This is a genomic window from Pseudoalteromonas sp. CnMc7-15 (genome assembly GCF_022347925.1).
GTDB classification, from domain to species: Bacteria; Pseudomonadota; Gammaproteobacteria; order Enterobacterales; family Alteromonadaceae; genus Pseudoalteromonas; species Pseudoalteromonas ruthenica.
On sequence record NZ_JAKRFT010000004.1, the window covers coordinates 1 to 115,343 of the forward strand.

The window sequence follows — 115,343 nt, forward strand, 5'->3', positions numbered from 1 at the left end:
AAAGGCGAGAGCCGAAGCCCCCTTTGGTCCGTAGACATTATGCGGTATTAGCCGTCGTTTCCAACGGTTGTCCCCCACCTCAAGGCATGTTCCCAAGCATTACTCACCCGTCCGCCGCTCGACGCCAGAGGTGCAAGCACCTCTTCGTTTCCGCTCGACTTGCATGTGTTAGGCCTGCCGCCAGCGTTCAATCTGAGCCATGATCAAACTCTTCAATTAAAAGTTTTTTTGAATCCGAAGATTCAGCTCAATGAATACTGATTTTGTTCTTGTTTCCAAGAACGAATTGACTGTGCGTTATTACTTTCACTTTTAAAAAAGTAAAATCAAAACAGCTCAAGGCTGAATCTTTTAATAACTTATGGTCACTCAGCTCAAATGAGACTCTAAATTTGTTTGCGTCATTCAGTAAAACTGAAATCGGCTGTTAGAACTCAATCTGTACGAGTGCCCACACAGATGATTGCTTCATATTTTTAAAGAACGTTTCAGGCTTTCGCCTCGGAAGCTTTGCTCCCGTTCAGGGCTGCGCATTCTACGCTTTCATGATTTTGTGTCAACACTTAATTTTAAGTTTTTTAATTCGCTTTAAACTAAGTTTTATTTGACTCTCTAACACTGCGTCTAGCTCGTTATCCGTTGCTGTCTGCCGTGTCAGTGGGTGCGCATTATAGGGAGAAACGAAATTGACGCAACCCCTTTTTTAAATAAAACAGCAAAAAATATTACCTCAAGACACTCCCCACAACTTAACCACCACTTACCCACAAAACCCTGTGGATAACACTGCTTTTCGAACATAAACTAACCGATTATGTGGCTCTTTTATCTATATACCCCAATTCACTAAAAATCTCGCGACCTATGTGCTAGATTGCCGCGCTATTCTCATACTAACTAAAGGTACACGTGTTATGACCGAAATCGCTAATACTATTAGCGGCCTTATTTGGGGGCATGTGCTGGTATATTTGCTAATCGCTGCTGGCCTATTCTTTACTGTGCGATTGGGCTTTATTCAATTTAGAGACTTTGGCCATACTTTTAAGGTTATGTTTAACAGCCGTCAAGGTGCGCAAGGTGGGATATCCTCATTTCAAGCATTTTGTACGTCACTCGCTGCACGCGTTGGCACTGGCAATATGGCCGGGGTGGGTGTTGCTCTGTATTTAGGTGGTCCTGGTGCGATATTTTGGATGTGGCTTATTGCTTTAATTGGTATGGCCACAAGTTTTGCCGAAAGCACATTAGCCCAAGCGTATAAAGTGAAGGATGAACACGGCAATTTTCGTGGTGGTCCGGCCTACTACATGGAAAAAGGCTTGGGTAAACGCTGGATGGGCGTTGCTTTTTCATTATGCTTAATTCTTGCGTTTGGTCTGGTGTTCAATGCCGTACAAGCAAACTCTATTGCGGCGGCTTTTAATGAGGCCTTTGCTATCCCCAATTACGTTGTCGGCATCGCCTTAGTTATAGGCTCAGGCTTTGTCATATTCGGTGGCTTAAAAACCATTGCTCGCTTTGCAGAATTGGTTGTGCCCTTTATGGCACTGGCTTACTTAGTGCTAGCACTATATGTGTGCGCGGTTAATCTTGAGCAGCTTCCTCAGGTTTTTATGGTCGTTATCAACCATGCGTTTGGTATTGAGCAAGCCGGAGCGGGTGCCATTGGCTATGGAGTCATGCAGGCGATGATCCAAGGCATAAAACGCGGCTTATTCTCTAACGAAGCTGGTATGGGTAGTGCGGCTAATGCAGCAGCAACAGCTACCCCCAACCCACCGCATCCTGCATCCCAAGGTTACGTGCAAATGTTAGGGGTGTTTATCGATACTATAGTGATCTGCTCCGCCACCGCCGCGCTTATATTGCTCTCAGGGCAGCTGGCCCCAGGCTCTGGCTTGACTGGGATCGCTCTTACACAAAATGCTTTAGTTACACACGTTGGTGAATGGGGCGCGATTTTTGTAGCCGTTGCCATCTTATTTTTTGCCTTTACTTCCATTGTTGCAAATTACTCTTACGCAGAAACTAACCTGTTATTTTTGGAACATAATCACGAGAAAGGTATGCTGATTTTCCGCGCCTTGGTATTGGCTATGGTGATGTTTGGTTCTTTAGGTGAGATAAAGCTTGTGTGGACCCTCGCCGATATCTCAATGGGGATGATGGCCATTATTAATGTCATTGCATTGTTTATGCTTTCGGGCGTCGTGATTTGGCTGAGTAAGGATTACCAACAACAACGAAAACAAGGTGTCGTACCCACCTTTGATAAAAACAAACACCCCAAGTTAGCACAAGAAGTCGACCCCGACTCTTGGTAAAAACGCTTGGTAAAAAAAGGAGCTTCACGCTCCTTTTTTTGTATTTAAGGCAGCTGTGCCCCTAGTTTTGCTAGTGCTATTTGAAGCTCAGCAACTATTTCGTCAGTGCTTTGCATAGAAAGCTCATTCAGCGAGCCGAACAGTGCACTGTTTTGCTCATAGCTGGTTGCTACTATTGCTAAGTTATTGGTATCAACGATGCGCGAAGTGATCTCAACTTGATGGAAAGCTTGAGAGCGATTGGCATGATTGCTAATCACTTCGCCCTCTATCACACCGTCCGCGTTCACCTTTTTAGCCAGTTCAAAAAGCGCTTCTCGCGGGTGTTGCTCATATTGCTCTTGCAAATCATGCTGTTTAAGCAGCATATCGACGTTGTAACTAGGGATAACAGTGATCCCAGCAAGCGTGCTCAATTGGTAATCTACACGCTTGCTTACTGTGCGCTCGCTACTGTCTCCGCTAAATGGCGCAACGATTACAGTATGCCACTGCTGCTGCTCATAACGAGGGTTAAATTTAACTGCGGTGCACGAGCACAACAAGACAATAATAGGGAAAAGTAGGAATATCCGTTTCATTTGTATAACGACCATGACATTAAATTGACTGCCAATATACAAAATAACTGTAAGTAAAAAAAGAATTTATTATGGAGGCGGAACCCGGAGTCGAACCGAGGTAGACGGATTTGCAATCCGCTGCATAGCCACTCTGCCATTCCGCCGTAGAGATTTGATTTTAGCATGTTATTAAGAATTGGAGCGAGTAACGAGGTTCGAACTCGTGACCTCAACCTTGGCAAGGTTGCGCTCTACCAGCTGAGCTATACTCGCAATTCTAAATATATAAGTGCCACTTTATACTCATTGCCGAAGCAATGCTAGAAAATGGTGCCCGGGGCCGGACTTGAACCGGCACGCTGTTACCAGCGAGGGATTTTAAATCCCTTGTGTCTACCAATTCCACCACCCGGGCGGATGGCTGACATGCTGTCATACACACGTTAAGTAGATTGGAGCGAGTAACGAGGTTCGAACTCGTGACCTCAACCTTGGCAAGGTTGCGCTCTACCAGCTGAGCTATACTCGCAATCCTAACTGTATAAGAGCTAACTTATACTCATTGCCGAAGCAATGTTAGCAAATGGTGCCCGGGGCCGGACTTGAACCGGCACGCTGTTACCAGCGAGGGATTTTAAATCCCTTGTGTCTACCAATTCCACCACCCGGGCTCGGGTTGCTATACGCGTGTGGAAACGTTGAGATATGGAGGCGGAACCCGGAGTCGAACCGAGGTAGACGGATTTGCAATCCGCTGCATGGCCACTCTGCCATTCCGCCATCAATGATTGGAGCGAGTAACGAGGTTCGAACTCGTGACCTCAACCTTGGCAAGGTTGCGCTCTACCAGCTGAGCTATACTCGCATCATTGAACACTGTTTATAACGCTTAGTTAAAGCAGTGGTGGGCTAGCGCCCTCTCAACACCGACGCATTCTACAGAGATTATTAAACGCGTCAATACAAAAAATATGGGTTTTGAATCGTTTGCTTAATTTTTATCTAAAACGGCGTGTTATTATACATTTAGCCTTCTTTAGCGAAGAAGCTATGGCGCGCAGCCATGAGATACTGCACCATAGAGCCAAAGGTCAGAATAGTCGCTATGTATAATAGAATATAACTCAGGGTCACCATCCAAGGCTGAAATTGCCAAATCAGGCCAATAATGGCGAGCATTTGCGCTGCTGTTTTCACCTTACCAAGTTGGGATACCGCTACCTCACCACGCTTACCCTGCTCCGCCATCCACTCTCTTAAAGCCGAGATCACTATTTCGCGGCCGATAATAATCAACGCCGGTACGGTCATCCACGCACTTTGATAGTGGCCGACTAACACCACCAGGGCTGCACTGACCATTACTTTATCGGCAACAGGGTCTAAAAAGGCACCGAACGGCGTCGACTGATTTAAACGCCGAGCTAGATAGCCATCAAGGATATCGGTGATCGACGCTAGCCAAAATACAAATGCTGCTGCGAAAAACGCCCATTGACTTGGTAGATAGAAGATAAATAAAAAAATTGGGATTAAACACAACCTAAAGGCTGTTAGGGTATTGGGAATGTTCCACATAACTACTAGGCGTTCTTAGCGTTTTCTTTTCAGTAATATTCGCACGAAGGGCTATGCCTTGTCATGCAAATGGTTAAATATCTTTTCCGCCATCGCGGGACTGATCCCCGGCGCTTGGCTGAGCTGCTCAATTGTCGCGCTTTTCACGCCTTGCATACCACCGAGGTATTTTAGCAGAGCTTGGCGACGCTTTTGCCCTACGCCACCGATTTCCTCAAGCACTGATTGATTGCGCTGCTTCTGGCGCTTGTTACGGTGTCCAGCAATGGCAAAACGGTGCGATTCATCACGAATATGTTGGATAAGATGCAACGCCGGTGAATCACTGCCAAGAGATACGGTTTTTCGCCCGGCATCAATCAATAACGTTTCTAAACCTGGCTTTCGGCTAGTGCCTTTAGCAACGCCCACAAGCAAGGGCATTTTTGCAAACGGCCAATCGCTAAAAAACGCCACGGCTTGGTTCAATTGTCCCTTACCACCGTCAATAAAAATGACATCCGGGATCTTGCTCTCGTCAGTCAGCTTGCCATACCGTTTATTGAGCGCAAAGGCCATCGCGGCATAATCATCACCTGGGGTAATGCCGGTGACATTAAAACGTCTATATTCACTCTTATTGGGCCCTTGACGGTCAAACACCACGCATGATGCCACCGTGTTCTCACCCATGGTGTGGCTGATATCAAAACACTCCATACGAGCGATATCATCAAGGTGTAGCGCCTCTTTAAGTAGTGCGTAGCGCTTATTGATAGCATCTTGCGTACTTTGCTGCACTTCTAAGCTAGAGTCGGCATTTTTGTTCGCTAACTGCAGATACTGAGCACGTTCACCACGATGCACTGTATTGAGCTTTACTTGTGTGCTTTTAAGCTCACTCATAGCATTGCTCAACGGTTGCTGCTCATCAATTGCAAAAGGCAGCACCAATTCTTTCGCGATACGTCCAGTCGCTCCTGGCGCACAATAATACTGGGCAACAAAAGACGTTAAAATTTCGTCATCACTGGAGTCTTTTGGCACTTTGGGGTACAACGTTTTGCTGCCCATCACTTTATGATCGCGCACCATGAGAATATGCACCGCAACCATGCCATTACGGCGACAATAACCAAGGGCATCTAGCTCAGCGTGCTTTCCGGACACTGACTGCTGCTCTTGTACTTTACGTAACAACTGGATTTGGTCACGGTACTTGGCAGCTTTTTCAAAGGCGAGTTGCTCACTGGCGTGCTCCATTTTAGCCACTAATGAGCTTATCACCTCATGGGATTTGCCACCGAGAAACTTACGTACGTAGTCTACTTGGGCGCTGTACTCTTCATCACTGACTTTGCCAACACAAGGCGCACTGCAGCGTTTAAGTTGGTACTGCAAACAAGGACGACTGCGTGCTTTGTAGTAGCTGTCTTCACATTGACGTACGGGAAACAACTTTTGCATCAAACGCAGACTTTCAGAAACGGCGCCAGCACTTGGAAAGGGACCAAAGTATTCACCTTTGATTTTACGCGCACCGCGATGGAAAGCTAATCTAGGGTGTTGATGCTTAGTCAATAAAATGTACGGGTAGGACTTATCATCGCGAAGTAAAATATTGTAGCGAGGCTGATACTTCTTGATCAGATTATTTTCTAGTAGCAAGGCCTCGGTTTCAGTATTGGTCAGCGTTACATTGATATCATCAATATTACGCACCAATACTTGCGTTTTAGCATCGAGGCCCGTTTTACGAAAATAGCTTGAAAGGCGCTTTTTAAGGTTTTTCGCTTTACCTACGTATATCACTTGCTGCTCACTATCTAGCATGCGATATACGCCGGGTTCTTCAGAGACCGTTTTTAAAAACTGGTCGGCAGCAAAACTCATAGCCAGGATCAGTGGTCGCTATCAATATCTATCATTTTATGGCGAATGGCTAAGTGCGTGAGTTCCACGTCGCCGTTCACAGCCAGTTTTTCGAATATACGATAGCGATAGCTGTTGACCGTTTTTGAGCTCAGATTTAATCGGTCGGCGATGCTTTGCACCTTTTCGCCTCGCGTAATCATCAGCATAATTTGCAGTTCGCGATCTGAGAGAGTTTGAAATGGGTTTTCGTCGGTACGACCACTGAACTGCGCCAACGCAATTTGCTGAGCAATTTGTGGCGCAATATAGCGTTGACCGGAGTTCACTGCGCGAATCGCATTAACCACTTCTTCAGGGCCTGCCCCTTTGGTGAGGTAACCGTGAGCGCCAATTTGCATGACTTTACTAGGGAAAGGGTCTTCGCAATGAACAGTGAGCACAATCACTTTAACATCAGGACAGTAACGGCAGATCTTCTTCGTGGCCTCGAGACCGCCAATGCCCGGCATGTTCATGTCCATTAGTACGATGTCTGGCTCATTTTGACGGCAGAACTGCACCGCCTCCTCACCAGTTTTTGCTTCACCGATAACCTTAAAACCGCGAACATCATCAAGGATGCGCTTTATCCCGGTACGCACCAGTTCATGGTCATCTACTAGCAGTACATTAATCAACAGGAAAACCCTCTTTATACACGTGTAGTTACAGCTGTTTTGTACAATAACTACACGTATTATTCTTACACCCTAAATCAAGCACTTGTTTTATCAGAAAAACGGTCAACCCACAATGCTATGATACCATCACCGGTCACATTACAGGCCGTGCCAAAGCTATCTTGAGCCAAATACAATGCGATCATTAATGCAATTGCTGCATCAGTGAACCCAAGCATACTGGTTAATAGCCCCAGTGCCGACATAACCGCACCGCCCGGTGCCCCAGGGGCTGCGATCATCACTATACCTAACATTAGTACAAATGGCAGCATTTCCGTCAAGCTCCCTATCGCCATTGTCGGTGATAATGCCATCACCGCCATGGCACAGGTGACGATGGTAATGGTCGAGCCAGAGAGGTGGATGGTCGCGCACAGCGGCACGCTGAAATTAGCAATGTGTTCTTTTACGCCATTATCTTTACTGGCTTTAAGCGATACCGGGATGGTCGCGGCACTGGACATTGTGCCAAGTGCGGTTAAATAAGCAGGCAACATATTCTTTAATAACATCCAAGGTGAGCGCCCCAATAATAATCCGGTGCCAATGTACAGCACACTTAGCCATACCCAGTGCATAACCAGAGCGATGGCAAGGACAACGGCAAAAGTTTGTAACGTTGAGGCTACGGTGCCGGCAACGGTCATGTCAGCGAACACCCCGGCAATATAAAATGGTAACGCTGGGATGATGACTTTAGAGAGTAACCCGTCAATCACTTCTTTCCCTTGATCAACCACTTGTTGTAACTGTGTCAGCTGGCGCTGACTGATACCGATACCAAAGGCGAATGCCGCCACTAATGCACTCATCACCCCCATCAACGGCGGTATCTCTATATCAATAAAGCTACTCAGAGCCGATTCTTCACCGCCATGAAAGTTGATTGAACCACTTATATAAGGGGCGGCCCAAGTCATAACAATGATTGCCAAGGTCCCTGCTACCACCGTCGAGCCATAAGCAAACCCCACTGTGCGGCCAAGTAAATGATTCGCCCCTTTGGGCAGCCCAGCGATGCCTGAACAAATAAAAAATAAAATAATAAGTGGAATGGTAAAGCCTATCAGCTCGCCGATAAGCACTTTGGCAGTATACAAAGCGCGTGCTACGGCCTCCGGTGCAAAGGCGCCGATTAGCATTCCAAGGACAATGCCAGCAACCAATTTAAGTATTAATTTCATGATGGTTTAGCAGTAGTGAATAATGCCACCTGTTTTAACATTTTTTGTCATCAATGTATGGAAAAACCGCTGAGCACAAAGCTAAGTGTCTAATCATTGAGCACCTGTGCGGTTTATCGCGCTGAATCGCAACTGAACGAATATATTTTGTTTACACCCTGCTAACTTGTTACAACAGCGCCATCAATAATCATCACTTGGACATGTTTTGCTTTTGTCTCGTTTTCTCGCAGGTCGCCTTGCTGTTTTAGCCATTGCCGTTACTCCCTATATTGTATTGGCTGAGACGGCACAGCCGGCAATCAATATCCCCTACTTCGCTGATGCAGCGACTATTGATGGTCGCTTGGATGAGCCGCAATGGCAACAGGCTAAGCGCATCAGTGTAAATAACATCACTTGGCCCTATGAAAATAAACCATCACCGGTGAGTACCACCGCGCTGATTTATGAAAATGACGATACCCTCTATTTAGGGTTTATCGCCGAGGACCCTCACCCAGAGGAAATTCGTGCCTTTTATCGCGATCGTGATAGCGCTTGGGATGATGACTTAGTAGGGATAAAACTGGACACCTATGGCAGTGCCAAGCTGGCCTATCAGTTTTTTGTCAATCCACTTGGAGTTCAACAAGACTCTATCGAAAATGAGTTGAGTAAAACTGAAAACAGTGCCTGGGATGGCATTTGGGATAGCGCAGGCCATATCACCGCTCAAGGATACCAGGTGGAAATAGCCTTACCTATGCGTATGTTCAACTTCGATGACGCACCACGCAGCCAAGCCATGACCATGGAGTTAGTGCGCTTTTATCCACGAAATGAGCGCCTTCGCCTCTCAAGTATGCAATTGGACCATGGTAATCACTGCTGGATATGCCAAATGCCGCAAGTGAACGGTTTTGCTAATGCCGAACAAAGCAGTAACCTCACCGTTGTCCCCTCCTTGGTGCTTAACCAACAGCAACAACGCGACATCAATGGCGCGGTCCTAAAGCCTTGGCAAAAAGACAATAACATTGAGCCAAGCTTAGACCTGAAATGGGGGATCACTCCAGATTTAACGCTCAATGCCACTGTTAACCCCGACTTCTCACAAGTAGAGGCCGATGTTGCACAGCTCAACGTCAATGAAAGCTTTAGCTTATTCTTCCCAGAAAAGCGCAGCTTCTTTTTAGACAATGCCGACTATTTTGCTTCGAATTTAAACTTAATTTATACCCGAAATATCGCCGCGCCTGGCGCAGGAGCGAAACTAACCGGAAGCAAGAATGGCCACACCGTGGCCGCATTTATCAGTAACGATGAGCAAACCAATGTGCTTATACCGGGTAATTTGGGGTCGCGAGTTGTGAGTTTAGAGCAGCACTCACAAGCCGGCGCGCTGCGCTATCGTTACGATATCAGCAGTGCGTTTTCCCTGGGTGCCAGCTCGACGTTCAGACGCAGTGACGATTACAACAACGAAGTGATTAGCATCGATAGTAAATATCGGTTTGACGACTTCACCACCTTGGTGGTGCAGGCTCTAGCATCGCAAAGTGACTATAGTGAGGACTTCATTGAGCAATTATGTGATGCTGATGAACCTTGCCAAGCGTCACCCGTGCAACCTTGTGATAGCCGCTATGACTGCAGTTATTCGGAAGCTTTGCTACGTGTGAACGAGCAGCGCTATGATGGCTATGGGTATTATTTAAGCTTGGATAGAGACACCAAATACTACAGCCTGTTTGGTAATTATCATATGCGCAGCCGTGGACTGCGTGCGGATTTAGGCTTTCTTAGTGAAACTGACTTCAACAAGTTTACCACCGGTGGTGAATACCGTTGGTACGCCGAGCAAGACGCATGGTGGAATCGCGCCCGATGGTATGCAGATTGGGATATCACCCACAACCAAGCAGGCGAGTTAATAGAAAAAGAGGCGCAAAGCTTTGTTTCACTTGACGGCCCCTGGCAAAGTTATCTAGAGCTTGGCACCATTAGTCGAGAGCGGCGTGGGTTACGAGCCGATCCATCATCCTTAGCAATCGACGGTAATAGTGCGCGCTTCAACGAAAACGAAATAAATCTATTTGCGTCCATCAAACCCAGCGCCGGTGTTGTTGCTGATATCGATGTAACGCAAGGTAATAAGGTTGATTTGGCCAATAACCGTTTGGGTGAGTTTGTGCGTATTCGCCCCACTGTGAATTACAATATCAATTCGCATCTAGCGCTGCGCTTGCGCCACACCTACGAGGACTTGCAACGTCGCTCAGGTGAGGACATCTTCAGCGCTAATTTAAGTGACTTGCGTTTAACCTATCAATTTAATTTACGTAGTTTTTTGCGTTTAACCATGATTTATACCGACATCGAGCGCGAGCCCAGTAGCTACGTTAAAGAAGTGGATGCGCGCTATCGAGCATTGAGCACCCAGCTACTCTACTCTTATAAGCTCAATCCACAGTCCGTGGTGTTTGTAGGTTACTCAGACAGTGGCTACCAGGACGATGACTTATCACGGCTGGAAAAAGATAATCGAACACTGTTTGCAAAATTCAGTTACGCTTGGATTTTGTGATATAAGAAGCTTCATTTATATGCCTCTCCGTTATAACTGATTGGCTATATCATATAGCCAATCTTTCCTTTAGTTTTCATAAACAGTGAGTAAAGTGAGGGTATACAGCGACAAACCCGTTAGGTATTGAATATGTCAAAGATTTACGAAGATAACTCCCTATCCATTGGTAACACCCCGTTAGTAAAACTTAACCGTGTTACCGGTGGTAATGTTTATGCCAAAGTAGAAGCTCGCAACCCGAGCTTCAGCGTCAAGTGCCGTATTGGTGCTTCAATGATTTGGGAAGCGGAAAAATCAGGACAACTGACCAAAGATAAAGAGCTTATCGAGCCAACATCAGGAAATACCGGAATTGCCCTCGCTTTCGTTGCGGCCTCTCGAGGTTATAAGTTAACGTTGACCATGCCCAACAGCATGAGTTTGGAGCGTCGTAAGCTACTCAAAGCGTTGGGTGCTAATTTAGTGCTCACCGAAGGCCCTAAAGGCATGAAAGGTGCGATTGAGAAAGCCAAAGAAATTCATGACAGCGATCCTGATAAATACATTCTGTTACAGCAGTTTGAAAATCCAGCTAACCCGAAAATTCACTTCGAGACAACGGGTCCAGAGATCTTTGATGCACTCGATGGTAAAGTCGACTTCTTTATTGCTGGTGTCGGCACTGGCGGTACTATCACCGGCGTAAGCCGCTATCTTAAGCAAGAGAAAGGCTTAAATGTGCAATCTATTGCTGTTGAGCCAACGGATTCTCCAGTGATCAGCCAAACAATGGCAGGTCAAGAGGTCAAGCCGGGCCCTCATAAGATTCAAGGTATTGGTGCTGGTTTTATTCCTGGTAACCTAGATTTAGAGTTGTTAGATGGGGTTGAACAAGTCAGTAATGATGACGCCATCGCTATGGCACATGAACTAATGAAAAACGAAGGAATCTTAGCCGGTATTTCATCTGGTGCTGCTGTGGTCGCTGCTAAGCGTCTTGCTGAAAAGCCAGAGAATGCTGATAAAAACTTCGTGGTTATTCTGCCAAGCTCTGCCGAGCGCTACCTTTCAAGTCCGTTGTTTGCTGGTGAGTTCAGTGATCAGGAACTTGAGCAGTAAAGCCAAGAGCCATTCTTTATTCTGAAAAAAAGGCGCTTTAGCGCCTTTTTCTTTACATACTTTCAATTGCCCCTCACACTTTATTCCAGTGTATAGCCTTTATTAAATACAGTGGAATGAAACGTACTTTACTTCTTGCTCTGATACTTTTATTGACTGCCTGCGGCCAAAACGACGATGATATTACAGGCGATCCTAACTCTCCGGGCTACGTGGCAACTCAGTACTTCTATGCGTTGTACAACCACGATAACCTTGAGCGCGCCACACAATATGCAACCCCCAAATTAGCGCGTATTATGCGCTCCTACGGTACGGCATCACAATTCACCCGTAACCTAGTTAATTTACAATATGATCAGGTTACCATTGAGTTAGACCGTACCGAGATGAGTGTTCGCCAGCAATACGGTGACCGCGCTACCATCAATTTAGTATTCACCGGGCACTTTCATGGCAACCAAGTCGATGATATGCGCAGTGTGAAGATGATCCGTGAACGCGGTGATTGGCTGGTGAGTGAGATTGTCCCCGACCCTTACGGTCGTTAGTAAAAAAGGCCGCTTTTGCGGCCTTTTATTGTCTCTAATCACTCAAACTCTTGTGCGGCAAAGACATCCACAGCGATGACCTCTTGCCTTAGTGACTCAGCCGCCATCAGTTGCTCGCTCTGCTCAGCGCTAAGCTTATTCTTAGTCCGTGCATCTTCAATCAGCTGCATCATCGTCAGCCCTTGAATCTCTCCTTTTTTACGCAACTTATGAACCTCACGATATCCTTGAGCTGCATGTTGTTGCGCTTCTAAAGCTTTATCCAGCACCGCTGTACCATTGCTGTCATCAACCACACATAAATGCGTGAGGCGCTCACGTACCACGCCACTGCGAGTCATATGCTGCGCAACTTGCTTAGCGACCTCATCCTTAGGCATTTTAAAATGATTGCCCAGCGGCAGTACCACGGCACGAACGGCCAACGACAGTGGCCAGCTTCCTAGGTTGTAGATAAATTCATCAAAGGCTTTGGCGCACAGATAAAGGCTGCGCTCAACGCTGTATTGTACAAATGGCAAATCTGCATGTTGATGGCCTTCATCTTGGTAGCGCTTAAGTACTGCAGAGGCGAGGTACAAGTGGCTGAGCACATCACCCAAACGAGCCGACAGCATTTCCCGGCGTTTTAAGTCGCCCCCGAAACGGAGCATGGCAATATCGGCACAAAATGCCAGTGCTCTAGAGAAGCGCCCTAGATAGCGGTAGTATTTGGCTGTCGCTCCACCGACGGGCGCCTTGGCAAAATAACTACCACTGAGCGCATGCACGAACGACATAACGCCATTGCCAGCACTGTATAACATATGCTGGCAAAGCAGCGGATCAAACTCGCGCACCCCTTTTTCTTCATCATCAAGCCCTGCAGCGACCATTTCATCAATCACATAGGGGTGGCAGCGGATCGCGCCTTGCCCAAAAATCATCAGATTTCGGGTAAGAATATTGGCTCCTTCTACGGTGATCGATACCGGTGTGCCCATATAACAATGGGCGAGATAATTATTGGGGCCCATTTGAATGCCCTTGCCGGCGTGTATATCCAAGGCATCGTTGATCACTTGGCGGCCCATCTCGGTCATATGATACTTAGCGATGGCGGTGATCACCGATGGGCTTAATTTTTGGTCTATCGCCGTTGCGGTCAAGACCCGCGTAGCTTCTAATTGGTAGGTTAATCCGCCGATGCGAGCGAGGGCTTCTTGTATTCCCTCAAACTCGCCAATTGCGACACCAAATTGTTGCCTTAGCGCCGCGTAAGCGCCACTGGTGCGCGCACTCAAGTGCCCGGTTGCAGTGCTCAGCGCTGGCAATGAAATACCACGCCCTGCACTTAAACATTCCACTAGCATGCGCCAACCGTTACCTGCTTGCACTTCACCACCGATAATCCACTCAAGTGGAATGAAGACATCTTTCCCTTCTGTGGTGCCATTTAAAAAGCCCATATTCATAGGTTTATGTCTGTCGCCAGTACGTACTCCAGGGTGGTCGGTGGGGATCAATGCACAGGTAATACCGATATTTTTTGTTGTTCCTAATAATCCGTCGGGGTCGAACATTTTAAAGGCCAAGCCCAATACTGTCGCGCGCGGTGCCAAGGTGATATAGCGCTTTGACCAGTTTAGACGTAAACCCAGCACTTCCTTACCGGCAAATTCGCCTTTGCATACAACCCCAGTATCTGGAATGGCACCGGCATCCGAACCTGCTTCTGGACCGGTTAAGGCAAAACATGGCAGCGCTTCGCCTTTGGCAAGCTTAGGTAACCACTGTTGTTGTTGGGACAAGGTGCCATAATGAAGCAAAAGCTCAGCGGGCCCTAAGCTATTGGGCACCATGACAGTCACCGCAGCACTTAGGCTTTTACTGGCAATTTTGGCAACAATGGTTGAGTTGGCCAATGCCGAGAAGTCATGGCCACCGTGCTCTTTGGGAATAATTAGGGCGAAAAACCCCTCATCCTTTAGGTACTGCCACACGGACTCTGGCATGTCCTGTTGTGCGGTAATGGTTTCATCATCAAGCATGGCGCACAGCTCAACGACTTGGTTATCGATAAACTCACGTTCTTCAGCACTTAACTGTGAGGTTGCATACTGGTGCAATTGGTGCCAATCGGGGTTGCCGCGAAAGAGCTCCCCATCCCACCAGATATCGCCCGCTTCCATGGCATCTCGCTCTGTCGCAGACAGCGGCGGTAATGCTTGTTTAAACCATTTGAAAACTGGTCGAGTAACAATGCTCATGCGAATATCTCGTACTGCGAAAATAACGATCACAGCTACGATGATTAATAAAACTAACCACATCATCTTGTGTTCCTTGATACCATAAAGGGTGTTTTTCAGTATGGACGAACGGCAAATATTTACAATCCCTTCAATGTACTAGCCGAGTGCTCCGACTATCTATAATAATTTACCCCTTCTGCGTACGCTGCTATATTTAGCCGGCGTTAGCGATGCCCACCATCGCCGATAACAATTAGAGGAAAAATAATGACACGTCTTCCATTTAAACTGAGCCTGAGTGCGGTTTTAGTCTCGGTAACCTTAGGGTTAAGTGGCTGCATTGACACAACCACAACTCAGCCCACTGAGAGCGCTGCAGAAACAAAAATGAGCAGCAACAAACTCACAGCAACTGATGCCAAAGCGTTTTTAGCAAACACTGAACAGCAGTTAGCCAAGCTGTATGAGAAAAGTAGCCGTGCCGCGTGGATTTACGCCAATTTTATTACTCATGATACGGCACAGCTCGCAGCGGCTGCGAACCAAGAAGTAACCGAAACCATCGTGCGTTTAGCCAATGAGGCTGCCCGTTTTGATGATCTGGAGTTAGACGCTGATAGCCGTCGCAAGCTCGATAAACTGAAACTGGCACTGACGCTACCGGCACCACAAGATGCGGCAAAAACCGAAAAGCTGGCCAATATTGTCGCTGAGCTTGATGGTCTGTATGGCAAAGGCGAGTATTGTAAAGATGATGGCCAATGTTTAAGTCTCGGTGAGATGACCGCAACCATGGCATCGAGTCGCGACTACAATGAGTTATTAGATCTATGGCAAGGGTGGCGACAAATTTCTAAGCCTATGCGCCCTTTATACGAACAGCAAGTCACGTTAACGAATGAAGGCGCGCAAGAGCTTGGCTATGCCGATACAGGCGCAATGTGGCGCAGTAAGTACGACATGCCTGCCGATGAATTTGCCACTGAACTTGACCGCCTATGGGGCCAAGTTAAGCCTTTATATGACTCCCTGCACTGTCATGTGCGCGCCAAACTGGGTGAGCAGTATGGCGAAGATAAATTACCTGAAGATGGCACCATTCCAGCGCACTTACTCGGTAATATGTGGGCACAACAATGGGGTAATATCTACGACTTGGTTGCGCCTGAAAATGCCGATCCTGGCTATGATGTAACCGAACTACTAGCGCAGCATGACTATGATGAGCTAGAGATGGTGCGCGGTGCGGAAAAGTTTTTCACCTCCATGGGCTTTGCACCGCTACCTGATACTTTCTATGAGCGCTCTTTATTTACCAAACCTCAGGATCGCGATGTGCAATGTCATGCATCAGCGTGGAACCTCGATAGTAAAGATGATTTACGTATTAAGATGTGTATTCAGCGCACCGGCGAAGAGTTTGCCACCATTCACCATGAATTAGGACACAACTTCTACCAACGCGCTTACAACCAGCAACCTCTGTACTATCAAGAAAGTGCTAACGATGGATTCCACGAAGCCATTGGCGATACGATTGCGCTATCGGTCACTCCTGAGTATTTAAAAGAGATTGGCCTATTAGATGAAGTCCCTGATGAGTCTAAAGACATTGGCTTACTCATGCGCATGGCACTAGATAAAGTGGCCTTTATCCCATTTGGTTTGTTAGTTGATCAGTGGCGTTGGCAGGTGTTTTCTGGCGAAATTACCCCTGAGCAGTACAACCAAGCTTGGTGGCAGTTGCGCAAGAAGTATCAAGGGATCAGCGCTCCCATCGCTCGTTCTGAGTCAGACTTTGATCCGGGGGCCAAGTACCACGTGCCTGGAAACACGCCTTATACTCGCTATTTCCTAGCCCATATTTTACAGTTCGACTTCCATCGTAGCCTGTGTGAGATTGCCGGTAATGACGCCGCCATTCACCGTTGCTCCATCTATAACTCAAAAGAAGCTGGGCAGCGACTCAACGAGATGTTAGAAATGGGCTCTTCGCAGCCATGGCAACAAGCGCTCGCAAAAGTAACAGGTAAAGAGCAAATGGATGCAACCGCTATTCTTGATTACTTTGCACCATTACAAGCTTACCTAGATGAGCAAAACAAGGGTCGTCAATGTGGTTGGTAAGCGTTATTAACCATTAGCGACAAAAAAGCCCAGCATATGCTGGGCTTTTTTGTCGCTAATGGTTAATAACGCTTAGAACTGTGCAGTTGCTTTTAGGAACCACTGATCATAGCTTGACTCATCCCAGTTGCTGCCGTAACCAGCAGATACTGCGAAGTTGGTGTCGATGAAGTATTTCGCACCAAAGTTATAGAAGTCTTCATCGTCGAAGTTAACGAATACTGACGTCATTTTGTTGAAGTAGTAGTTAGAACCTAGCTGCCAGTAGTTGTCCGCATCGTCACGGTTAATGTACTGTGCTTCAACAGTTAAGTAGTTACCTTGCTTAAGGTCTTTGAAGTACTTACCGTTAAGCTCACGGTGGTCGAACTCGTCATCAATACGCACTTCAAAACCGATGTAATCAGTGCTGTTTAAAGCGTGATCGTAACGGCCAGAGAAGAAGTAAGTTTCATCACCGTGCTCAGGGTCTACGCGCTCAGCTTTCAACAAGAAGTTGTCGCTAACTAGGTAACCAAGGCTTAGTGTGTATTGATCAGCACTGTCGAAGTCATCTGGGTCAACAACGCTGTAAGACGCGCCTACTAGGAATTGATCCGCGAAGTATTCACCGCCTACGTTGTAGCCAGTCGCATAATCATTGTCTGAGATACGACCAAAGATGTTTGACTCTTTGTTAATATACTCAAACTGATCAAGCGGGCCCAACACCTGCTTTGGTGCGAAGTAGTAAATCGAATCTACGGCAACATTGTCCTCACTTTCTACATTGAGGTATTCAAGGTTGCTGATTGATTGATAAGACTGTGCGAAGGCAGCACCGGAGAAAAGTACAGACGCGATGGCGACGGATAGTTTTTTCATAAATAGATTTCCCTATATCTAGTTTTTTAAAACAGCGCCACTCTAGCGCTGTTGAAATGAATTATAACTTAACTAAGCACTTGATTGTTTTAAATAAATGTTAGTTTTTGTTAGATATAGGTACAGTTTTTTACAAAACGTAGCGAGATAGGATCCGATACACTTCGTTAATGTTATCACCCGCTTTAAAGTTCTTACACAACGGACTCGGATCAGAGCCTATCCAAATTTTCAGTTCAGCATCCATATCAAAGTGGCCAGCACTTTCCTTACTGAACTTAGTGATTTTACTAAATGGAATACTAAGCACCTCCATCTTCGACCCTGTTACACCTTGTTTGTCTACTAAGATCAGACGTTTGTTAGTGAACAAGAATAAGTCGCGGATCACTTTATACGCTTTTTCTAGGTTCTCACCTGGAGCAAGTATCTCTTCAAGTAAAGAGTCCAACTCCCCTTCATCTACTTCACTGGCATTGCCAATTAATCCACTAAGTAATCCCATTGCTATGCTCCTGTTGCGAATAATTGATTTTCTAGGGTGTGACCGTTTATCAGGGCGCGATAACGCCACTGTTGTTTATGGCACAGCGTTAGCAAGGCGATATCCATTGCCTCACTGAGGCCCTCGCTGCTGTAACCAATAACAAATTCATTACGCTGACTATTATCAACGCTCACTACGTGAGGAAGCGCCTTTAACGCCGCTGCAACGTGATCGTTTTGCTCACGTAGTTGCAGAGTTAGATACGCCAACTGCTCGGTTTGCGAGTCCAATTGATGGGTCGCCAAGCGCCCTTGCTGCAAGTATAAAACGCGGTCGCAGAGCCGCTCCAGCTCCGATAAGTCGTGCGAGCTCAATACAAAGGTCGTCTCGGTACTGAGCGCACTGACCAACTCTCGAATAGCCCTGGCATTGGCGGGGTCTAAACCAGCCGTTGCTTCATCAAGCATCACCAACTTCGGCGAACCAAGCAGCGCTTGGGCGATACAAATGCGCTTTTTCATGCCATGAGAAAGCTCTTTAGCACGACTGTCTGCGGTGTCTTTGAGATTGACCAGTTCCAACACCCGCTGTGTTTCTATTTTTGCTTGGCGCTGGCTAAAACCTTGCAGGCGGGCATATAAAGCCAATTGCTGGGCAACACTAAAGTTGGGGTCCAGTAGCGCGTCTTGTGGTAAAGCACTTAACTGACCGAACAACGCGGCGCTGCCGGGACGATGTCCCAATACCTTAATCTCGCCTTCACTGGGTTGCAAATAGCCGCAGATAAGGCTAAACAGCGTGGTTTTACCTGCGCCATTGGGGCCGACTAACGCAATGGGCTTTCCGGTTTGTAATTCAATATCAACATTATCGAGCGCTTTTTTGCTGCCGAAATAGTGGCTAACGCCGCGTGCTAAAATTAACTGGCTCATAGACTACTCCGCTGCAACTTATAAAAACTTAGCGCTAACAACAGGCCACTTTGCAACAATGGCCAAGCTATGTCGGTGACAGGGCTGGGCCGAACGGTGGCGATATTATCTAGCGGCTCACCGGGAATAAGGTAATCCAACCACATCGGCAGTCCTAACTGGCTTTGTAGAATAGCCAGTACCATTAACCCTATGGTGTACAATAAAATAACGTAAATAAGCGCCATACGTGATGAGCGCGCTATGGTATTCAATAACGTCATCAAGGCAATAAATGGCATTAGGTTAACCAACAGGAGGAGTTCAAACTGCAGCGCGCGTGCCAAAGCAGGGACCAGTGCACTGGTATCGCGAAAGGCAATGAGGATCAGCGTGCCGATAATGCTAATTGCCAGTAACGCAGCGGCGCTTAAGCAATGACCGAAATAGCGCCCTAATAGAATTTCAGCGCGAGTGGCGCGTAAAGCGATGAACCGCAGCGTGCCGCGTTCTTTGTCGCTAACAAATTGATCACTGGTTAAATAAATAATGAAAAGAGGAAAGGTGACTAAGGCAATCAGCCAATATACGGCCATTTCCGCATCAGGCCAGTGCAATAAACTCTGTAACCCGAGGTTGCCAAAAGCGGCAAGCATAAACTGTTCAAAGTTAGGGTCTGAAAGCACCGATACAGCTTGAGAAATACCGTAGCGATAAATCATCAACCATACTAAGGCAAAAGCAAGCAGCGCCAACCACGCCTTTTTGGTAAGAAAGTGTCGCGCCAGTTCAAATTTAACCAGCTCGAAGATACGCCTTGGATCCATCCTGATATCCTGATTTGTAGTTATTTGTAGCTACTATAAATGAAAAAAGCGCTCAAAAGTATGAGCGCTTGTAAAAAGATGTGTCTGACGCTACTTCTTGGCTAAAGCATTGGCGTACACATTAAGCCCTTGGCTGAGGTCGGCAATTAAGTCATCGACGTCTTCTAAACCGATATGCAAACGCACTACCGGGCCATACTGCCATGACGTTTCACTGCGCAAAGCCTTCATGCTCAGGTTGGTGGTAATTAGACTCTCAAAGCCACCCCAAGAGAAGCCCATTTTAAAATGGTGTAATGATTCAACTAAAGCATCAAGGGCTTGTTGTGTGCCCTCTTTCATTACAATGGAGAATAACCCATTACTGCCATCAAAATCGCGTTTGAAAAACGCATGGCCCGGACAACTTTCCAGCGCAGGGTGACGAACATGATCCACTAACGGGTGCGACTGTAGCCACTTTGCTACTTGCAATGCACTGCGCTCATGTTGCTGTAACCTCACAGCCATGGTGCGTAGCCCTCGCAAGGCCAAATATGCATCGTCGGCACTGCAACATTGCCCCAAAAGGTATGACTGCTCGCGCAGCACCGGCCAATGCTGCTCATTGGCAACACTGACTCCCATCATCACATCACTGTGACCTACTATGTATTTGGTGGCCGCCTGAATACTAATATCAACACCATGCTCTAAGGGTCGAAAATGCATACCATTGCCGTAGGTGTTATCCAGCATGGTCATAATATTGTGAGCCTTAGCCTCGGCCACCATGGCGGGCACATCTTGGACCTCCATGGTGATTGAGCCGGGGGATTCCATAAATAGCACCTTGGTATTTTCCTGGAAAAGCGTACTAATATCGGCGCCAATTTGCGGGTCATAATAAGTGGTTGTCACCCCTAACCCTGCCAGCACTTTGTCGCAAAAATCCCGGGTAGGTTCATAGGCATTATCCATCATCAGAATATGATCGCCGGCTTTGACAAAAGATAGCAGGCTATTACTGATGGCAGCGGCGCCCGACGGATAAAGGGCACAGCCGGCTCCGCCTTCTAGCTGGGCAATCGCTTGTTGTAGCGCAAAGTGTGTTGTGGTGCCGCGACGGCCGTAAAATAATGCATGGTTTCCGCGATTTTTAGCTGCGTCTTTAAACTCAGCAACGGAATCAAAAACCACGGTAGAGGCGCGCTGTACCACAGGGTTAACAACCCCTTGAGTGAACTTTTTATCTCGCCCAGAGCTTATCAACTGTGTTTGTTTTTTCATTTGTTTTCCTCATTCTGTGCAACCCAAGTATCAATAAGATACCGTGAAATAGAATCGCAGCGGGGAAGTTTGTAGTCAGTGCCCGCATCTCCCCAAGTGCCAAAATGCTTTAGCTCGTCTCTAGAGAACCAACGTGCGTCGCTGAGCTCGTCTTGGTCAATAAAGATATCTGTTGAGCTTGCCTGTGCCATATAGCCTAACATCAGCGAGCTTGGAAAAGGCCATGGCTGTGAGGCAATATAGCGTGGCGATTGCACGGCTATTCCCGCCTCTTCCATCACTTCTCTGGCAACAGCAGCTTCGAGTGTTTCCCCTGGGTCGACAAATCCAGCTAAGGTAGAATAGACGCCCTCAGGCCAGCTTGCTTGACGACCTAATAAACAGCGTTCGATACCATCATTGAACATATGATGCACCAACATAATAACGGCCGGATCGGTACGTGGAAAAGTAAGGTGACGACAGTCGCGGTTGATGCATTTTCGGGCATGACCGGCCTCCGCTTGAATATTTTCATTGCCGCAACGGCCACAAAAGCGGTGGGTCTTATGCCAATGGCACAGCCCTCGCGCAAGTACCAGTATTGCAGCAGCGCCAGGCTCAACTATCGAGCCATAACGGCGGATATCGACAAATTCACCTTCGGCATAAGCACAGTCTTTAGGCAATGTTTCACTCACATCAAGAGCAAAGTAATGCTGGCATTGATGCTCACCTAAATAAATCGCGTTATCGGGGGCGAAGTCTTTTACTTGCTCATAGCTCAAAAACAGTGGGGTTTGATTATCAATACTGAACAGATTACGATCTGTATTTATTAATACATAACGCCCCAGCGGGCGTTTATTTAACAGCCAGTTAGGGTCTTTACGCTCGCTTGAGTGCCTATCCAATGGCAACTGGGTGTATTGCAGCATGGTTTTGCGGTAATTCAGGACAACATGGTTCTACATTATCACAGTTCAGTAAAATCACAGTAATGCGGGTGATAGTGACATCGCTTCTTTTATCGTTACATTAATCATCAAGGGGTTGTGCCTGTTCTCATTAATAAATGCCTCTAACACAGATACAAAAAAAGCCCGAGCTGGGCTTTAATGGTATTTAGCGTGATGTTACTTAGCCGCTAGGCGCGCCAATAACTTCTGATTTTCGGCCTCTATATGCTTGTAGAAATCAACATCGGCAAGCTCACTGGCTGCGGCTTCATCAATAACGATAACGGCATCGCGATGCATCTGCAGTGCCGAAGCTGGGCAAGAGGCAGTTAGCGGCCCTTCTACCGTGGCTTTGATGGCTGCCGCTTTATTTTCACCGGTTGCCAATAACACCACTTTTTTGGCATCAAGTATGGTACCAATACCCATGGTAATGGATAAGTGCGGCTGATATTCATCCTCGCTGAAAAAGCGAGCATTATCATCGATCGTTGCCTTCGTTAGGGTCTTAACACGGGTTCGCGATGTTAGGCCTGACGAGGGTTCATTAAAGCCTATATGGCCATTGCGCCCTATTCCAAGTAACTGAATATCGATGCCACCGGCTGCGAGAATGCGCGCTTCATATTCTTGACATGCAGCAATAGGATCTTGGGCATCGCCCGGCGGTACATGGGTACGCTCTTTGGCAATATCAATGTGGTCGAACAACTGCTCATTCATAAAGAAGCGGTAGCTCTGCGGATGAGAGCCGTCTAAGCCTAAGTATTCATCTAGATTAAAGCTAGTGACTTGTGAAAAGCTGATATCACCCTGTTGATTTTTTTCGATCAAATTTTGATAAAGCGCCACTGGCGTTGAGCCTGTCGCCAGGCCGAGCGTGGAAGCGGGTTGCTTTTTTAGCTGGGCTACAAATAGGTCAGCGCCGTAACGGGCCACCTCTGTAGCATCTTTAAGAATCACGATTTGCATGTTTAGCTCGTTGTTATAGTTGATAAAAATGGGACCTATGACCAAGCGTTCCGTGCAATCTGAACTTGGTCATAGGTCAGAACCTAATCGGGATACTGTAATTAGGTTTACACCATTATGACAACGCTGTCATTATTGGTTATAAAACCTCATTTGTAAAGTAAAAGTGAGCAAAAAATGTCACTTTTTTAGTTATTTATTAAGCATCAACAGGGTTAAACACTGACAAAGATTTTACGTTTATACATCCAGTGTAGGACAAGCAGCTGTACTGTTAACAAGGCGACGACAGCAAATAGAGGTTGCCATGGCTCACTGACAGAGCGCACGACCCCACCAAACACACTATTGGCGATGTAGCCCCAGTTCACTAAGCTTGAAGCAAGGTAAATAATAATTGAATTAGCGCCGATAATTACAAACGGATAAGCGGCTTTACGTTGGCCAAGAATATCAACCACGCCATAGAACACCGCCAATAAAATTGCACTCCAGCCGACAGTAACGAGTACAAACGAGCTGGTCCACAATTCTTTATTCACTGGAAAGACACTGTCCCATCCCCAACCTAGCGCTAAGCTGACTAACCCCGCAGCAAACAGCTGCGCCGCTACTCGCCATTGGCCTTGAGTGGCACCTTGAGCAATTAATTGCCCGGCAAAGACACCTAAAATAGCGTTGGCGGCTGCAGGAATATTTGACAGTAAGCCTTCTGGGTCAAGAGGCCGGTTTTGGTAGGTAATACCAGGTAATAGGTGTTGATCAACCCAGGCATTCCAACTGCCCTCAGGACTCAGCGGCGAGCCGTGGCCGCCGGGTACCGGCAACACCGTCAACCAGAGCCAGTAGCCTAACAAAATTACCACAGCGACAATCGCTTGAGTGCGCAACGAGGTATGCCACACCAGCATCGCCGCGATAAACCAAGCAATAGCTATACGCCCAAGTACACTGGCATAGCGAATTTCGTCAAATGCCATTGGCATTCCTGTGCCCCAGCCGTGATTATAGAGAACTCCTAAGGCACTAAGTAGTAACAGGCGTTTTACTGCTTTGTGATAAAAAGGTTTGCGTTCGGCCAGCGGCAGATGATCAATCCGCTTCGGGGAAAGCCCCATGGCCACACCAGAGAGAAAGATAAATAGCGGGAAAATAAGGTCGTAAAAGGTGAAACCGTGCCATTGCGAATGCACTGTATGCGCTTCAAACGCCTTCCACCCTTGCCAACCTGTTAATACGAACAATGCAGCAAAAATAGATTGCCCGCCTAAAATCCAAAACATGTCCATACCGCGCAGCGCATCTAACGAGGCTAAGCGTTGTTTTTTTTTGCCGGTATCAGGTGTTGTCATAGTTTCTCGCTGTTAGTTTCTGCGCACTGTTACATCACTGTATCCATGCGTACCTCTTCCATGACGGCCTGTTTTATAAGGGGTTCACTGTGCTTAGCGGCTAAGGCGTATGCCGCCTATGTAGGTGGCCTGCACATGTTGGTGCTCATCCAGCGCCACAAAATCAGCATCGAAACCATTTAGGAGACGACCTTTGCACTGTGCTAAGCCCAAGTATTGCGCCGGATAGAGCGATGCCATACGCAGACTCTCAGCTAAGCTGATATCCAATGTATTTACGGTGTTGCGCACAGCACTGGCCATATCCAACACACTGCCAGCTAATTCACCCGTACTGGAATTCAACCGGTCGCCGGTGCGATAGACTTTACGGCCATCGAAAAAATCAAACTCTTCGGCATCGGTGCCCACTGGAGGCATTGCATCGGTAACAAGCATTATCTTGCCGCGCTGCTTGGTGCGAATTGCCAACTTCGCCGAATCCGGGTGCAAGTGATGACCGTCGACAATTAACCCGCACCAACTACTGTCATGCCACAACGCCGCACCGACAACCCCAGGTTCACGTGAGGTAAAGGCAGACATAGCATTAAATAGGTGGGTGAAGCCATCAGCGCCGGCGTCTAGCGCCGACATCGTGGTTTCATAGTCGGCATTGGTGTGGCCCAAAGAGACCTTTACGCCCATGGCAACTAAACGCTTAATATCCGCTGCGCTAACATTTTCTGGCGCTAAGGTAACCATTTTAATACCAAGGTCATCGCGCTCGTAAATCGCAAACTCTTCATCGCTAATGGGACGAATAAACTGCTCGCTGTGCGTGCCTTTTTTTGGCAAACTGAGATGAGGTCCTTCAAAATGGACACCTAAAATACCTGGAGTATTTTTTGCCACCGCTTCAGCCACTGCGTCAGCGGCACGACGCATAATCGCGATGTCGTCTGTGATTAAGGTCGGCATATTGGCCGTTGAGCCAAATTGACCATGTGCTCTCGCTATTTGTGCTAGGCAGTCAACACTTTGTTCAGCATTAAAAAATGCACCGCCACCACCGTTTACTTGTACATCAATAAAGCCGGGGACTACGAGCCCAGAAAGTTCGGTGACAGGGTCGCTGGTGGGTGCATCAATAAATTGCACTTTACCGTTAACACTTTGAAAATAAACATCGTTATGAAAACGCTGCCCGTCAAATAGGCGTTCAGCATGGAAACTTTGACTCATTTAATTGCGACCTTTTGTTCTTCTTCTAACAGCGCATTTTGGGCAAAATAAACAGCGCCCATCTCGGGTGGCTGACGAGGCACTTCAACACGTTTAGCTATATCAGGATCTAACCATTTTTGCATGGGTTCAGACAAGCCGCCAATCATAGATAAACGTGGAGGGTTAATTTCTAATAATCGTTTAGCCAAATTACTGATGTAGCGCGCACCGTCTTTAACTATGGTGAGCGCGACCATATCACCATCATGAGCCGCCTCTATGACCATACGCGCGAGTTTGGCGTAGCTGCTTGAGGGTTGACCCGCCATTTGCTCTGCAACTCCCATTGCTGAGCTGGCATTAAAATGCAATTTAAACATCTCACTCAGGCGAGTTTGCGGACCTAATCCGTCCAAATCTAATAACACCGCCTTGAGTGCTTCAAGACCCAGCCATGCACCGCTGCCTTTGTCACCTTGAGCAAATCCATGACCGCCATAATTCACACTATGACCTTTAACACAGGCAAAGCCACAAGAGCCAGTACCGGTAATAATCACTGCCCCGTCACCGCCCTCATGTGCGCCGATACAGGCAGTATGTAGGTCGGTGGTCAAATACATTTTTTGAAATGGGTGTTCCCACTCACTGATTTTCTCAAATAGACTGGGTAGGTTAACCCCTGCCAAGCCTAAACCAGCCACTAATTGATGCACGCTCTCTAGGCGTAGGCCTGCATCACGCATCGCTTGCTGAGTAGATACCATAATCGACTCTAAAGTGCGTTCAAGACCATGTAATGGATTTGCAGGGCCGCCCAAACCGGTACCTAGTACTCCCCGTTGGGCGGAGTAAATGGTCGCCCGGCATTTGGTTCCCCCACCATCTATGCCTATAAATAATTGCTCTTGACTCGCACTCTTCGCCATCATTGTACGACCTCTAACCTTGTTAATGTATTCGCAAATACGCTTTATCGTTTTTGTAGCGCGTATGCTCTTCCTCAACCCATGTTGAAATTATGTTACACAATTAATGACAGCGTTGTCATTAATTTTTTTAAATTTTCCCTAATTAATTCTATTCACTAGGTTACTACTTTGTTTTTATTGGTCTTTTCTTAATTCTAGCAGGATAGCTAAGACATCAGCATATATGAATTCATTAGTTCCATCAATCGAGAATAATAGAATAAATAATTCCTGCCATCTGACTTACCGCTCAACTTGCATGTGTTTCCTTGCATCAACGGGTTTATGTAACTATATTGAGTTACCTAAGTACATGTAACTTTAATTAGTTACTTAACAGAATGTAACCACTGAGAGTTCCTTTATGCCCCAAACACCTTCTTATTACACTGTGTTAAGCGGTGATCTCGTCGACTCTCGTAAGCTAAGCAGTGACGACTATGACAATGCATTATATAGCCTAGAGCAAGGGCTACGCGCTATCTGTGAACGCTTCGATGGCGACTTTAGCATTTATCGCGGTGATGCCTTCCAGTGTATTCTTAGCCAAAGCCCCACCCCTTTGCTAGCCAGCATTATGCTGCGGTTGTTTTTACGTGCCCGAGCTCTGGACGCACGCATTAGTGAGGCATGGGGCCCGATAGATAACTACCGCAAAGACATAAAAACCGCCACCGGTCCAGCGCTACTCCTCTCGGGGACGGGCTTAGATAATATAAAAAATATGCGTCTTCGCCTTAGTCTACACCAAATAGACATGAGCCCAAGTTTTGTATTGAATATTCGCTTTATAGATAACCTGATCAGTCACACCAGTGCCAAACAAGCACAAGCCTTGTATTTGTACCATTGGTTACGTAATAATGACCATGCAACCATAGCCAAAGAGCTTGAAACTTCAAGAGAAAACGCCACCAAGCTACTTAACGCTGGCAACTACCACCTCGTTGATGAATTTATAGCCGTAGCCGCAAAGGAACATGCTTATGGATGAGCAAATAGCACTTCTATTGGCGCTATTATTAGCGCACTTTATTGCCGATTTTTATTTGCAACCAATGCACTGGGTGCACAATCGCAACACTTACCACTATAAATCAAGCAAATTAGCACTGCATGTGTTAGTTCACGGCGTGCTATCGGCCACCGTGCTTATTGCGTGGGAGCACATTTACGGCTTGGGTGAGTGGCCGGGCGTGTTGCTGGCTACGTTGAGTATTATGCTCAGCCATTGGCTCATTGATGTAGGAAAGTCCTATACTCGAGGCGGTATTATACCCTTTGTGGTTGATCAGTTCGCACACATAATGGTGATCATTTCGCTGTGCCTGTGGCTCAGTGATGCAGATACCCTCACTCAATGGGCGAGTCAGGGGCTGAGTAGACAATCATTATGGGTTACGCTGCTTGCCTATGCATTGGTTTTAAACCCCTGCTCCGTGGCTATTCGCATGTTATTGGAACGCTGGCAGCTACCTTGTAGCCATAATGAGCAACAGCTGCCACAGGCGGGTCATAGTATTGGCGTACTTGAGCGCGTGCTGATGCTCACCTTTGTACTGATTGATGAACTCGCTGGTGTCGGTTTTGTGTTAGCGGCTAAATCGGTGTTTCGCTTTGGCGATTTGACCAATAGCAAAGAAAAGCACCTGACCGAATACGTGATGCTGGGCACCTTATTAAGTGTCACCTTAACATTGGCCATCGGCCTCGCGACCCGCGCTTTGTTAAACACCCTATAATGAAAAAGCCCGCTAATGCGGGCTTTTTCTAATTACTTTACACCAAGCTCTCGTAAGCGCTCTTGTAAGTAGCTATCTGCTGTATAGCGCTCGGAGAGCACCACATCCGGGCGCGGATGCAAAAACAGTGGCAGTGAAATACGTGATTTCGTTGACGCTTTCCCCGTCGGGTTAATAACGCGGTGAATGGTCGACGGGAAGTAATCACCTGATGCTTCTTGCAGCATATCACCAATGTTGATGATCAGATTACCGAAGTCACTTGGCACATCTAACCAACCACCCTCTTTAGTTTGCACCTGTAAGCCAGGCTCGTTCGCTGCAGGTAAAACCGTTAATAGGTTAATATCGCCATGCGCCGCCGCGCGAATAGCACCCGGCTCTTCGTCACCGGTCATTGGCGGATAATGAAGTATACGCAGTAAAGTTTGCTCAGAGTCCTTGATCATGTCTTTAAGATCAATGGAGAAACGTTTTTGTACTTCTTCTGGTGCGTGCGCCTGCACCCAGCTCAATAGCTCGCTAGCAAACTCATTAGCAAGTCGGTAATACTCACGAATTTGCTCTTCTAGTTGTGCCGGGACGCGACCTTTAGGGTAAACGTGGTAATACTCTTTAATGTCTTTAACATTGAAGCCTTTGGCTACTTCACTTACTTCCGGTGGAAAGTATCCGTCTTGTGTAGTCTTATCATATAAAAACTCGTGCTTTTGCTCAGAGTTGAAAAAAGTCTGCCAATTTTCATAAATTGATTCCACTAAAGACTGCGGGATCGGATGGTTCGTCAATACCCCAAAGCCGGTATTGCGAAGAGACTCGACAAATTCAGCAGGAGCGTTGGGCGACTGATAGTCCACTGTAGGTAAGTGCATGGTAAATTTCACCTGTTCGTTGTAGCGCTAAGCACGAAAACATGCTTAATTTTAGCGCCAGAGCTTAGTCAAAGCCACCATAATTCATAAGGACAATTGTCCGCAGAGCCGTCTCAGCGAAGCGGCTATTGACGCAGATCAAAGTAACAGCGCAGCTGACATTGCTTGCCCGGATAGCCAATAAAAAGCCCGGTATCAAACCGGGCTCTAAACTCTTAGTCCTTAACCTGCCAGTTAAGTGTTTCACCGGCGCAGATAGGGATCACTTTGTCATCGGCAAGTGGATAACTTTCGGGCACTTGCCAGGGTTCACGTACCAACGTAATAGTATCGCTGTTACGCGCAAGGCCGTAAAAGTCAGGACCAAAATGACTGGCAAAGCCTTCTAGTTTTTCCATCGCATCGGCTTGCTCAAACGCTTCTGCATATAGCTCTAATGAAGCATGGGCGGTATAGGCGCCGGCGCAGCCACAGGATGCTTCTTTTTTATCTTTTAAATGCGGTGCCGAATCGGTGCCCATAAAGAATTTCGCGCTGCCACTGGTAGCCGCTTCAATCAAGGCTTGTTGATGGGTATTACGCTTAAGAATCGGTAAACAATAGTAATGCGGACGAATTCCACCAGCCAACATATGATTACGGTTATATAGTAGGTGATGAGCCGTGATCGTAGCTGCCACATTGGTTGATGCTGAGCGTACAAACTCCACGGCATCGCGGGTAGTAATGTGCTCGAGCACCACTTTCAATTCAGGGAAATCAGAGACCACTTTTTTCAGTTTGGTTTCGATAAACACTTTTTCACGGTCAAAAATATCGATGCTGGAGTCGGTCACCTCACCATGCACCAAAAGCAGCATGCCGACTTCTTGCATTGCCTCAAGCACAGGATAGATGTTTTCAACATCCGTCACTCCTGAAGCCGAGTTGGTGGTCGCGCCAGCAGGATACAATTTAGCCGCGACAATTTTACCGCTGGCTTTCGCTTTGCGAATTTCTTCAGGCGTGGTGTTATCAGTGAGATAAAGTACCATTAATGGTTCAAATTGCGCGCTAGGACCTGCCGCCATGATCCGTTCACGATAGGCTAATGCCGTCTCGGTACAGGTCGCAGGTGGCACTAGGTTAGGCATAATAATCGCGCGGCCAATATAGCGGCTCGCATCACGCACGGTATCTTTTAGCTGTTCACCATCGCGTAGGTGAATGTGCCAATCGTCAGGACGAGTGAGGGTAATACGTTGCGGGGTACTTGTCATTGCTCTTATCCACTGAAAAATTTGTGTGATCTTAGGGGGGATACAAGGGAAAGTAAAGCAATCTGCGGGGTAATACCTAGGCTGAGCGGGGGTGCCTGGGCCTACCCCGCCACAGTGACCTTAATTTAGTTCAGCTCTTGTCGTAACTCCTTTGCGGCCTCTACCATGTTATAAAGCGCGGCTCGGGTTTCTTGCCATTGCCGCGTTTTCAAACCGCAGTCAGGGTTAACCCATAATCGCTCAACAGGTATTTTCTGTGCAGCTTTGTGGACTAAGGTCTTTATCGACGCAACATCGGGCACATTAGGAGTGTGAATATCATACACACCCGGCCCTATTTCATTGGGGTAATCAAAGTGTTCAAAGGCGTTCAGTAACTCCATATGAGAACGGGACGTTTCAATGGTGATGACATCGGCATCCATATCAGCAATAGCGCCAATAATATCATTGAATTCACTGTAACACATGTGGGTATGAATCTGAGTTTTATCCTCGGCACCGCTTGCAGCGACGCGAAATGCATAAGTCGCCCAATCCAAGTAATCTTGCCAATGACTTGTTTTTAACAGCATGCGCTCACGAAAAGCAGGCTCATCAATTTGAATAATGCCAATGCCCGCATTTTGCAAATCCACAACCTCGTCACGCAGCGCTACCGCGATTTGCTTGGCGATAGTGGGGTTGTCTAAGTCATCACGGACAAAAGACCAAGATAGAATCGTCACTGGCCCAGTTAACATGCCCTTCACTGGTTTTTTTGTAATTGACTGCGCATAGCGGCTCCAATGCACAGTCATTGGTTGCGAACGGGCCACATCACCCCAAATGATCGGTGGCTTCACACAGCGGGAGCCGTAGCTTTGCACCCAGCCAAACTGAGTAAAGGATACGCCCTCAAGCAGTTCACCAAAATACTCGACCATATCGTTACGCTCAGCTTCGCCATGCACCAGTACGTCCAAACCAAGCGCTTGTTGCTCTTCAATGACGTAGCGAATTTCAGCTTCCATTTGCGTGTGATACGCCTGGGAGTCTAAAGTACCATTTTTAAAATCCCGCCGCGCTTGGCGAATAGCTTGGGTCTGCGGAAAAGAGCCGATAGTGGTGGTCGGTAATAGTGGCAGTTGCAAGGCTTGACGCTGGGTCTTAGCCCGCTTAGAAAACGCACTTTGTCGCTGTGCGTCTTGCGCACTGAGCGCCGCAACGCTTTGTTGCACCCTCTTGTTATTCACTCGCGTTGAGCTCTGCCGAGCCTTAACCGCAGCACTGTAGCGATCAATAGCAGTGGTGTCGCTGCTATGCAGTGCATGACGTAACAGTTGCAGCTCTTGACACTTTTGTGTTGCAAAAGCCAACCAGCTTTTTAGTTCACTGTCGAGCTGCTGCTCCTGCTGTAAATCTACCGGAGTGTGAAGCAATGAACATGAAGGGGCTATCCACAACATCTCGCCCCGCTGCTCAGCAATAGGATGTAATTGTGCATGCAACGAGGATAAATCCGCACGCCAAACGTTACGTCCATTAACAACCCCTAAGGACAACACTCGCTCATTGCCTACGGCCTTATCTAAAGCCTGTATATCCACCGTGCTCGCCAGCCAATCAAAATGTACTCCGTCGATGGCGTAATCTTGAATATCATCAAGATGATGGCTGACATCATCAAAGTAAGTGGCCAATAGCAGCTTCACCCCGTGGCCAGATAAACTCGTAAAACTGTCTTTCAAGGCTTGGCGATAAGCATCATCCAATTCCAGGGCGAGAATAGGCTCATCAATTTGCACCCACTGAACCTGTTGCGCTGCAAGTTTGTCCAATATCTGCTGATACACCTCAAGTAACTGAGGTAATAGCGCAAGTTTGTCAAAAGGTTCATCGGCGCATTTGGCTAAGTATAAATAGGTCACCGGGCCGATAAGCACGGGCTTTGGTGTATGGCCTAGTTGCTGTGCTTCACTGACATGGGTAAATAACTCTGAATCAGTCAGCGAAAAGCGCTGCTCGGCGCTGAGCTCCGGCACAATATAATGATAGTTGGTATCGAACCATTTGGTCATTTCACTGGCGGCACAGGCACACCCTGAGGGCGCTCGCCCACGAGCAATACGAAATAAGGTATCGAGGGGGTTGCTATCTGCGCTGTGATGACGCGCTGGCACGGCTCCGACCATCACCGTGGTAGCGAGCACATGGTCATACCATGCAAAATCACCAACGGGGAGCAACTCAACACCGGCCTGTGCTTGCAAAGCCCAATTTTGCTTACGTATCTCAGCCCCTTTTGCTCGCAATGTGGACTGATCGATGGTGCCTGCCCAGTATGCCTCAAGGGCAAATTTAAGCGCCCGCTGCTTGCCGATTCGAGGGAAACCAAGATTATGTATTAATGCCATAACAAAACTCCATTTAGCTATATAGATGGCTAAACATTAGATTTCTCACCCTCACTGTGCAACCGCAGCTTTCTCACCATTAATGTGAATTTTATTCATAGCTAAAAATTATAAGGAAATGCCAAATTAGATGACACCGCTGTCATTTTTATTGCTATAGTGGAATTTATCTATGGTTAGCTTTACGTTTACATTTTATACATTATTTATGGACGTCTAGACTTTGAAATGTCTATTATGATGCAGTAAACTGTATTCACGTTGAGCACCGCTCACAATTTTTATGAGATTTACTAAAGATGATAGATATAAAACACCTCAAGACTATTTCCACCTTGAAAGAGACCGGCTCTTTAGTGAATACCGCACGTGAGCTGTTTTTAACTCAATCTGCACTTTCTCATCAAATCAAAGACTTAGAAAACAAACTCGATTGCCAATTGTTTGAGCGTAAAACCCATCCGGTGCGATTTACTCCACAAGGCATGCTGCTATTAGAGCTTGCGCATGATGTACTACCAAAAGTTGAAGCGGCGAAATGCCGTTTGAAAGAGAGCTTAAATCAGCCAATCTCGCAATTACGCTTGAGCGTCGAGTGCCACGCCTGTTTTCACTGGTTATTACCGACAATTAAAGAATTTAATAACTTTTGGCCCGACATTCATGTGGACTACGAACGTGGTTTTAGTTACGACGCTATCCCTGAGCTGCTTGAGGGCGATTTAGATCTGGTATTAACCTCGGATATACGTGACCCAGAGCGCCTAGAGTACGTGCATTTATTCGATTTTAAGCTCAAGCTGATCGTTGCCCCCGACCATGAGCTGGCTAATAAAGCCTATGTCACGGCGCTGGATTTAAAAGACGAAACCATTATCTCCTACCCTATTCCTCGCGAGCGCCAAGATATTTTCAAACACTTTATCCAAAATGCGCGTTTTGATGGCACCTTGAAAAGCGTGGATCAGGGCTTGCTTATTTTCCAATTAGTGAGCGCCGGCATGGGTGTTGCTGCGCTACCTGATTGGCTTGTTACCCCCTATGAAGCGCAAGGGTTAATAAAATCTATTCCCCTTGGTGCACTAGGTCTTAATCGCCCCATGTACTTGGCCATGAAAAAAGAAATGAAAGATAACCCTGTCTATCGCCACTTCTTGAATACCTGTAAACAAAATAACACGCGTAAATAGCAAAAGCTGGGGCTGATTGATCAATTGGCCCCATTGCACACAGACGCACTGCTCTGACCATTTCAACTGCTCCTTCACTTTAGTCCCTTAAAAAGAACAACTTAGAAATTAACAGGGACAAAGGTAAAAATAAAGTTAACAAACCAACTATCACTCTTGCCTTTTATACACTATAAATCTTGTGTGTTTTTTATACACACCTATCTCGAGTAGGCAGTGTAACTCGAGCCTCAACCGCGCCGTAAAAAAAGGAGAATTTGTATGGCTATTGGCGACGAACTATCGAGTATTGATTTTAAATCTATGATTGGCGGCCCCCTTGATGCTGTGGTACGCGCTCAAGCGCAATCGGCTCAGACCTCGGTAGATTTTATAAAATCTGTCGGCTTTGACGCTGACAGCAATGAACCCACCATGATCACCTTCAGTTATATGAAGGCCGTAGAAACCCGAGATGGCGATGGTAATGTGACCGGCACAGAGCCGAAGAAATTCGACCTTACCGTACCCATCTTAACCATGTTACCTATTCCATTTATTCGCGTTGAAGAGACCACTATTGCTTTTAACGCAAAGATAAACTCAGTGCAGGAGTCCAGTACTTCCTCCTCTCATGAGCTCAATAGTAAGCTCTCGGTGAAAGCGGGCTGGGGTCCAGTATCAGCTAAACTCAGCGCCAGCTACTCGTACAAGAAGTCGAGCTCAAGCTCATCGAAAATTGAGCGTACCTACAGCCTGTCTGTTAATGTTCGTGCTGTTCAAGACGAGCTTCCAGCAGGAACGGAGAAACTGTTAGGCATTTTAGAGAACTCCATCACTGAAGTGGAATCGGCGGCATAACGCCACATTAACTAACATAGGGGGCAAAGCCTTAGGCTGCGCCCCCTTATCCAACTCACCAAGAGGGAAACGCCATGAGTGAATTAAGTGAGGTGCTAGGATCGCTGATGATAAGCTTAGTGCACGCACGCCGCCTTGCCGATGAAGAAACAGCCGCCGTAGCCGAATATTACAAAGATCACCCCTTACTTGAGGGCATGAGTCTACCTCGGGTGCGCGTCCCTGAGCTGACCATAGATATGCCACTGACCATTAATCAGCACATTCCGGCTAAAAATGCCGAATTAGACAGCCCCGCCAATGTTCACAAAGCCTTGATGAGCCACTTTAACCAAGCACTCGATGACGAAGATATTCTCAGTCGTACGAAAAGCTTTCAACACAATTTCGACAGAGAAGCCCGTGCCGCATTGGATAAAGTAACAGAGCGCCAACGTAACGGAGATGTGCGGATCAGCAAAGAGAGTATGGTCAGAGCCGTTGACGAAGCCTTTCAAAAAGCCCTGAAAAAAAGCGGCTCCGATAAAGAAGTACCATTTGAGCGTCTCAGTGCGGTGAATAAGCAGGTGCGTCACAATGTTTCCGCTATCGCCTTAAAATCGCGCTCCACTCCACCTGCGATAAAAACCAGCGTGGTCAGCTCCGAGGTAAAAGAAACCGCCACACCTCAGAACAGCATCCGTCTTAACATTACCATTCGTGAAGAGGGCTTAGAATGGGCCACAGGCCTTGAGAACGGCCAGACCAAGAATAAACTGATGCCGGAGTAACGGCCATGCAATCCGTTCTCAAAGAAACCATTATCACACAATTAATGTTGTTACCCGCACTCAGTGACAAATACCTGGCGCAGGAGTCCAGCTATGTTGTTGATGCTGCGCAATGGCTGAAAGATACGGAAGTCAAGCTAGCACCTTTGCGCAGCCCTTTAGTCAGTGCCCTGAGTTCATTGCGCGGGCTGATTGAAGCCTGCGACGATGGCTATCAAGATCCATCCGTACAAAGCCATAGTCGCAGTAAACGTAAAGGCAAGCGGGCTTTCGTTGCCGCCACCTTGAGTAAGGCAGAACAGCAACTCAATGAGGAGCTGCAACGCATTGAGCAACACTTTAGTGAAGCCAATGATAAACTCGCGCAGCTGCTTGCCTTGGGGTTTGCCAAGCAGCCGCTGCCCATTCCCGAGACCTTAACAACTCACTATCTTGATAGTATCTGGCAAACATTAGGAGAGCACACAGACACCCAAACCATGTTTTTATATCTGCAGGCACGCTACAGCGCCACCGACCGCCGCTATCTCTTGCAGCAATTGTTGCACAACATGCTGGCGCAGCAATAGCCGTCGCTATACTGGATTATCAATATCGATAAAGGTGACATCTAGATGATGCTCACGCGCTAAAAATTTACCTAGGGCTTTGGCGCCATAGCGCTCAGTGGCATGGTGCCCAGCTGCGAAGAAATCCACTCCTTGCTCTCGGGAGCTGTGAATAGTTTGCTCCGAAGCCTCCCCGGTTAGATACGCATCCAGTCCCAGACTCGCCGCCAAATCTATATAGCCTTGCCCACCGCCGGTGCACAAACCAACAGTTTCAATCACCTCATCGCGTACCACAGAAGCCAGCGGCGTTCGGGATAAGACATTGGCAATTTTATCAGCAAAAGCCTGCCCAGACAGCGGCGTGCGCAAACGCCCCCACACCGGCACACTACTTGGACCACTTTCCATGGGCCCTTGAATTTCAATATCCAACAACTGTGCTAGCTGCGCATTGTTGCCTAGTTGGGGGTGGATATCCAAAGGCAAATGATACGCAAACAGATTGATACCGGCGCTGAGCAGCGCCTCAATGCGGCGCTTTTTCATGCCGGTAATGGCTTGTGATTCACCCTTCCAAAAATAGCCATGATGAACAATTAATGCATCAGCTTCGAGGGCCACGGCTTTATCAACCAGCGCCTGACTCGCAGTCACACCCGTGACCACCTTATTGATGTGCGCACGCCCTTCAACCTGCAGCCCATTGGGGCAAAAATCTTTGATTGGCTGTGCCATTAATGTTTGTTCAAGGATCTGTGCGAGCTCTTTACGGTGCATATTACCCCCTGTTAACCACAAATATTCCCAAATTGTCCCGTGAACACCGGTAAAAATAAAGAAAATTCGGTGTTTAGGCACAAAAAATTGAAAAACTCGGCGCAAATGGGTATAACTATAAACTTGTAATAAAATTAACCTGCGTTAACGACTAGGACCTTTTGATGAGTAAACTAGACAAAACAGAAGTGTTAGCTGCTTTTGAAGCTGCCTATGAAGCAGCCCATGGCAAAAAGCCAGAAATCACCACTAAGCCTGGCTGGTATAGCATTGACGGCGGAAAGAACATGCGCCTTGCCGATGTAGCTGCGCTAACTGAAGAACTCACTTCTGGTAAAACAGAAGAAGTCGCCAAAGCAGAGACCAAAGCACCGGCCAAAACGAGCAAGAAAACAACGACTAAGAAAGCCGCTCCTAAGGCAAAACCAGCTGAGAAGAAAGCAGCATTCACTGTGGCTAAACCTAATGAAGAAGGTTACACCGCAGAAGAGCTTTGGATTAAGCAACTGGCAGAGAAAGATCACGACTGTCGCCTACCTCGCGGCGTAGTGTAAGCTTTCAATAATAAAGAAAAGCCGCTCAAGAGCGGCTTTTTTTGTGCTCGTTATTCAGCAAGGCCGTCACCACCATAGCGATAATGACCGGTAATAGGATACTGAAAAAGAATATCTGTCACTTGCGGGCCAGCGCCAATATTATGAATAATTAAAGGCTGTCCCAGCTCATTGCGTTGCTCGCTGACAATACCAATATGCGGCAAGTTTCCTGGTAGCATCCATGAAACAATATCACCGGGTTTATAATTGTTACCGTTATCACTCACTCTCAGACTCTGTCCGTGACGAGTAAAAAAAGCACGTAAATTTGGCACGCGACGATGGTCAATATTGCTGTCCGGGCGAGTTAACCCCCAAATTCTGTGGGATGGATAGGCATCAAAGTTACGCTCCATATCCTCATGCACCAACTGCTGCAGATCGATGCCTAAGGCTCGATAACTGCGTATCACTACATCCGTACATACACCAATCCCAGCAGGTACATCCCCCCCTGAGTAATCAATAGCAATATAGCGACCATCATAGGTCACGTCCGCTTGAGTCCGCTCGTTAGCGGCACTGACTAACCGCTCACTGAAGCTTGGCTCTGCCGCAACCGGCATGGCTATGATGAGCGCGGCCCCAAAAAGCCAACTCCCTGTACCTCGTTTCCCTGTCATTCTCTCTCCTAAGTGTATGCCATGTATCGGCACCCACATCTCATTAAAGGGCTAAGTTATTCATAAATCAGTTTAAGTTGAACACAGCCGGAGAAAAACAACAATCTTTACTTCCTAGGGTTGAAAAACTCCCCATCCATTCCAAGCTCTATAGTAAGGGCCAAGTTTTTGGCTCGCAAAAAAGGAGATTGATATGATTGGTCGTTCTTATGTGGTGGTTGCCAACCACAGTGAAGCACAAATTTTTGCCTTACGTAATCATTCCACCGAGTTGGAGCTACAAGCCCATTGGTCAAACCCCTTCGCTCGCTCAGACGAGCAAGATATTTATACTGACCGTGCGGGCCGTCAAAGCGCCCCGGCAAAGCAAGTGCAAGGTGTCGATGCCATGAGCCGAAAAGATGCGGTTGATATAGAAGCGCAACGCTTCGCCGCAGATATTGCCAAGTGGCTTGACGACAAACGTAAAAACGACAAAGTATATCGTATCGAACTGATTGCTGAGTCGGGCTTTTTAGGCAAGCTACGCGGTGAGCTCAATAAGCACACCACTGAACTGATCGATAAGACCCTCGCTAAAGATGTGATTGGCGCTAATGAGGGACAAATTCTAGACTACCTTAAGAAAGTTCATTAATGATTTGTTAGGCGGCGTAGCCGCCTTTTTTGAGGAGAGATGATGACATACGCATTTCGAGCTTGGGTAAGTGGCAAAGTTCAGGGCGTGTATTTCCGTGCTAACACTGCCCGCCAAGCACAGGCTCTCAATATTGCTGGTTACGCCAAAAATCTTGATGATGGTCGCGTTGAAGTCCACGCAGAGGGGGATAAGGCAGCATTAACTTCCTTACTTACTTGGTTAGAGCAGGGCCCGCAAACGGCTCACGTTGAGCAGCTCAACCACAAGGAGGTTGATGTACAGGGTTATAGTGAGTTTACCACCGCTTAGGGCTCACTGAGCACTTCTACCTCTATGGCAATCACGCCGGCAGACAAATTGCTGATGTGCTTAAATGCGCGACGGCTCAAGTCTATGATGCGCCCTGAAACAAACGGGCCTCTGTCATTTATCCGTACTACAACTGAGCGCCCATTATTGATATTGGTGACTTTTACTTTGCTACCGAAAGGAAGGTTACGGTGGGCTGCACTCAGAGCTGTTTGCTCAAAACGCTCGCCGCTAGCGGTAGTGCGCCCATGGTACTTATCATGATAATAAGACGCGAGACCCTGCTGCACAGCTCCTTTTTCAGCAGGCAAGTGATTGGCGCAGCCTGATAAAACAACTAATAACACCACGGCAATGACACTTCTGAACATACTGCTCTCTCCTTGCTACGAAACGCTCAGTGTAATAGTCAAAACGTGAACTAAGCATGTATCGCCAGCAAACTGAGCGCACTGGTGATACTCCTCAGGTACTGTTGTATGAAGCTCGATACGCAATGACCCCGACTTACTTAGGCTGTCGCAACGCAACGGTCAAATATAGAGACAAGGCCAACTTAATAAAACGAGAATAAAATAGCTAACAATTTAAATATCCACCCCCATAAACTCATGGTAATATTCATCGCGTTTTATATTTGTATAAGGATATATTTTATGGATATTATCGTGGGACAACTGGTGCAAAAGAAAAAAGCCCAGTTAACTAAGCTGGCTGAACGTGCCATAGGCCGAGAATTTAAAGACCAAGCCGCATTAGCGATACAGATGACTCAGTGCAGCGCTGCTGTTTATCGTCGCTTGCAACGCACCTACAAATCCACTATTACACCTAAAGATCAAAAGCGCGTAAAAGCCGGAGGCTTAAGTACGCAATCAGTGACCTTCTCCGCCAGTAATAACAGTCAGAAAGCTTTTAACACCTTATTGCCAGCTATGCGCGGCGGCAGCTCGGCACCTGGCAATGCTCCAAAAACCTCCGACGATGTTGCCGTAGCGAGCCACCAACCGCAAGCCACTAACCTGCTCGCGTTATTACACCCTATTCTCAGTGACGACATTACCAAAGCAGGACACGGTGTTGAAAAAGCGGCGACTATTTTGGGTCTAGTGACCACCACCGCAGGCTTTGTTGTGCCAGGTGGAGGCGTTGCTTCATCCATCGTCACCTGGCTTGGCAGCGGTGCGACCTACTCTGCTTACTCGGTATCACGAATTCGCCCTGATGCCCCAGATCGCGCCTACTATCAACTAACCAACTACATTGCTTGTCTCGCCGCATGGAACAAAAAAGCCTGTGAGCTTATTGATATTGCCGACGCTAAAGGACAATGGACATTCCGTGATATTGAAAGAGGCTTTGCATCATAACAGCACCAAAAAATCTCAACTTCGACCCATTTATAATAGCTATTACTTGGGTTTTATTGTGGGTTAAATAATTAAAGACTCCAGTATTGTTAATTTAAAAATAAACTCTCATTTTAAATAAATAATACATGTCTTTTGTTAGAAAAAGGATAACAACCAAGACCTATACTCTAGCCTGATGTTATCCTTTTCCCTTTATTATGACCCCTTACCTTTGTATCGGCTGCCACTGCATTACAGCATTGAAATCACTGCAATTGTGCACAGCGTCATCGGCATCGGCTATGAAAACTTGCTGCACCGCCGATACGTCATAGCGTAAATACTCAGAGCATTGTGCACTTTGGCCATTGCCCACCACTACTTGTACGCCGGGTTTAAGCTCACAGCGTACTAATTTATCTAACGGCGACCATTGGTAGCAAATTTCATAGTTGGCGCGATATTCGCTGACCGTGCCACTGGGTTTTGCCCAAGCCCACCAGCTCCCGAAGCGGCTATTTGGATTCGTGCTGTTATACGCGCGGTACAAAATCACTGCCGCAGGCTGTGTGCTTTCATACACCTGACCTTGGCAGAGCTTTCCTTGTTGTGGCTCACCCAGCGCCGATTGCAGCAGTTCGGGGTTGTCGACCGCGCGAAACTGGCCTTGCCACTGCGCTGGCAGTGCTGTGCTACCAACACACGCCTTGGTGAGTACATTAACATCATCTGAGCGGGGCTGTTGCGCGCAGCCACCAATGAGTAGCAAGATAGCTGTGATAGTGAAGCGTTTCATCTTGGCTTGTCCTTCCCTGTGGGTTCTGTTAGCAGTGTAGTTAATACAGAGACAACTCTCCAGTCACTTTGTAACCCACAGCACTGTTTGCTTATCTGCAGCGACGCGATACCCACAAAAAAGCCCGTCGATGACGGGCTCAAGTAGCATTGCTGCGACAGGGCTTATTCGAAGTGCAGCGGATCACGTGCCGGCTCGCCGACTTCGTTCATGGTTGCAGCATCAAACAAACGTCCATTGATCATGGTGTAACGTACCTTATCGCTTTGACGAATATCACTTAGAATGTCGCCATCAATGACGATGAGATCCGCTAACTTGCCTGCTTCTAGCGAGCCCAGGTTATTTTCTAGACCTAAGGTTTTCGCCGGATCTATGGTGGCTGTGCGGATCACCTCTAACGGACTCATGCCGCCTTGTGCAAACATCCACATTTCCCAGTGTGCCGCCAAGCCTTCACGTTGACCATGCGCGCCAACATTGACCAGCACCCCTTGGTCTTGCAACTGTGCTGCAACCCGCGCATTGTTAAAGTGATTGTAGTGATGATCGGGCGCCTTGGTACGGCGCATCGCTCTCGGGAGCAACTGATTCTTGGGCACAAATTTACTTAACCGTGGATGATTCCACACATCGGTTTTATCGTACCAGTAGTTCTCCCCCCAGATACCGCCATAAGCCACGCCCAACGTAGGGGTGTAGGCAACATCACTTTGCGACCATAACTGGCGAATATCATCATAAATATTGGCAACCGGAATGGAGTGCTCAATCGTGGTGTGGCCATCAACCACCATGGTCAGATTATGCTGCAACAGAGAACCCCCTTCAGGGACAACCATCATACCAAGCTCTCGACCGGCGGCAATCACTTGTTGGCGCTGATCGCGACGTGGTTGGTTGTACGACTTCACACTAAACGCACCGACTTTCTGCAGGCGCTGAAGGTGGAATTTCGCATCATCAAGGGAGTCAACATGGGAGGTATACCCCGGCATGTTTGCTCCGTATAGAATGGTCCCTGTGGAGAAAATACGTGGTGCAACGATTTTACCGGCCTTTTGCATCTCACTGGCAGCGAAAATTTCCGTGGTGTCGTTGCTGGGGTCGTGAATCGTGGTGACTCCCAGGGATAAACCGGCTAGGTTTTTCCAGTTTTGCTCAGGAATAATTTCGTCACTGCCTTGAGCGCCATGCGCGTGCGCATCGATGATCCCCGGCATAATGGTTTTACCACTGACATCAATCACTTCAGCATTTTGTGGAATCTCTACCTGGTCTTGACTGCCAACCGCTTTGATGTGCTTACCATCGGTCAGCACCACGCCATTATCAATGACTTTATCGCCCTGCATAGTGATCACTTTTGCTCCCACCAGCGCTATCATGCCCTGTGGCTCTGCCATGGTTTGTTTAAAACCAATATTATCGCCACTGTCTACTTTAAAGTCGGCGTTCTCATCGCTTTGAATATTAAAAATACCCGCCAGTGAGGCATGATAAAGCTCGGGCCCTAAACTCCAGTAAAGTCTATCACTTGCACCACTCCAACTGATATTTTCACCAGCACGCACAGATAACTGCTCTATTGGGAACTGGCTGTCTTTAGGGCCGATATTAATGGTTTTGCCACGTTCAACAAAAGGCGTCACGAACACTTTAAAACGCTCAGCAAACGCCAAGTACTCTCCATTTGGGGAAATACGAAACTCAGTGGCATGCTCAGACTCGTACAGTTTGCGGATTTTTTTACTTTCCAGCTCAACCACACTAAAAGTTGGTTTTGGCCACGGGCTCATCACATAGATACGGTCGTTGGCTTTACCAAACTGTGGCTGATAGCCGTGTTCAGTAATAAGCTCTGGCTGCTCATCACCATCACTATCCACTGCGTAGATACCTGCTTTCAACGACCACTGCGGGGCAAGTAAACTGCTACCCGAAGACTTTCTAAATACCACGGTTTCTCCGTCGGGACTGAACGCCGGCTCGATGTATTTACCCGGCTGAGAGGTCAGCGTATCACCGCGACCTGAACGCGCCGAAACCACGCGAACACTGCCTTGTTTTTCGTCATCCCAGGTGACATAGGCAATCTTTTTACCGTCGCGAGAGAAGGTCGGGAAGAATTCAAAATGATCGTCTTGGCGTGTTAGGCGCTGCACTTTACCTGATTCAAGGTCGCGCTTGTAAATATGACCCATGGCCTCAAAAATGGCGGTTTCACCATCGGGTGATACCTGCACATTGCGCAGCATTTTTACGTCAAATTCTGAGGAGTCTAACTGCTGGGTTACACGCACCGCTTTTTGGATAGATTTACTGGTGTTTACTGCAAAAGCGATTTCTGAACTCTCGCCACTTTGCACATCAAGCTTGTGGATTTTACCCCCGGCCCAAAACACCAATGACTCGTTGTCAGGCGTCCAAGCCATGCTAGGATAAACCCCGTGAATTGCCCAAGTCTCTTGCATATCACGCTCAAGCTTATCGTACAGCTTGGTTTCTTTGCCCGACTCTAAATCGTATAAATACAGGGTGCTTTGAAAATCATCACGCTTAATGTAGGCCAACGTTTTGCCATCGGGAGAAGGCGTGGGACGGATTGCACCACCGGGGCCGCTTAAAATGGTTTCTATCTCACCTGTTTCCCGGTCATAGCGCTTAATTTTGTAGATGCCCTGTACCGAGTCTTTGGAGTAATGGAAGGTTTTACCTGGGGTGGCATCCTGTGAGAAATATACATAGCGGCCATCCGGTGAGAATGCGGGTTCGCCTAAGTCTTTCTGATCATTGGGGCGCTCTGTTAGCTGTACGCCCGAGCCACCGGCTTTGTGATACATCCATACTTCCCCGGCACCCAATGAACGGCTTGCAGTAAAGTGCTTACGGGCAACTATAAAATCGCCATCGGGGCTCCATGCTGGGCTGTTAAGCAAGCGAAATGACTCCTTGGTCACCTGCGTTTGCTCCGAGCCATCGATGTTCATAATCCAGATATTGTCGCCGCCGCCTTGATCTGAGGTGAACGCAATATGTTTGCCATCTGGGCTAAAGCGAGGCTGCATTTGCCAGCCAATATCTGAGGTCAACTGTGTCGCCTCTCCACCGCTTATCGGCATGGTGTAAATATCACCAAGCAAATCAAATACTAAGGTCTGGCCGTCGGGGCTGACATCGACATTCATCCAGGTACCTTGAGTGACGTTGATATTGGCATCAACAAATTCACCCTGAGGCTTATCTACTTGCCATTGTTGTTTTTCTTCTTGCTCGGCGCTGACGGGAAATGCCAGCGAAACCGCCAGTGCCAAGGCACTGTATAGTGGAGTCTTCATCTGTGGGTCTCTTATTATTTTATGAGTTATCGCCCTTACTTAAGCAAAAACCAACGCAAAGGGAAAGCAAGATTAGGCTAATGGGCAAAAATCAAAGACAGACTGGCCAAGCGGCTAGGCTTTTTGCCAGTCACTGGGGTCGAATTGGTAATAATCTTTGAGGATATGAAATAGCTCAGCATCAAACTGCCGCATCGCCATGGGTTTTTCGATAAAAGTTTCGGTGGCCACAGCAAAAAACTCAGCCTCATTGGTGGCCCCGTAGCTGTGCATTACATGGGGCATATTGTAAGCAACATGGCTTTTTAGCTTGGTAAAGGCGCGCGAGAACACCTCGCCCCAGCGTTGATATGCAGCCTTATTTGCTAGCTGCGGCGTACCATTGGTGCTGCCTGTTACCTGATCTAACTGGTGTGCAAATTCGTGAAACACCAAGTTATGGCCATCTTCCGGGAGGCGATTGCCCTCGAGCACATCGTGCCAGCTGAGCACCAAGGTGCCACCGGGCCACGACTCGCCCTCACGCACCACTTGATGATAGCTCACCAAACCGGCGACATCACGCTGGGTGACATTGGCGTAATAAGCACTGGGATAGAGCAAGATTTCTTTAACATTAGGGTACAAAGGCCAAGGCTTATTGAGCACCAACAGGCAGGCATCGGCGGCCACCACCAGTTTCATCGCCTCATTAACCTCTAAACCATCGCGACCGAGAAAACGCTTTTCGCCCAAAAACCAACAGATATGACGCTCAAGCTTGGCTCTATCGGCATCGGTCATGGCGTTATAAATGGGCATAGCCCGCTGCAAAAAAGTCTGCTGCTCCTGGCTGAGCCCGGCATCATGGTATTGTCGCTGCCAGCGCTTGAGGCGGACATGGTCCCATTGCCAATACGCTACCACAAACACAATTAGCAAAATCAACAGTATCAGGTTTAACATCGGGTAATTCCTTGGCGCTATTACATGTTAATATGACCACTGGCGCTAATTTTCAATTCCTCTACAAGCATAAACAACATTATTTGTATCCTATGACATTACCAATCGAGGCAATAAAAGATCAGTTTTTATCAACACTTAGGCAGCAAAATGTAATTGTTCATGCGCCAACCGGCAGCGGTAAGTCCACCAATTTACCGCTATGGGCAAGCACACAAGGGCGTGTTTTGGTTGTGCAACCACGGCGTATCGCTGCCACCTCGTTGGCGAACTATTTGGCTGAGCAATGCCAGCAAAAACCAGGACAAAGCATCGGCTACGCGATTCGCTTTGAGGCTAAAATGGCGGCCCAAACCAAGGTTGTGTTTGCCACCCCTGGGGTCGCACTCAGGTGGTTTTTCGAGCAACAGTTCGCTGATTTTGACGTGGTCATGCTGGATGAGTTTCACGAGCGCCGCTGGGATACCGATTTACTGTTGGCGCTGTTGAAACACCATGGCGAGCACCGCCTGATACTCACCTCCGCGACCTTAGATGACCGTGCTTTAAGCGCTTATCTCACCACCAAAGCGCTCACCAGCCATGGCCGTACCTACCCTATCAGCAGCTACACCTTCGCCAGCGACGCCAGAGCGATGCCCAGCTCCCAAGATTTAGCGGCCCGTGTGCGCCAAGCCTGTGTCTATGCGCTGGATAACAGTGGTGCTGATATTTTGGTGTTTTTACCTGGTCGCGCCGAGATAGCCGCGTGCGTCAGCGCCTGTCAGGACTTACCCGCTGAATGTATTTCACTACACGGTTCCAGCCCGTTACAAGAGCAACAGCGCGCGCTGCGCCAAGGGCCACAGCGACGCATTATTTTTGCCACTAACGTGGCCGAAACCTCGCTCACCGTGCCTGGGGTCGAATGCGTTATCGATTCAGGGCTTGAGCGCCGCACGCATCTTCGCAAAGGGAAAACCGTACTCGGCCTTGACGCCATAGCTCAAGACTCCATGCGCCAACGTATGGGCCGCTGTGGGCGCATTGCACCTGGGCTGTATATTCGCCTATTTGGTGAGCATGCGCCCTTACTCAGCACCACGCCGGTAGAGGTGGAACGTGAAGCATTAGACGAGCTCGTGCTAGCCAGTGCTTGCGCCGGTATTGCCGTGGATAATTTACCGCTGCTAACCGCGCCGCCGGGCTCGTCTTTGCAACGAGCGATGACAAAATTACAACGCTTAGGGGCCGTAACCGCAGACGGCTTGGCCACGGCGTTGGGTAAAACCATTTACCCACTTCCTGTGGATGCTGATTTAGGTATGCTGATCCACAACATGCCCAGCAATGTATTGCGCCAAGCAATGATTGACTTGGCCGCCGCCATCGCCACCCCAGCGGCGCTATTTTCGCCGCCAAGCAGCAGTGAGTGCGAACAACTTCAAGCGCAACTCGGTGAGCAGTATGCCCTGTGCGACCTCGCGCTGCATATCGCCGTAGTCCGTGGCGGTACTGCACAGCACATACTCGCTATCAATAGCGAGGCGCTAAGCGAAGCGCGCACCTATGCCAACTATTTACGCCATGCCTACCAATTGCCAGAGCTCGATAAAGCAGCGCGATACCAACATGCCGCCCTAGTCGAGGCCATCGCCGAGCTAAACCCACACTGTGTCTATGTAAAACGCGATAATCGCCGTGGCAGCTTCGCCAATGGCGAAGATGAAGTGCGTCCTGCAAAAAGCTCACTGCTTCAACACAACAGCAATGCGGCGCTGGTACTGGCAACATTTTCCTTAGCCGGGCGCGGTAAAAAGCACGCCGACACCTTAGCGACCATGTGTGCGCCAATGCAATTATCCCAAGTGCGCCAAGCTGTTCCTTACGACACCACCTTAGGCCAGTGTTATTGGTATGTTGACGAGCAGTGCCCGGAGGGAGAAATTCGTGCTGATATTATCCACAGCTATGCGGGAGTCGAGTTAGGGTCAAGGCATCAGCGCGTCGATGGCCAACATCTAAGCGCCAGCGTGGTTGCCCTGATGCGTGACAACCAGTTATTCGCCGGCAGCTATGAGCGGATATCGCAGGCTATTGCTCAGCATAATTTGTATCAGGCTTACCATCAACAACCAGCCATTGATATGGATGCCGATACCTTTATCGCTGAGCGTTTACATTCTCTGGGTGTGCAAAGCCAAGAAGATCTGCAGTTAATCGAGGCCGAGGATCTGCACTATCAGGGCATTGACCCTTGGCATGCGAAAGACTTTAATGAGCGCTTTCCCTTGCAAGTCACACTCCCGAGTATGGTACTCAACATCGAATATCACTTTCGCGCTAAGCGGTTAATCGCCCATTACCACAGCGGCGAGCGCAAAGACCCACCCAAGCGCTGGGAGTTACCGGCGTGGAGTGGCCTTAAAATTCAATATAAAAAAGCCAGTAAGCTTGTGGATATCCGCTAGGGCATTGGCTTTTGGTACACCACGACTTGGTTTCTGCCGCCCTGCTTCGCTTGATATAGGGCGTTATCCGCTTGGGCAAGCATTCGGTCATAGTCCTGTGCGCCTTGACTGTCGGCAACGCCAATACTCACGGTAATATGCACCCCATCGGCAAGCGCCGAGTAATCATGGCCGGATATCAATACCCGAATACGCTCGGCGCATACTTGCGCCTCATGTACACTGAACCCTGGCAGTAGCAATGTGAACTCCTCCCCACCCCAGCGAGCAAACATCGCCTCTTGCGGCGCACAATGATGAATGAGGTTGGCCACTTCGGTGATCACTTTATCACCGACCATGTGCGAGTATTTATCATTGATGTTTTTGAAGTGATCAATATCAATGATCGCTAAGCTTAGAGGCTGTTGTTGCTGTTTAGCTTGCTCAAAATGCGCTATCAACCATTTGTCAAAGGCACGACGATTCGCCACCCCGGTGAGTTGGTCATGCGTCGCTTGATGTTCAAAGGCTTTAGCTTGCTCCGCTAGGCTGCGAGTTTGCGCCTGCACCCTTAGCTTTAACTGAGCTTCGCTGCGCTTAAGGTGTAAAAAGCGTAAACGATATAGGGTAAATAGTGCCAGTGCTAACACCACAATCATTGCGACTTTAAAGCTGAGTGTTTGCCAAAACTTAGGGGTAATGGTGAAATGAAAGCTTGCCGCAGATGCGGGCCATTCGCTATAAGGATAACGCGCCCGCACATGAAACTCGTAATTACCGGGCGGTAAATTAGTGTATTCGGTCAGTGTGAGGTTACCGCGATTTATCCAGTTATCATCAAAGCCTTTGAGCTTAGTTTGATACTCAATGCGCTCCGGCATAATAAAGCCTAAACCGGCATAGGCAATAGATAAACGGTCTGCTTCTGAAGGCACCGTTAATGACGTTTTATCAAGGTTAGGTAGGAAGCCTTGCTCATCGTCAAAACCAATACTCTCGATGCTCACCGGCAGTGAGACACTGGCCATACGAACCAACTTCGCTGGGTCGACCACCGCTGCACCACGCGCTGTCGCAATCCAAACGCTGTCATCATGATGACGCACTGCTGGGTATTGCGAGCCGCCGTTGGCTTGTGAGCTAAGCATGCCATCACCTTCATCAAATAAGGTGAATTCTAATTGTGCATCCTCACTATCAAGGGAAGCCATCACATGAGCTTGACTTATGCGGATCACACCTCGGTTACTGGAAAGCCACAAGTGATCATACTTATCGTTTACAACGGCAAACAGCTTATCAACCGGTAACCCTTGCTCTCGACCGAGCTTGCGCAGACGATGACTTTGATAATCATAATGGAGCAGCCCGCGATCGGTGGCCATCCACAGCGCATCATCCTGAACTAAAAACCCAAATGCGTAGTCGGCATCGAAATGTTCGCGCAACGGCAAGGTGGTAAACTGCCCTTGGTGATAAAAAGCAACACCGACCCCGGTGCCTATCCACAGTCGCTGTTGTTTATCTTGCGCTAGCGCCATAATAAAGTTACCGGGCAAAACTTGCTTATCGGTCAAGGTTGTTACTTCTTCGGCGTTTTTCATACGCACAAGGCCACCCGCAGTGCCAATCCATAACGTGCCGTCAGCTTGCTCGTGAAGGGCCCTTACTTCGTTGCTCGGCAGACCCGTATCCCGGTTAATCACTGTTGTCAGACGTTGGCCGTCAAAATACATTAAGCCGCTGGTATAAGTACCGACATACACACCACCACGTTGGCTACTCGTAAGTGAAAGTACAGAAATGGGCGCATCCAGGGGAGATGAAATTTGTTCCACCTGTCCTTGGGTGTAGCGGTTTAAGCCGTTACTGGTACCAATGTAGAGCGCTCCATCAGTGTGTGAAAGCACACTGCGCACATAATCTCCTGAGAGCCCGCGTGCGGTATTGACGGTGGTAAAGGGCGCTTGCCGCAAGCGAAAAAGCCCCCCATTGGTGCCAATCCAAATACTGTGCTCATTATCTTCAAGCAGCGATAAAATGCGATTGCTTGGTAGGCCAACATTGGCATCCAACTTTTCCAGCCCATAGTCGCTGAAGCGAAATACCCCTTGATTGATGGTGCCAAGCCAAATGTCACCACGAAAATCAACCAAAATACTCGACACAGAATCGTCTGCAAGAGCGTTATGTAGCAACGTAAATTTATTATTCATATAACGCCATACACCCTGTTCGGTGCCAACCAATAACGCCCCTTCACGGTCTTCAGCCAACGAATAAATGGCGCCGGTAATAGCGCTGTTATCACTGTCAGCACTATGCATGGCTCCGTCTTCATAGTAATAAAGGCCGTTATTTGTTGCTGCCCAAATTCGCCCTTCTTGTTGCTCGAAGACTTGATAGGCACTGACATTAGGCAGCAAATTTTGCTCGTCGCTCTGTTGTGTTCTGCGCACCAAGCCGCCATCTTCTAGCGCCAGCCATAAGGCGCCATCACCACTGCGCACGGCAAAATTCACCATCGTTTGTGCCGGTTTAAGTGCTTGCCAACGCTCGCGCTCGACCACGCTGATCCCACCCCGAGAGCCAGCTACATAGAGCTGTTGAGTCGCTTTATCGACATTGAGGCTGCGGATCCCTGAATCGGGCAACCCGGTGAGAACGCCGCGAGTAAAAAGTTTAAAAGTGCGGCCATTAAAACGGGCAACACCTTCCCATGTCCCCACCCAGACATAACCATCGGGAGTTTGAGCTAGGGCATTGACACTGTTGTGAGGCAAACCATCACGGGTATCCCAAGTTTCGGCAAAATAGTGACTGAGGGGAACATTACTAGGAATATTTTTGGGGACTTGATTGGCGAAACTGCTTAGGCTTAACAGTGAAATAGCTAAATAAAGGATGATTTTCACAGCAGCGCGCCTACGTCTTTTTTATTATTAAGTTTTATTCTACTTCAAACACATAAAATAACAATTAGCTTGAGCCAAATCGCTTACAACTAATAACAATAGGCACTATAACGCCCATCAATAAAAACTTAACCTTTTGAATTTAAATATAAAACTCTAGTAGAGATACTGTAGATAGCGCCGTAGACCGGCGCTATCCGTTCGCACTAGCGATACAAGCGCTGCCACGCACAGGTTTTATAACCGTTACGCTCAAAGTAAAAGTTGTAGCAATTATCGTCATAGTTGTAATTACCGACATCAATACGATAACCACTAATATAGCGATTTTGTAGGCTCACATATTGGCCATTATACAACAGTGAAAAATGCACATGTGGTCCCGTTGACTGACCACCCTGACACAGCGCAGTACTTTGATTGTTAGCATAGCGCCCTATCCAACTCCCTGCGGAAATATAATCACCGGAGTTAAATTGCAACGCATCCATATGATAGTAGTTGGTGGCGTAGCCACTTGGATGAGTGATGCGAATATTACATTGCGAATAACGTGTAACAGTGCCCTCATGGGCCGCTTGCACCCAAGGTGTATTGCTGCCCCATCCTCCAGAGCCATTATTAAAGTCTAACGAGGAGTACGGATACCCAGAGCCGGTGTTAGAGTGTGCCCCCCCACTGAACCATGCATAGCCACTTGGCCACGGAAGATTCATACTAAAAGCTACCTGAGCTTGAGGCTGCGCACTGAGCGCTTGGCGCTGTGGGGCTGATACCTGCTTTTGCGTCAGTTGTATTGATGGTTTCCCGGTCACAACCTCATAGGCACTCATCAACGCAGTGATCTTCTTACCCTTACGCGGGCGGCGCGGACCCACCGGCTTTTGCCGCATAATAAACATATCGACCAGCGCAAAACTGGCGACATCTTGATTAAATTGCTGGCTGCTTTGTGCGAAGCGTTTATAGGCATAAAAGGTGTGGCTGAGCCGGTTAGTGACATCGCGAAGCTGTGCTTCAAATCCGACTTCATCACTCAAATCAGCGAAAGGCCTCTGCATTGCTTCAGCAGTGGGGTTCGTGACTAGTTGGCTTTGCTGCTCCATTAATGCTAATAGCAGCTCTGGGTTGATACTGGCGTAGCCAGCGAAATGCAGTATCGCTTCTTGCTTTGCTTGTAATTCGCTATTGAGCCCAGCGAAGAAATTAGTCCAATCCCGCGCAGCCAGGGCGTTATTAAAAACAAACTGTTCATCGGCAATAAGCGCTTCGCTGTGTAAATCAATCAGCGCCATATCTTGCTTGGCTACAATGCGCTCGGGTAACTGAGCATGCTCTGCATGCACCGAAAAGCTCAATAGTGTTGTTGCACCGGCGCAGGCTATGCCGGTGAGTATGGTGTTCAATTTCATCTTTGTTCCCTCTATCGTTATCATGTCCCGTATGTGGGAATACTCACTATAGATCTATAAAGGGAACAAATGTAAATTTAATGTTTAAATATTTACATTTAAATCACAAATAACCCGAAGGATTATGCATCATTTCCTGCAATACTTGAATATATTTTGCACTATGCAGACCATCCATCAGTGCATGATGCACATCCAGGGCTAAAGGCATGCAACCTGAAACTTTATCATATTGCCCCAACACCACTTTAGGAATACCGTGAGTAGCCCCCAAACAAGTAGCATGAGAAAAGCCACTAAATTGCAACCACGGTAATACCGATACATGCAGCACATCGGCGCGCCCTTCGGTGTGCGCGAAAGCCTCACTAAACAAAGGCTCACACGCAGCACGGGCTTTTTCTTCGCGCATACGCTGGGCGTAAGTTGTATAACATGGCGTGTCATCGAGATAACTAAAACGAAAGCTGTCATCCTCGGCCAGTTGCACCACACTCATCGTCACTTGCTGATAATGCACAGGCTGATCATCAACAATACGTAGCCCCATTGGCCAATATTGCTGCGCGCTTTTGTGCACCAAATAAATGTAAGCACTAAAAAAGGACAAAGCCTGCGCTTGGCAGTATGCAAATAACAGCCGTGCGTCTAGGCGCACACACACATTGAAGTAGGGTTGCTGAAAATCTTTGAAAAAGGCAAAGTGCTGTGCACGCGGCCACTGCTGGAGGTCCACTTGCGTGGCGGGATAAGGCATTATCTACTCGACAACAAAAAAGGCATGCCCGAAAGCATGCCTTAATCTGATATTAGGAGCAATAAAATGCGCCTAAACGCTGAGTACTAAAGACCCTGAGCGATGATCTCTTCTGCCAGTTTATCAGCGATAACATGCGTTGATACCTGCTCTTTTTCCGAGCGTTGGAAAATCTCCAACAAAGTATCAAAGATGCCTTCAACGTGCTTAGTCGCATCGTCAGCATTATAGCCTTGTGGCTTGGTTTCGTAATAGACGTTGATGATGCCGCCGGCGTTAATAACGTAGTCTGGCGCATACAGCATGCCTTTTTCACGAATGATCTCACCATGACGAGGCTCCGCTAACTGGTTGTTAGCACAACCGGCAATGATCGTAGCCTTAATACGCGGGATGGTGTTGTCATTAATGGTCGCTCCTAGCGCACAAGGTGCGTATACATCCACATCCAGATCATAAATGTCGTCAATGCCCACAGCTGTGGCATTGAAGTCATTGACTACACGCGCTACCGACTGCTCGTTAATATCGGTTACGAATAGCTCTGCGCCAGCGTTATGCAAATGTTTACATAGGTCGTAGGCCACAGCGCCTAGGCCCTGTACCGCCACTTTCACACCTTCAAGGTTTTGATGACCGTGTTTGTGTTGAAAAGCCGCTTTAATACCTAGGAAAGTACCTAAAGCAGTAAACGGCGACGGATTACCACTTTTGCCTTCCAAACCCATTACATAGTTTGTTTCTTGGTGCATCATCATTACATCACCGGTGGTGATGTTGACATCTTCAGCAGAATAGTAGCTTCCACCTAAACGCTCTAGTTGCTTACCAAAAGCACGAAATAGTGCTTCTGATTTAATGCTTTTTGCATCGCCGATGATCACAGATTTACCGCCACCGAAAGGCAAACGCGCCACAGCGTTCTTGTAAGTCATGCCTTTGGAAAGACGTAGTACGTCGGTAACGGCTTCTTCATCACTGGCATAGTTCCACAACCGGCAACCGCCCACAGCCGGGCCTAGGTTAGTGTTGTGTACGGCAATAATTGCCTTTAGGCCTGATTCTTTATCACTACAAAAAACCACTTGCTCGTGGTTATCGAAATCAACTTGATTAAAAACAGCCACTGTTATTCTCCGAACTTGTTACCCTACTTGGGTGCGCTGAAATTGCCGCAGACTCTATCACTAAGTGCAGTGCCTTACCACTATATAAGATGATAAAACCACGCATTTCCTTTGTGGTTGAATTTCTATTCACACATAAAACAGTAAATGAATATTTAATCCAAAATATGGTTAAATTAACGAACTTTAAACCATAACCAATCACCCTATGTACCACCTTTATCCACGCCCATCTGACGTTTACGTTAACGGCAACACCTATGTAAATATTTTAATACGCTGGGCGGGAATGTCGAGCTTCAGGTAGGACGGGCGCTGCCAGTCTAATCGCTGGCGACGCCCTTAACTGGTCAGAGCAGAACTTATTATTGTTCGCTCTGTGGCTGGGTGTACTTTGCCATCCACGCAAATACTTGCTGATACCAGTGAATTAAATTATCAGGATTATGGATCCAATGATTTTCCTCAGGGTAGACCACCAGCCGCGAGTCGATGCCCTTGCGTTGCAAGGTGGTAAACGCCCCTAAACTTTGCGCATATGGCACGCGGTAGTCTTTAAGGCCTTGAGTCACTAACATCGGTGTTTGCCAATTGGCGACGAAGTTAGCCGGGTTATACTTACTGTAATCCCCGTCTTTCGCCCAAAACGGGCCGCCCATTTCATGCTCAGCGAACCACAACTCTTCGGTGCTTTGGTGGAAGCTTGGCATATCAAATAAGCCCGCATGATTAACCAGACAGTTAAAGCCTTTAGGCCAATTTCCGGCAATCCAGTTCATCATGTAACCGCCGTAGGAGGCACCGAGGGCACAGCCGTTGTTAATGTCTAACCAAGCATAATTATCGCCCACGTAATCGAGACCTTTTTGTAGGTCTAGCAGCGGCTTACCTCCCCAATCGCGGGAAATAGAATTGGTAAACGCTTGGCCATAGCCCACCGAGCCATGAAAATCGATCATCACTACGCCATAGCCTTGCGCCGCCCAAAGCTGAGCATTCCAACGACTGTGGAACATATTGCCGAACGATCCTTGCGGCCCCCCATGGACTAAAAATGCCAGTGGATAGCGCTTGTTGGCATCGAACAGGGCCGGCTTAACAAGATAACCGTATACTTGTTCATCGTTAGCACCGCTGAAGCTAAATTGCTCTACGTCACCTAAAGTCACATCAGCCATTTTTTCTTTATTGACATCACTTAACTGCATTAAGCCGCTGCCATCGCGATTAATACGATAGAGCTCTTTCGGTGAATTCAGAGCATGGCGAGAAAACACGATTTGCTCGCCTACAACCTGCACGTCACCGACATAGCCATCGCTGAACACGCTACGGATATCGCCAAACCCGGTGCTGATTTCAAATAAGCTGGTCTGGCCTAAATCTTTGGCGGTGGCATAAATAGCACGGCCATTCGCACCGAATTGGAAGCTGCTCACACTGCGATCCCACTGCGGTGCCAGTGCTTTGTTCTCACCAGTGCGCAAATCTAGCAACTGCAAAGTGAACTTGTCTGATTCAAAGCCAGGTTTTGTCGTCGCTTTATAGGCAAGGTAGCGGCCGTCAGCGGAGAACTGCGGCGCCGCATCCCAGGCTTTGTTTGCTTCGGTGAGGTTGCGAATAGAGCCGCCTTCGATAGCCACTTCAAATAAATCGAAGTTTGTGCTCCAAGCGTTATCCGGGGCTTTAACTTTAGCGCTGAAAACCACCTTGGTGCCATCGGGGCTAATTGCCACTTCTTCCATGCCGGAAAAAGGCTTAGCAGGAACATCGGTTTGCCACTGTGGGGTGATGTCTTTAGCGTCGGTGATCACTTTATCGGTAAGTTTGGCGCTGAACAGGTGACGCACTTTATTGTCATTCCAGTGATCCCAATGCCGCACCATTAAACTGTCATAGACTTGGCCGTTATGGGCCGGTGGATTGGCATCGCGCTCGATAGTGCACGCCAAGGTATCACACTCGGGATAAACATCTAAGCTTAGTACCACGGATTGGTTGTCAGAACTTAAGGTGTAACCCTCGATATCCATGGGTAAGTCAGTAACGGGGCGCGCTTCTCCGCCACTAAGGGGCAGTCGCCACAGCTGATTGGAGCCCGAGCGGGCTGATAAAAAGTAGATTGCTTGGCCATCGCTAGAAAAGCGTACCGCTGTTTCACTGCTGCTGTCATAGGTTAACCGTGTCGCTTTCGCTAAATTGGTCGAGCCAGCATAACTGCTGCTCACTGCTGATAAGGGCTGCAAATATAAATCGCTGCCCTCGGGCGTTTTTACACCGTAAACGAGCTGCCTTCCATCACTGGATACCGCCACACTGTGCACTTTATTGAGCTGAGTTAGTTTTTCAACGCTGAGTACTTCAGCCTGGGCGCTCAGCGCTGAGCCGCCAAGCAACATCACACTGAGGATAGAATTTATTGTTGTCATTGTTTCACTCCATAAAAAAGAGCGCCAAGGCGCCCTTCTTAACCGAACCGATGCATTACTTCAACGCACCATCCAATTCTTCAATTTTTGCTTTCCAAATTGCTGGACCTTGGGTGTGAGCATTTGCTCCTTCGCTGTCCACGGCCACAGTGACCGGCATATCTTCTACTTCAAATTCGTAGATAGCTTCCATACCTAAGTCCTCAAATGCCACCACGCGGGCCTTTTTAATCGCTTTGGCGACCAGGTAAGCGGCGCCGCCAACAGCCATTAAGTATACCGCCTTGTTGTCTTTTATTGAGGCAACTGTAGCTGGACCGCGTTCAGCCTTACCAATCATGCCAATAAGGCCGGTTTTCTCTAGCATCACGTCGGTGAATTTATCCATACGGGTCGAGGTAGTGGGTCCTGCGGGGCCGACTACTTCATCGCCCACCGCATCCACAGGGCCCACGTAGTAAATAAATTTATTGGTAAAATCAACACCCTCAGGCAAGCCTTCACCGCTTTCAATCATTCCTTGCAAACGCTTGTGGGCCGCATCACGACCGGTCAGAATTTTACCGCTAAGCAGCACGGTTTCACCCATCTTCCAGTCTTGGATATCATCCTTGTTAAGGGTATCAAGATTAACGCGACGGGTGTCTTCGCCCACTTCCCAGGTCACTTCTGGCCAATCTTCTAATTTCGGCGGCTGTAAATCGGCGGGACCCGAGCCATCAAGAGTAAAGTGCACATGACGAGTTGCCGCGCAGTTGGGGATCATCACCACAGGCTTTGACGCCGCATGAGTGGGCGCGGTTTTCACCTTTACATCTACGACGGTGGTTAAACCACCGAGCCCCTGGGCACCAATACCCAGTTTGTTAGCACGCTCAAAAATCTCCAAGCGCATTTTCTCTTCGGTCGTTTCAGCCCCTCGTTCGATCAGCTCATGAATATCCACAGGGTCCATCAACGACTCTTTGGCCAATACTGCTGCTTTTTCCGCAGTGCCGCCAATACCGATACCTAACATACCCGGTGGACACCAACCAGCGCCCATTGTTGGTAAGGTTTTTTCTACCCATTCGGCAACATCATCGGAAGGGTTCAACATCACCATCTTGGTTTTGTTCTCAGAGCCGCCGCCTTTAGCCGCAATCATCACTTCCACTTCATTGCCTGGCACCATATCAATGTGCACCACGGACGGGGTGTTATCTTTGGTATTTTTTCGACTGCCAGCAGGGTCGGCAACTATCGATGCACGTAACGGGTTATCTGGATTGGTGTAGGCACGACGCGTTCCCTCATCCACCATTTGCTGCACCGTCATGTCGGTTTGATCCCACCGCACATCCATACCAACTTTAACAAAACAAGTAACAATGCCGGTATCTTGGCACAGTGGGCGTTTGCCCTCGGCAGACATACGAGAATTAATAAGGATCTGCGCAATGGCGTCTTTGGCCGCCTTGCTTTGCTCTTTGTTATAGGCTTTTTCTAAAGCTTGAACAAAGTCTAGCGGGTGATAAAAAGAAATATACTGCAGCGCATCGGCAATGCTGTCGATAAAATCTTGCTGGCGAATAGTGCTCATGATTAATCCTTCCTACTGGGTCACACCTTCAGTTAATACATAAGTCGGTGCGACGACTCGGTGACGTGTGCACGGTTAGACCGCGTCTTCTGATAAAGTGTAACTTATGATAACCTCCCTGCCCGTTTCGGGCTAGTTCTTCGAGTTGAAGATAATGACAAATTCGCAATTACATTGCCGTAAATTAGCGCTCTCATCCTCGCCATGTGAGGTGTTTGCCCAATTACACCATCTCCAAGGGGCGGTTTTTCTTGACTCTGCTAGTGCAGCGCACGTTAATAGCCGCTTCGATATCTTAGTGATTGAGCCTGAAGCGACGCTCAGCGTCGAGCACAACAAGGTATACCTAGACGGCGTTGAGCTGCATCAGGAGGTGTTCGCCTATATGCAGCAACGCCTAGCTGGCCTGTGCACGCAATCCCCGGCGCATGACCTGCCTTTTAGTGGCGGCTGGCTTGGCTACTTTGGCTATGATTTAGGACGCACCCTAGAGCGCCTACCCAGCTTAGCGACGGACGACATTGCCTTGGCGCAGATACAACTGGGCCTTTATCTTGATGCCTTAATTTACGATAAGGCGGCCAGCCAATGGTATTATATTGCCCAGCCAACGGTGGATGTCGAAGCCCGTTTACAGCGTTACCTGCAGCCACCCGCCGCCGCAAACGCAGGTAAATTTGCCTTAACCAGTGACTGGGCCTCCAATATGAGCCAAGCGCAATATGCCGATAAATTTGCAAAGATACAGGACTACTTGCGCAGCGGCGACTGCTATCAGATCAACCTGGCACAGCGCTTCAGTGCCACATATCAGGGCTGCGAATGGCAAGCCTATTGCCGTTTACGCAGCCACAACAGCGCCCCCTTTTCTGCTTTTATGCGTTTACCGCAAGGCTGCATTTTATCCATTTCGCCAGAGCGCTTTATCGAAGTGCACCACAATCAGGTCGAAAGCAAACCGATTAAAGGCACACTGCCGCGCAGCAGTGACCCTAAAAAAGATCAAGCCTTGGCAGCACAGTTGGCGAGCTCCCCCAAAGACCGCGCCGAGAACGTCATGATTGTCGATTTACTGCGTAATGACCTCGGCAAGGTTGCGAAACCGGGCTCGGTGCATGTGCCCTCACTTTTTGCCATAGAGAGCTTCCCCGCTGTCCATCATTTAGTCAGTACCGTACAGTCGCAATTGGCTGAGGGCAAGACGGCGCTCGACCAACTGAAGGCCGCATTCCCGGGTGGCTCTATTACCGGAGCCCCGAAAATCCGGGCGATGGAAATCATTGAAGAGCTCGAACCACATCGGCGCAGTGCCTATTGTGGTTCAATTGGCTACATTAGCGCCTGCGGTGATATGGACACCAGTATCACCATTCGTACCTTAGTCGCCAAAGACAATACCCTACATTGCTGGGCCGGTGGTGGCATTGTTGCCGACTCAGATGTTGCCTCTGAGTACCAAGAGACTTACGATAAGGTAAATAAAATCTTACCGGTATTGACGTGATAAAATCACCCCATGCGGCGCTCTCATGCGCTCAGGTTATTGCGCGGTTTAATCTCAGTGCCGCGCCCTCCAGCTTTGTTCCAACCCACCCAAAGCGCCGTAGCGCTGTGGTTATGCTGCTCTCAGAGTCTGAGCACGGAGCACAAGTGTTGCTGTGTAAACGCGGCGCTCACCTGCGCCACCATCCCAGCCAGCTGTGCTTTCCAGGAGGAAAGCAAGAGCGCGAAGATAAGACGCTTGCTCACACCGCCCTACGAGAGCTGCACGAGGAGCTGAATATAGACAGCAAAGATGTCACCATCATCGGCCGTCTCGATGAGGTGAGCACCCTCAATGATATGAGTATTACGCCGTATCTAGCACAGCTGCGCGCCGGTGCCCGTTGGCAAATTGATCAAAATGAGGTCGAAGCCGCATTTTTTGTGCCTCTGGCTGAACTGTTAGCAACCCAAAACTGGCAGTCTCTGCGGGTCGAGCGGCAACAAAAAAACCTCCACTTTCGCGTTTTTAAAACCCCTTATGGTCTGCTGTGGGGAGCGACCGAGCGAATTATTGAGCGCTTTACGAAGCGCCTTGGTCCGATCAGCTAAAATTAGTGTACAGAGGATTACATCCCTGGTGTTTAACGTTATGATGGGCGCCCGTTCAAAGGCAATGTGAGTATAGATTTTATGATCAGTGCATTCGATATGTTTAGCATTGGCATTGGGCCGTCGTCGTCCCATACCGTAGGCCCAATGCGCGCATCTCGGTTGTTTGTGCAAACCCTGCAAGAGCAAGGCACACTTGAGGATGTTACCGAGGTAAAAGTAGAGCTGTTTGGTTCCTTGGGTCAAACCGGTGTTGGCCATGGCTCAGGTAAAGCTGTTATTTTAGGGCTCGCCGGATACGACCCAGAGACGGTCGATGCCGACGCCGTACCCGATATTTTGGCTAAAATCGAACAAGAGCAGGTTATTTATCTCAATAAAACCCATCAGGCTAAGTTTCCAAAGCAAGGGGCGATTGTATTTCACCGCCGCAAGACCTTGCCCAAGCACTCTAATGCCATGGAGATTATTGCCTTTAAGGGTGATGAACGCATTGCCTCGCAAGTGTATTACTCTATTGGTGGCGGCTTTATCGTCAGCGACGAGGACTTTGATAAGGAAAAGCAGGCTGCGCTGGATATCCGTGAGCAAAACCCTGCCCCCTACCCGTTCGATAACGCACAGCAACTGCTAGAGCTTTGTAAGGAATCAGGCCTGAGCGTCTCAAGCCTAATGATGGCCAATGAGAAGACCTTGCGCGACGAAGCTGATATCAAAGATGAGTTATTTCATATTTGGCAGGTGATGAAAGCCTGTACTGAACGCGGTATGCGTACTGAGGGCATTCTGCCAGGCGGTCTGAAGGTGCGTCGTCGGGCACCCAGCTTATACTTAAAGCTAAACGTTGAGAACAATAACGACCCACTGAGAGCAATGGATTGGGTTGACCTATTCGCTCTTGCCGTGAACGAAGAAAACGCCGCTGGGGGCCGAGTAGTCACTGCCCCCACCAACGGCGCCGCAGGTATCCTGCCGGCAGTACTCATGTATTACCATACCTTTATCAAAGAGGTGGATCGCGATATCGCCACGCGCTATCTGCTTACCGCAGCAGCAATTGGTATCTTGTATAAAAAGAATGCTTCTATCTCCGGGGCCGAAGTGGGTTGTCAGGGCGAAGTGGGCGTTGCCTGTTCGATGGCTGCGGGCGCCTTAACGGAGATCATGGGTGGTAACGTAGTGCATGTAGAAAATGCCGCTGAAATCGGCATGGAGCATAACCTCGGTCTCACCTGCGATCCTGTGGGCGGCCTTGTGCAAGTGCCTTGCATAGAGCGCAACGCCATGGGTGCGATTAAAGCTATTAATGCCTCACGCCTAGCCATGCGCGGCAGCGGTGAGCAAAAGGTCTCCTTGGATAAAGTGATTAAAACCATGTGGGACACCGGCAATGATATGAAAACCAAATACAAAGAAACCGCTCGAGGCGGTCTGGCGGTAAACATCATTGAGTGTTAATCGCACAAAAGAAAGGCGCCAACAGGCGCCTTTTTCATATCATGACACTGATCACTTAGCGCACTGGCAACTCAATGCTTTCAAACATCGCATCGACGTCATCTTGATTACGTAATAAGCAGGCTTTTTCAACCCGATCTTTGGTCAAGTGCGGCGCAAAACGCTCAATGAAGTCATACATATAGCCACGCAAAAACGTTCCTTTACGGAAACCGATTTTGGTCGTGCTAGCCTCAAATAAGTGGCTGGCATCGATGCACACTAAATCTTTATCGGTGATTTCATCAACAGCCATCGAGGCGACCACCCCGACGCCCAAACCTAAACGTACATAGGTTTTTATAACGTCCGCATCCGTGGCGGTGAAGACTATATGGGGCTCTAACCCCTGAGCATTGAACGCTTTGTCTAGCTCTGAGCGACCCGTAAAGCCAAACACATAAGTGATCAGCGGAAACTCAGCAACATCAGCAATACTAAGGTTATCGGCTTTTTGCGCCAGCGGGTGAGTTTTCGCCACCACAATACTGCGATTCCAGTGATAGCAAGGCAACATCACTAAGTCGGAATACAAGTGTAAGGCTTCTGTTGCAATAGCAAAATCAGCATCTCCACGTGCCGCTGCATCAGAGATTTGCTGCGGCGTACCTTGATGCATATGCAATGAAACCGCCGGGTACTTTTTCATAAAACCTTGAATGACTTCAGGCAAGGCATAACGCGCTTGAGTGTGGGTGGTGGCAATATTAAGTTTACCTTGGTCTGGCAAGGTATGCTCATTGGCTACAGCCTTAATTCCCTCGACTTTGGAGAGAATCTCACGAGCAATATTGATAATGTCTTTACCGGCACTGGTTACGTGCGTCAGGTGCTTGCCACTGCGTCCAAAAATTTGCACCCCTAATTCGTCTTCCAACATACGTACTTGCTTGGAGATACCGGGCTGCGAAGTATAAAGACTCTCCGCTGTGGCGGATACATTGAGGTTGTGATTAAGCACCTCAACAATATACTTTAGCTGCTGTAGTTTCATGGTCGTTGTTACTTTCTATTATTATTTTACTTGCGATTGCACCAGGCGTTATACGCAGTGGCCTAGACCCTAATCTTCCTGGTGAATGGGAAGGCAAATCAACACCTTGAGCCCATCTTCTTATACATTTTAGCTATTGCGATTAGCTAGGCTAGCACATTTAATTATGTCTCGGTACTGTTGATTTATGTTCAAGGCTGCGATGTTCTCCTATACTCTTATTTTATTTAATGTTATTTCATGAATTTAACGTGTATTACTACCCCAACCTAGGTTCTTTCGGTTAAGATGGGTGGTAATTGGGCAACTCAATGAGTAAGAGAATCGGGGTATGATAGTCTCTATCATTATTATGTTAATTGTCGCGCTTATCGTTATTGCGGTTTGGGTAAGTGCAGTGCAACAGCATAAAGAAAAGCAAGAAGCTCAGCGCCGCCAAGAGCTCGCAAAGCAAAAAAAAATAATTGAAGAGACGGAAGAAGTGCTGGTCAACAGTGTCAATATCCCGTTATCTAATAATGTGATGATGATTCTTTATCGTCGAATTCACGATGCGCTCGCCGCCATGGTTGAGTTATCTCCCTCCTCGAAAGAGCTTAAATCTCGGCTTAATGATGCAAAAACTCGCTTAACCAGTGGTGTTGATGAGAGCGCCAATATGGGCGAGAACTTTGCTCTTCCCGATCATGACAAGCAGCTTATTTCATTGATACAGGGAATAAAGAAACTGCGCACCATCATGCGCTCTGAACACAGCAAGGGCAAAATCGATACCCCTGTGTTTATGCAAGAGGACAAAACCTTTGAGCGCCTGCAATTAAAAATAAATATTGAAAGCCAAATTAAGCGCGGCGTGGCTGCAAGAAACGCCAATATGGTTGGCTCGGCACGGCAGTATTTCGAAAAGGCGTATGCCACGATTACCGCCCTGAATTACAGCGACGACTATGTCACGAATAAGAAAAATCAGCTTGAGGATTATCTCAATGAGATCAGCTCTGAGTTGAAAGCCTCTAACGCCTCCGCCCGTAAAAAACGTGAAGAGGAAGAAAAAGACGATTTGGATGTGTTATTCGCACCAAAGAAAAAGTGGTAGCAGCGTAAATCAAGCTATAACAGATAGGCCGATATTAAACATCGCCTATCTGCTGCCTGTACCGGGCCAAGCAGGATAAGTACCTTACGCTCAACCCTCTTACCACCTTCAATCATTGATTCAATCATTGAGCTACACACCACCCAGCTATGTGTGCCAACACCCGAAACCAAACTCCCCATAGTGCTGCGCCTGTACGCAGGGCTAGCCATGATCTGAGTATGCTGAAGTACAACTACGAAGTGCGACGTCAAGGAGCGACAATTGACAATAGAGGCTGATTTTTTGAAGCTCGTTGGTTCATACAAAAAATAAAGGCACAGCGTCATAGCTGTGCCTTTTTAGCTGTTATATATGACCTTGCTTACTAAGATAAAAACATGAACTTAAGCAAAAATAGTACTGTTAGAATCCACACACTCAAGCTAATCTCTGCCCCCTTGTTACACACTAATTTCACCGCCGTATAGGCGATAAAGCCAAGGGCAATGCCGTGGGCAATGGAAAAAGTTAACGGCGTCATCAACAGCACCACGGCAACTGGAATCGCATCTGTCATATCATCCCAATCAACCAGCTTAAGGTTTTGCAGCATGAGCACCGAGACATACAAAATCGCACCCGCTGTTGCATAAGCTGGAACCATGGCTGCTAAAGGGGCAAAAAACATCATCAGTAGGAAGCAACAGCCCACCACCACAGCTGTTAAACCTGTACGCCCACCCACTGACACACCGGATACTGACTCGATGTAGGAAGTGGTCGTAGAGGTGCCAAGCATAGAGCCTGCAATTGTCGCCGTACTATCGGCACTCAGTGCTCGACCCAAACGTGGCATACGCCCTTGCTCATCGGCTAAGCCCGCTTTTTGCGTTACCGCCACTAAGGTGCCTGAGGTGTCGAACAAATCCACAAACAAGAATGCGAAAATGACACTGAGCATGGATAACTCTAACGCCGAGGCAAAATCTAATTGCATAAAGGTAGGAGCGATGGACGGTGGCGCTGAGATCACCCCTTGATATTCAACCAGCCCCATGGATAACGCAATGCCTGTAACCAACATAATACTGATCAATACGCCGCTTTTGATATCACGATACAACAACGCCGCTATTACGAAAAAGCTCAGGATAGCGAGCAAAGGCCCACTGCTGGTAATATCACCCATCTGAACGAGCGTGGCTGGACTGGCAACAACAATACCCGCGTTTTTCAGTGCGATGAGCGCCAGAAAAGCGCCAATCCCCGTGGCGATAGCGCGCTTAAGTACCAGTGGAATGGCATTGATTATCCACTCTCTGACCTTAAATAGGCTCAACGCTAAAAAGATACACCCCGACATAAATACCGCCGCTAAAGCCGCCTGCCAGGTGTAACCCATACCTAATACTACGCCGTAGGTAAAAAATGCATTTAAGCCCATGCCTGGCGCTAATGCTAACGGATAATTCGCCCAAAAACCCATAATGAAGCAACCGATAGCAGCAGCAATACAGGTTGCTACAAATGCTGCCCCTTGGTCCATTCCCGCCTCTGCTAGCATTGCCGGGTTGACAAACACGATGTACACCATGGTGATAAAGGTCGTGAGTCCTGCGATAACCTCGCGCTTAACGGAGCTTCCATGCGATTTTATTTTGAACAGTCTTTCGAACATAGGAGTAAACAGTGATACGTAAAATAGAAGCGGCGGATACTAGCATAAATGCGGACAAATGACCGCATGTTTACACAGCAATATTGGCACCGAAACACGGCTTTAGCTTCTTCGGTATCGCTAAGCGTTTAAAGCAACGAACAAGACGTTTAAAAAAGAAACAAAAAAAACTTGCACTGAATAACTGTATAAACTACTGTATACACATACTGTATAAAACACTGTATATGGTTCACAAAATCCACAGCGAGGCAATTATGTTACATACAGCAAGTGTTCGTCATGTTAAAAGCTATCAGCAAGATAACCCTAATGTGATCAATATCGTAAAAACTGAGGATGAGATCTCTGCAACATTTGAGATGCTTAAAATCGTTCATCGCTACAATCAAAATAATGGCTGGACGCTATTAGTCGCCCCTGACAATGTGCCTAGCCGCCACCTATTGGACGCGTGCTCTATCGACACGAATAAATTGCTGGTAATTCGGGCTAAACATGTTGTTGATATGGAGTACATGCTTAATTGTGCGCTGCAAAATGGCCGTTTTGCGGCGGTGATCACCTGGACGGACATTTTAAAACAGCAACAACTCGAAGCCTTACAACTTAATACCCACCAAGCTAAAGCACAGCTTTACTGTTTCACTACCGAGCATAACGCCAGCGAACAAACAACTGTGCCCTCGCAGTTACAAGTCTGCTAATATATTGGCGTGATTCCTTGTAGTTAGAAAATGCGATGTGCCATTGTGGATTGCCGCAGCCTTTTGCTGATTGCTGCGGCCGGTTTGTAAGTAGAGCTATTGATGCCCCCGACGCCCAGAGCCTGATGCGCTCTCGTTATAGTGCATTTTGTGAACAAGCTATTGATTACTTATGTTTTACCTGCTCAGATAAAGCCCTAGAACAAAACCCCAGAGAGGAAGTGGCTGAATTTGCCCAAGCTGCGCATTTTGTACGCTTACAGATAATGGATTATGAGCCTGGCGATGCTTTGGCCTATGTTGAATTTAAGGCTTTTTACATCATTGCTGATACCCTTCACTGTATTCATGAACGCTCACAGTTCATTCAACAGCACCACCAGTGGAAATACGACAGCGGGCGGTTGTTTGAAGCCGCTGATGTAAAGCTTAGACGCAACGATCCCTGCCCATGCTTAAGTGGCAATAAATTCAAAAAATGCTGTATGTCTTGATGTGATACCGCCGCCCAGTGGCAGCTTTAGGTATTCGCTTAATTAGTACAAGAAACCCTTGGCTCGCACCTGCTATTGCACCCTGATTAGCGCGCTCTGACTGGCCATGCGCCATTATGCGCAGGCCATTACGCGTATGCTAAAGACGAGGACTTATTAATATCCACAAGTTGATCGTAAAAGGCTGCACTATCCATTTGCGGCTCGTTCAGTGGCTCATATTGGCGATGATGTTTTGCCTGTACGCTCGGATCGCAATTATCAATTATAGGTAGTGGAACATAGGTTTTGTCGTCTCGCACTGCCAAAGGCTCGGGGGTTAGACACTCTTTTAAGCGCAGAGTTGTCATTGAGCTTTGCGCCAATAATGCCCTGTCATGCTGAGCTCTATCTATTTGGTAATCCGGTAATGCCGTTGGTTTTGCAGGCGCAGCGCCCAACTGCAATCGCAACTGCTGCTCATCCACTTGGTGAGATTCTAGTTCCGATTTGGGAAGGTGAAACTGGGCAAAATCGAGTGCATCTGCTGATAATGATGCTAACAGCCAAGCAAAGTCTCCACGACGGGCCTCATGGACACTGCGACATAATTGCGAGTCCATTTGTAGTTCGTTACGAATGACGGGCTTAACTTGCATAAACTTTATTCAACCTGAATTACTTCTAAACAGTTATCGGCCTTTTTTCAGCTTTCTTTAGTTTTTTTCTTTACTTGGACTCTGAGTTTGCTATTATCGCCGCCGTTGTTTAGGAGGGGTTCCCGAGCGGCCAAAGGGATCAGACTGTAAATCTGACGGCATTGCCTTCGCTGGTTCGAATCCAGCTCCCTCCACCACTTAACAACACACATCATTCTATTGGAGGGGTTCCCGAGCGGCCAAAGGGATCAGACTGTAAATCTGACGGCATTGCCTTCGCTGGTTCGAATCCAGCTCCCTCCACCACTTTCCTATCGTACAAAATCCAACAGATGTGCATTCTCTTTAAGCCATAACCGTGCTTGGTCGGTATGCTCGTAGTAGCCATTAACCAGTGCCCAAAATTGATGGCTGTGATCCATATGTACCCGGTGCGCCAGCTCGTGAACTATGACATAGTCAATAACCCAATGCGGAGCTCCTGCCAGCAAGGTATTAAAACATAACTCACCACGCGAATCGCAACTGCCCCAACGACGCTTGTACACTTTAACGCTAATGCCGTTAGCGGCGATATTCATCACCTTTTGCCACTGCATTATGCGGGCCGATAAGTGATCAGATAATTCATCGTGCATCAGTGCCAATAGCTGTTGATTAAAATAGCGCTGGCGATGCTTCACTCGCTTACTGATTACGATGTTTATCGTTTGGTTATCTGTCTGCTCAAGTGAGCTCTCGCTTACCTCTATTGCACGTAATTCACCGAAAAGCATAATGCGACGATGTAGCCAAGGGTTATACCTAGCCGCTTCAATATCAGATTGTTTATGTAATTGTTTGTTTATCCACGCCTGTTTGCTCTCAACGAAGTCTGCAATGAAATCACGACATGCCCCATAAGGTGCTTTCACACTCACTTGCTGATTTTTGACCACCAAAGCTAGCGTTCGTCGACGGCTGTAGTGCACATCATATTGCCTACTCATACTAAACCTTTGTTGTAATTACTTGAACTAAAAGAGTTTGCCAAACAATGTGCTAACATTAAGTACATCCTTTGCAGCGCTACTAATATGATACCGTAATTACGCTCTTGGGTAAGCTTGCAGCGCACTCATAAATAACTAAACTCAGCCGTCGCTGCGCTGATAGAACAATCAGTGTCATTGTAAGATACAGGGCGCTTTCACTTTTGTGCGCGACACGTGGTTTTTCACTGTGCTAGGCTGTGATTGCCACTTGGCATCCGTTGTTGGAGTATCGAAGTACTTTATGTTTTCTCAGTTTTTTATTACCGACCCTGCTCCCGAATTGCTGGTCAATGGCAGCTATGATTGGGCCTTAGTGTTACTTTCGGTCACTGTTGCCATTTTTGCATCTTTCTTTGCGCTGCAATTAAGGGAATTTGCTCAACAACAACGCCACACTCCATTTTATCGCATGGCACTGCCAGCAAGTGCCGCCGCTTTTGCCGCTGGCGTGTGGAGTATGCACTTTATCGGAATGCTGGCATTTAGCTTATGCGTCAGCGTCGACTATGATTTCACAGTGACGGTGGTGTCATTCATCCCTGTCTTTTTAGCCACTGCCTTAGGGTTCCATTTACTCAGTACGAACAACCCTTCTCGAGCCAAGCTTGCGCTCAGTGCCCTGCTGTTGGGCGCCGGCATAGGGGTTATGCATTACACGGGTATGGCCGCGATGCGCCTAGGGCCAATGCTAGGCTATGACCCACTTTGGTTTGTTGTCTCTGTATTAGTGGCGGTCATTCTTGCATGGCTCGGCCTGGCCGCTCATTTATATTTACAACCCACAGGGCGCAGCACTCTAGGGCAAACCGGTTATCGTATTCTCAGCGCCATAGTTATGGGCTGCGCAGTCTCTGGCATGCATTATACCGGGATGCAAGCGGCACGATTTGTGGCCCAATCCCCGGTGTACAGTGAGCTCACCGATAATAGCCATGTAACCGATCTCGCTCTGAGTATTGCTATTGTAAGCCTCTTGCTCAGTGGTCTCATTGCTTTATTGCACAGTGTGATGCGCTATCGTTTGGCCCTTCAGCAACAACTTATCACTCAATCACGCCTTGAAGCGGTCCTCAATACCGCCGTCGATGGCATTATTACCATTAGCGCGAAAGGCCAAGTACTGAGCTTCAACGCCGGAGCCGAACGTATACTCGGGTATCATCGCGATGAAGTGATTGGCGAAAACGTAAAAATGCTGATGCCACAAGAAATCGCCAATCAACATGATAATTACTTAAGTGCCTACCAAAGTACCGGCATTAAAAACATTATTGGTTCCGGACGTGAGGTCAACGCCGAACATAAAAATGGCGCGCTGATCCCCATTCGTTTGGGGGTTGGTGAAGTCGCTATTCCCGGACAAAAGCGCATGTTTGTAGGTTTTATTACTGACTTGAGCGCACAAAAGGCGATGCAAAATCAGCTTGCCCAACAAGAGCGTCATTATCGCACTTTGTTAACTAATATGCCCGGCGTGGCTTTTCGCTGCCGTTTAGATAAGCATTGGAGCATGCTCTACATTAGCCCCATCGTAAAACAATTAACCGGCTATGATGACCAGCAGTTTATCGACGGCAGTGTTAACTTTGACATGCTTATCTCTGCGCAGCATAGCGACTATGTGCGCGAGCAAATATACAGCGCACTTGCACAAGGAAAAAAACACTACTCTTTTGAATACCAAATACAGTGTCGCGATGGCAGCCGTAAATGGGTGATTGATAAGGGAACATTTGAGCATACCGAAGGAGAAGAGCTTTTCATTGCAGGCGTATTGGTCGATATCAGTGAGCGCCAACAAATGGAGCAAGAGCTTGTAAAAGCGAAAGAGAAAGCCGAAGCCGCAGCGGAGACAAAGCAAGCCTTTTTAGCCAATATGAGTCATGAAATACGCACGCCCATGAACTCCATCATTGGCTTCTCTGAAGTGCTGCTAGATAGCCCATTGAATAAACAACAGCGTCAGCAACTCACCAACGTATTGCAATCTGCACGCTCTTTGCTGCATTTACTCAATGATATTTTAGACTCCGCCAAGCTTGAGCAAGGTAAAGTGAGTATTGAGTCAGTGCCCTTTAATTTGCTGGCTCTCGTCGACTCTGTGGTCTCCAGCTTTTATCACAGCGCTGAACATAAGCAGCTCTCGGTTGCCCTGAATATGGATAGTAATCTCGGTGAGCACTATCGCGGCGATCCGCAGCGCTTACGTCAAGTATTAGTCAACTTAATCGGCAACGCAGTAAAATTTACCGAGCAAGGCAGTGTCACCGTCAATGTTCGCGGCGATAATCAAGGTGTCTATTTTGAGGTGGTTGATACTGGCATTGGTATCGCCCCCGAGCGGGTGGGTGCTATTTTCAACCCCTTCGAGCAAGCAGACGACAGTACCACGCGGCGTTTTGGCGGCACCGGTCTAGGCACTACCATTAGCCGCCAGCTCGTACAACTTATGGGCGGGGATATAGGCGTCACCAGCACCTTGGGCCAAGGTAGTACATTTTACTTTACCCTGCCCCTAAAACAGGTAGCGGGCGAGCACATCAATGAGCAGAGCTCATTGACCCCACTTAGCGAAATGCCTAAATTGCGAATACTGGTGGCTGATGATGTACCGCAAAACCGCGAGCTACTGCAACTACGCCTAGCTAAACTCGGTCATCAAGTAGAGGCCGCTGATGACGGCGAGCAAGCAGTGCAACTGGCCACAAGTAATAGTTATGACATTGTGTTGATGGATATTCATATGCCCAAGTGTGATGGTCTCCAAGCAACCCGACAATTGCGTCAATATGAGCAGCACAACGAGGTTGCTACAACGCCCGTTATTGCTTTAACGGCCAGTGTCATGGGCAGTGACCGTGAAGCGGCTAAAGCCGCTGGAATGGACGGCTTTGCCAGCAAACCTGTGGTGCTGAGCGATTTACTAACGGAAATAGCCCGCGTTCTCGATATCGATTTGGCTGCACATGTATTCGCACAAACTAACGCCACCGCCCACGACAGCCAACAGCTGGTCAACGAAACCCAAGGAGCGGAGCTGTGGGGTTCAAAAGCGCACTACCTCAAGGAACTAAAGCACTTCTATAGGCAGCGCAATGAGCAGCTGCGAACACTGAGTAAGTATGATCAGCTCAGCGCCGATCAGCTTGTTGACGTGCATACATTAAAAGGATTAGCCGGTAATCTAGCCCTGCCCAAATTAGCCGATACATTAAAGTCGATTGAACGACAAAAGCAGGTTCAAGACCCTCATCGGTTTGCTCTATTCAGCTGTATTGATGAGCTCTATCAATATCTGCAAAACCACACTGACGCGCCTAGCAAAGTCGTGAGAAGTCACCATAGCGATGAGGACTTTAAGCAATTATTGCGAGAGGTTGCGCAGTTATGCGATAACTTTGAATATGATAGTGAACACAGTGAACAACTTATTGCGGCAACGCCACAACAATGGCATAAACAAGTAATGGATATCGCGAATCTCATTAACGAATTCGAGTTTGCGGCGGCAAAAGTCGCTATTGAGCAATTACTTGAGCAACTGCAGAGTGTGCAACATGATTGAGACACAAAAGCCGACTCTCCTAGCTGTAGATGATGAGCCGACGAACCTTAAGGTTTTAAATCAAGTATTAGGAAATGACTATCGCCTTATATTTGCAAAATCAGGGCCTCAAGCTTTGGAATTAGCTCATAGCAAGCAACCCGCGCTCATTTTACTTGATGTTATGATGCCAGATATGTCTGGCTTTGAAGTATGTGAACTGTTAAAGCAACGGCCAAGTACGCAGGCTATTCCGGTTATTTTTGTGACCGCCATGCAAGACGAAGTAGATGAAACGCAAGGCTTTGCCAAAGGCGCGGTTGATTACATTACTAAGCCAATCAGCCCAGCAATCGTCAAAGCGCGGGTTAAAAATCATTTGTCTTTAGTGCAAGCTGACTTACTCAAAGCCGCGCAACTTGAATTGATCCAACGCCTGAGTCATGCAGCCGAATACAAAGACAATGAAACCGGACAACACATAATTCGCATGAGTCGTTATTGCCACATCATCGCGCGCGCTTATGGCTTTAATGAGGCCCATGCCGAGTCGTTGCTGCTTGCGGCGCCAATGCATGATATTGGCAAAATCGGTATCCCCGATAATATTCTTCTTAAACCTGGGCGCTTGGATCAAGACGAATACCGGCAAATGCAAACTCATGCCAGCATTGGTGCGGATATCTTGGCAGGCTCAAGTTCTGCATTAATCCAACTTGCCCACCGACTTGCCCTTGAGCACCATGAGCGCTTTGATGGCAACGGCTACCCAAATGGCTTACAGGGCGAAGAGATCTCCATAGAGGGCCGTATATGTGCCATTGCCGATGTATTCGACGCACTGACTTCGAAGCGGCCATACAAAGAACCTTGGCCAATCGACAAAGCCGTGCAGTTACTTCAAGAAGAGAAAGGCAAGCACTTTGACCCCGAACTGGTGGATATTTTTATGGCTTGTTTGGACGATATTCTTGCTGTTAAAGCACAATATCCAAGCTAGAGCAGCTCAGCAACGGCCTCATATTCATAACAGGTAATTTCATGGACATTGTCGCTGGGATCACGAAAGTACAATGACCAAGATACCTGATGATCGGCTCGCGTGACCTTGATATCGCAATCGTGCAGGTGCTGTTGCCAGTGCACAAAGGCTAACGCATCGCAACGAAACGCGATGCCGTTGCTTTTTTTATCACCAACAAATAAAGCCAAGCAAATCGACTTTGCCTGATCTTGCAGCATAAGCGGTCCATCGTGTTGCTGTTCAAACCAAAAAGCCAACTCGGGGACGATATCAAAACCCATTACTTGACGATAAAACGCCAATGCAACCTCAATATCATGCACTTGTATATGGCAATGGTGTACGCCACGCAATAACGGTGGGTTACTCATAGGCAATACCTATCTCTTCGCCGAGTTGGCGTAAGAAATCGTGCATGTACTGCGTGCGCTTATGTGCTTCATATCGAGCACTAGCCGTGTTCATGCTCTCACCTATGTGCAATAACTTCACAAAAAAGTGATCAAGGGTGTATTTACTGTCATCAGCTTGGCGGTTCTTACAAAACGGATCCTGGGGGTGATATAGGCCACGACAAATCGCCCCGCCTACTTTCATGCAGCGACTCACTCCCACTGCGCCAAGGGCATCCATACGGTCGGCATCTTGTACTATCTGCGCTTCTAAAGTGGTGGGTGTGACATTGGCACTAAAGCTATGGGCGACAATAGCATGGTGAATAGCATCGAAATAGCGACTGTCATAATGAATACTGTGCAAAAAGCTTAACGCCTTGTCGGCTGCCATGGTCGATGCCTTCGCTCTGTCCGGATGGTTTTTCGCCACCGCAACACAATCGTGCAGCCACGCCGCAGGCAGCACCACTTCAATCTTGGCATGCTCCTGTTCACACAAAGTTTTCGCCACCTGCACAACGCGTTCAATATGCGTAATGTCATGAGCTGAGTCGGCGCTACCGCAACTGAGAATAAAATCGCGACATTGTTGTTCGATTTCTTGCATAGTATTCATTATTAAGAGTTTATGTGATGACAATAAATCACTCATCGGCTATTGGCAAAATTAATTTGAGAAAGCGCCTTAAGATGCCTAGAATAGCGCCTCTCAAACCAACGACCTAGCGTGTCAACATGCCTTGCGGTGGGTATTCCATTGCCTCAGTGCACAGCAGCTTCAACATACTCACTCTAGGAATTATTAGGAGGCTCAATGGCCGGTGCGATTTATCTTCAAGCAGGACGCGAAAAATCACTGAAACGTAAACACCCGTGGATCTTTTCAAAAGCAATTAAGAAAACCAAAGGCAACCTCGGCCTAGGTGACACGGTCACCGTTTACGACAGTCAGGGAACATACTTGGCTACGGCCGCTTATAGCCCACAGTCACAAATTCGCGCTCGGGTATGGAGCTTTGACGAACAAGAATCTATCGACCAGGCGTTCTTCTATCGCCGTTTAGCTCGGGCTCTTGATGCCCGCCAGCACACTATTGACGAAGGCCAGTTAACCGGTTTCCGCCTATGTGCCGGTGAATCTGACGGCCTTCCTGGAGTAACAATAGATAAATTTGATAACTACTTAGTCTGTCAGTTGTTAAGTGCCGGTGCAGAGCGTCACAAAGGTGAGATAGTCGCCGCGTTAGTGGAACTGTTCCCTTCTTGTCATGTTTACGAACGCTCAGATGTCGAGGTGCGTAAAAAAGAAGGATTAGCGCCAACAACCGGCGTGCTATCCGGCACGGCGCCAGAGCACCCGGTGTTGATAAAAGAAAATGGCCTCACCTGCGAGGTGGATATTCTGCAAGGCCATAAAACCGGCTTTTATCTCGACCAACGAGACAGCCGCGCCGCCCTAGAGCGCTTCTCCAAAGACAAGGAAGTATTAAATTGCTTTTGTTACACCGGCACGTTTGGTTTATATGCCTTGCGCGGTGGCTGCTCTAAGGTGATCAATGTCGATGTATCACAGCAAGCCCTTGATATTGCCAAGCACAATGTGCAGCACAATGAGTTAGACTTGGGACGCGCTGAGTTTGTCAAACAAGACGTATTTAAGCTACTTCGTGAATACCGCAGCGAAGGACGCACCTTTGATACCATCGTCATGGATCCACCCAAGTTTGCCGACTCCAAGGCACAGCTCAACGGCGCATGCCGAGGCTATAAGGATATCAATATGTTGGCGATGCAGCTGCTTAAGCCAGGCGGCACTTTACTGACGTTTTCGTGTTCGGGACTCATGGAGCAAAACTTATTTCAAAAAGTGGTCGCCGATGCTGCCCTAGACGCCAATAGAGAGCTACTCATTGTCGAGCGCTTAAATCAGGCCGCCGATCACCCTATCGGAGGTGCTTACCCTGAAGGCTTTTACCTCAAGGGGCTGATCTGCAAAGTTTATTAACGCTTCAGCCTAATTAATATCAAGCATTTCCACGCCAATGCAGTACTGTCCCTGGTCGTCTTGCGTACAACGCACGACCTGGGTCAGTGCTTTTAGTGGCGGCACCGACCCATCGGGTGAGTTGATATCCACTTTTACCGTGGCGCCCGGGTCGATGGGTTCATCGACCAGTAACTGCATGCCTGTGGCGCTCAAGTCGCGGCAGGTTGCCGTTAACTGCAAATATTTATCATTGTGTGATACCTCAAGCTTTGCTTGAGCATTCACCATCATACGCATAAAGCCGCGCTTATCGTCGTCATAAAGCATTGTTGTTCTCCTTTTGTGCTTTACAGCAGCCGATCGCAGGCCTATCACTACCTACCTACGCATGCCGCAGTTGGGGTCGCACCACAAAGCCCATTTAAACGGGCGAAACATGTGTTGCTATAGGCAGCATACTCGGATTAAATAAGGGTTTGCAAGCTATCCAATAACTCATTGAAAGATAATGGTTTTACGAAGTAGGCATCACAGCCAGCGGCGTACCCTTGTTGCTTGGCATGGGGGGATTCGAGCCCGGAAATCATCAACACCGGAATATCTTGCGTTTCTGGGGTGTTTTTTAACATACGACAGGTGTCGAAGCCATCAAGCCCCGGCATACACACATCGAGCATGATGGCGTCCGGGTGCTGATTGATGGCCTCGTTCAGGCACTGCTTGCCCGAATCAACATACTGCAATTGGTACTGTTGACCAAGTGCTTGAGCATACAGTGTAAAATTAAAATATTCGTCATCGACTACTAATAGCTTAGCTTTGCCGTGATTATTCAACTTATTCCCTATCCTTGTCGGCGAGCATCTGAATCACTCTAATAATATAAAGTTACCTCAGCTTAGCGCGAATGCAAGTTAACTCTCGGCGAGATAGTCATTAATTGCGTTCAACACCCGTTTTGCAGAAACCGGATAAGGGGTTCCCAGCGTTTGCGCGAATAACGATACACGTAGCTCTTGCTGCATCCAAAACAGCGCTTGCAAGGCCGGCGGCTGGGGCTCGCCTTTAGGGTGTTTGGCCAAACACTTATGGTACGCCTGCGCTACTTTATCCAGCTCAAGGGTACACAAGCGGTCGCGGTTAGGGTCCACCGGTAGTTTTTCCAAACGTTTATCTATGGCTTTCATATAACGGCATAAATCGGCCATTTTATGCGCCCCATGATGGCTAACGAAGCCTTTAAAGACGAGGCTTTCCAATTGGCTTTTAATATCACCGTGAGCGGTGATCATGGTTAAGTCCACTTTGCCACGCATACGCTTATGGATACCGTGGGCCAAACTCAACACCTGCTCCACTTGCAAAGCGATCGCCACCACAGTGTCGCCCAGTTCGCCGCGAATAAACTCTTTGGCTTTATTAAACGCTTCAGCGTCTCGGATTTCCCCGCATTGCTCCAGAAGCTTATCAACCCCAGCGGCGATACAATCATCAATCAGCAATTGCACTTTACCAAAGGGGTTAAAATACAAACCTAGTTTGGCTTTATTCGGTAAATTCTGTTGCAAATACTTAATTGGCGAAGGAATATTCAAAAGCACCATGCGTCGCAGACCCATCTGGTGCGCTGCAGATGCTTTGCTTGGTGAATCGAATAGCTCAATCGCCGTGCTGTCTTTTTTGTCGACCAAGGCAACAAAGGCTTTGACCTCGTATTGACCTTGTTTTTTCACATAGGACTGGGGTAAAGAGTCAAATTGCCATTCCACTAAGCCTTCGCGCTCAATGCCTTTATCCGCGACCTGCGATAGGGTATTACTCACTTTATCTGCAAGTTGTGTTTTTAAGGCCTCTAAGTCATAACCACGGGCCACTAACTTACCCTTATCATCACGCACTTCAAACGCCATGCGCAGGTGCTCATCCAAGGCGCTTGTATCAAAGTCCCCAGCGTCCACTTTGGCCCCGGTCATGCGAAATAGGCGCAGCGCCAGCGCCTCACGCAACGACCCTTGCAGTGGCTCTACAGAGCTGAGCACCGCGTCCGCGTAATTCGGTGCCGGCACAAAGTTGCGACGTTGGGTTTTCGGTAATGATTTGATAAGAGCGCACACCAACTCATGGCGCAGCGCCGGAATATGCCAATCAAAACCTTCGCCGCTGACTTGGTTGAGCAGCGCCAAGGGAATTTGCACCGCCACCCCATCGACGTCTTGCCCGGGTTCAAAGTTATATTGCAACGGCAGCACTAGGTTGCCTTGCATCCACACATCCGGGTAGCTATCCGCCGTGATCTCAGTGGCCCCGTGCTGCATCAGGTCTTCTTTGCGCATGAACAAAAAGCGTTTGTTGTGACGCTTTTGTTCTTTGTACCACTTCAAGAAGCTAACGCGATTACATATATCACCAGGGATGTGTTGGTCATAGAAATCAAACAGCGCTTGCTCATCCACTAAAATATCGCGTCGGCGTGCCTTGTTCTCTAAATCTTGAACTTCTTCGATAAGCTCACGGTTAACTTGCAAAAACGCTTCACTGGCGCCGAGCTCTTGCTCGACCAAGGCCGTGCGAATAAATATTTCTCGGCTAAGGGTCGGGTCAATTTTATCGTACTGACTGCGCTTACGCGCCACGATAGTGAGGCCATACAGAGTTTGTTGTTCAAAGGCGATCACTGCGCCGGCTTTTTTCTGCCAGTGCGGTTCACTGTAACTGCGTTTCACCAAGTGCTGTGCTAGGGGCGCCAGCCAACTCACATCAATTTTGGCATTGATGCGAGCATATAACTTGGAAGTTTCCACCAGCTCGGCAGACATCACCCACTTGGGGCGCTTTTTAAACAGGTTGGAGCCTGGGAAAATATGAAACTGACTGTTGCGTGCGCCCTGATAAAACGCATTCTTTTCGTCTTTTTGGCCAATATGGCTGAGTAACCCGCTCAACAGCGCCTGATGTATCGCCTCATGTTCAGGCTCGTTGTTACTGTCCTTTAGGCCCATTTCGTTACAAATTGTCGTGACTTGATAAACAATATCTTGCCACTCACGAATACGCATATATGCCAGAAACTCTTTTTGGCACAACCTGCGGAATTGATTGTTGGTGAGCGCTTGCTGTTGCTGCTCCAAATAATGCCACAAATTCAAGAACGCGATGAAATCAGAATGCTCATCATCGAAGCGCGCATGCAGCTCATCGGCCTTGGCTTTTTTCTCTTGCGGACGCTCTCTGGGATCTTGGATAGCTAACGCCGCTGCAATCACTATCACTTCACGCATCGCCCCCATGGAGACACTGCTAAGCACCATCTTCGCTAACCGAGGGTCCAGCGGCAAACGCGCTAGGTCGCGCCCCAACTTAGTGAGCTTGGTCCGCCCTTTATGTTTGCTCGCTTGCACTGCTTCGAGCTCTTCAAGCAGGCGCACACCATCGTTGATGTTGCGGCTATCCGGCGGCTGTACAAAAGGGAACTGGCTAATATCACCAAGCCCCAAACCCAGCATTTGCAGAATGACCGACGCCAAGTTAGTACGTAGAATTTCTGGGTCAGTAAATTCTGGACGACCAAGAAAATCTTCTTCGCTGTATAAACGTATACACACCCCCGCTTCAACCCGACCACACCGGCCCTTACGTTGATTGGCGCTGGCTTGCGACACCGCTTCAATAGGTAGGCGCTGGACTTTAGTGCGGTAACTGTAGCGGCTAATACGCGCCGTACCCGGGTCTATGACATAGCGGATCCCAGGAACCGTCAGTGAGGTTTCGGCCACATTCGTGGCGAGCACAATACGGCGTTTATTACCGGGGTGGAATATGCGATTTTGTTCGGCATTGGATAATCGCGCATACAAAGGCAGCACTTCGGTATGCTTTAAGTTGCGCTTGCTCAAGGCATCGGCGGTATCCCGAATTTCGCGCTCACCATTCATGAAAATCAAAATATCGCCAGGGCCTTCGCTGTAGAGCTCATCTACAGCATCAAAAATACCCTGCAGTTGATCATTCTCATCTTGGTTGTCGTCACCGCCTTGTATCTCGGTTAAGGGCCGATAACGTACTTCAACGGGATATGTACGCCCGGAGACTTCAATGATTGGGGCGTCATTAAAGTGACGAGAAAAACGCTCTGGGTCGATGGTCGCTGAGGTGATAATTACTTTAAGATCCGGGCGCTTGGGTAGCAGGTTCTTTAAATAGCCGAGGATAAAGTCGATGTTTAAACTGCGCTCGTGCGCCTCATCGATAATAATAGTGTCGTATTGATTCAAGTAGCGGTCGTTTTGTATCTCTGCAAGTAAGATACCGTCGGTCATCAGCTTAATGTAGCTGCGTTCACTGACCTGGTCGCTAAAGCGTATTTTAAAACCGACGGTTTCGCCGATTTGGCTATGGAGCTCTTCGGCAATACGCGCTGCTACACTGCGAGCGGCTAATCGACGTGGTTGAGTGTGGCCAATCAAGCCCTCGACGCCACGGCCTAACTCTAAGCAAATCTTCGGCAGCTGAGTCGTCTTACCCGAACCGGTCTCACCGGCGACAATCACCACTTGGTGCTTCGCTATTGCCGCTTTTATGTCTTCACGTTTATCGCTAACCGGCAGGGCTGCTGGGAATTGCGGCTTTGGCAGTTGTTCAAGGCGTTGTGCGTGCTGGCTGATGCTGTGCTCTATCGCCTGCTCAATTTTGGCCAGTACGCTTTGTTGCTTCTCGGAGTCGGAAATCTTATCAGCGCCTTGTAGGCGCCTTTTTAATACAAACTGGTCCTTTTTCAAACACTCGGAGAGTTTACCATACAACGGCTTGCTTGCTGACACTCAGGCCCCTAATTAACGACTTAAAAATGGTCGCTAAGCTTAGCAAACTATGAGCGCCAAGTGTACCGGGTATTAAGCTCTGAATGCCGATGGCTGGGCCTTTTTGGCTATTAATCAGAGCCTACAGCAACACTAAACAAATCGATGTCCGGACGTATAATTACAATGCAGATGCTTATCCAATGCCAGTAGGATGTGCGCGCGAGTGATAATCCCGAGTAACTTACCTTGTTCATCACATACCGGATACATTTTCGGCTTATCAACTTTCATATTTTCGGCGAGCGTCATCACACTCTCCTCTGGCGTCACACACAGTGGCTCTTTGGTCATGACATCACCAACAACTGTATGTGCTTCATTTTGGTAAGTGGATGTCAACATATGTTGTAAGCAATCCTGCTCCGACACGAAACCGATGATGGTTCCGAGGTCGTCGACAACAGGTCCTCCGGTTTGACCGCTTTGTAATAGCCTCTCTACAGCCGTTTCAATCGGCATAGTGGCTTTGAATTTTACTGGTCTATGGTTGTAATAATCAGCGACTTTGATTGATTGCATAGGCACCCCCAAATAAGTAAACGCCAACATAGCTAACTATAGTTGGCGTTTACAAAATTGCTTATATCTTTGAAGGATTTATTCGTCTTTAAAAATCGCTACATAGGTGTCACTGGTTGATGACTTGCTAGCGCGATACATACCTTTGGTATTAAACGGCATGCTGATGTTCCCTTTGCCATCAACAATGATGACTCCTCCGGTGCCACCAGCGTCAAACATAGGTCCAAAAATAACCTCTTTACCCGCCTGCGCTATGCTTTTTTGCTGATATTGCACACGTGCGCAAATGTCGCTCGCCACTTGATAACGGATGAAAAACTCACCGTGGCCGGTTGCTGAAACCGCACAAGACTCATTGTCGGCGAATGTCCCCGCGCCAATGATCGGAGAATCACCAATACGACCAAAGCGCTTCGCTGTCATGCCTCCTGTTGATGTACCCGCTGCCATATTACCGTGTTTATCCAAAGCTACGGCGCCGACTGTACCCATTTTGTAGGATGTTGGTAACGCTTGATGACGAGCTTGGTAGTCTTGACTTGCGGGCTTGGCTTTATCTAATTTTTGTTTTGCTTTGAGCAAGGCTTCATAACGATGCTCTGTATCAAAATAACTGTTATCAACCTTCTCCACCCCCTGCTGCTGAGCAAATGCTTCAGCCCCTGCACCGCTGAGCAGCACATGAACAGAGTCCGTCATTACTAAGCGTGCCAAGTTAATAGGGTTTTTAATGTGCTTTACTCCAGCTACGGCACCAGCTTGGCGCGTACGTCCATCCATGATCGAGGCATCGAGCTCATGAGTGCCATCATAGGTATAAACGGCCCCCTTGCCGGCATTAAAATAAGGAGAATCTTCCAGTACATTGATCGCCGCATTGACTGCATCTAGGCTTTCACCTCCTTGCGCTAATACTTGGTAGCCGGCTTCAACCGCCTGCTTGAGTTTATCGCGATAGGCTTTTTCTTGCTCCGCAGTGAAGCGGGCTTTTTCGATGGTGCCAGCACCACCATGGATAGCAATGGCAAAGGGTTCATCGTCAGCCATAGCAGGTTGCGCTGCTAAAGCACTCAGTGCTGCGAATGTATAAAGTATAGACTTCATGAGGCTCTCCGTTTATGGCCTAGGGCTTTTGTTATTATTCGCCAAATACTATGGGCGCTTGGATAACGATTGGCAACCTGATGCGATTAACGGCAGTGATAAAAAAGAGCACCACAGTGGTGCTCCTCATTCAGGGGGAATACTATTTAAAGTTGGCGATACTGTTTTTCGTTGCTTCCACGGTTTTCCAGGCATACGCTTGCCCAGTTATGCCGTAAGGCAGACCGTTTACACTCCAGTTTGGATTGGCAAAGTAATCATATTGCGTGGCACTGCCAAATACATGTGGGTAGGCCATAATGCTGGCAAATTGATTATCAACGCCGTGACCCATGCCATCGACATACACACCGCCACTGGTATCGCCTTGTTTGCGTGAATGGGCCAAGCCTTGATTATGTCCTAGTTCATGAACAAAGGTGGTTGCTCCACAGTCCACTGCGGTAATGCTATACATGTTGTTTGAGGTAGACGCATATAAGTTACCAGAAGCACTGCTGCCTTGGCCTACCCAAGCAATACCGCAGGTAATATAACCATTCGAGCCCGCCCCTTTACCTAGCACAGCCATCATATCGGCTCCCCAGCTATTACGCAGGTTTTGAACACTCGAAGCATTGGTCACTGAGTTCAACCAACTGCTTGAGGGACTGATACTGTAATTACCTAGGTTTTGTTGGCCAGCAACACGAAGCTGTAGATCAATACCGTTTTGACTGTAAACCTGATTCGCAAAAGCAATCAACTGATTGATCTTTGTATTAATATTACCTGTAGCCGCTGCTGCTTCATCAGTATACAAAATACCAATATCAATCGTCGCTGCTTGCGCCATTGACGCACCCATAGCACTTGCAATAAGCGCTGATTTTACGAGTTTTTTCATTATTGTTCCCTTATTTTTAGTTAGTGGGGGTGGTTGTAAATTGAGGATTGAAATTTTCCGGGTTGGCGTCAGCTTGGTGACTACTTGCATGCATCTCTTGCTCTTGGTGCTGGCGATAAAGATCACGTTTTGCCGCTATCCATCCATGCTCGTTTTTCGATTCAAAAACATAATTGCCACTGGGTGCTGTCAGCTGACCATAGACGGCGTCTTTTCCAACAGTTAATACCGTGGTATGAAAACGCCCCCCTGCCCCTGTTACCGCACCAAACACACTCCTATCGCCATTTTCAGCGACACTGACGTTATTTACTTCAGCAACAAAGCTCTCTTGAGTTTGCGGTATCATCAGTTCAAAAGTGTCACCGGCTTCAAGGGCACGCAACGCGCTCAGGTCAAATTCCACATAGGCTTCATTGCGTAAGTCGGTTGGGATCACGCCCGCCTCTTGCAGCTTTGCTTGCGCGGTTTTCGATACCTTATTGACCGAGGCAACACCAAAGTCAGTAGGCTGATGCTTATCGTGCTTCGCTGGTGTCTTTAACAAAGGTTGGGGACTGCTTTTCGGTTCAGTGACCGCTTGTTTGTGTATTGATATTTGTGCAACAGGAGGTTGCTGCTCGGTTGTTTCGATTGTTGCGTTATGATGAGTGCTTGGGCCTTGCTGCCCAAGATAAATCCAAAGAAGTGCACCTGCACTCACGCTGATAAGCGCTAAAAATATCCACCGCATGATACGTTCCGTTATTAGTTATTTTGGAACGCAGAATAATCATACAAATATAAATTTTCAATTAACAATTGTTCGATAATCAAGCATTAATTGTTGAGATTTACAAATAAGCCTATGCTATACAATGGGTTATGACATTTACATAAGTTTACATTTTAATAACAAATATACCCATTTATGGTACTTATGCGTACTCATAAACTCCTTTTGCTAACGCCAAGGGGGAAGTGAATAAAGGTTCATCAGTCAGGTTCGATTAAGAGAATTCAATCAAGTCTGACAGGCGCATTTGTACCAATGGCTCCCCAATAAGAGGCTAAAAAGTGTAGCCAAGCTAAGCCGATCAAACTGTTTTTAGTTCCACTTAATTGGCTTGTTATAAGCAATGTTGCACCTTAGCTTGAACATATTTGACGATAGACGGTACTGTATAGTTTTTTTAAGTAATCAGTTCCACATTTATCAAGACATTGATAGGTAATTGATACCGCAGCATCACCACCTGAATGCATCGTTTTGTGAAAACCAAGAATTACCATCTGCTCTTGTTTATTAGTTTTATCAAAATTTGTTCTCGTTATGAAAATTGGATTTTGATTAAAACTATATTCAACCATCGTTGATACTGGAACCCATTTTTGGTTTATCACTTTAGGGTAGTTTAACCCAACGTATTCGTCACCTGGTCGATCTAAAGTAAACCCTAAGCAAAATGCTTTTTCAGGATTTAATTCGATATCCGTAGGAGTAACGCTAGCTAAACTAGGGAAACTTAAAAAAGACAACATAACTAGAGTATTAAGCATGAGTTCCCTGTGCTTATAATGTCTTACTAATTGGCGCAAAAATGATTGGCTAAAGTTGGTGACGAAGGAGTGCAAGTCAAGCTTTTTTCTTCCTTTTGAGTAACTTGTTAGGTTTGTTTTTCTCGCCGATGTTTCAAGCCCAGTCTTACAGTATCAAGAACATCTCGCATCGACTTATTTTGATATGGTTCTTCTGATGAATCACACATTAAGCAAAAATCAGTAAAACCTCCGTTTACGATCTGAACTTCAACTTCATGTTCTCCTAAACATTCTGGGATTTCAGTCATGTAAGGGTCGAACACTCGTACTAACTTTTCTGGTTTAGAGGCCCAAGCACCAAGAATATCGTTGATATGACCATCTCCAAAACTATAACCAATAACCGTTAGTTCACTGATTTGGTTCAAGCTTTGCTTGAAGTAATCAAGTAACGTAGCTGGTGCGATTTGTGACATTTCATTTTTGAATTTGTTGCCACCAGAAAGCAAAGATCTTCGCAGAAACTGTATTTTCCCATTATCGTCTTCGACTGTTAACTCATTTGTCACTCGGTACTGATCACGCTGACAAATCAGTGCATTGCTCTTCTCTATAGATACAATTGAATCAATATGACCACCAACGTATTGACCTAAAGCCTTAGCTTTAATGAAGTAGTCCATGTCTTCAATCGCGAATATATCCAGTGAACCATGCAATTTCACGAGATTAAGCCCGAATGTATCATTTTTAAAAAAGTTTAATTCACCACTTTCTAACTGTTTAGATGATATTGACGAAAATGGTGCTATATTTCCAAAGCCTCGCGAGTCATCATAGAAACCATCAGAGAGTGGGAGAGAGAGATGTGTACAAATTTCTTCGAATACCACGTCATGGTTTAGCGAGTATACAAATGTAGGTTCTCTTCTGGAAAGGTACTCTTTCAGGCCATAATAATCTTTTACGCGATGAGTTAGCAGCTCTTTGATTAAACTTTGATCCTCTAACAATAAAAGCTGAATAGTTTCGGTTAATTGAATAATGATGCCATGAACAACATTCCTTTTATAGGTATCACCTCGGGCTCTAAGATATAGGTTCTCTAAATGGGCAACTATTTGCTCATAGTGTAAATCATGGTTTTCAAATAACGAAATGAACTCATTTTTCAACTCTAAGTCATTTTTGAAGTTAAAGAGGTTTGTATCTATCCGTTTTAAAACCACTCGTCTTAGTACATTAGTAAACTCCCATACTAATGGCATACCTACTTCGTAAGACGCTCCTGCTCCCAAAAATAAAGCTTTCATCAAACCTCCAAACCTAACAACTTATTAGCGAGACCCGGCAAGGTACACTTCCTTGTAAGGTAAGAGCCCAAGTATGTATAGACACTAATGAAACTCAAAAATTACCTTAAATCATACAATAAAGTAAACGTCGCCTCGGCACAATGCGAACAGAGTGATACTGCAGTTCAGCGTATTCCCGAGCTACGTAGAGTGATTGAAATTACAGATTCCTATAGTGGTAAAGCTATAACGCATAAGTTGGAGTTGTTTAAAGCAAACCAAACTGATTGTTATGAAGTCTTTGTAGATGGCAAGCTTTGAAAGAAACGTATTGGCTGGAGCAACATTCTTGCTGGCATTAGGATGGCACTGCCAAGGCTAGCTAGAGAACGTCTATTCTTTGCTCATAGCTGCCAGTCAGATGAAGTCTAAACCTGTTCATCTAAACTGTAAGATCAGATATTCGCAACTTAAAAAAAGGGAATCAATGTACTGGTAAGGAAAAGAAGTGATTGGTGGAGCTAGGCGGGATCGAACCGCCGACCTCTTGCATGCCATGCAAGCGCTCTCCCAGCTGAGCTATAGCCCCAAAACACGACGTTATTCTATGTTCTTTTAACTCGCTTGAAAACCCCTAACCTTCCGTTTTTTATGAATTTATCAATAAAAAAACCCGAGCTATTGCTCGGGCCTTTCGGTTGGGAACTGTTTACTTGTTTAAATCAAGCATGAGTTTATTCAGTCGACTAACAAAGCCAGCTGGGTCTTTTAAGCTGCCGCGCTCAGCCAATAGTGCTTGGTCAAGCAATACTTCTGACCACTGCTTGAACTTATCTTCGTCTTGCTCATCATTTAAATGTTTCACTAGTTGGTGCTCAGGGTTAAGCTCGAACACCGGCTTGGTTTCCGGCGCTTGCTGCCCAACTGATTCCATCAACTTGATCATTTGCGAGCTCATGTCGTTCTCATCGGCAACAACACAGGCTGGCGAGTCAGTTAAGCGATGGGTAAAGCGTACTTCTTTAACTTTATCGCTAAGCACCTCTTTGATGCGCTCTAAAAGTCCCGCTACTTCCTTCTCCGACTCTTCTTGCGCTTTTTTACTTTCTTCGTCGTCCAAGTCACCTAAGTCAAGATCGCCACGAGTAATCGACTGGAACTGCTTTTCTTGGAACTCAGTAAGGTGGCTCATCATCCACTCGTCAACACGATCGCTCAGCAGTAATACTTCGATGCCTTTTTTACGGAAAATCTCCAAATGCGGTGAGTTTTTCGCTGCTTCAAAGCTATCAGCCACAACGTAGTAAATCTTGTCTTGGCCTTCATCCATGCGCTCAATGTATTGCTCTAGTGATACATTTTGAGTTGCTTCATCGCTGTGCGTTGAAGCAAAGCGCAGCAGCTTGGCAATGGCTTCTTTGTTAGCCATATCTTCAGCTGGGCCTTCTTTAATCACCCCACCAAACTCATTCCAGAAAGTCTGGTACTGCTCAGGCTTGTTTTTGCCCATGCGGTCAAGCATTTTTAATACCCGCGAGGTACAGCCTTTGCGGATCGCCTGGGTCACTTTGTTGTCTTGTAAAATTTCACGAGACACGTTCAATGGTAAATCATTGGAATCAAGCAAACCTTTTACAAAGCGTAAGTAGCCAGGCATAAACTGCTCTGCGTCATCCATGATAAAGACGCGTTGCACATAGAGTTTTAAGCCGTTTTGGCGGTCGCGATTATACAAATCAAACGGTGCACGCTTAGGAATGTAAAGCAGGCTAGTGTATTCAGTTTTACCTTCTACTTTATTGTGGGCCCAAGTCAGTGGCTCTTCCCAATCGTGGCCTACATGCTTGTAGAATTCTTGATATTCTTCATCACTGATTTCAGATTTATCACGTGTCCATAAGGCTTCAGCTTTGTTAATAGCTTCCCACTCACCGGGCTTGGCTTCAATTTTCTCACCGTCAGAGCCTTCAGATTCAGGCACTGGCTCGCGATACATTTCCACCGGAATCGAAATATGGTCTGAGTATTTAGTCACGATACCGCGTAGACGGAAGTCATCAAGGAACTCTGTTTCATCATCGCGCAGATGTAGAATAATCTCAGTGCCTCGACTCGGCTTGTCAATATTCGCTAGTGTGTACTCACCCTCGCCTTTTGACTGCCATTCAACAGCCTGGCTTTCGCCGGCCTTACGCGTGCGCACAGTCACTTCGTCGGCAACAATAAAGGCTGAGTAGAAACCCACGCCGAATTGACCAATAAGTTGCGAGTCTTTAGCTTTATCTCCGGTAAGGTTTTGGAAAAACTCAGCAGTACCCGATTTGGCAATCGTGCCCAATGCACTCACCACTTCATCGCGGTTCATGCCTATGCCGTTATCGCTGATGGTGACCGTTTTTTTATCTTTATCGGCGCTAATACGCACTTTTAAGTCGGCATCGCCTTCATACAAACTGTCATTTTCTAACGCCAAGAAACGCAGCTTGTCTGCCGCATCTGACGCATTAGAAACCAACTCACGTAGGAAAATCTCTTTATTGGAATACAAAGAGTGGATCATTAAGTTAAGCAGTTGCTTTACTTCGGTTTGAAAGCCGAGCGTTTCTTTTTCTGATGTTGCTGTCATTTCTCTCTCCGTTAGCAAACAATCCCAGCATGTCTGGGAAGCAGATATGCTCTGTATATGGGGTATTGCATCTCGGATTCAAGAGCGTACGCATAAAAAAAACGCCTAACGGCGCTTTTTTGTAAGTAAACAGACTTCTCTAAAAGTCAGCTTTCATATTGCACTTGTTTACGACCGTTGAAGGCATGGGACAACGTCATACCATCGACTAAGTCAAGCTCGCCTCCAACGGGCACACCATGGGCGATGCGCGACGCACCGACATTGTACTGTTTACACAACTGGGCAATATAATGAGCCGTGGTTTCGCCTTCAACTGTCGGGTTGGTCGCTAATATCACTTCATTGATGCTGCCTTGGGCAAGCTTTTGCTCTAACACGTCTAGGCCAATTTCATTCGGGCCAATACCATCGAGTGGCGAAAGGTGACCCATTAATACGAAGTATAAGCCTTGATAGTGCCCTGTTTGTTCAACCGCCAAGACGTCACTGGGTGATTCCACAATACATAACAAGCCCGAATCTTGGCGCTTTATATTGCTACATAACTCGCAGATATCTTGCTCAGTAAAGGTACGACAGCTTTGGCAGTGACCAATGTCTTGCATCGCTTGGTTTAAGGCTTGCCCTAATTGTGCCCCCCCTTCTCGGTCTCGCTCTAATAAATGAAAAGCGATGCGCTGCGCTGATTTCGGGCCGATGCCTGGTAGGCAGCGTAAAGCGTCAACAAGTTGCGTTAATTTTGGAGATAATTGCATAACGGATCCCAAGTACCACAGAGGTCATGAATACACCGGTGGCCTAGCCACAAGCGTTGGCAAGAGCACAAGACAGACATTGACCTTAGCGCTAAAACCCCAGTATAAAGCGCTTCAGCACTTAGGCTCAAGGGCTTTTAGTAGCGCGCTCCTGCTTGCAAGCGATTAGGTGAACCAGATTGGCTCTGTAGCGGCACTTGTATACTAAAACGCACACCACGCGGGCGCAGCGCCTGTACTTCAATAGAGCCATTAAGCAGCAGGGTAATGCCTTGGGCAATACGGGTTCCCCCAAGCCCTAAAGCTCCATTAGCTCGTGCTGTGGTGTAAAAGGGTGACAATATTTGCGCCGCTTGCTCGGCTGATAATTCCGCTGCGTTATCTTCATAGATAAGTTGCGCATATTGACCCCTTTGCTCTAGCTTGAGCACAACGTCTAAATTGTCACCCGGCTCTAACTGAGCATGTTTGCAGCTATTAGCCATCAACTCCAACAAGACCCGCTGTATGGTATTGCTGCCGTGATCCATATGCAGCTGTCCTTGCACATCAAACGAAAGCCGGAAGGGGTAACTTTGGTAAGTGAAGGGCTCGAATAACATTAATGCCATATCATGAATATTAATCGCTTCACCGTCTGGGGTGCTGTAGTCATTAAACATAGTTTGAAACTCACCCACCATTTCACTGGTTTTCAGCAAATTGCGCATCAGCAAGGTGTTGGCATGGTCGATTTTCTGCAAGCCAGAATCTAACGCTTTGGCGGTTAGGGATTTTTTATTCAGTGCTTGATGCAGTGTTTGACTCTGCATCTCTAGCGACCCACTCGCTGTTAGACAATTTCCGAGTGGCGTATTGAGTTCATGTGCCAGCCCTGAGGTCATCAAAAGAATATCTTTGAGCGTGCTTATCTGTTGTTGTCGATGCGTTGCCTCTATCAGCATAAGGTAGGTACTGACCCGTTGTTGTACTTCAGTTTTATTAAAGGGCTTAACAATGTAGTCGACGCCACCGGCGGCAAAGGCATCATCAATATGTTGGCGATCAGAGTATGAGCTAATAAAAATGATGGGCACATGGGCGCTGTAATCATCCTGCTTAAGCTGCCGACAGAGCTCTAACCCATTCATACCGGGCATTTCTATGTCCATCAGAATAAGTGCCGGTAAATGGCGATGAATTTCAACCAACGCGTGCTCAGCAGAAGTAGCGTGAGTCAGTGAGTGGTGCTTTTCTTCCAATATGGCTTTAATAATACGAAAATCAAACTCCTGATCTTCGACCACCAATATATCATTCATGACAGCGGCTCCCTCTTCCTTTGTAGTTGAGTGTAGCAGTCCTCAAGAGCCTCTGTGTTTGCTATCTTAAAGAAATAAAAAACCCCGCTATAAAGCGGGGCTAAACACATAAATCTAGATGCAGATTTAGAACGGCATTTTCATGCCTGGGGGTAAGTTCATCCCACCAGTTACCTCAGACATACGTTTTTGACTTTCGTCTGCTACGCGACGTACAGCGTCATTGCACGCGGCTGCAAGCAAGTCTTCAATCATGTCTTTGTCATCTTCCATTAGGCTTTCATCGATTTCCACGCGGCGTACATTGTGGCTACCTAACATGGTCACTTTAACTAAGCCCGCACCGGCTTCACCGGTCACTTCTAAATTGGCAATTTCTTCTTGGGCCTTTTGCATGCGCTCTTGCATTTGCTGCGCTTGCTTCATCATATTGCCCATTCCGCCTTTAAACATAGTGCTCTCTCTCGTTAAAAATCGCTCTGCTGGCAAAGATAAGGCCAACAGCCGTAAATTACAATGCTTGAACCGAGTTTTCGTCCAAGATTGCTGAAAATTGCGTCATCAGCTGCTGCACGTGTTCATCTGCTTTCACTGCAGCAACCGCCTGTTGATAGCGCTGGCCATCAATGCTTTGCTGAATTAAAAACGGCGTTTGTTGCAATTCATCGACAAATTCAATCTGCACGTTCAATGGTTCTTTAAAGTGCTCAGCTAACCCTTGTTGTAGGCGCTCACGTAACGCGCTGCTGTCTAGATGACGCTGGCTTTGCTCTACATGCAACGTCAGTTCCGTGCCTTGTTTTTGATAACGACTATGCAAGGCAAACTGCCTAATACGCCCACCGAGACCCATAGACTCAATAATATGTGCCCAGTCATCCTGTTGGTGCGCAAATTTGACATCACTTACACTGCTTTCAAAGCCTTCAGGTGCGGCGATAGCGACTTGCTCTTGCTGCGACTCTTTGCGCGGTGTAGCCGGCGCTTCTAGTTGCTCCACCAGCTCAGGGGCCAATTTTTGTGGATCAGGCTGGTGTTTATCCATTAACCGCTGCGCTGGCGATTGTTGCCGCTGCGCTTTGGTTTTTTCGGGTGGAACGGCATTAGCCGTTTCTTGGCTCGCAGTGCTTACGGCGGTGGCCCGTTTAGTTCGGGCCTCGGCCTTTTTTGCACTATCATCCTCTTGCACGGGCCTGCTCGCCGTTCCCAATTTGCGGTTTTTTAAGATACGCGCAATGGCAGACTGCGCCTCATCTTGCAATTGGTCTAACTGCTGCGCTGGTGAAGCGGCTGCAGAGCCTTGCTCAGCACCTGCATTGGCGGCTACTTCTGCGCCCTGCTCAATGGTCATTGCTGTTTGTGCATTCTCTGCGTGGGGTTGATAACCTTGTTCATGCGCCTGCTGCATCACTTGTTCAAACTGCTGCGCGGCCATCGCTTCATGATGCTGATCATCTTGAGAGTCAGCTTCATATTGGGAATTTGCTGCGTTTGCCCCCTGATTATCGCCACCATTTGCAACGGATTGCGCTGGCGCAGGTTCGGTGCCCGTGGCGGGTTCTGCGCGTTGCGGTTCAGAGGCAGAAGTACTTTGCTGCGCCGCCACGCGTGGCTCCTGAGGCTGAGGCTGAGGCTGAGGCTGAGGCTGAGGCTGAGGCTGAGGCTGAGCAGTATTTTCTAACCCAGCCTTGTTACGTGCTAGCATTGCCCGCAGGTTCGCCGTTTTTTCTTCATTATCACCACGAGACGGCGTCTGTTGAGCCGTCGATGTGGTCGAAGTGCCATACTGTGGTTCAAAAGCGAGCAGGCGTAGCATTAACATCTCAAAGCCCACTTGCGCAGAGCTGGCCCATTGTAGGTCCCGCTTACCCGCTAACAACAATTGATAAATCAAGTGGATATGTTGCGTATCAGCAGTGTTTGCTACCTCAGTAATATAATCACTGTCACGGTCGTTTAGTAGCGCTGCACTGGGCACCAGCTGAGTCAATTGCACACTGTGTGTAAGATTCAAAAGGTCATCAAGCACAGCAATATAATTCGGGTTGTGTTGTGCTAAATTGCGAATTTGCTGGATCAGCTCATCGCCATCGCCGAGCAATACCGCACTGAGCAATTGCTGGGCATAGCGCACATCCATCAGCCCGAGCATGTCTTTAATCGGCCCCTCGTGCAGCTGCCCATTGGTTTGCGCAATAGCCTGATCGGTTAAACTCAGGGCATCTCGCATACTGCCATCGGCAGCCTTAGCCAACACCGCCAAGGCTGGCTGTTCAAAATCGAGTTGCTCTTGGCTGAGCACATGCGCTAACTGAGTACTGATTTGTTGCACCGACAGCGCACTTAAATTGAACTGTAAACAACGAGATAAAATGGTTACAGGCAATTTTTGCGGATCGGTCGTCGCTAGCAGAAACTTAACGTGCTCAGGTGGCTCTTCCAATGTTTTTAACAGCGCATTAAAACTGTGCTTGGAAAGCATGTGCACTTCATCAATGAGGTAAACCTTGAACTGCCCGCGAGTCGGGGCATATTGCACGTTATCTAGAATCTCTCGGGTGTCTTCAACCTTGGTCCGCGATGCCGCATCGATCTCAATAAGGTCAATGTATTTACCGGCTTCAATATCTAGACAAGTACTACACTGACCACATGGCTGTGCCGAGATACCCTGCTCACAGTTCAGGCTTTTGGCAAAAATACGGGCTATAGTGGTCTTGCCCACACCGCGAGTGCCGGTGAACAAGTAAGCGTGGTGCAAACGCTGCTCGTTTAAGGCATTAACCAATGCTTGTTTGACATGGTCTTGACCCACGAGTTGATGAAAGGTTTGCGGTCGCCACTTACGGGCAAGAACCTGATAGCTCATGTTTAATCGCCTTCAAATTCAACTAATTTGAACACATCGATACCTTGCTCACGCACTCGCTGTTCACCACCTAGAGCGGGTAGAGAAACCACAAATGCTGCGTCGCTGGCGTGGCCGCCTAATTTGGCCACCAGCTTGGCGGTCGCTTCTATGGTGCCGCCCGTAGCGAGTAAATCGTCAACGAGCAGTACTTTGTCGCCGGGTTCGATGGCATCTTTGTGCAATTCAAGAATATCTTCACCATATTCTAACTGGTAGCTTTGTGCAATGACCTCACGCGGCAGTTTGCCCGGCTTACGCACAGGAATAAAAGGAATGCCCAGTACATAAGCCAAAGGGGCACCAAAGATAAAGCCGCGAGACTCTGTGCCAATGATTTTGGTAAAGCCTTGGTCTTTATACTTGCTCACCATGCTATCAATGGTCAATTTTAAGGCCTTTGGATCGGCCAGCAAGGTGGTCACATCGCGAAATTGGATGCCTGGCTTAGGGTAATCTGGCACTGTGGCAATAGATTGCTTGATGTATTGAAGATCAGCAGCACTCATAGTTATTTCATTTTTTGTTCTGACAAGCGCTGCATTATAGCAAGTTGTGCTCAACAATGAAGCCGCCAATAAAAAAGGCCACCTTGTGTGGTGACCTTTTAAGCAAAGCTCAATTGCTTAAAGCGATGCGAACACTTTGTCGGTTTTAGCCGCGCAGATAAAGTCGTTCTTATGCAAGCCTTTAATTGAGTGAGACCACCAAGTCACTGTCACTTTACCCCACTCGGTTAAAAGACCTGGGTGATGCCCTTCTTCTTCTGCCATATCACCTACCGCATTGGTGAAGGCTAACGCTTGTTTAAAGTTTTTAAACTTAAAGACGCGCTCTAATTGCATGATACCGTCACGAACTTCAGGCACCCAATCTGGGATATCTTTAATTAACTCGGCCAACTCTTCATCTGATACTTTGGGCGCATCGGCACGACACGCTTCACATTTTTGTGCGCTTAATTCAGACATTGCTAATTCCTTAACTTGCTTTTTTCTCTTTAGGGGGAAACTTAGGTTCAAACAAACCAAGCTCTTTGGCCTTGGCTACCATCGACATTAAATCCATTTGCGAGATTTCAAATAAATCATGGATAGAGTTAATGGTGTAGTACACGGGCTGCATGATATCAATGCGATAAGGGGTACGCAGCACATCCAACACATTTATTGGGTTGATTTCGGGCTCATCGGTGTACACGTAATTGGTCTCGCCTGGGCTTGATAAAATACCACCGCCATAAATACGAAGACCGTCTTTAGTTTGCATCAAACCAAACTCAACGGTAAACCAGTATAAACGCGCTAAGTAGACACGGTCTTTTTTGTCTGCTGCATAGCCTAGCTGGCCGTACTTGTGGGTAAATTCAGCGAAGTCCGGGTTAGTGAGCATAGCGCAATGGCCAAAGATCTCGTGGAAAATATCCGGCTCTTGTAAGTAGTCGAATTCCTCGCGAGTGCGGATAAACGTGGCGACAGGAAATTGTTTGTTCGCTAATAAACGAAAAAACTCGTCAAAATCAATCAACGCAGGGACCGGCGCTACCTGCCAACCCGTTTCGCGCTCGAGTACTTCATTGAGCTCGCTAAGCTGCGGAATACGATCGGTGGGCAAGTTAATTTTTTTCAGGCCTTCGATATACTCATCGCAAGCGCGCCCTTCAATGCACGCCAACTGGCGTTCGACCAACTCGGCCCAGGTTTGGTTTTCTTCATCGCTCCAATGAATAACGCCATTCTCATCCGGCGTTCGAGAAACGTATTTACTTGATTTAGCCATAACTACCTTACCTTGTCCCATTTGCTTTTGTTTGCACTGCAAACGCACGACGCAAATGACTCTGTGTGTGTTAACCAGATACTAAGGAAAAGTACATCTGTTTGTAATACTTGGTGCTGTTATACGTTCTGCGCAAACCGCTTAAAACGTAAACTTAAAGATACACTCATACACCTTAAAAATTACACCCCTGCTTTTAGTGGCCTGAAAAGCAAAAGGGTGTAAAGTATTTATTACTAAAATTATTAAAGCTTTGCTAACCCTTGGCTTAGATCTGCAATAATCTCATTAACATCTTCTAAACCTATCGAAATGCGGACCAAGCCATCGCTAATTCCTGCGGCACGACGCTGTTCCGGTTCATAAGTAGAGTGAGTCATTGAAGCCGGGTGCTGAATAAGGGTTTCCGTATCACCTAAACTGACCGCCAATGTGCACAACTGCAAGCTATTAATAAACTGCTCTGTTTGTGCTAAAGACGCTTTAAGTTCAAAAGCAATCACGCCGCCGGCATCTTGCATTTGCGAACCCATAAGCCGATGTCCTGGATCGTTTTTGAGCCCTGGGAAATAAACGCGTTCAACGCTTTGATGCTGATGTAGAAATTCCGCCACCTGATGAGCACTTTGACAATGGGCCTGCATACGCACCGCTAAGGTTTTCATGCCTCGTAATATTAACCAGGCATCAAATGGGCTCATGGTGGCACCGATATCTTTGAGTACCGTCGATTTAATACACTGAATATGCTCATTACTGCCACACACCAGACCTGCGACGACATCACCATGACCATTGAGGTACTTCGTCGCACTGTGGACGATCAAATCTGCACCAAAGTGCGCGGGTTTTTGCAAAATAGGCGTCAAGAAGGTGTTATCAACAACGCTGATCAACTGGTGACTTTTTGCTACATCGCACAACTGCTGTAAGTCGTAAACATCAATGTTTGGATTGGCAGGTGTCTCTACAAATAACATTTTAGTATTCGGGCGCAGCGCTTGCTTAACAGCCTGTATATCGTTGCAATCAACAAAAGTGACTTCGACGCCAAAGCGAGTAAGTAAGTGGCTAAACAGTGCATAAGTGCAGCCATAGACTGTTGTTGATGCTATTAGGTGATCGCCTGCGCTAAGAAAGCTCATGACCGCTGCTGAAACCGCCCCCATACCAGTGGCGCAGGCCGCCGCATCTTCGGTCTGTTCAAGCGCTGCCAGCTTCTGCTCTAGCTCGCGCACTGTGGGGTTGCCGAGACGCGAATAAATATACCCGGCCTCTTCGCCGGCAAAGCGGGCTGCACCTTGCGCTGCATCGTCAAACACAAAGGTTGAGGTTTGGTATAAAGGGGCCGCTAAAGCGCGATGGGGATCGCGACGCTCACCCTGGGGATGGATACATTGCGTTTTGTCTGAAGGTTGAATATTTTTCATAATGCCACCGTTTTTCTTTCTAACATAGTGGCAGTTCTGGCTATAAAACAAGCAAGCTAGCCGCTTGGATGGCTAGCTTGCTGTATCATCTCGGTGTTTTCGTCAATCTTTGTTGACGTTCTCGGTCGTCTGCTCGTTTTCACGCTTATCTAAGCGCGTCAATCGGGCTGCTAAGCGTTTTGCTGTCGCTCGCAATAAAGATGGCTTGGCCTCCAGCTTCGGTAATGGTCGACACAGCTCCATCGCCTTATAGCCAATGCGTGCAGTCAACACCCCGGCGCTGAGGCCTTGGGCAGCACGAGTCGATAATACACTCAATAACTTGGTGCCAAACGCCGTGGCGGCGAGATCGGCAAGCAACTCGGTCGAACCGACAAAGAGCATTTGCTTAACCAAGCTGCGGTAAAGCCGAACACGACTCATGTAGCCCAGTGCCAAACCATAATTATCCGCAAGGGTATCAACCAGTTTCAGTCCGCGCCACAACACCGCAAGCATATCCACTACTGCTAATGGGCTGACACTGACTAGCACCGCTGATTCAACGGCGTAGCGATTGATAATCTGCTTGGCCTGTTCATCTTGGCGCACCAGCAAGGTGTCGCGATACAACTCCATCACTTCGCGGTCACTTAGGTGCTCGGCAATTTGCCCTTTAAATTGTGCAAAGTCCGCATGGTTTTGAATACGGTTAACGCTCTCCAGCCAAGGTAGCGCTTGGCCGATTTGTTCACTCGCCAACAACCGTTGAGCTTGTTGTTGATGATGGCGATTAACTTTGAGGCGCTTCAAATTGACCAGCTCACGCCATAGCAATCGGCCAATTAGCAACACCGCCAGCCCGATAACACTGCTATATAACGCGCCAAGCCATACAGAGGCTTGAAAGCTCGCAACAATACTCAGCACGGTTTCAACGATAATGAGGGTTAACAACAGCCAAGCAAACAGCCTTTTCAATAGCGAGCGTTTACCACGCTGGCGCCCCAATTCCTCATCCAGTGTTGATTCCAGCTCGCTTCCCTGCGCCAAGTCGAAATCATCCTCCTCTTGCGGCGCGTCATTACGAGCAACCACTTTGGCGGGCTCCAATTGAGATGCAGATTGCTGCTGCGACTGGCCCTCAAAACGCCGCGCTCCGGCTAAATTAACTGGCTCACTCATGTCAGCTTATCCCCCAATAAAAATTCCAGCGCATGATCCATACGCATATGTCGCAAGCGTCCGTCGCTGTGCGGCCAAGGGGCAAAATCGATATAGTCAAACCCCTGTTGTGGCCATTGCTGTGCAGTCAAACGGTGTCGCGGTGGCTGCGGTGGCAAATAGGTGAGCCACTGCGACTCATGCAGCGGTTTACCATAGACGCAATGCAAACTTTGCCCTTTTTCCACCACTTGCTTGCCCTGTGTTGCGCACACAGCGGCCATCGCCATGGTGTCCACTTCCACCCCAGAAAAGGTCAAGCTATTGGCTTTTTCTTTAACAATATCGTGCAACAGCAGCGCCAAGTCTTGATGGTAATTAGCTCCAACTTGGTCTGCTTTATTGGCGATAAACAGCAGCTTATCAATGTTGGGACTGAACAGTCGGCGCAGCACATTGCTCTTACCGTAATCAAAAAAAGACAGCAACTCGGTGATTGCCTCGGCTTGCTCATCGAATATGTCCGGACCCAGCTTTAGCGCTCGCAATAAGTCCACAAGCACCACTTGACGGTCAAAATGGCAAAAGTAGTCTTTATAAAAAGGCTTAACGACTTGTGCTTTATAGGCTTCAAAGCGTGCCTCAAGCTGCTGATATTGAGTATGCAGCCCACCCTGCTTAGGCGCATGGCAAGGAAAAAAAGACAAAAGCGGCGCGCCCTCTAACTCCCCGGGGATCAACATCCGCCCCGGTTGCAAGTTAGCGGCGTGGGCATGAGCCTTAATATTCACTAAGGCTTGTTTGTACAACTCACTGAGCTCTTTTAAGCGTACTTCATCGACCTCTGCATTAGCGTCAAACTCATGCAGTGCAGTCATAAAGTCCTGTGCATGCTCTGCTCTCGCGGCCTTGTTGAGCATCGTTAACTGACGTTCACACCAAGTGGGATAATCCATGTTCAACATGGGTAAATCCATTAGCCACTCACCTGGGTAATCAATAAGATCAATGGTTAGTGTGGCGCTATCACCAAATTGTGCCCGTAACCCCTGCTTGGGACGGTAGCGCATGGCGAGGCGCAAAGTATTAATTCGTTGCGTTGACTCTGGCCAGGCCGGCGGTTGCTGATTCAACGCCGCCATCGCTTGACGATACGCAAAAGTCGGGATATTCAGCGCTTTTTGTGGCACCGGTTGCGTGGCTATGTGGCGCCCCTCACGAACAACACGAAAAAAAGGCATGTTTTGTTCGCTCGCTTGCTCTGATAGCTGGTGCACTAAAGCTGTGATAAAGGCTGTTTTTCCACTGCCTGACAATCCTGTAACCGCCAGGGTGATATGGCTATCTAAGGTACGCTTTAAAGTCTTTTTGGCTCTGTCTTTGAGCTTATCAAGGCGTGAGTACGACAAATTAACTCCTTGTTTAAATACCCTTGCATACAAACGCAGGCAACCAGCTAATCATGACTAGCTGGTTGCAATGCGCCTGAGGGCTTTATAGCTTATTAATTTCTCTGTCTACCGTGAAGGTCGGCGAAGTTACATGAGTCTCCATATGCTGAATACGGTTGTCTAACTCACCTAAATATTCCTTCAACTCTTTAAGAGCCTTACGCGGAGGCTCACCCTTTTGCCACACTTTGGCTTTCACCTCACCGACATGGGCGCTCTTACTACTGGGCGCTGTTTGCTCTGCGGCTGGTTTTTTCTCTAATATCAGCCAAGCAGCAATGTAGGCCACGATAAATAAGGGTCCCCCGGCCAACAACACGGCGGAGATGAAAATAATGCGTACCAACCACAACTCAAAATTAAAGTAGTCGCTGACCCCTGCACATACGCCGCCTAGCTTGCCGCGTTCGGGGTTGCGATATAATTCGCGTTTGCCACTCATACCTTACTCCTCCACTGCGGGGACTCCTGGTCGAGCAAGGTCTCTAAGGTATTGATGCGCTCTGCCATTTTCTCTGCTTTATTAGCCAGCTCAACCAGTTGACGGTGCTCGTGTTCACTTAACCCTTGGCTTACCTGTTTTTTACTGCGGTAATGTAATATCAGCCACAACGGCGCCACAAAAATCAAAAATATGACAATCGGTGGTAATAACATATCAAAATCAAACATAATCCTCTCCTGCCTTGTTGTTATGGTGCGCCATCGTGTGGCTAGGGCCGCGTACGACCCTTCACCTTATACATTATTATTCTGCTTTATCGGTTTTGCCCATTTTTGCTTTCAAGGCTGAGAGTTCATCGTCAATTTTCTCGTCCTTTTCTAGCTGCTCGATTTCATCAGACAGCGACTTCTGACCTAACTCATAAGATTCTACCTGAGCCTCGAGGCCATCAATTTTTGTCTCGTAACGCTCGAACTTATCCAGTGCATCTTGCACCTTGTCACCATCAAGTGTCTTTTTCACATCTAGACGCGATTGCACTGAACGCTGACGAAGGACAATGGCTTTTTGGCGCGCTTTCGCGTCGCTGAGCTTCTCTTGCAAGGTGCTGATCTCTTGTTGCAACTTGTTGATGTGCTCGTCTACATGTTCAAGCTCACGCTCAAGTGACTCTTTCGCTTCGGTACACTTGCTCTTTTCTAGTAGTGCAGCGCGTGCTAAATCGTCGCGGTCTTTAGATAAGGCTAGCTCAGCCTTCTCTTGCCACTGCTCGGTTTGCTTGTTCAATGTTTCTAACCGGCGGCTGAGCTCTTTTTTCTCTGCGAGTGTTTTCGCCGATGTCGAGCGCACCTCCACAAGTGTGTCTTCCATCTCTTGGATGATTAGACGCACCATCTTTTCTGGGTCTTCTGCTTTATCTAAAATAGCATTGATATTCGAGTTTACGATATCTGCAAAACGTGAAAAAATTCCCATAATCTTTACCTCGGATGTTGAAGTCTTTGTTGACTACTCTACGTATTATCAAGTTGCTTGCCAACTTTAAAACCACATAAAAAACTTAATTTATTCATTAAGTTACTTTATATTCGCCAAATCACTTTCTTATCTTCAAATAATGAAATACACTAAGCTTTAGCAAAAATAACTAAGAGTTAGTGTAAATGAGCCAGTTCCGCAAAAAAGACGATTTACTGGGCCAGTCCGATAGCTTTTTAGAGGTGCTCGATCAGGTCTCCCAGTTGGCCCCCCTTGATAAGCCGGTGCTAGTCATTGGTGAGCGCGGTACCGGTAAAGAGCTTATCGCTGCACGGTTACACTATCTATCTGGGCGTTGGGATCAAACCTATGTCAGTCTTAACTGCGCTGCACTCAATGAGAACTTGCTTGAAAGTGAGCTATTCGGTCACGAAAGTGGCGCTTTTACTGGCGCCAGTAAACGTCATGAAGGACGTTTTGAGCGTGCCAACGGCGGCACGTTATTTTTAGACGAACTCGCAAATACCCCCGCAGCGGTCCAAGAAAAACTGCTTCGGGTAATTGAATATGGCGAGTTTGAGCGCGTTGGGGGTCGGGCGCCAATAAAAGTTGATACACGACTGATTTGCGCCACCAATGAAGACTTACCCAGCCTTGCCGATGCCGGCGAGTTTCGACACGACTTGCTGGACCGCCTCGCCTTTGACGTAATTACGCTCCCTCCGCTGCGTGAGCGCCAAGAAGATATTTTGCTGCTCGCCGAGCATTTCGCCATTAACATGGCACGTAACCTAGGGTGGGAGTTATTCAGTGGTTTCACTACCCGAGCCAAGGCGGCTCTACTGGATTATGACTGGCCGGGGAATGTCCGTGAGCTGAAAAATGTGATAGAGCGCAGCTTGTATCGCCATGGCAATGAAAGCCTCGCTGTGCATACGATTAATTTGGACCCCTTTGCCAGCCCCTATCGGCCTAAGGCATTGAGCACTCGCAAACCTGCGATGGCCGTCAATGAGCAGCCACTACTCAGTGACTCAGAGCAGCCTCAAGTGGCACCCGCAGAGCCGCTGAAAAACAATCAACGAATGAACTTCCCGTGCGACTTAAAACAACTCTCCAGCGACTACGAAACGGAACTGTTGCGCCAAGCGTTGGAATTTAGCCAATTTAATCAAAAGAAAACTGCACAATTGCTTGGTTTAACGTATCATCAGCTAAGAGGATATTTGAAAAAATACAACTTACTTGATTCGCAGCAAAAACAAGAGGCTTAGCCTGTGTACACACGGTTGTTAGGCATTGCCATGGTGCTCTTAATGGGGTGCCAAGACGAAGACACGCAGTATGCACCTATGGAAGGCATGGTTTATTGTGCTGAGGCCAACCCTGTCTCTTTTAATCCGCAAGTAACGACCACCGGTTCAACTATCGATCTGATCGCTAAACAGTTGTACAACCGCTTACTACGTATTGATCCCATCACTGGTGAATTTATCCCCGAGTTGGCGACCAGTTGGGAAATTAGCGATGATGGCACGGAAGTGACGTTTAACCTGCGCGAAGATGTAAAATTCCATACCACCCGCTATTTTACTCCCAGCCGTAATTTTAACGCCGATGATGTGGTATTTACCTTTAGTCGCTTATTCGACGTATACAACCCCTATCACTTCGTTGGTGAAGCCAGCTATCCATATTTTCAGAGTGTTGGTCTTGATCAGCTTATTCGCAACATTCGCAAAGACTCACCATACCAAGTTACATTTGAATTGTTTAACCCCGAAAGTAGCTTTTTAGCGAATCTGGCTACAGACTTCGCGGTGATCACCTCGCAAGAGTATGCAATGGCTCTGATGGCCAACGAGCAGATGGATTTGTTTGACCAGCTACCTGTGGGCACCGGCCCGTTTGTTTATCGTGAATACCAACGCGACCGACTGATCCGCTACTATTCACACCCCGGGTACTGGGAACACCAAGTAAACCTCGATCAGTTGGTATTTGATATTACTCCTAATGGCACAACACGCATTGCCAAGCTTTTAACCAAAGAGTGCGATGTTACCCCACACCCAAGTGCGACCCAATCAAGCGTTCTGCGCCAACGCGACGATATTGAATTGGAACAACAAGATAACCTTAACGTCGGCTATTGGGCCTTTAATACTGAACGTGTGCCTTTTAATAATCCACAAGTACGCCGGGCATTAGCCCATGCCATTAATGTCGACAAAATTATGCAGGCGGTCTATTACGGCCAAGGCGTGAAAGCGGCTTCAATGTTACCGCCCATTAGTTGGGCCTATCAGCAGCAATCTAATTTGCCCCAATACGACCCAGAAAAGGCTCGAGAGATGCTCAGTGCCGCTGGCTATGAAAATGGCTTTGATATGACCATTTGGGCCATGCCGGTAAGCCGTATTTATAACCCCAATGCGCGCAAAATGGCAGAGCTGATGCAAAGTGATCTGCGTGCAATTGGTGTTAACGTGCGTATTGTCGAGTATGAATGGAATACCTTTTTACAGCGCGTAGGCGAGCATCGCCATGATAGTGTGTTGTTGGGATGGGCCGCTGACACCCCCGACCCAGACAATTTCTTTAGCCCACTACTGAGCTGCGCCGCCACTTACAGCGGTAAGAACCCGGCCAATTGGTGTAATCCCGAATTTGATATGCTCCTGACGCAGGCGTTAGACACCACAGAGCAAGCGCAGCGACAACAGTTTTACCACCAGGCACAACAGATGATAGCGAAACAATTGCCCCTATTTCCGCTGGCTCATGGTAAGCGCTCGCAAGCTCGTGACAGCCAAGTAAAAGGGATCAGCCTCAGCCCCTTTGGCGGCATATCCTTAGCCCATGCGAGTAAAAAGCCATGATGTTAGAGTTCGCCTTACGCCGGGTTTCGTTGCTGGTTTTTATGCTTTTTACGCTGAGTGTGTTTACCTTCTCATTGGGCTACCTGTTCCCCGGTGACCCGCTAATGAACTTTAGTGGTATTGAAACTGCAGGCTTTTCGCAAACAGCGCAATTACAGCAGCAATACCATATGGATGATGGCTATGTAACGCAGTATTTTGCGTTTTTAGGACGCATTATGCAGGGCGACTGGGGATTATCTTTTGCTTCCGGCGATGGTGTTTTTGGCCATGTGTTAGATTTGGCTCCTGCAACCTTTGAGCTCGCTATTTATGCGCTGTTTGTGTCCGTGTTGGCGGGAGTTCCGGCGGGAGTCATCGCCGCCCTATCACACGGACGTTGGGGTGATAAGCTCATTAGTGGTTTTACATTAGTTGGTTACTCTGTGCCTATTTTTTGGTTAGCACTGCTGCTTATTATGGTATTTTGCTTACAACTGGGGCTATTCCCTATGTCTGGGCGTATCAGTTTGCTTTACGAGATCCCCGCATACAGTAATTTTATTTTGCTAGATATTATGGTTGCGGGCTTTCCCTATGGCGGCCTCGCCTTTGCCGATGCGCTGCATCATCTGGCATTGCCAACACTGGTGCTGGCGACCTACCCAACCACGGTTTTAATCCGCTTTACCCGCGACTCAATGCTCAACGTGCTTGATCAAAACTATATTAAAACGGCCCGGGCGAAGGGGTTGAGCCGCCGCCAACTTATTTTTCACCATGCGCTGCGCAATGCGTTGTTGCCGGTGATAAAACAAATCGGTCTGCAATTTAGTGCGTTGATCACGTTAGCCATGATCACTGAGGTTATTTTTTCATGGCCTGGCATTGGTCGCTGGTTAATAGACAGCATTTACCAACGTGACTTCCCAGCAATTCAAGGTGGTTTATTGGCAATCTCGGTATTCATTATTTTCGCCACCATCATCACCGAGTTGCTCTACACCCTGCTCGACCCGATTTCACGGAATCAAGCGCATGGCAAAGTTTAAATTATTTACCGAACAGTCTAACGTGTCGCCGCTGTCACGGTTATGGCGCAAGTTTAAATCTAACCATGTGTCTTTGGTTGGTTTATGGCTCTTTATTGCGCTGGCGGTACTTGCTACCACCGCGCCGTTACTGGCGCCTTACGGCATTAACGAGCAACATGCGGATGCGCTATTAATTCCTCCCTCATGGCATGAGGATGGCGATGTACGCTTTATTTTAGGTACCGATGATTTGGGCCGTGATGTGCTTTCACGCCTTATGAATGGTGCGACCTATACCTTCGGCTTATCAATTATTGCAGCACTGATGACCACCTTGGTGGGCGTATTGGTTGGCACCTTCGCCGGTATGAGCCATGGCCTGCGTGCAAGCTTCCTAAATCACCTGTTAGACATCACCTTATCTATCCCTTCGTTACTGCTGGCGATTATCATCATTGCCATACTCGGACCGGGTTTGATGAACACCGTGTGGGCGATTATCTTTGCGCTGTTGCCACAGTTTATCCACTCAGTGCGTAACTTGGTGGTCGAAGAGCTTAATAAAGATTACATCAGCGCATTTCGCCTTGATGGAGCCAGCCGCTGGCAAATCTTAGTGCGGGGCATCTTCCCCAATATTTACGAACGTATTGTGGTTATTTTTACTATGGCGCTGTCATTAGCCATTTTGGACATTGCTGCCTTAGGCTTTTTGAAGCTTGGCGCGCAACCTCCGACAGCTGAGTGGGGAGCTATTTTGGCGGAAAACCTAGGCCTAATTTACCTCGCACCATGGACCGTTGCCTTACCAGGGATCCTTTTGTTTTTAGCGGTACTGTCCACCAATCTTGTTGGTGACGGTTTGCGTAATGTACTCAAAGAGCGGCGGGCGGACTGATGCAATTGCTCGATATTCGAAATCTGACCATAGAATTGACGACCTCAGATTCAGTGATTCGCGTGGTAGATAAAGTAAACTTCAGCCTAAAAGAAGGCGAAGTACACGCCTTAATTGGCGAGTCGGGGTCTGGCAAAAGCCTCATTGCCAAGGCCTTAGTGGGTGCGTTAAATAAACGCTGGCGGGTCACGGCCGACCGCATGCACTGGCGCGGCGTTGACTTGATGCGGCTCTCTGATGAAAAGCGACGTAAGTTGGTAAGCCAAGACTTAGCGATGATTTATCAGGAGCCGAGTCGTTGCCTCGATCCCACAGCGAAGATCAGTGACCAAATTGAAGAAAGTATTCCGGCGCGCAACTACACCGGTAATTTATGGCAACGACGCAGAGCTAAACGCCAGCGTGTCAGAGCACTGTTGCACAAGGTGGGCATCAAAGAGCACTCCAAGGTTTTGACCAGTTACCCACATGAGTTATCAGAAGGCGTGTGCCAAAAGGTGATGATCGCGATGGCCATCGCCCGCTCCCCTAAGCTACTTATTGCCGACGAACCGACCACAGCCTTGGAAAGCACCACACGAGCGCAAGTATTTCGACTACTGAAAAGTTTAAATCAACTTAAAAATATGTCGATTCTGATGATCTCTCATGAACTCGAAGAATTGACTGACTGGACGCATGGTATGCACGTGCTGTATTGCGGGCAAATGGTGGAGGCCGGACCAACCAAAAAAGTGTTTGCTCAACCGCGCCACCCATACACTAAAGCGCTGTTACAGAGCTTGCCCGACTATGATGTTGCACTTGGCCATAAGGAGCCGCTGTTCGCTCTCAAAGGCACCATTCCCACCTTGCAGCACCTACCTATAGGGTGTCGACTTGGGCCACGCTGTCCGAACGCACAGAAAGCCTGTGTCGTTACTCCTAAGTTAGACAAAGAGCAAGGTCATAGTTATGCCTGTCACTTCCCTTTACATAAACAGGAGCAAAGCTGATGCAACCCTTATTGAAAGTACAAGGTTTGGGCAAGCAACTGGCTGTGAGGGCGGGCTTACTGAGCCATAAGAAGGTCAGTTTACTCAAAGATATCTCATTTTGTATTGGTCGCGGCGAAACGTTGGCGGTTATTGGCGAGACGGGTGCAGGAAAAAGTACACTCGCAAAGGTGTTGGCCGGCGCCGATGAGGCCAGTAGCGGCCAGATCATTTTAGAAAGTGATTTAGTGCATGACGGGACTAGTCGCCATGGCGACTGTCGCCACATCCGGTTGATTTTCCAAGACCCAACCACGTCACTTAATCCTGCGCTCACTATCGGCGAGATTTTAGATGACTGTCTACGCTTGAATACCGAGCTTAGCAGCGAACAAAGACTGGAAAAAATAAAGCAAACATTAGCGAAGGTGGGGCTGCTTGTTGAGCACCGCTTATACTACCCGCATATGTTCTCTGGCGGGCAATTACAGCGTGTTGCACTGGCACGCGCACTGATCCTGGACCCTAAAGTTTTAGTATTGGATGAGGCGCTTTCCTCCCTTGACCCCTCAGTGCGTGCACAGACGGTAAACTTACTACTAGAGTTACAACGGGAGACAGGGCTAAGTTACGTGTTGATCACCCATCATTTGAGCTTGGTAAAGCACATGAGTGATCAGGTGTTAGTGCTGGATCACGGGGAAGTGGTGGAGTATGGGAAAACCGGTGAAATTTTCGGTAATCCCCAATCCAAAACCTGCCAGCGTTTACTGACTTGTTAATGGCTATCAGGCGTGTGATTTGCGCTTTTTACTCACCGGGAAAAGGCGCAGCCAAAAAGCCGCTTCAAACATAAAGCCAAGCACCACAAAAGCGAAAAGCCCAGTACTATTCCCAGCGCTGTATGATGCTATCGCTGCAACAATAAGCACCATAGCAATTAAAAATCGATATACACCTTTCATACTTCCTCACACTCCTTATTGGGGCTAGTTTCACTGTACTACATTGCTAAGTGTAATTCATGTTCCAACGTCAGTTTTATTATTAGGCGCTGCGCAGAGACAAAAAAGGCGCCGAATAGGCGCCTTTTGCATTCATGTTACTTTATTCTGATTGCCCCTGCTGGCGCATGCGAACCACTTCAGCCTGAGCCTCAAGCGCTTCAATAAAGCTTTGATAGTTTTTGTTTGCCATTTGCATGGTGAGGTTTTGCTTCACTTGCGCGTTAACTTCAGTTTCACTCGGAGTGTTAACTGACTTCAACGCAACTAGGGCTATATTGCCATTGTTAAGCTCAACCATATCCACGACAGGCTCATCCTGTGGGTGTGCCAGCTTAAATACCTGCTCTACCAGAGCGGGTGCCACACTGAAGCTGCGGCGATTAAGGGCGTCCTCGCTTTGCATTTCAACACCTGCTTGCTGAGCAATGGCGTTAAGGCTGGTGCCGCTTTGTAATTGTGCAAACAGCTCTTCACCCTGCTCTTTCGCTTTGGCGGTAGCCTTTTCAGCTATCAGCGTTTGTTTAATTTGTTCGCTCACCTCAGCCAAAGGCTTAGTTGCCGCAGGTTTATGATCAGCGATACGTACCACAATCACGTGCTCATTACCTAAATCCAAAACTTCTGAGTTAACTCTATCTTCCAGTAGCTCTGGCGAGAAGATGGCTGCTTGCACGTTAGCCTCATTCAACGGGGCACTTAGCTGTCCACGGGCTAACCAAGGAGTGGTTTGAACTTGCGCTCCGACCGCAGCAGCAGCGTCTTCTAATGTATCAGCCACCTCAAATGAAAGCTCTGCCAACTCTGTTTGCTGCTCATAGAATAGGTCAGCTTTTTCAACTTTCGCCAGCTCAGTGCGGATGTCTTCTTTCACCTCAGCAAGAGGCTTGGTTTCACCTGGCTGCAGGTCGGTGAGCTTAATAATGTGATAACCGAACTCAGACTCAACAACTTGTGAAAGTTCGCCCACGTTTTGCAAAGCAAACGCTGCTTTTTCAAAATCAGGATCCAGCATATCACGCTCAATCCAATCTAGATCACCGCCCATTTCCGCGCTGACGATATCGTCTGACTCATTACTAGCCAGCTCGGCGAAATCAGCGCCGTTGTTGAGCTGTGTGAGTAGGTCATTGGCTTTTTGTTCAGCACTGTCCTGATCATCGCCATATTCAACCAAAATATGAGCAACACGGCGCTTTTCAGGCTCTGAATAGTAGGCTTTGTTTTGCTGATAGTAGTCGTTGATTTGCTCGTCTGTGATTGGCTCAGCCAACTCTAAATCATCGGCACTTAGCTCAACATAAGACACTTTCACCTGCTCTGGAGAAAGGAACTGCGCTTGGTTTAGGTCGTAGTATTCTTGAACCTCTTCGTCGCTCACTTCTACTTGGGCTTTGTAGGCGTTGTTATCGAGCACTACATAATCAATAGCACGTTGTTGCTGTTGCAGACCCACGGCTTGGCTTAACTCATTACTTAGCGTGAAATCTGTGCCAGCAAGTGCCGAAACAAGTTGTGAACGCGTCATTTCTTCACGCAGGTACTCACGGAAGCCATCTGCTTGATAACCCATTTGGCGGATCACTTGCAGGTAACGGTCATTACTGAACTGACCACCAAACTGGAAAGCTGGGAGTTCTAGAATCGTTTGTTTAACTTGTTCATCGCTAACGCGAAGCCCCATTTCTGCCGCTAACTGTGTTTGTAGTTCTTGCTGTACTAAGCGGTCAGTGACGGATTGACGCACTTGCGCCATATAGCTTGGATCGTTAGCAAGTTGTGCGAAGTATTCGCCAAACTGCTGCTCTAAGCGGGCACGCTCGTTTTCATAGGCACGAGCAAATTCGCGCTGAGTGATCTTAACTCCATTTACCTCAGCTACGGATTGTTCGGTTGATTGGCCTAAATAGCCACCGATCCCTGCTAAAGCAAAAGATAAAATCACCAGCCCTAGAATAATTTTGGCCGCTAAGCCTTGCGAGCCTTCTCTGATTTTTTCTAGCATTTATTTTATCTCTATTTTATTTAACCGCTAAACAACGAACTCAGACTCTATTGTCCCTCAATTTCGAGGCGGTGGGTATAAAAAAAGCGTATCTTAACAGATACGCTTTTTCACTTGAAGCAATCTAGCACAGTTGCGCTAATTGCAGCTCAAGTTTCGCAAATTAGTTAACTGCGTCTTTAAGCGCTTTACCTGCTTTAAACGAAGGAATGTTTGCAGCAGCAATTTGAATTTCTTCACCAGTTTGCGGGTTACGGCCAGTGCGCGCTGCGCGCTCACGTACAGAAAAAGTACCGAAACCAACTAGGGCAACGGAATCGCCGTCTTTAAGTGCAGTTGATACTGACTCAATGAATGAATCCAACGCACGACCTGCAGCCGCTTTAGAAATGTCAGCATCAGCTGCGATTTGATCGATTAATTGAGACTTATTCACAATATCATCCCCTTACATTGTTATTATCCAGAGCGACTAACCTTGTGCGGTTTTACACAAAACGGCCTCATCACTTTGCTATGTAATTTAGAAAAACAAAGGTCGTTTTTCTAACACCTAGATCTGCTTGAAACCTAGGCCGGACAAGGCCTAGGCTCAAAATCTAGTGCTTAACTTATCACACAGGTGTGATTTGAAAAGCCCTTTGCGGCAATTTTTTGTGATTTTTACTCACTTTTTGCACGATCTGTTGAAAAACGCTCCACAGGCTGCGCCAATGCGTGATCTAACACCTCGTCAATCCACTGAACAGGGTGAATTTCGAGGCCTTCACGAACGTTTTCTGGTATCTCTTTTAGGTCCCGCTCATTCTTTTTGGGAATGACCACGGTCTTAATGCCACCACGGTGTGCCGCTAACAGTTTTTCTTTAAGACCACCGATAGGCAATACTTCACCGCGTAAGGTGATTTCACCGGTCATCGCCACATCGGAGCGCACAGGGTTACCCGTTAAGCTTGAGACTAAAGCAGTCACCATGGCGATACCCGCGCTGGGGCCGTCTTTTGGTGTGGCGCCTTCAGGCACGTGCACATGAATATCACGCTTTTCGTGGAAGTCATCGTTAATACGCAATTTTTCAGTGCGATCGCGTACCACGGTCATCGCGGCTTGAATCGACTCTTTCATGACGTCGCCCAATGAACCGGTGTAGCTTAACTTACCTTTACCTGGTACCGCAGACGATTCAATAGTCAGTAGGTCTCCACCCACTTCAGTCCACGCCAGACCAGTGACCTGACCGATGCGGTCATCACCTTCCACTTTACCGTAATCGTAACGTTGCACACCTAGGTATTCTTCTAGGTTTTCATCATTGATGGTAATGTGTTTAAGACCTTTATCGAGCAAAATATTTTTCACCGCTTTACGACATAACTTGGAAATCTCACGTTCTAAGTTACGAACCCCGGCTTCACGGGTGTAATAACGGATAATGCCAATAATGGCGCTGTCTTCGATGGTCACTTCTTTTTCTTTCAAGCCATTGCGCTTAATTTGCTTGGGGATTAAGTGCTGCTTGGAGATATTGAGTTTCTCGTCTTCGGTGTAGCCAGATAAACGGATCACTTCCATACGGTCCAACAATGGGCCTGGTATGTTGAAGCTGTTAGAAGTGGCAACAAACATCACATCGGATAGGTCATAGTCAACTTCTAGATAGTGATCAGCAAAGGTGCTGTTTTGCTCTGGGTCCAGTACCTCCAGTAAAGCAGATGCAGGATCGCCACGCATATCCGATGACATCTTGTCGATTTCATCCAATAAAAACAGCGGGTTACGAACCCCTACTTTGGTCATATTCTGGATTAACTTACCTGGCATAGAGCCGATGTAAGTGCGGCGGTGACCGCGAATTTCGGCTTCATCACGTACGCCGCCCAGTGCCATACGCACGTACTTGCGACCCGTCGCTCGAGCAATGCTTTGCCCTAATGACGTTTTGCCCACGCCTGGTGGGCCTACAAGACATAAAATGGGGCCTTTAAGCTTGTTGGTACGGTGCTGCACCGCCAAATATTCAATGATGCGGTCTTTTACTTTTTCGAGACCATAGTGGTCGGCATCAAGAATCTTTTGTGCCCCTGCTAGGTCTTTTTTCACTTTTGATTTTTTCTTCCACGGCACATTAACCATGGTATCTATATAAGAGCGCACCACCGTTGCTTCGGCCGACATCGGCGACATCATTTTCAGTTTTTTCAGCTCCGCCATCGCCTTTTCTTCGGCTTCGGCTGGCATCCCCGACTCTGTTATTTTCTTTTGTAAACCTTCAAACTCGTCAGGCACATCATCCAATTCACCTAACTCTTTTTGAATGGCTTTCATTTGCTCGTTGAGATAGTACTCGCGCTGTGACTTTTCCATTTGCTTTTTAACGCGGGCACGAATTTTTTTCTCTACTTGCAGGAGGTCTATTTCGCCCTCCATCATTGCCATAAGGTATTCAAGGCGCTCGGTGACGTCACTGATTTCCAGCACTTTCTGCTTTTCGGGCACCTTGATAGGCATATGCGCAGCCATGGTATCGGCTAAGCGTGCGGGCTCATCAATCCCCGACACCGAGGTAAGTACTTCTGGTGGAATTTTTTTGTTGAGCTTAACGTAACCTTCAAATTGGCTTATCGCACTGCGGATGAAAATATCCTGCTCTCGCTCATCAATATCAGTCGAAGGAATATACTCAACTTCGGCTGCGAAGTACTCGTCTTCTTGCGTATAATGGGTAATAGCGGCGCGTTGCGTGCCCTCAACCAGCACCTTGACGGTGCCATCGGGTAGCTTGAGTAGCTGCAGCACACTCGCGACTGTCCCTACGGTATATATTTCATCCGTTTGTGGGTCATCGACAGAAGCGTCTTTTTGTGCCACTAAGAAAATTTGTTTGTCTTTATCCATCGCTGCTTCAAGGCAGCGAATCGACTTTTCCCGACCGACGAACAAAGGGATCACCATGTGGGGATACACCACCACATCCCTTAGCGCCAATACTGGAATGTCTACGCGATCCGTTCTTTCAAGCGTCATGCTAACTCTCTTCGGACTTCTTAAAATTTAAAGATTACCCAAGTATATGGGGATAAAGGGGGGAAAGTTCAAACAAATTTATAAAAAAAGGAGCTTAGTGCTCCTTTTTTAATTAAACTGCTTGTTTTTTACTCTGATGCGGCCTTGTCTTGGCTGCTGTTTTCGTAAATCAAGATAGGGTCTGACTCACCCTTAATCACTGTCTCGTCTATTACCACCTTGCAGACTCCTTCCATCGAAGGCAGCTCATACATGGTTTCCAACAATACGCCTTCAACAATCGAGCGTAAGCCACGAGCACCGGTTTTACGTTCCATCGCTTTGTGAGCAATCGCACGTAAAGCATCTTCTCGGAATTCAAGCTCAACATCTTCCATTTGGAATAATGAAGAGAATTGCTTAGTCAATGCGTTTTTAGGTTCGTTCAAAATCTGAATCAGTGCATCTTCGTCCAATTCAGTGAGTGTTGCAACCACAGGCAAACGACCAATGAACTCTGGAATAAGACCGTATTTAACTAGATCTTCTGGTTCCACGTCTTTAAACGTTTCACTGATGCTACGCTCACCATCGGCAGACTTAACGTGTGCGCCAAAACCAATACCGGTATTCTTAGCACTGCGTTGCTCGATAACCTTGTCTAATCCGGCGAAAGCACCGCCACAGATAAACAGTATCTTCGAGGTGTCTACCTGTAAGAACTCTTGCTGAGGATGCTTACGACCACCTTGTGGTGGCACCGAGGCAACAGTACCTTCAATCAGTTTAAGCAGCGCCTGTTGCACCCCTTCCCCTGACACATCACGAGTGATGGATGGGTTATCTGATTTACGAGAAATTTTATCAATTTCATCAATGTAAACGATCCCGCGCTGAGCCTTCTCGACGTCGTAATCACACTTTTGCAGTAGTTTCTGAATGATATTCTCGACGTCTTCGCCAACGTAACCCGCTTCGGTTAACGTTGTGGCATCCGCCATGGTGAATGGTACATCCAATAGGCGTGCCATCGTTTCTGCGAGTAAGGTTTTACCACTGCCCGTTGGACCAATCAGCAAAATATTACTTTTACCGAGTTCGATACCTTCGGTGGTACCCGCATTGCGAAGACGTTTGTAGTGGTTGTATACCGCTACCGACAATACCTTTTTCGCGTGCTCTTGGCCGATCACATAGTCATCTAGATGGCTGCGGATCTCTTTTGGAACGGGCAGCTTATCGGACGCGTTGGTTTTTGGCGCGATATCTTTAATTTCTTCCCTGATGATGTCGTTACACAGCTCGACACATTCATCACAAATATAAACAGATGGACCTGCAATTAGCTTGCGTACTTCGTGCTGCGATTTACCACAAAACGAGCAGTACAGCAGCTTGCTAGTCTTTTCGCCGTCTGTTGGTTTATCGGACATTCAGCTACCTCATTCTTTGCGCTACTATTTTTATTCATAGTAGCAAATGTACTTCTTAACAAATATACCAAACTTTACTTATCAATGCGCAGCTGTTTGGCAAATGCGCTCGCGCTTATTTATCGTTACGGCGATCAAAGACCGAATCGATCAGCCCGTACTCAACAGCCGCATCAGCAGTCATGAAGTTATCACGGTCAGTATCACGAGCGATAACATCGAGCGGCTGGCCGGTGTGCTCAGCTAGCAAGCGGTTTAGTTTGTCTTTGATATATAAAATTTCTTTGGCGTGAATCTCAATATCAGACGCCTGGCCTTGGAACCCACCTAAAGGTTGGTGAATCATCACTCGTGAGTTAGGCAGACAGTGACGCTTTCCTTTAGCACCACCAGATAATAAAAACGCGCCCATGCTTGCGGCTTGACCGACGCACAAGGTGCTTACATCTGGCTTGATAAAGTTCATGGTGTCGTAAATAGACATACCAGCGCTTACAGAGCCGCCTGGTGAATTAATATAAAGGTGAATGTCTTTGTCTGGGTTTTCTGATTCAAGGAACAATAGCTGAGCCACAATCAAGTTGGCCATTTGGTCTTCTACTGGGCCAGTTAAGAAAATGATTCGCTCTTTTAGAAGGCGCGAGTAAATATCGAAAGAGCGCTCACCTTTAGCAGTTTGCTCAACTACCATTGGCACTAACGCGTTTAGGGGATCTGTCATACCATTATTCATTATTACTTGATTCCTTAGTGACCGACACAAACTAAAATGGCTCGGTGCTTTGTAAACAAAGCATACGAGCCATTTAAACGTTGCTTTTAGCTTAAGTCAACGACTTATTGAGCTGCCTGCGGGTTCATGATGTCGTCAAACGCAGTTTCAACATCAGTTACTTTCGCGTTGGCTAGTAAAGCATCAATTGCTTGTTCTTCCATCGCTACGTTACGCATTTGCTGCATAAGCTGATCATTTGATTTGTAGTATTCAACTACTTCACTTGGGTCTTCGTATGCAGACGCCATGGTGTTGATAAGCTCTTCTACTTTTGCGTCATCGGCTTCGATTTCGTTCGCTTTGATTACTTCACCAAGCAGTAGGCCGGTTTTAACACGCTTAATTGCTTGCTCTTGGAATAGTTCAGCAGGAAGCTCAGGCATGTTGTTAGCATCGCCACCAAAACGCTGTGCCGCTTGCTTGCGAAGCGCATCGATTTCTTGCTCAACAAGTGCTTTTGGAACGTCCACTTCGTTTTGCTCAAGTAGGCCTTCAATCGCCTGCTCTTTAACCTTGGCTTTAACCGCTTGGTCAAGCTCACGGCTCATGTTTTTCTTCACTTCTTCTTTAAGTGCGTCAACACCGCCTTCGGTAATACCGAACAGCTTAGCAAACTCGTCGTTTAGCTCTGGAAGCTCTTGAACTTCAACTTTCTTCACAGTAATAGTGAACTGCGCCGCTTTACCTTTAAGGTTCTCAGCGTGGTACTCTTCAGGGAAAGTTACGTCAGCAACAACCTCTTCACCGGCTTTCTTGCCAACGATGTTGTCTTCAAAACCTGGGATCATACGACCCTGGCCAAGCTCTAGTGGGAAGTCTTCAGCTTTACCACCTTCAAACTCTTCGCCATCAATAGTACCAACGAAGTCGATTGTTACACGGTCATTTTCACCGGCTTTGTCATCAGACTCTTTCCAAGAAGCGTGCTG

Annotated in this window: 98 protein-coding genes, 10 tRNA genes and 1 rRNA gene (1 of these 109 running past the window's edge); 33 read left to right on the forward strand and 76 right to left on the reverse strand. The window is 47.6% G+C overall.

Translation table 11 applies throughout. The features are described 5' to 3' along the window. A 16S ribosomal RNA gene (locus tag MHM95_RS10415) occupies positions 1-219 on the reverse strand; the annotation flags it as partial. Positions 220-914: 695 nt separating this feature from the next. Between MHM95_RS10415 and MHM95_RS10420 the strand changes: the two genes are divergently transcribed. Then, entirely contained in the window at positions 915-2,327 is a 1,413-nt protein-coding gene (locus tag MHM95_RS10420; protein ID WP_045978058.1) for a sodium:alanine symporter family protein, read from the forward strand. Between the two features lie 44 nt (positions 2,328-2,371). Here the strand turns inward: MHM95_RS10420 and MHM95_RS10425 are convergent, their stop codons facing one another. From MHM95_RS10425 to MHM95_RS10480, 12 genes are all read right to left on the reverse strand, one after another. Beyond that, a complete protein-coding gene (locus tag MHM95_RS10425; RefSeq protein WP_239385237.1) occupies positions 2,372-2,908 on the reverse strand; it encodes a hypothetical protein in 537 nt (178 codons plus the stop codon). Positions 2,909-2,980: 72 nt separating this feature from the next. After that, positions 2,981-3,054, reverse strand: a tRNA-Cys gene (locus MHM95_RS10430). Between the two features lie 33 nt (positions 3,055-3,087). Next, a tRNA-Gly gene (locus tag MHM95_RS10435) sits at positions 3,088-3,163 on the reverse strand. Between the two features lie 55 nt (positions 3,164-3,218). After that, positions 3,219-3,305, reverse strand: a tRNA-Leu gene (locus MHM95_RS10440). A 38-nt stretch (positions 3,306-3,343) separates the two neighbouring features. Then, positions 3,344-3,419 (reverse strand) — tRNA-Gly (locus MHM95_RS10445). A gap of 55 nt (positions 3,420-3,474) precedes the next feature. Continuing rightward, a tRNA-Leu gene (locus MHM95_RS10450) sits at positions 3,475-3,561 on the reverse strand. Positions 3,562-3,596: 35 nt separating this feature from the next. Continuing rightward, positions 3,597-3,670, reverse strand: a tRNA-Cys gene (locus MHM95_RS10455). Between the two features lie 9 nt (positions 3,671-3,679). After that, positions 3,680-3,755, reverse strand: a tRNA-Gly gene (locus MHM95_RS10460). Between the two features lie 161 nt (positions 3,756-3,916). Then, positions 3,917-4,468, reverse strand: a complete 552-nt coding sequence (gene pgsA / locus MHM95_RS10465; RefSeq protein ID WP_022944538.1) for a CDP-diacylglycerol--glycerol-3-phosphate 3-phosphatidyltransferase — start codon at positions 4,466-4,468, stop codon at positions 3,917-3,919. Between the two features lie 51 nt (positions 4,469-4,519). Next, positions 4,520-6,340, reverse strand: a complete 1,821-nt coding sequence (gene uvrC / locus MHM95_RS10470; protein ID WP_239385238.1) for an excinuclease ABC subunit UvrC — start codon at positions 6,338-6,340, stop codon at positions 4,520-4,522. Positions 6,341-6,348: 8 nt separating this feature from the next. Further along, positions 6,349-6,999, reverse strand: a complete 651-nt coding sequence (uvrY, locus tag MHM95_RS10475; RefSeq protein ID WP_022944540.1) for a UvrY/SirA/GacA family response regulator transcription factor — start codon at positions 6,997-6,999, stop codon at positions 6,349-6,351. Positions 7,000-7,076: 77 nt separating this feature from the next. Then, entirely contained in the window at positions 7,077-8,228 is a 1,152-nt protein-coding gene (locus MHM95_RS10480; protein ID WP_022944541.1) for a dicarboxylate/amino acid:cation symporter, read from the reverse strand. 208 nt (positions 8,229-8,436) lie between these two features. Here MHM95_RS10480 and MHM95_RS10485 point away from each other — a divergent pair, with 208 nt between their 5' ends. The 3 genes from MHM95_RS10485 (at position 8,437) to MHM95_RS10495 (ending at position 12,449) form a co-directional block, all read left to right on the forward strand. Continuing rightward, positions 8,437-10,797, forward strand: coding sequence for a DUF5916 domain-containing protein (locus MHM95_RS10485; RefSeq protein WP_239385239.1), 2,361 nt, complete (start codon positions 8,437-8,439; stop codon positions 10,795-10,797). 132 nt (positions 10,798-10,929) lie between these two features. Then, positions 10,930-11,898 (forward strand): cysteine synthase A, encoded by a 969-nt coding sequence (gene cysK / locus MHM95_RS10490; protein WP_022944543.1) that lies wholly within the window; start codon positions 10,930-10,932, stop codon positions 11,896-11,898. A gap of 116 nt (positions 11,899-12,014) precedes the next feature. Further along, positions 12,015-12,449 carry a hypothetical protein gene (locus MHM95_RS10495; protein ID WP_022944544.1) on the forward strand — a complete coding sequence of 145 codons (435 nt, stop codon included), beginning with the start codon at positions 12,015-12,017 and terminating at the stop codon, positions 12,447-12,449. A gap of 38 nt (positions 12,450-12,487) precedes the next feature. Here the strand turns inward: MHM95_RS10495 and MHM95_RS10500 are convergent, their stop codons facing one another. Beyond that, the gene (locus MHM95_RS10500) at positions 12,488-14,761 is read right to left on the reverse strand and encodes an acyl-CoA dehydrogenase (RefSeq protein ID WP_239385448.1); all 2,274 of its coding nucleotides are present in this window, start codon (positions 14,759-14,761) and stop codon (positions 12,488-12,490) included. A gap of 189 nt (positions 14,762-14,950) precedes the next feature. Between MHM95_RS10500 and MHM95_RS10505 the strand changes: the two genes are divergently transcribed. After that, positions 14,951-16,810, forward strand: a complete 1,860-nt coding sequence (locus MHM95_RS10505; protein WP_239385240.1) for a M2 family metallopeptidase — start codon at positions 14,951-14,953, stop codon at positions 16,808-16,810. 72 nt (positions 16,811-16,882) lie between these two features. Here the strand turns inward: MHM95_RS10505 and MHM95_RS10510 are convergent, their stop codons facing one another. The 10 genes from MHM95_RS10510 to MHM95_RS10555 all read right to left on the reverse strand — a co-directional run bounded on the left by MHM95_RS10510 (position 16,883) and on the right by MHM95_RS10555 (position 26,568). Further along, the gene (locus tag MHM95_RS10510; protein ID WP_022945090.1) at positions 16,883-17,674 is read right to left on the reverse strand and encodes a putative porin; all 792 of its coding nucleotides are present in this window, start codon (positions 17,672-17,674) and stop codon (positions 16,883-16,885) included. A 130-nt stretch (positions 17,675-17,804) separates the two neighbouring features. Continuing rightward, positions 17,805-18,179, reverse strand: coding sequence for a PH domain-containing protein (locus MHM95_RS10515; RefSeq protein WP_022945089.1), 375 nt, complete (start codon positions 18,177-18,179; stop codon positions 17,805-17,807). Positions 18,180-18,181: 2 nt separating this feature from the next. Next, positions 18,182-19,093: an ABC transporter ATP-binding protein gene (locus MHM95_RS10520; RefSeq protein ID WP_053911561.1), complete on the reverse strand. Its 912-nt coding sequence runs from the start codon at positions 19,091-19,093 to the stop codon at positions 18,182-18,184. Continuing rightward, positions 19,090-19,899, reverse strand: a complete 810-nt coding sequence (locus MHM95_RS10525; protein WP_239385241.1) for an ABC transporter permease — start codon at positions 19,897-19,899, stop codon at positions 19,090-19,092. The genes MHM95_RS10520 and MHM95_RS10525 overlap by 4 nt, the downstream gene beginning before the upstream one ends. Positions 19,900-19,989: 90 nt before the next feature. Next, complete coding sequence (locus MHM95_RS10530) at positions 19,990-21,168, reverse strand: cystathionine beta-lyase (RefSeq protein ID WP_239385242.1); 1,179 nt, start codon at positions 21,166-21,168, stop codon at positions 19,990-19,992. Next, positions 21,165-22,085 (reverse strand): NAD(+) diphosphatase, encoded by a 921-nt coding sequence (nudC, locus tag MHM95_RS10535; RefSeq protein ID WP_239385243.1) that lies wholly within the window; start codon positions 22,083-22,085, stop codon positions 21,165-21,167. Before nudC ends, MHM95_RS10530 begins: the two co-directional genes overlap by 4 nt. Before the next feature lie 198 nt (positions 22,086-22,283). After that, a complete protein-coding gene (nagB, locus tag MHM95_RS10540; protein ID WP_045978068.1) occupies positions 22,284-23,078 on the reverse strand; it encodes a glucosamine-6-phosphate deaminase in 795 nt (264 codons plus the stop codon). 215 nt (positions 23,079-23,293) lie between these two features. Beyond that, positions 23,294-24,430 (reverse strand): DUF5009 domain-containing protein, encoded by a 1,137-nt coding sequence (locus tag MHM95_RS10545; protein ID WP_239385244.1) that lies wholly within the window; start codon positions 24,428-24,430, stop codon positions 23,294-23,296. A 93-nt stretch (positions 24,431-24,523) separates the two neighbouring features. Beyond that, positions 24,524-25,654, reverse strand: a complete 1,131-nt coding sequence (gene nagA / locus MHM95_RS10550; RefSeq protein WP_151172921.1) for an N-acetylglucosamine-6-phosphate deacetylase — start codon at positions 25,652-25,654, stop codon at positions 24,524-24,526. Next, positions 25,651-26,568 (reverse strand): BadF/BadG/BcrA/BcrD ATPase family protein, encoded by a 918-nt coding sequence (locus tag MHM95_RS10555; RefSeq protein ID WP_045978071.1) that lies wholly within the window; start codon positions 26,566-26,568, stop codon positions 25,651-25,653. The genes nagA and MHM95_RS10555 overlap by 4 nt, the downstream gene beginning before the upstream one ends. A gap of 403 nt (positions 26,569-26,971) precedes the next feature. Between MHM95_RS10555 and MHM95_RS10560 the strand changes: the two genes are divergently transcribed. Together MHM95_RS10560 and MHM95_RS10565 are read left to right on the forward strand one after the other, a co-directional pair. Continuing rightward, positions 26,972-27,601 (forward strand): hypothetical protein, encoded by a 630-nt coding sequence (locus MHM95_RS10560; RefSeq protein ID WP_022945886.1) that lies wholly within the window; start codon positions 26,972-26,974, stop codon positions 27,599-27,601. Continuing rightward, positions 27,594-28,349 (forward strand): DUF3307 domain-containing protein, encoded by a 756-nt coding sequence (locus MHM95_RS10565; RefSeq protein WP_239385245.1) that lies wholly within the window; start codon positions 27,594-27,596, stop codon positions 28,347-28,349. Before MHM95_RS10560 ends, MHM95_RS10565 begins: the two co-directional genes overlap by 8 nt. Positions 28,350-28,381: 32 nt before the next feature. Here the strand turns inward: MHM95_RS10565 and MHM95_RS10570 are convergent, their stop codons facing one another. The 3 genes from MHM95_RS10570 to metE all read right to left on the reverse strand — a co-directional run bounded on the left by MHM95_RS10570 (position 28,382) and on the right by metE (position 32,876). Beyond that, positions 28,382-29,221: a 2OG-Fe(II) oxygenase family protein gene (locus MHM95_RS10570; protein ID WP_239385246.1), complete on the reverse strand. Its 840-nt coding sequence runs from the start codon at positions 29,219-29,221 to the stop codon at positions 28,382-28,384. Positions 29,222-29,436: 215 nt separating this feature from the next. Beyond that, the gene (gene pyrC, locus MHM95_RS10575; protein WP_235419641.1) at positions 29,437-30,480 is read right to left on the reverse strand and encodes a dihydroorotase; all 1,044 of its coding nucleotides are present in this window, start codon (positions 30,478-30,480) and stop codon (positions 29,437-29,439) included. Between the two features lie 125 nt (positions 30,481-30,605). After that, complete coding sequence (gene metE / locus MHM95_RS10580; protein ID WP_239385247.1) at positions 30,606-32,876, reverse strand: 5-methyltetrahydropteroyltriglutamate--homocysteine S-methyltransferase; 2,271 nt, start codon at positions 32,874-32,876, stop codon at positions 30,606-30,608. A 299-nt stretch (positions 32,877-33,175) separates the two neighbouring features. Between metE and MHM95_RS10585 the strand changes: the two genes are divergently transcribed. From MHM95_RS10585 to MHM95_RS10600, 4 genes are all read left to right on the forward strand, one after another. Further along, on the forward strand, positions 33,176-34,066 hold the full coding sequence (locus tag MHM95_RS10585) for a LysR family transcriptional regulator (protein ID WP_045978077.1): 891 nt from the start codon (positions 33,176-33,178) through the stop codon (positions 34,064-34,066). 261 nt (positions 34,067-34,327) lie between these two features. Next, complete coding sequence (locus tag MHM95_RS10590; RefSeq protein WP_022945880.1) at positions 34,328-34,906, forward strand: DUF2589 domain-containing protein; 579 nt, start codon at positions 34,328-34,330, stop codon at positions 34,904-34,906. A gap of 74 nt (positions 34,907-34,980) precedes the next feature. After that, entirely contained in the window at positions 34,981-35,676 is a 696-nt protein-coding gene (locus tag MHM95_RS10595) for a hypothetical protein (protein WP_022945879.1), read from the forward strand. A 5-nt stretch (positions 35,677-35,681) separates the two neighbouring features. Next, a complete protein-coding gene (locus tag MHM95_RS10600; protein ID WP_239385248.1) occupies positions 35,682-36,245 on the forward strand; it encodes a hypothetical protein in 564 nt (187 codons plus the stop codon). Between the two features lie 6 nt (positions 36,246-36,251). On the opposite strand, the gene MHM95_RS10605 is transcribed toward MHM95_RS10600, so the two are convergent. After that, on the reverse strand, positions 36,252-37,004 hold the full coding sequence (locus tag MHM95_RS10605; RefSeq protein WP_239385249.1) for a Nif3-like dinuclear metal center hexameric protein: 753 nt from the start codon (positions 37,002-37,004) through the stop codon (positions 36,252-36,254). Between the two features lie 164 nt (positions 37,005-37,168). On the opposite strand from MHM95_RS10605, the gene MHM95_RS10610 reads away from it, so the two are divergent. Then, on the forward strand, positions 37,169-37,558 hold the full coding sequence (locus MHM95_RS10610) for a hypothetical protein (RefSeq protein ID WP_239385250.1): 390 nt from the start codon (positions 37,169-37,171) through the stop codon (positions 37,556-37,558). Positions 37,559-37,608: 50 nt separating this feature from the next. Here MHM95_RS10610 and MHM95_RS10615 read toward each other — a convergent pair whose 3' ends face one another. Next, positions 37,609-38,166 carry a DUF1287 domain-containing protein gene (locus MHM95_RS10615; RefSeq protein ID WP_239385449.1) on the reverse strand — a complete coding sequence of 186 codons (558 nt, stop codon included), beginning with the start codon at positions 38,164-38,166 and terminating at the stop codon, positions 37,609-37,611. A gap of 250 nt (positions 38,167-38,416) precedes the next feature. Here MHM95_RS10615 and MHM95_RS10620 point away from each other — a divergent pair, with 250 nt between their 5' ends. Continuing rightward, the gene (locus MHM95_RS10620; protein ID WP_152440550.1) at positions 38,417-38,860 is read left to right on the forward strand and encodes a host attachment family protein; all 444 of its coding nucleotides are present in this window, start codon (positions 38,417-38,419) and stop codon (positions 38,858-38,860) included. A 42-nt stretch (positions 38,861-38,902) separates the two neighbouring features. Then, positions 38,903-39,172: an acylphosphatase gene (locus tag MHM95_RS10625; RefSeq protein WP_022945873.1), complete on the forward strand. Its 270-nt coding sequence runs from the start codon at positions 38,903-38,905 to the stop codon at positions 39,170-39,172. Here MHM95_RS10625 and MHM95_RS10630 read toward each other — a convergent pair. Then, positions 39,169-39,543 carry a septal ring lytic transglycosylase RlpA family protein gene (locus MHM95_RS10630; RefSeq protein ID WP_239385251.1) on the reverse strand — a complete coding sequence of 125 codons (375 nt, stop codon included), beginning with the start codon at positions 39,541-39,543 and terminating at the stop codon, positions 39,169-39,171. The genes MHM95_RS10625 and MHM95_RS10630 overlap by 4 nt on opposite strands. 285 nt (positions 39,544-39,828) lie before the next feature. Between MHM95_RS10630 and MHM95_RS10635 the strand changes: the two genes are divergently transcribed. Further along, on the forward strand, positions 39,829-40,542 hold the full coding sequence (locus MHM95_RS10635) for a hypothetical protein (protein WP_022945871.1): 714 nt from the start codon (positions 39,829-39,831) through the stop codon (positions 40,540-40,542). A gap of 208 nt (positions 40,543-40,750) precedes the next feature. Here MHM95_RS10635 and MHM95_RS10640 read toward each other — a convergent pair whose 3' ends face one another. The 3 genes from MHM95_RS10640 to MHM95_RS10650 form a co-directional block, all read right to left on the reverse strand. After that, positions 40,751-41,320, reverse strand: a complete 570-nt coding sequence (locus MHM95_RS10640; protein WP_239385252.1) for a hypothetical protein — start codon at positions 41,318-41,320, stop codon at positions 40,751-40,753. 164 nt (positions 41,321-41,484) lie between these two features. Further along, on the reverse strand, positions 41,485-44,658 hold the full coding sequence (locus MHM95_RS10645; RefSeq protein WP_239385253.1) for an amidohydrolase family protein: 3,174 nt from the start codon (positions 44,656-44,658) through the stop codon (positions 41,485-41,487). Between the two features lie 114 nt (positions 44,659-44,772). Then, the gene (locus tag MHM95_RS10650; protein WP_239385254.1) at positions 44,773-45,603 is read right to left on the reverse strand and encodes a M90 family metallopeptidase; all 831 of its coding nucleotides are present in this window, start codon (positions 45,601-45,603) and stop codon (positions 44,773-44,775) included. A 92-nt stretch (positions 45,604-45,695) separates the two neighbouring features. On the opposite strand from MHM95_RS10650, the gene MHM95_RS10655 reads away from it, so the two are divergent. Beyond that, a complete protein-coding gene (locus MHM95_RS10655) occupies positions 45,696-48,053 on the forward strand; it encodes a helicase-related protein (RefSeq protein WP_239385255.1) in 2,358 nt (785 codons plus the stop codon). Here MHM95_RS10655 and MHM95_RS10660 read toward each other — a convergent pair. From MHM95_RS10660 to MHM95_RS10685, 6 genes are all read right to left on the reverse strand, one after another. Continuing rightward, a complete protein-coding gene (locus tag MHM95_RS10660) occupies positions 48,050-50,950 on the reverse strand; it encodes a ligand-binding sensor domain-containing diguanylate cyclase (RefSeq protein WP_239385256.1) in 2,901 nt (966 codons plus the stop codon). The genes MHM95_RS10655 and MHM95_RS10660 overlap by 4 nt on opposite strands. A 206-nt stretch (positions 50,951-51,156) precedes the next feature. After that, entirely contained in the window at positions 51,157-52,362 is a 1,206-nt protein-coding gene (locus MHM95_RS10665) for a M23 family metallopeptidase (protein ID WP_052698092.1), read from the reverse strand. Between the two features lie 103 nt (positions 52,363-52,465). Beyond that, positions 52,466-53,119 (reverse strand): CatA-like O-acetyltransferase, encoded by a 654-nt coding sequence (locus tag MHM95_RS10670; RefSeq protein WP_239385257.1) that lies wholly within the window; start codon positions 53,117-53,119, stop codon positions 52,466-52,468. Between the two features lie 86 nt (positions 53,120-53,205). Then, on the reverse strand, positions 53,206-54,246 hold the full coding sequence (locus tag MHM95_RS10675; protein WP_045978088.1) for a Glu/Leu/Phe/Val dehydrogenase: 1,041 nt from the start codon (positions 54,244-54,246) through the stop codon (positions 53,206-53,208). A gap of 365 nt (positions 54,247-54,611) precedes the next feature. Next, a complete protein-coding gene (locus MHM95_RS10680) occupies positions 54,612-56,675 on the reverse strand; it encodes a S9 family peptidase (protein ID WP_239385258.1) in 2,064 nt (687 codons plus the stop codon). 55 nt (positions 56,676-56,730) lie between these two features. Further along, the gene (locus MHM95_RS10685; RefSeq protein ID WP_022945861.1) at positions 56,731-58,257 is read right to left on the reverse strand and encodes a fumarate hydratase; all 1,527 of its coding nucleotides are present in this window, start codon (positions 58,255-58,257) and stop codon (positions 56,731-56,733) included. 154 nt (positions 58,258-58,411) lie between these two features. Between MHM95_RS10685 and pabB the strand changes: the two genes are divergently transcribed. The 3 genes from pabB to MHM95_RS10700 all read left to right on the forward strand — a co-directional run bounded on the left by pabB (position 58,412) and on the right by MHM95_RS10700 (position 61,809). Then, on the forward strand, positions 58,412-59,761 hold the full coding sequence (pabB, locus tag MHM95_RS10690) for an aminodeoxychorismate synthase component I (RefSeq protein ID WP_239385259.1): 1,350 nt from the start codon (positions 58,412-58,414) through the stop codon (positions 59,759-59,761). Then, a complete protein-coding gene (locus tag MHM95_RS10695) occupies positions 59,758-60,351 on the forward strand; it encodes a CoA pyrophosphatase (RefSeq protein WP_052698093.1) in 594 nt (197 codons plus the stop codon). The genes pabB and MHM95_RS10695 overlap by 4 nt, the downstream gene beginning before the upstream one ends. An 81-nt stretch (positions 60,352-60,432) precedes the next feature. Next, positions 60,433-61,809: an L-serine ammonia-lyase gene (locus MHM95_RS10700; protein WP_022944049.1), complete on the forward strand. Its 1,377-nt coding sequence runs from the start codon at positions 60,433-60,435 to the stop codon at positions 61,807-61,809. A 55-nt stretch (positions 61,810-61,864) separates the two neighbouring features. On the opposite strand, the gene cysB is transcribed toward MHM95_RS10700, so the two are convergent. Continuing rightward, positions 61,865-62,842: an HTH-type transcriptional regulator CysB gene (cysB, locus tag MHM95_RS10705; protein WP_022944048.1), complete on the reverse strand. Its 978-nt coding sequence runs from the start codon at positions 62,840-62,842 to the stop codon at positions 61,865-61,867. 331 nt (positions 62,843-63,173) lie between these two features. On the opposite strand from cysB, the gene MHM95_RS10710 reads away from it, so the two are divergent. Next, entirely contained in the window at positions 63,174-63,938 is a 765-nt protein-coding gene (locus tag MHM95_RS10710) for a hypothetical protein (RefSeq protein ID WP_045978091.1), read from the forward strand. A 367-nt stretch (positions 63,939-64,305) separates the two neighbouring features. On the opposite strand, the gene MHM95_RS10715 is transcribed toward MHM95_RS10710, so the two are convergent. Next, on the reverse strand, positions 64,306-65,598 hold the full coding sequence (locus tag MHM95_RS10715; protein ID WP_026110986.1) for an NCS2 family permease: 1,293 nt from the start codon (positions 65,596-65,598) through the stop codon (positions 64,306-64,308). A 257-nt stretch (positions 65,599-65,855) separates the two neighbouring features. On the opposite strand from MHM95_RS10715, the gene MHM95_RS10720 reads away from it, so the two are divergent. Together MHM95_RS10720 and MHM95_RS10725 are read left to right on the forward strand one after the other, a co-directional pair. Further along, positions 65,856-66,305 carry a SulA-like leucine-rich domain-containing protein gene (locus MHM95_RS10720; protein WP_026110985.1) on the forward strand — a complete coding sequence of 150 codons (450 nt, stop codon included), beginning with the start codon at positions 65,856-65,858 and terminating at the stop codon, positions 66,303-66,305. 125 nt (positions 66,306-66,430) lie between these two features. Continuing rightward, positions 66,431-66,799 carry a YchJ family metal-binding protein gene (locus tag MHM95_RS10725; protein WP_239385260.1) on the forward strand — a complete coding sequence of 123 codons (369 nt, stop codon included), beginning with the start codon at positions 66,431-66,433 and terminating at the stop codon, positions 66,797-66,799. A 128-nt stretch (positions 66,800-66,927) separates the two neighbouring features. On the opposite strand, the gene MHM95_RS10730 is transcribed toward MHM95_RS10725, so the two are convergent. After that, positions 66,928-67,437: a VC2046/SO_2500 family protein gene (locus MHM95_RS10730; RefSeq protein ID WP_239385261.1), complete on the reverse strand. Its 510-nt coding sequence runs from the start codon at positions 67,435-67,437 to the stop codon at positions 66,928-66,930. A 112-nt stretch (positions 67,438-67,549) separates the two neighbouring features. Here MHM95_RS10730 and MHM95_RS10735 point away from each other — a divergent pair. Beyond that, positions 67,550-67,634, forward strand: a tRNA-Tyr gene (locus tag MHM95_RS10735). A 24-nt stretch (positions 67,635-67,658) separates the two neighbouring features. Next, positions 67,659-67,743: transfer RNA gene (locus tag MHM95_RS10740), tRNA-Tyr, on the forward strand. A gap of 5 nt (positions 67,744-67,748) precedes the next feature. Here the strand turns inward: MHM95_RS10740 and MHM95_RS10745 are convergent. Beyond that, positions 67,749-68,426, reverse strand: a complete 678-nt coding sequence (locus tag MHM95_RS10745) for a YgjP-like metallopeptidase domain-containing protein (protein WP_022944041.1) — start codon at positions 68,424-68,426, stop codon at positions 67,749-67,751. 286 nt (positions 68,427-68,712) lie between these two features. Between MHM95_RS10745 and MHM95_RS10750 the strand changes: the two genes are divergently transcribed. Both MHM95_RS10750 and MHM95_RS10755 read left to right on the forward strand, forming a co-directional pair. Next, a complete protein-coding gene (locus MHM95_RS10750) occupies positions 68,713-72,036 on the forward strand; it encodes an MHYT domain-containing protein (RefSeq protein WP_239385262.1) in 3,324 nt (1,107 codons plus the stop codon). Beyond that, the gene (locus tag MHM95_RS10755) at positions 72,029-73,015 is read left to right on the forward strand and encodes an HD domain-containing phosphohydrolase (protein WP_151172943.1); all 987 of its coding nucleotides are present in this window, start codon (positions 72,029-72,031) and stop codon (positions 73,013-73,015) included. Before MHM95_RS10750 ends, MHM95_RS10755 begins: the two co-directional genes overlap by 8 nt. Here the strand turns inward: MHM95_RS10755 and MHM95_RS10760 are convergent. Together MHM95_RS10760 and MHM95_RS10765 are read right to left on the reverse strand one after the other, a co-directional pair. Next, positions 73,012-73,410 carry a VOC family protein gene (locus tag MHM95_RS10760; RefSeq protein WP_239385263.1) on the reverse strand — a complete coding sequence of 133 codons (399 nt, stop codon included), beginning with the start codon at positions 73,408-73,410 and terminating at the stop codon, positions 73,012-73,014. The genes MHM95_RS10755 and MHM95_RS10760 overlap by 4 nt on opposite strands. Next, the gene (locus MHM95_RS10765) at positions 73,403-74,086 is read right to left on the reverse strand and encodes an HD domain-containing protein (RefSeq protein WP_151172944.1); all 684 of its coding nucleotides are present in this window, start codon (positions 74,084-74,086) and stop codon (positions 73,403-73,405) included. Before MHM95_RS10765 ends, MHM95_RS10760 begins: the two co-directional genes overlap by 8 nt. A gap of 162 nt (positions 74,087-74,248) precedes the next feature. On the opposite strand from MHM95_RS10765, the gene MHM95_RS10770 reads away from it, so the two are divergent. Continuing rightward, complete coding sequence (locus MHM95_RS10770; protein WP_239385264.1) at positions 74,249-75,439, forward strand: class I SAM-dependent methyltransferase; 1,191 nt, start codon at positions 74,249-74,251, stop codon at positions 75,437-75,439. A 9-nt stretch (positions 75,440-75,448) separates the two neighbouring features. Here MHM95_RS10770 and MHM95_RS10775 read toward each other — a convergent pair whose 3' ends face one another. The 24 genes from MHM95_RS10775 to pspA all read right to left on the reverse strand — a co-directional run bounded on the left by MHM95_RS10775 (position 75,449) and on the right by pspA (position 100,424). Next, a complete protein-coding gene (locus MHM95_RS10775) occupies positions 75,449-75,748 on the reverse strand; it encodes a PilZ domain-containing protein (RefSeq protein ID WP_022944035.1) in 300 nt (99 codons plus the stop codon). Between the two features lie 137 nt (positions 75,749-75,885). Continuing rightward, positions 75,886-76,257 carry a response regulator gene (locus MHM95_RS10780; protein ID WP_022944034.1) on the reverse strand — a complete coding sequence of 124 codons (372 nt, stop codon included), beginning with the start codon at positions 76,255-76,257 and terminating at the stop codon, positions 75,886-75,888. 78 nt (positions 76,258-76,335) lie between these two features. Beyond that, positions 76,336-80,238: an ATP-dependent RNA helicase HrpA gene (gene hrpA, locus MHM95_RS10785; protein ID WP_239385265.1), complete on the reverse strand. Its 3,903-nt coding sequence runs from the start codon at positions 80,236-80,238 to the stop codon at positions 76,336-76,338. Between the two features lie 132 nt (positions 80,239-80,370). Further along, complete coding sequence (locus MHM95_RS10790; RefSeq protein WP_026110983.1) at positions 80,371-80,799, reverse strand: CBS domain-containing protein; 429 nt, start codon at positions 80,797-80,799, stop codon at positions 80,371-80,373. 78 nt (positions 80,800-80,877) lie between these two features. Beyond that, the gene (locus tag MHM95_RS10795) at positions 80,878-81,906 is read right to left on the reverse strand and encodes an isoaspartyl peptidase/L-asparaginase (protein WP_239385266.1); all 1,029 of its coding nucleotides are present in this window, start codon (positions 81,904-81,906) and stop codon (positions 80,878-80,880) included. A 142-nt stretch (positions 81,907-82,048) separates the two neighbouring features. Next, positions 82,049-82,792 (reverse strand): reprolysin-like metallopeptidase, encoded by a 744-nt coding sequence (locus MHM95_RS10800; protein WP_022944030.1) that lies wholly within the window; start codon positions 82,790-82,792, stop codon positions 82,049-82,051. Positions 82,793-82,808: 16 nt separating this feature from the next. Further along, entirely contained in the window at positions 82,809-83,525 is a 717-nt protein-coding gene (locus MHM95_RS10805) for a hypothetical protein (protein WP_239385267.1), read from the reverse strand. Between the two features lie 395 nt (positions 83,526-83,920). Further along, on the reverse strand, positions 83,921-84,331 hold the full coding sequence (locus tag MHM95_RS10810; protein ID WP_239385268.1) for a hypothetical protein: 411 nt from the start codon (positions 84,329-84,331) through the stop codon (positions 83,921-83,923). Positions 84,332-84,438: 107 nt separating this feature from the next. Next, positions 84,439-85,626 (reverse strand): hypothetical protein, encoded by a 1,188-nt coding sequence (locus tag MHM95_RS10815; protein WP_239385269.1) that lies wholly within the window; start codon positions 85,624-85,626, stop codon positions 84,439-84,441. A gap of 495 nt (positions 85,627-86,121) precedes the next feature. Further along, positions 86,122-86,197, reverse strand: a tRNA-Ala gene (locus MHM95_RS10820). Positions 86,198-86,317: 120 nt separating this feature from the next. Then, on the reverse strand, positions 86,318-88,234 hold the full coding sequence (gene htpG, locus MHM95_RS10825; protein ID WP_239385270.1) for a molecular chaperone HtpG: 1,917 nt from the start codon (positions 88,232-88,234) through the stop codon (positions 86,318-86,320). A gap of 146 nt (positions 88,235-88,380) precedes the next feature. Continuing rightward, positions 88,381-88,992, reverse strand: a complete 612-nt coding sequence (recR, locus tag MHM95_RS10830; protein WP_022944025.1) for a recombination mediator RecR — start codon at positions 88,990-88,992, stop codon at positions 88,381-88,383. Between the two features lie 137 nt (positions 88,993-89,129). Then, positions 89,130-90,293 carry a hybrid sensor histidine kinase/response regulator gene (locus MHM95_RS10835; protein WP_239385271.1) on the reverse strand — a complete coding sequence of 388 codons (1,164 nt, stop codon included), beginning with the start codon at positions 90,291-90,293 and terminating at the stop codon, positions 89,130-89,132. A gap of 126 nt (positions 90,294-90,419) precedes the next feature. Beyond that, positions 90,420-90,746 (reverse strand): YbaB/EbfC family nucleoid-associated protein, encoded by a 327-nt coding sequence (locus tag MHM95_RS10840; protein WP_022944023.1) that lies wholly within the window; start codon positions 90,744-90,746, stop codon positions 90,420-90,422. A 58-nt stretch (positions 90,747-90,804) separates the two neighbouring features. Continuing rightward, on the reverse strand, positions 90,805-93,162 hold the full coding sequence (gene dnaX / locus MHM95_RS10845) for a DNA polymerase III subunit gamma/tau (protein WP_239385272.1): 2,358 nt from the start codon (positions 93,160-93,162) through the stop codon (positions 90,805-90,807). Between the two features lie 2 nt (positions 93,163-93,164). Continuing rightward, positions 93,165-93,710: an adenine phosphoribosyltransferase gene (gene apt, locus MHM95_RS10850; protein ID WP_045978110.1), complete on the reverse strand. Its 546-nt coding sequence runs from the start codon at positions 93,708-93,710 to the stop codon at positions 93,165-93,167. Positions 93,711-93,827: 117 nt separating this feature from the next. Continuing rightward, positions 93,828-94,172 carry a 4a-hydroxytetrahydrobiopterin dehydratase gene (locus tag MHM95_RS10855; protein ID WP_022944020.1) on the reverse strand — a complete coding sequence of 115 codons (345 nt, stop codon included), beginning with the start codon at positions 94,170-94,172 and terminating at the stop codon, positions 93,828-93,830. A gap of 10 nt (positions 94,173-94,182) precedes the next feature. Then, positions 94,183-94,980 carry a phenylalanine 4-monooxygenase gene (phhA, locus tag MHM95_RS10860; protein WP_026110982.1) on the reverse strand — a complete coding sequence of 266 codons (798 nt, stop codon included), beginning with the start codon at positions 94,978-94,980 and terminating at the stop codon, positions 94,183-94,185. Positions 94,981-95,225: 245 nt separating this feature from the next. Beyond that, on the reverse strand, positions 95,226-96,410 hold the full coding sequence (megL, locus tag MHM95_RS10865) for a methionine gamma-lyase (RefSeq protein WP_130145492.1): 1,185 nt from the start codon (positions 96,408-96,410) through the stop codon (positions 95,226-95,228). Positions 96,411-96,512: 102 nt separating this feature from the next. Beyond that, positions 96,513-97,574 carry a TIGR01620 family protein gene (locus MHM95_RS10870; protein WP_239385273.1) on the reverse strand — a complete coding sequence of 354 codons (1,062 nt, stop codon included), beginning with the start codon at positions 97,572-97,574 and terminating at the stop codon, positions 96,513-96,515. Beyond that, positions 97,571-98,962 (reverse strand): YcjX family protein, encoded by a 1,392-nt coding sequence (locus tag MHM95_RS10875; RefSeq protein ID WP_239385274.1) that lies wholly within the window; start codon positions 98,960-98,962, stop codon positions 97,571-97,573. The genes MHM95_RS10870 and MHM95_RS10875 overlap by 4 nt, the downstream gene beginning before the upstream one ends. 85 nt (positions 98,963-99,047) lie before the next feature. After that, positions 99,048-99,446, reverse strand: a complete 399-nt coding sequence (pspC, locus tag MHM95_RS10880; protein ID WP_022944394.1) for an envelope stress response membrane protein PspC — start codon at positions 99,444-99,446, stop codon at positions 99,048-99,050. Beyond that, a complete protein-coding gene (gene pspB / locus MHM95_RS10885) occupies positions 99,443-99,676 on the reverse strand; it encodes an envelope stress response membrane protein PspB (RefSeq protein WP_022944393.1) in 234 nt (77 codons plus the stop codon). Before pspB ends, pspC begins: the two co-directional genes overlap by 4 nt. A gap of 76 nt (positions 99,677-99,752) precedes the next feature. Continuing rightward, complete coding sequence (gene pspA / locus MHM95_RS10890) at positions 99,753-100,424, reverse strand: phage shock protein PspA (protein ID WP_022944392.1); 672 nt, start codon at positions 100,422-100,424, stop codon at positions 99,753-99,755. Positions 100,425-100,612: 188 nt separating this feature from the next. Here pspA and pspF point away from each other — a divergent pair, with 188 nt between their 5' ends. Genes pspF through MHM95_RS10920 form a run of 6 tightly spaced genes read left to right on the forward strand, consistent with a single transcriptional unit; the run spans position 100,613 to position 106,976 of the window. After that, the gene (gene pspF / locus MHM95_RS10895; protein ID WP_239385275.1) at positions 100,613-101,701 is read left to right on the forward strand and encodes a phage shock protein operon transcriptional activator; all 1,089 of its coding nucleotides are present in this window, start codon (positions 100,613-100,615) and stop codon (positions 101,699-101,701) included. 30 nt (positions 101,702-101,731) lie between these two features. Next, positions 101,732-103,309, forward strand: coding sequence for an ABC transporter substrate-binding protein (locus MHM95_RS10900; protein WP_239385450.1), 1,578 nt, complete (start codon positions 101,732-101,734; stop codon positions 103,307-103,309). Continuing rightward, positions 103,306-104,340 carry an ABC transporter permease gene (locus MHM95_RS10905; protein WP_239385276.1) on the forward strand — a complete coding sequence of 345 codons (1,035 nt, stop codon included), beginning with the start codon at positions 103,306-103,308 and terminating at the stop codon, positions 104,338-104,340. The genes MHM95_RS10900 and MHM95_RS10905 overlap by 4 nt, the downstream gene beginning before the upstream one ends. After that, a complete protein-coding gene (locus tag MHM95_RS10910) occupies positions 104,327-105,220 on the forward strand; it encodes an ABC transporter permease subunit (protein ID WP_022944388.1) in 894 nt (297 codons plus the stop codon). The genes MHM95_RS10905 and MHM95_RS10910 overlap by 14 nt, the downstream gene beginning before the upstream one ends. Next, positions 105,220-106,215 carry an oligopeptide/dipeptide ABC transporter ATP-binding protein gene (locus MHM95_RS10915; RefSeq protein WP_022944387.1) on the forward strand — a complete coding sequence of 332 codons (996 nt, stop codon included), beginning with the start codon at positions 105,220-105,222 and terminating at the stop codon, positions 106,213-106,215. The genes MHM95_RS10910 and MHM95_RS10915 overlap by 1 nt, the downstream gene beginning before the upstream one ends. Continuing rightward, complete coding sequence (locus tag MHM95_RS10920; RefSeq protein WP_022944386.1) at positions 106,215-106,976, forward strand: ATP-binding cassette domain-containing protein; 762 nt, start codon at positions 106,215-106,217, stop codon at positions 106,974-106,976. The genes MHM95_RS10915 and MHM95_RS10920 overlap by 1 nt, the downstream gene beginning before the upstream one ends. Positions 106,977-106,982: 6 nt before the next feature. Here MHM95_RS10920 and MHM95_RS10925 read toward each other — a convergent pair whose 3' ends face one another. From MHM95_RS10925 to tig, 7 genes are all read right to left on the reverse strand, one after another. Continuing rightward, entirely contained in the window at positions 106,983-107,159 is a 177-nt protein-coding gene (locus MHM95_RS10925; RefSeq protein ID WP_022944385.1) for a hypothetical protein, read from the reverse strand. A gap of 142 nt (positions 107,160-107,301) precedes the next feature. After that, complete coding sequence (gene ppiD, locus MHM95_RS10930) at positions 107,302-109,203, reverse strand: peptidylprolyl isomerase (protein ID WP_022944384.1); 1,902 nt, start codon at positions 109,201-109,203, stop codon at positions 107,302-107,304. A gap of 163 nt (positions 109,204-109,366) precedes the next feature. Continuing rightward, positions 109,367-109,639, reverse strand: coding sequence for a nucleoid-associated protein HU-beta (gene hupB, locus MHM95_RS10935; protein ID WP_022944383.1), 273 nt, complete (start codon positions 109,637-109,639; stop codon positions 109,367-109,369). A 227-nt stretch (positions 109,640-109,866) separates the two neighbouring features. Further along, entirely contained in the window at positions 109,867-112,227 is a 2,361-nt protein-coding gene (lon, locus tag MHM95_RS10940; RefSeq protein WP_022944382.1) for an endopeptidase La, read from the reverse strand. A gap of 128 nt (positions 112,228-112,355) precedes the next feature. After that, positions 112,356-113,639 (reverse strand): ATP-dependent protease ATP-binding subunit ClpX, encoded by a 1,284-nt coding sequence (gene clpX, locus MHM95_RS10945; protein WP_022944381.1) that lies wholly within the window; start codon positions 113,637-113,639, stop codon positions 112,356-112,358. Positions 113,640-113,754: 115 nt separating this feature from the next. Beyond that, a complete protein-coding gene (gene clpP, locus MHM95_RS10950) occupies positions 113,755-114,372 on the reverse strand; it encodes an ATP-dependent Clp endopeptidase proteolytic subunit ClpP (protein ID WP_022944380.1) in 618 nt (205 codons plus the stop codon). Positions 114,373-114,476: 104 nt separating this feature from the next. Then, positions 114,477-115,343: the 3' portion of a trigger factor gene (gene tig / locus MHM95_RS10955; RefSeq protein ID WP_022944379.1), read on the reverse strand. The gene runs 438 nt beyond the window's last position; 867 of the gene's 1,305 nt are visible here — the last part of the coding sequence; the start codon falls outside the window, past its right edge; it ends in the stop codon at positions 114,477-114,479.

What these genes read in the sequence shown, in the direction of transcription:
- uvrC (WP_239385238.1), bottom strand. Translation starts at nt 6,340, where the DNA reads ATGAGTTTTGCTGCCGACCAGTTTTTAAAAACGGTCTCTGAAGAACCC.
- MHM95_RS10425 (WP_239385237.1), bottom strand. Translation starts at nt 2,908, where the DNA reads ATGAAACGGATATTCCTACTTTTCCCTATTATTGTCTTGTTGTGCTCG.
- MHM95_RS10505 (WP_239385240.1), top strand. Translation starts at nt 14,951, where the DNA reads ATGACACGTCTTCCATTTAAACTGAGCCTGAGTGCGGTTTTAGTCTCG.
- htpG (WP_239385270.1), bottom strand. Translation starts at nt 88,234, where the DNA reads ATGACAGCAACATCAGAAAAAGAAACGCTCGGCTTTCAAACCGAAGTA.
- MHM95_RS10745 (WP_022944041.1), bottom strand. Translation starts at nt 68,426, where the DNA reads ATGAGTAGGCAATATGATGTGCACTACAGCCGTCGACGAACGCTAGCT.
- MHM95_RS10640 (WP_239385252.1), bottom strand. Translation starts at nt 41,320, where the DNA reads ATGAAACGCTTCACTATCACAGCTATCTTGCTACTCATTGGTGGCTGC.
- MHM95_RS10610 (WP_239385250.1), top strand. Translation starts at nt 37,169, where the DNA reads ATGAGTAAACTAGACAAAACAGAAGTGTTAGCTGCTTTTGAAGCTGCC.
- MHM95_RS10545 (WP_239385244.1), bottom strand. Translation starts at nt 24,430, where the DNA reads ATGACAACACCTGATACCGGCAAAAAAAAACAACGCTTAGCCTCGTTA.
- MHM95_RS10480 (WP_022944541.1), bottom strand. Translation starts at nt 8,228, where the DNA reads ATGAAATTAATACTTAAATTGGTTGCTGGCATTGTCCTTGGAATGCTA.
- MHM95_RS10570 (WP_239385246.1), bottom strand. Translation starts at nt 29,221, where the DNA reads ATGCACTTACCTACAGTGGACTATCAGTCGCCCAACGCTCCTGCTGAA.
- MHM95_RS10700 (WP_022944049.1), top strand. Translation starts at nt 60,433, where the DNA reads ATGATCAGTGCATTCGATATGTTTAGCATTGGCATTGGGCCGTCGTCG.
- MHM95_RS10630 (WP_239385251.1), bottom strand. Translation starts at nt 39,543, where the DNA reads ATGTTCAGAAGTGTCATTGCCGTGGTGTTATTAGTTGTTTTATCAGGC.
- MHM95_RS10525 (WP_239385241.1), bottom strand. Translation starts at nt 19,899, where the DNA reads ATGGATCCAAGGCGTATCTTCGAGCTGGTTAAATTTGAACTGGCGCGA.
- MHM95_RS10645 (WP_239385253.1), bottom strand. Translation starts at nt 44,658, where the DNA reads ATGAAGACTCCACTATACAGTGCCTTGGCACTGGCGGTTTCGCTGGCA.
- pspF (WP_239385275.1), top strand. Translation starts at nt 100,613, where the DNA reads ATGAGCCAGTTCCGCAAAAAAGACGATTTACTGGGCCAGTCCGATAGC.
- MHM95_RS10635 (WP_022945871.1), top strand. Translation starts at nt 39,829, where the DNA reads ATGGATATTATCGTGGGACAACTGGTGCAAAAGAAAAAAGCCCAGTTA.
- MHM95_RS10500 (WP_239385448.1), bottom strand. Translation starts at nt 14,761, where the DNA reads ATGTGGTTAGTTTTATTAATCATCGTAGCTGTGATCGTTATTTTCGCA.
- MHM95_RS10760 (WP_239385263.1), bottom strand. Translation starts at nt 73,410, where the DNA reads ATGAGTAACCCACCGTTATTGCGTGGCGTACACCATTGCCATATACAA.
- apt (WP_045978110.1), bottom strand. Translation starts at nt 93,710, where the DNA reads ATGAGTGCTGCTGATCTTCAATACATCAAGCAATCTATTGCCACAGTG.
- MHM95_RS10900 (WP_239385450.1), top strand. Translation starts at nt 101,732, where the DNA reads ATGGTGCTCTTAATGGGGTGCCAAGACGAAGACACGCAGTATGCACCT.
- MHM95_RS10920 (WP_022944386.1), top strand. Translation starts at nt 106,215, where the DNA reads ATGCAACCCTTATTGAAAGTACAAGGTTTGGGCAAGCAACTGGCTGTG.
- MHM95_RS10910 (WP_022944388.1), top strand. Translation starts at nt 104,327, where the DNA reads ATGGCAAAGTTTAAATTATTTACCGAACAGTCTAACGTGTCGCCGCTG.
- cysK (WP_022944543.1), top strand. Translation starts at nt 10,930, where the DNA reads ATGTCAAAGATTTACGAAGATAACTCCCTATCCATTGGTAACACCCCG.
- MHM95_RS10625 (WP_022945873.1), top strand. Translation starts at nt 38,903, where the DNA reads ATGACATACGCATTTCGAGCTTGGGTAAGTGGCAAAGTTCAGGGCGTG.
- nagB (WP_045978068.1), bottom strand. Translation starts at nt 23,078, where the DNA reads ATGCAAATCGTGATTCTTAAAGATGCTACAGAGGTGGCCCGTTACGGC.
- MHM95_RS10590 (WP_022945880.1), top strand. Translation starts at nt 34,328, where the DNA reads ATGGCTATTGGCGACGAACTATCGAGTATTGATTTTAAATCTATGATT.
- MHM95_RS10600 (WP_239385248.1), top strand. Translation starts at nt 35,682, where the DNA reads ATGCAATCCGTTCTCAAAGAAACCATTATCACACAATTAATGTTGTTA.
- MHM95_RS10800 (WP_022944030.1), bottom strand. Translation starts at nt 82,792, where the DNA reads ATGAAAAAACTCGTAAAATCAGCGCTTATTGCAAGTGCTATGGGTGCG.
- MHM95_RS10650 (WP_239385254.1), bottom strand. Translation starts at nt 45,603, where the DNA reads ATGTTAAACCTGATACTGTTGATTTTGCTAATTGTGTTTGTGGTAGCG.
- MHM95_RS10835 (WP_239385271.1), bottom strand. Translation starts at nt 90,293, where the DNA reads ATGAATGATATATTGGTGGTCGAAGATCAGGAGTTTGATTTTCGTATT.
- MHM95_RS10685 (WP_022945861.1), bottom strand. Translation starts at nt 58,257, where the DNA reads ATGAGCACTATTCGCCAGCAAGATTTTATCGACAGCATTGCCGATGCG.
- MHM95_RS10670 (WP_239385257.1), bottom strand. Translation starts at nt 53,119, where the DNA reads ATGCCTTATCCCGCCACGCAAGTGGACCTCCAGCAGTGGCCGCGTGCA.
- MHM95_RS10750 (WP_239385262.1), top strand. Translation starts at nt 68,713, where the DNA reads ATGTTTTCTCAGTTTTTTATTACCGACCCTGCTCCCGAATTGCTGGTC.
- MHM95_RS10715 (WP_026110986.1), bottom strand. Translation starts at nt 65,598, where the DNA reads ATGTTCGAAAGACTGTTCAAAATAAAATCGCATGGAAGCTCCGTTAAG.
- megL (WP_130145492.1), bottom strand. Translation starts at nt 96,410, where the DNA reads ATGAAAAATATTCAACCTTCAGACAAAACGCAATGTATCCATCCCCAG.
- MHM95_RS10420 (WP_045978058.1), top strand. Translation starts at nt 915, where the DNA reads ATGACCGAAATCGCTAATACTATTAGCGGCCTTATTTGGGGGCATGTG.
- MHM95_RS10775 (WP_022944035.1), bottom strand. Translation starts at nt 75,748, where the DNA reads ATGCTTTATGACGACGATAAGCGCGGCTTTATGCGTATGATGGTGAAT.
- MHM95_RS10755 (WP_151172943.1), top strand. Translation starts at nt 72,029, where the DNA reads ATGATTGAGACACAAAAGCCGACTCTCCTAGCTGTAGATGATGAGCCG.
- MHM95_RS10725 (WP_239385260.1), top strand. Translation starts at nt 66,431, where the DNA reads ATGCGCTCTCGTTATAGTGCATTTTGTGAACAAGCTATTGATTACTTA.
- dnaX (WP_239385272.1), bottom strand. Translation starts at nt 93,162, where the DNA reads ATGAGCTATCAGGTTCTTGCCCGTAAGTGGCGACCGCAAACCTTTCAT.
- MHM95_RS10495 (WP_022944544.1), top strand. Translation starts at nt 12,015, where the DNA reads ATGAAACGTACTTTACTTCTTGCTCTGATACTTTTATTGACTGCCTGC.
- MHM95_RS10565 (WP_239385245.1), top strand. Translation starts at nt 27,594, where the DNA reads ATGGATGAGCAAATAGCACTTCTATTGGCGCTATTATTAGCGCACTTT.
- MHM95_RS10770 (WP_239385264.1), top strand. Translation starts at nt 74,249, where the DNA reads ATGGCCGGTGCGATTTATCTTCAAGCAGGACGCGAAAAATCACTGAAA.
- MHM95_RS10765 (WP_151172944.1), bottom strand. Translation starts at nt 74,086, where the DNA reads ATGAGTGATTTATTGTCATCACATAAACTCTTAATAATGAATACTATG.
- MHM95_RS10585 (WP_045978077.1), top strand. Translation starts at nt 33,176, where the DNA reads ATGATAGATATAAAACACCTCAAGACTATTTCCACCTTGAAAGAGACC.
- MHM95_RS10925 (WP_022944385.1), bottom strand. Translation starts at nt 107,159, where the DNA reads ATGAAAGGTGTATATCGATTTTTAATTGCTATGGTGCTTATTGTTGCA.
- MHM95_RS10840 (WP_022944023.1), bottom strand. Translation starts at nt 90,746, where the DNA reads ATGTTTAAAGGCGGAATGGGCAATATGATGAAGCAAGCGCAGCAAATG.
- MHM95_RS10620 (WP_152440550.1), top strand. Translation starts at nt 38,417, where the DNA reads ATGATTGGTCGTTCTTATGTGGTGGTTGCCAACCACAGTGAAGCACAA.
- MHM95_RS10510 (WP_022945090.1), bottom strand. Translation starts at nt 17,674, where the DNA reads ATGAAAAAACTATCCGTCGCCATCGCGTCTGTACTTTTCTCCGGTGCT.
- phhA (WP_026110982.1), bottom strand. Translation starts at nt 94,980, where the DNA reads ATGGCTAAATCAAGTAAATACGTTTCTCGAACGCCGGATGAGAATGGC.
- MHM95_RS10680 (WP_239385258.1), bottom strand. Translation starts at nt 56,675, where the DNA reads ATGACAACAATAAATTCTATCCTCAGTGTGATGTTGCTTGGCGGCTCA.
- MHM95_RS10790 (WP_026110983.1), bottom strand. Translation starts at nt 80,799, where the DNA reads ATGCAATCAATCAAAGTCGCTGATTATTACAACCATAGACCAGTAAAA.
- MHM95_RS10530 (WP_239385242.1), bottom strand. Translation starts at nt 21,168, where the DNA reads ATGAAAAAACAAACACAGTTGATAAGCTCTGGGCGAGATAAAAAGTTC.
- MHM95_RS10795 (WP_239385266.1), bottom strand. Translation starts at nt 81,906, where the DNA reads ATGAAGTCTATACTTTATACATTCGCAGCACTGAGTGCTTTAGCAGCG.
- nagA (WP_151172921.1), bottom strand. Translation starts at nt 25,654, where the DNA reads ATGAGTCAAAGTTTCCATGCTGAACGCCTATTTGACGGGCAGCGTTTT.
- MHM95_RS10595 (WP_022945879.1), top strand. Translation starts at nt 34,981, where the DNA reads ATGAGTGAATTAAGTGAGGTGCTAGGATCGCTGATGATAAGCTTAGTG.
- metE (WP_239385247.1), bottom strand. Translation starts at nt 32,876, where the DNA reads ATGGCATTAATACATAATCTTGGTTTCCCTCGAATCGGCAAGCAGCGG.
- MHM95_RS10615 (WP_239385449.1), bottom strand. Translation starts at nt 38,166, where the DNA reads ATGCCGGTTGCGGCAGAGCCAAGCTTCAGTGAGCGGTTAGTCAGTGCC.
- MHM95_RS10915 (WP_022944387.1), top strand. Translation starts at nt 105,220, where the DNA reads ATGCAATTGCTCGATATTCGAAATCTGACCATAGAATTGACGACCTCA.
- MHM95_RS10805 (WP_239385267.1), bottom strand. Translation starts at nt 83,525, where the DNA reads ATGCGGTGGATATTTTTAGCGCTTATCAGCGTGAGTGCAGGTGCACTT.
- MHM95_RS10710 (WP_045978091.1), top strand. Translation starts at nt 63,174, where the DNA reads ATGATAGTCTCTATCATTATTATGTTAATTGTCGCGCTTATCGTTATT.
- clpX (WP_022944381.1), bottom strand. Translation starts at nt 113,639, where the DNA reads ATGTCCGATAAACCAACAGACGGCGAAAAGACTAGCAAGCTGCTGTAC.
- MHM95_RS10605 (WP_239385249.1), bottom strand. Translation starts at nt 37,004, where the DNA reads ATGCACCGTAAAGAGCTCGCACAGATCCTTGAACAAACATTAATGGCA.
- lon (WP_022944382.1), bottom strand. Translation starts at nt 112,227, where the DNA reads ATGACGCTTGAAAGAACGGATCGCGTAGACATTCCAGTATTGGCGCTA.
- MHM95_RS10905 (WP_239385276.1), top strand. Translation starts at nt 103,306, where the DNA reads ATGATGTTAGAGTTCGCCTTACGCCGGGTTTCGTTGCTGGTTTTTATG.
- MHM95_RS10520 (WP_053911561.1), bottom strand. Translation starts at nt 19,093, where the DNA reads ATGAGCCAGTTAATTTTAGCACGCGGCGTTAGCCACTATTTCGGCAGC.
- pabB (WP_239385259.1), top strand. Translation starts at nt 58,412, where the DNA reads ATGACAAATTCGCAATTACATTGCCGTAAATTAGCGCTCTCATCCTCG.
- MHM95_RS10555 (WP_045978071.1), bottom strand. Translation starts at nt 26,568, where the DNA reads ATGATGGCGAAGAGTGCGAGTCAAGAGCAATTATTTATAGGCATAGAT.
- MHM95_RS10815 (WP_239385269.1), bottom strand. Translation starts at nt 85,626, where the DNA reads ATGAAAGCTTTATTTTTGGGAGCAGGAGCGTCTTACGAAGTAGGTATG.
- pgsA (WP_022944538.1), bottom strand. Translation starts at nt 4,468, where the DNA reads ATGTGGAACATTCCCAATACCCTAACAGCCTTTAGGTTGTGTTTAATC.
- cysB (WP_022944048.1), bottom strand. Translation starts at nt 62,842, where the DNA reads ATGAAACTACAGCAGCTAAAGTATATTGTTGAGGTGCTTAATCACAAC.
- pspC (WP_022944394.1), bottom strand. Translation starts at nt 99,446, where the DNA reads ATGAGTGGCAAACGCGAATTATATCGCAACCCCGAACGCGGCAAGCTA.
- pspA (WP_022944392.1), bottom strand. Translation starts at nt 100,424, where the DNA reads ATGGGAATTTTTTCACGTTTTGCAGATATCGTAAACTCGAATATCAAT.
- MHM95_RS10665 (WP_052698092.1), bottom strand. Translation starts at nt 52,362, where the DNA reads ATGAAATTGAACACCATACTCACCGGCATAGCCTGCGCCGGTGCAACA.
- MHM95_RS10730 (WP_239385261.1), bottom strand. Translation starts at nt 67,437, where the DNA reads ATGCAAGTTAAGCCCGTCATTCGTAACGAACTACAAATGGACTCGCAA.
- MHM95_RS10560 (WP_022945886.1), top strand. Translation starts at nt 26,972, where the DNA reads ATGCCCCAAACACCTTCTTATTACACTGTGTTAAGCGGTGATCTCGTC.
- MHM95_RS10810 (WP_239385268.1), bottom strand. Translation starts at nt 84,331, where the DNA reads ATGCTTAATACTCTAGTTATGTTGTCTTTTTTAAGTTTCCCTAGTTTA.
- recR (WP_022944025.1), bottom strand. Translation starts at nt 88,992, where the DNA reads ATGCAATTATCTCCAAAATTAACGCAACTTGTTGACGCTTTACGCTGC.
- clpP (WP_022944380.1), bottom strand. Translation starts at nt 114,372, where the DNA reads ATGAATAATGGTATGACAGATCCCCTAAACGCGTTAGTGCCAATGGTA.
- MHM95_RS10655 (WP_239385255.1), top strand. Translation starts at nt 45,696, where the DNA reads ATGACATTACCAATCGAGGCAATAAAAGATCAGTTTTTATCAACACTT.
- pyrC (WP_235419641.1), bottom strand. Translation starts at nt 30,480, where the DNA reads ATGACAAGTACCCCGCAACGTATTACCCTCACTCGTCCTGACGATTGG.
- pspB (WP_022944393.1), bottom strand. Translation starts at nt 99,676, where the DNA reads ATGTTTGATTTTGATATGTTATTACCACCGATTGTCATATTTTTGATT.
- MHM95_RS10855 (WP_022944020.1), bottom strand. Translation starts at nt 94,172, where the DNA reads ATGTCTGAATTAAGCGCACAAAAATGTGAAGCGTGTCGTGCCGATGCG.
- MHM95_RS10720 (WP_026110985.1), top strand. Translation starts at nt 65,856, where the DNA reads ATGTTACATACAGCAAGTGTTCGTCATGTTAAAAGCTATCAGCAAGAT.
- MHM95_RS10870 (WP_239385273.1), bottom strand. Translation starts at nt 97,574, where the DNA reads ATGAGTGAGCCAGTTAATTTAGCCGGAGCGCGGCGTTTTGAGGGCCAG.
- MHM95_RS10515 (WP_022945089.1), bottom strand. Translation starts at nt 18,179, where the DNA reads ATGGGATTACTTAGTGGATTAATTGGCAATGCCAGTGAAGTAGATGAA.
- nudC (WP_239385243.1), bottom strand. Translation starts at nt 22,085, where the DNA reads ATGCTGCAATACACCCAGTTGCCATTGGATAGGCACTCAAGCGAGCGT.
- ppiD (WP_022944384.1), bottom strand. Translation starts at nt 109,203, where the DNA reads ATGCTAGAAAAAATCAGAGAAGGCTCGCAAGGCTTAGCGGCCAAAATT.